General features: G+C 73.9%; 97 protein-coding genes and 3 tRNA genes (1 of these 100 only partly in view). 54 read left to right on the forward strand and 46 right to left on the reverse strand.

All coding sequences use genetic code 11. From position 1 onward, the window contains the following. From JQN70_RS12355 to JQN70_RS12365, 3 genes are all read right to left on the reverse strand, one after another. A protein-coding gene (locus JQN70_RS12355; RefSeq protein WP_204131657.1) for a carbohydrate ABC transporter permease crosses the window boundary here: on the reverse strand, window positions 1-566 show its 5' portion. The gene continues 403 nt to the left of window position 1, outside the view; 566 of the gene's 969 nt are visible here — the first part of the coding sequence; the start codon lies at window positions 564-566; the stop codon falls past the left edge of the window. A gap of 5 nt (window positions 567-571) precedes the next feature. Further along, window positions 572-1,831 carry an extracellular solute-binding protein gene (locus tag JQN70_RS12360; protein ID WP_239111522.1) on the reverse strand — a complete coding sequence of 420 codons (1,260 nt, stop codon included), beginning with the start codon at window positions 1,829-1,831 and terminating at the stop codon, window positions 572-574. 172 nt (window positions 1,832-2,003) lie between these two features. Further along, window positions 2,004-2,810 carry a DeoR/GlpR family DNA-binding transcription regulator gene (locus JQN70_RS12365; protein ID WP_307835954.1) on the reverse strand — a complete coding sequence of 269 codons (807 nt, stop codon included), beginning with the start codon at window positions 2,808-2,810 and terminating at the stop codon, window positions 2,004-2,006. A 92-nt stretch (window positions 2,811-2,902) separates the two neighbouring features. Here JQN70_RS12365 and JQN70_RS12370 point away from each other — a divergent pair, with 92 nt between their 5' ends. Together JQN70_RS12370 and JQN70_RS12375 are read left to right on the forward strand one after the other, a co-directional pair. Continuing rightward, the gene (locus JQN70_RS12370; RefSeq protein ID WP_204131659.1) at window positions 2,903-3,841 is read left to right on the forward strand and encodes an ROK family protein; all 939 of its coding nucleotides are present in this window, start codon (window positions 2,903-2,905) and stop codon (window positions 3,839-3,841) included. Window positions 3,842-4,025: 184 nt separating this feature from the next. Further along, entirely contained in the window at window positions 4,026-5,552 is a 1,527-nt protein-coding gene (locus tag JQN70_RS12375; protein WP_307835955.1) for a DEAD/DEAH box helicase, read from the forward strand. Between the two features lie 83 nt (window positions 5,553-5,635). On the opposite strand, the gene JQN70_RS12380 is transcribed toward JQN70_RS12375, so the two are convergent. After that, window positions 5,636-8,929: an ExeM/NucH family extracellular endonuclease gene (locus JQN70_RS12380; RefSeq protein ID WP_204131660.1), complete on the reverse strand. Its 3,294-nt coding sequence runs from the start codon at window positions 8,927-8,929 to the stop codon at window positions 5,636-5,638. A 232-nt stretch (window positions 8,930-9,161) separates the two neighbouring features. Between JQN70_RS12380 and JQN70_RS12385 the strand changes: the two genes are divergently transcribed. Beyond that, a complete protein-coding gene (locus tag JQN70_RS12385) occupies window positions 9,162-9,368 on the forward strand; it encodes a hypervirulence associated TUDOR domain-containing protein (RefSeq protein ID WP_204131661.1) in 207 nt (68 codons plus the stop codon). Next, window positions 9,365-9,682, forward strand: a complete 318-nt coding sequence (locus JQN70_RS12390) for a hypothetical protein (protein WP_204131662.1) — start codon at window positions 9,365-9,367, stop codon at window positions 9,680-9,682. The genes JQN70_RS12385 and JQN70_RS12390 overlap by 4 nt, the downstream gene beginning before the upstream one ends. A 94-nt stretch (window positions 9,683-9,776) precedes the next feature. Here JQN70_RS12390 and JQN70_RS12395 read toward each other — a convergent pair whose 3' ends face one another. Continuing rightward, window positions 9,777-10,958: an acyl-CoA dehydrogenase family protein gene (locus JQN70_RS12395; RefSeq protein ID WP_204131663.1), complete on the reverse strand. Its 1,182-nt coding sequence runs from the start codon at window positions 10,956-10,958 to the stop codon at window positions 9,777-9,779. A gap of 247 nt (window positions 10,959-11,205) precedes the next feature. On the opposite strand from JQN70_RS12395, the gene JQN70_RS12400 reads away from it, so the two are divergent. The 3 genes from JQN70_RS12400 to JQN70_RS12410 all read left to right on the forward strand — a co-directional run bounded on the left by JQN70_RS12400 (window position 11,206) and on the right by JQN70_RS12410 (window position 14,666). Continuing rightward, window positions 11,206-12,363 carry a beta propeller repeat protein gene (locus JQN70_RS12400; RefSeq protein WP_239111523.1) on the forward strand — a complete coding sequence of 386 codons (1,158 nt, stop codon included), beginning with the start codon at window positions 11,206-11,208 and terminating at the stop codon, window positions 12,361-12,363. Between the two features lie 4 nt (window positions 12,364-12,367). Next, window positions 12,368-12,898 (forward strand): YdeI/OmpD-associated family protein, encoded by a 531-nt coding sequence (locus JQN70_RS20990; protein WP_204131664.1) that lies wholly within the window; start codon window positions 12,368-12,370, stop codon window positions 12,896-12,898. Window positions 12,899-13,007: 109 nt separating this feature from the next. Further along, complete coding sequence (locus tag JQN70_RS12410; protein ID WP_204131665.1) at window positions 13,008-14,666, forward strand: ABC-F family ATP-binding cassette domain-containing protein; 1,659 nt, start codon at window positions 13,008-13,010, stop codon at window positions 14,664-14,666. An 11-nt stretch (window positions 14,667-14,677) separates the two neighbouring features. On the opposite strand, the gene JQN70_RS12415 is transcribed toward JQN70_RS12410, so the two are convergent. Continuing rightward, window positions 14,678-15,514, reverse strand: coding sequence for an Fpg/Nei family DNA glycosylase (locus JQN70_RS12415; RefSeq protein WP_204131666.1), 837 nt, complete (start codon window positions 15,512-15,514; stop codon window positions 14,678-14,680). A 143-nt stretch (window positions 15,515-15,657) separates the two neighbouring features. Between JQN70_RS12415 and JQN70_RS12420 the strand changes: the two genes are divergently transcribed. Beyond that, the gene (locus JQN70_RS12420; protein ID WP_204131667.1) at window positions 15,658-16,083 is read left to right on the forward strand and encodes a DUF1801 domain-containing protein; all 426 of its coding nucleotides are present in this window, start codon (window positions 15,658-15,660) and stop codon (window positions 16,081-16,083) included. Further along, complete coding sequence (locus JQN70_RS12425; RefSeq protein WP_204131668.1) at window positions 16,080-16,730, forward strand: DUF2461 domain-containing protein; 651 nt, start codon at window positions 16,080-16,082, stop codon at window positions 16,728-16,730. Before JQN70_RS12420 ends, JQN70_RS12425 begins: the two co-directional genes overlap by 4 nt. Window positions 16,731-16,742: 12 nt before the next feature. Here JQN70_RS12425 and JQN70_RS12430 read toward each other — a convergent pair whose 3' ends face one another. After that, a complete protein-coding gene (locus JQN70_RS12430) occupies window positions 16,743-17,147 on the reverse strand; it encodes a YybH family protein (RefSeq protein WP_204131669.1) in 405 nt (134 codons plus the stop codon). Window positions 17,148-17,434: 287 nt separating this feature from the next. Here JQN70_RS12430 and JQN70_RS20150 point away from each other — a divergent pair, with 287 nt between their 5' ends. The 6 genes from JQN70_RS20150 to JQN70_RS12465 all read left to right on the forward strand — a co-directional run bounded on the left by JQN70_RS20150 (window position 17,435) and on the right by JQN70_RS12465 (window position 25,331). Beyond that, window positions 17,435-20,254, forward strand: coding sequence for a DEAD/DEAH box helicase (locus JQN70_RS20150; RefSeq protein WP_239111524.1), 2,820 nt, complete (start codon window positions 17,435-17,437; stop codon window positions 20,252-20,254). A gap of 53 nt (window positions 20,255-20,307) precedes the next feature. After that, on the forward strand, window positions 20,308-21,441 hold the full coding sequence (locus JQN70_RS12445; protein WP_204131670.1) for a sensor histidine kinase: 1,134 nt from the start codon (window positions 20,308-20,310) through the stop codon (window positions 21,439-21,441). Then, window positions 21,438-22,055: a response regulator gene (locus JQN70_RS12450; protein ID WP_307835956.1), complete on the forward strand. Its 618-nt coding sequence runs from the start codon at window positions 21,438-21,440 to the stop codon at window positions 22,053-22,055. The genes JQN70_RS12445 and JQN70_RS12450 overlap by 4 nt, the downstream gene beginning before the upstream one ends. A 149-nt stretch (window positions 22,056-22,204) precedes the next feature. After that, complete coding sequence (locus JQN70_RS12455; protein ID WP_204131672.1) at window positions 22,205-23,509, forward strand: ABC transporter substrate-binding protein; 1,305 nt, start codon at window positions 22,205-22,207, stop codon at window positions 23,507-23,509. A gap of 107 nt (window positions 23,510-23,616) precedes the next feature. Then, entirely contained in the window at window positions 23,617-24,480 is an 864-nt protein-coding gene (locus JQN70_RS12460) for a carbohydrate ABC transporter permease (RefSeq protein ID WP_204131673.1), read from the forward strand. Further along, window positions 24,477-25,331 (forward strand): carbohydrate ABC transporter permease, encoded by an 855-nt coding sequence (locus JQN70_RS12465; RefSeq protein ID WP_204131674.1) that lies wholly within the window; start codon window positions 24,477-24,479, stop codon window positions 25,329-25,331. The genes JQN70_RS12460 and JQN70_RS12465 overlap by 4 nt, the downstream gene beginning before the upstream one ends. An 82-nt stretch (window positions 25,332-25,413) precedes the next feature. On the opposite strand, the gene JQN70_RS12470 is transcribed toward JQN70_RS12465, so the two are convergent. Beyond that, a complete protein-coding gene (locus tag JQN70_RS12470; protein ID WP_204131675.1) occupies window positions 25,414-26,040 on the reverse strand; it encodes a hypothetical protein in 627 nt (208 codons plus the stop codon). 217 nt (window positions 26,041-26,257) lie between these two features. On the opposite strand from JQN70_RS12470, the gene egtB reads away from it, so the two are divergent. After that, window positions 26,258-27,574, forward strand: coding sequence for an ergothioneine biosynthesis protein EgtB (egtB, locus tag JQN70_RS12475; protein ID WP_204131676.1), 1,317 nt, complete (start codon window positions 26,258-26,260; stop codon window positions 27,572-27,574). After that, window positions 27,571-28,563 (forward strand): L-histidine N(alpha)-methyltransferase, encoded by a 993-nt coding sequence (gene egtD / locus JQN70_RS12480; RefSeq protein ID WP_204131677.1) that lies wholly within the window; start codon window positions 27,571-27,573, stop codon window positions 28,561-28,563. Before egtB ends, egtD begins: the two co-directional genes overlap by 4 nt. A gap of 7 nt (window positions 28,564-28,570) precedes the next feature. On the opposite strand, the gene JQN70_RS12485 is transcribed toward egtD, so the two are convergent. Then, on the reverse strand, window positions 28,571-29,767 hold the full coding sequence (locus JQN70_RS12485; RefSeq protein WP_204131678.1) for an FAD-dependent monooxygenase: 1,197 nt from the start codon (window positions 29,765-29,767) through the stop codon (window positions 28,571-28,573). A 56-nt stretch (window positions 29,768-29,823) separates the two neighbouring features. Between JQN70_RS12485 and JQN70_RS12490 the strand changes: the two genes are divergently transcribed. Then, complete coding sequence (locus JQN70_RS12490; RefSeq protein ID WP_307835957.1) at window positions 29,824-30,279, forward strand: MarR family winged helix-turn-helix transcriptional regulator; 456 nt, start codon at window positions 29,824-29,826, stop codon at window positions 30,277-30,279. Window positions 30,280-30,335: 56 nt separating this feature from the next. On the opposite strand, the gene bfr is transcribed toward JQN70_RS12490, so the two are convergent. The 3 genes from bfr to JQN70_RS12505 all read right to left on the reverse strand — a co-directional run bounded on the left by bfr (window position 30,336) and on the right by JQN70_RS12505 (window position 32,548). After that, on the reverse strand, window positions 30,336-30,830 hold the full coding sequence (gene bfr, locus JQN70_RS12495) for a bacterioferritin (RefSeq protein WP_204131679.1): 495 nt from the start codon (window positions 30,828-30,830) through the stop codon (window positions 30,336-30,338). Then, window positions 30,817-31,050, reverse strand: coding sequence for a (2Fe-2S)-binding protein (locus tag JQN70_RS12500; RefSeq protein WP_204131680.1), 234 nt, complete (start codon window positions 31,048-31,050; stop codon window positions 30,817-30,819). The genes bfr and JQN70_RS12500 overlap by 14 nt, the downstream gene beginning before the upstream one ends. 85 nt (window positions 31,051-31,135) lie before the next feature. Then, window positions 31,136-32,548 (reverse strand): DNA polymerase IV, encoded by a 1,413-nt coding sequence (locus tag JQN70_RS12505; protein WP_307835958.1) that lies wholly within the window; start codon window positions 32,546-32,548, stop codon window positions 31,136-31,138. Window positions 32,549-33,032: 484 nt separating this feature from the next. Between JQN70_RS12505 and JQN70_RS12510 the strand changes: the two genes are divergently transcribed. Together JQN70_RS12510 and JQN70_RS12515 are read left to right on the forward strand one after the other, a co-directional pair. Further along, window positions 33,033-34,775, forward strand: coding sequence for a lipase family protein (locus JQN70_RS12510; protein WP_204131682.1), 1,743 nt, complete (start codon window positions 33,033-33,035; stop codon window positions 34,773-34,775). Window positions 34,776-34,829: 54 nt separating this feature from the next. Next, a complete protein-coding gene (locus JQN70_RS12515; RefSeq protein WP_204131683.1) occupies window positions 34,830-36,026 on the forward strand; it encodes a sterol desaturase family protein in 1,197 nt (398 codons plus the stop codon). A 101-nt stretch (window positions 36,027-36,127) separates the two neighbouring features. Here the strand turns inward: JQN70_RS12515 and JQN70_RS12520 are convergent. Both JQN70_RS12520 and JQN70_RS12525 read right to left on the reverse strand, forming a co-directional pair. Beyond that, a tRNA-Leu gene (locus tag JQN70_RS12520) sits at window positions 36,128-36,210 on the reverse strand. A 135-nt stretch (window positions 36,211-36,345) separates the two neighbouring features. Then, window positions 36,346-37,329: a pirin family protein gene (locus tag JQN70_RS12525; protein WP_239111525.1), complete on the reverse strand. Its 984-nt coding sequence runs from the start codon at window positions 37,327-37,329 to the stop codon at window positions 36,346-36,348. Between the two features lie 156 nt (window positions 37,330-37,485). Here JQN70_RS12525 and JQN70_RS12530 point away from each other — a divergent pair, with 156 nt between their 5' ends. The 6 genes from JQN70_RS12530 to pknB are packed head-to-tail and all read left to right on the forward strand — an operon-like array spanning window position 37,486 to window position 44,981. Continuing rightward, a complete protein-coding gene (locus JQN70_RS12530) occupies window positions 37,486-38,331 on the forward strand; it encodes an FHA domain-containing protein (RefSeq protein WP_204131684.1) in 846 nt (281 codons plus the stop codon). 10 nt (window positions 38,332-38,341) lie between these two features. Then, window positions 38,342-38,848 (forward strand): FHA domain-containing protein FhaB/FipA, encoded by a 507-nt coding sequence (locus JQN70_RS12535; protein WP_204131685.1) that lies wholly within the window; start codon window positions 38,342-38,344, stop codon window positions 38,846-38,848. 3 nt (window positions 38,849-38,851) lie between these two features. Continuing rightward, window positions 38,852-40,255 carry a PP2C family protein-serine/threonine phosphatase gene (locus JQN70_RS12540; protein ID WP_204131686.1) on the forward strand — a complete coding sequence of 468 codons (1,404 nt, stop codon included), beginning with the start codon at window positions 38,852-38,854 and terminating at the stop codon, window positions 40,253-40,255. Next, window positions 40,252-41,634, forward strand: a complete 1,383-nt coding sequence (locus tag JQN70_RS12545) for an FtsW/RodA/SpoVE family cell cycle protein (protein ID WP_204131687.1) — start codon at window positions 40,252-40,254, stop codon at window positions 41,632-41,634. The genes JQN70_RS12540 and JQN70_RS12545 overlap by 4 nt, the downstream gene beginning before the upstream one ends. Further along, the gene (locus JQN70_RS12550; protein WP_204131688.1) at window positions 41,631-43,082 is read left to right on the forward strand and encodes a peptidoglycan D,D-transpeptidase FtsI family protein; all 1,452 of its coding nucleotides are present in this window, start codon (window positions 41,631-41,633) and stop codon (window positions 43,080-43,082) included. Before JQN70_RS12545 ends, JQN70_RS12550 begins: the two co-directional genes overlap by 4 nt. 15 nt (window positions 43,083-43,097) lie before the next feature. Next, the gene (gene pknB / locus JQN70_RS12555; RefSeq protein WP_204131689.1) at window positions 43,098-44,981 is read left to right on the forward strand and encodes a Stk1 family PASTA domain-containing Ser/Thr kinase; all 1,884 of its coding nucleotides are present in this window, start codon (window positions 43,098-43,100) and stop codon (window positions 44,979-44,981) included. A gap of 24 nt (window positions 44,982-45,005) precedes the next feature. On the opposite strand, the gene JQN70_RS12560 is transcribed toward pknB, so the two are convergent. The 4 genes from JQN70_RS12560 to JQN70_RS12575 are packed head-to-tail and all read right to left on the reverse strand — an operon-like array spanning window position 45,006 to window position 47,291. Beyond that, entirely contained in the window at window positions 45,006-45,662 is a 657-nt protein-coding gene (locus tag JQN70_RS12560) for an aminodeoxychorismate/anthranilate synthase component II (RefSeq protein WP_204131748.1), read from the reverse strand. A gap of 47 nt (window positions 45,663-45,709) precedes the next feature. Then, on the reverse strand, window positions 45,710-45,865 hold the full coding sequence (locus tag JQN70_RS12565) for a hypothetical protein (protein ID WP_204131690.1): 156 nt from the start codon (window positions 45,863-45,865) through the stop codon (window positions 45,710-45,712). 2 nt (window positions 45,866-45,867) lie between these two features. Further along, window positions 45,868-46,542, reverse strand: a complete 675-nt coding sequence (locus JQN70_RS12570) for a class E sortase (RefSeq protein ID WP_307835959.1) — start codon at window positions 46,540-46,542, stop codon at window positions 45,868-45,870. Further along, window positions 46,539-47,291 carry a DUF881 domain-containing protein gene (locus JQN70_RS12575; protein WP_204131691.1) on the reverse strand — a complete coding sequence of 251 codons (753 nt, stop codon included), beginning with the start codon at window positions 47,289-47,291 and terminating at the stop codon, window positions 46,539-46,541. Before JQN70_RS12575 ends, JQN70_RS12570 begins: the two co-directional genes overlap by 4 nt. A 70-nt stretch (window positions 47,292-47,361) precedes the next feature. On the opposite strand from JQN70_RS12575, the gene JQN70_RS12580 reads away from it, so the two are divergent. Then, window positions 47,362-47,616, forward strand: coding sequence for a cell division protein CrgA (locus JQN70_RS12580; RefSeq protein WP_204131692.1), 255 nt, complete (start codon window positions 47,362-47,364; stop codon window positions 47,614-47,616). 102 nt (window positions 47,617-47,718) lie between these two features. Here JQN70_RS12580 and JQN70_RS12585 read toward each other — a convergent pair whose 3' ends face one another. Beyond that, window positions 47,719-48,615, reverse strand: a complete 897-nt coding sequence (locus tag JQN70_RS12585) for a rhomboid family intramembrane serine protease (protein WP_307835960.1) — start codon at window positions 48,613-48,615, stop codon at window positions 47,719-47,721. A 32-nt stretch (window positions 48,616-48,647) separates the two neighbouring features. After that, window positions 48,648-49,166: a peptidylprolyl isomerase gene (locus tag JQN70_RS12590; protein WP_204131693.1), complete on the reverse strand. Its 519-nt coding sequence runs from the start codon at window positions 49,164-49,166 to the stop codon at window positions 48,648-48,650. Window positions 49,167-49,324: 158 nt separating this feature from the next. Between JQN70_RS12590 and JQN70_RS12595 the strand changes: the two genes are divergently transcribed. After that, entirely contained in the window at window positions 49,325-50,383 is a 1,059-nt protein-coding gene (locus JQN70_RS12595; RefSeq protein WP_204131694.1) for a hypothetical protein, read from the forward strand. Between the two features lie 365 nt (window positions 50,384-50,748). On the opposite strand, the gene JQN70_RS12600 is transcribed toward JQN70_RS12595, so the two are convergent. Next, window positions 50,749-52,281: a vWA domain-containing protein gene (locus tag JQN70_RS12600; RefSeq protein WP_204131695.1), complete on the reverse strand. Its 1,533-nt coding sequence runs from the start codon at window positions 52,279-52,281 to the stop codon at window positions 50,749-50,751. Between the two features lie 176 nt (window positions 52,282-52,457). On the opposite strand from JQN70_RS12600, the gene JQN70_RS12605 reads away from it, so the two are divergent. Then, complete coding sequence (locus JQN70_RS12605; protein ID WP_204131696.1) at window positions 52,458-52,637, forward strand: helix-hairpin-helix domain-containing protein; 180 nt, start codon at window positions 52,458-52,460, stop codon at window positions 52,635-52,637. Window positions 52,638-52,685: 48 nt separating this feature from the next. Here the strand turns inward: JQN70_RS12605 and JQN70_RS12610 are convergent, their stop codons facing one another. The 7 genes from JQN70_RS12610 to gyrB form a co-directional block, all read right to left on the reverse strand. Continuing rightward, window positions 52,686-53,198: a phosphatase PAP2 family protein gene (locus JQN70_RS12610; RefSeq protein ID WP_204131697.1), complete on the reverse strand. Its 513-nt coding sequence runs from the start codon at window positions 53,196-53,198 to the stop codon at window positions 52,686-52,688. A gap of 94 nt (window positions 53,199-53,292) precedes the next feature. After that, a tRNA-Ala gene (locus JQN70_RS12615) sits at window positions 53,293-53,365 on the reverse strand. A 32-nt stretch (window positions 53,366-53,397) separates the two neighbouring features. Further along, window positions 53,398-53,520, reverse strand: a complete 123-nt coding sequence (locus tag JQN70_RS20155; RefSeq protein ID WP_239111526.1) for a DLW-39 family protein — start codon at window positions 53,518-53,520, stop codon at window positions 53,398-53,400. 34 nt (window positions 53,521-53,554) lie between these two features. Continuing rightward, window positions 53,555-53,631: transfer RNA gene (locus JQN70_RS12620), tRNA-Ile, on the reverse strand. Between the two features lie 234 nt (window positions 53,632-53,865). After that, complete coding sequence (locus JQN70_RS20160; protein ID WP_307835961.1) at window positions 53,866-54,456, reverse strand: DUF3566 domain-containing protein; 591 nt, start codon at window positions 54,454-54,456, stop codon at window positions 53,866-53,868. Further along, window positions 54,453-57,110, reverse strand: coding sequence for a DNA gyrase subunit A (gyrA, locus tag JQN70_RS12630; protein ID WP_204131698.1), 2,658 nt, complete (start codon window positions 57,108-57,110; stop codon window positions 54,453-54,455). Before gyrA ends, JQN70_RS20160 begins: the two co-directional genes overlap by 4 nt. A 125-nt stretch (window positions 57,111-57,235) precedes the next feature. Then, window positions 57,236-59,371 carry a DNA topoisomerase (ATP-hydrolyzing) subunit B gene (gene gyrB, locus JQN70_RS12635; protein ID WP_307835962.1) on the reverse strand — a complete coding sequence of 712 codons (2,136 nt, stop codon included), beginning with the start codon at window positions 59,369-59,371 and terminating at the stop codon, window positions 57,236-57,238. 305 nt (window positions 59,372-59,676) lie between these two features. Here gyrB and JQN70_RS12640 point away from each other — a divergent pair, with 305 nt between their 5' ends. Continuing rightward, on the forward strand, window positions 59,677-60,354 hold the full coding sequence (locus JQN70_RS12640) for a hypothetical protein (RefSeq protein ID WP_204131699.1): 678 nt from the start codon (window positions 59,677-59,679) through the stop codon (window positions 60,352-60,354). A 6-nt stretch (window positions 60,355-60,360) separates the two neighbouring features. Here the strand turns inward: JQN70_RS12640 and JQN70_RS12645 are convergent, their stop codons facing one another. The 5 genes from JQN70_RS12645 to JQN70_RS12665 all read right to left on the reverse strand — a co-directional run bounded on the left by JQN70_RS12645 (window position 60,361) and on the right by JQN70_RS12665 (window position 67,329). Then, window positions 60,361-61,722 (reverse strand): HSP90 family protein, encoded by a 1,362-nt coding sequence (locus JQN70_RS12645; protein ID WP_204131700.1) that lies wholly within the window; start codon window positions 61,720-61,722, stop codon window positions 60,361-60,363. A gap of 233 nt (window positions 61,723-61,955) precedes the next feature. Beyond that, a complete protein-coding gene (locus JQN70_RS12650; protein ID WP_204131701.1) occupies window positions 61,956-63,410 on the reverse strand; it encodes a protealysin inhibitor emfourin in 1,455 nt (484 codons plus the stop codon). A gap of 62 nt (window positions 63,411-63,472) precedes the next feature. Beyond that, on the reverse strand, window positions 63,473-65,965 hold the full coding sequence (locus JQN70_RS12655; RefSeq protein WP_204131702.1) for a TolB-like translocation protein: 2,493 nt from the start codon (window positions 65,963-65,965) through the stop codon (window positions 63,473-63,475). A gap of 113 nt (window positions 65,966-66,078) precedes the next feature. Further along, complete coding sequence (locus JQN70_RS12660; protein ID WP_307835963.1) at window positions 66,079-66,834, reverse strand: enoyl-CoA hydratase-related protein; 756 nt, start codon at window positions 66,832-66,834, stop codon at window positions 66,079-66,081. 21 nt (window positions 66,835-66,855) lie between these two features. Next, complete coding sequence (locus JQN70_RS12665) at window positions 66,856-67,329, reverse strand: nitroreductase family deazaflavin-dependent oxidoreductase (RefSeq protein ID WP_204131703.1); 474 nt, start codon at window positions 67,327-67,329, stop codon at window positions 66,856-66,858. Between the two features lie 106 nt (window positions 67,330-67,435). Between JQN70_RS12665 and JQN70_RS12670 the strand changes: the two genes are divergently transcribed. Then, a complete protein-coding gene (locus tag JQN70_RS12670) occupies window positions 67,436-68,131 on the forward strand; it encodes a TetR/AcrR family transcriptional regulator (RefSeq protein ID WP_204131704.1) in 696 nt (231 codons plus the stop codon). A gap of 101 nt (window positions 68,132-68,232) precedes the next feature. Here JQN70_RS12670 and JQN70_RS20165 read toward each other — a convergent pair whose 3' ends face one another. The 5 genes from JQN70_RS20165 to dnaA form a co-directional block, all read right to left on the reverse strand. Beyond that, a complete protein-coding gene (locus tag JQN70_RS20165) occupies window positions 68,233-68,901 on the reverse strand; it encodes a DciA family protein (protein ID WP_204131705.1) in 669 nt (222 codons plus the stop codon). Next, complete coding sequence (recF, locus tag JQN70_RS12680) at window positions 68,891-70,162, reverse strand: DNA replication/repair protein RecF (RefSeq protein WP_204131706.1); 1,272 nt, start codon at window positions 70,160-70,162, stop codon at window positions 68,891-68,893. The genes JQN70_RS20165 and recF overlap by 11 nt, the downstream gene beginning before the upstream one ends. Before the next feature lie 8 nt (window positions 70,163-70,170). Beyond that, window positions 70,171-71,253: a phosphogluconate dehydrogenase (NAD(+)-dependent, decarboxylating) gene (gnd, locus tag JQN70_RS12685; protein WP_204131707.1), complete on the reverse strand. Its 1,083-nt coding sequence runs from the start codon at window positions 71,251-71,253 to the stop codon at window positions 70,171-70,173. Window positions 71,254-71,334: 81 nt separating this feature from the next. Further along, window positions 71,335-72,468 (reverse strand): DNA polymerase III subunit beta, encoded by a 1,134-nt coding sequence (dnaN, locus tag JQN70_RS12690; protein WP_204131708.1) that lies wholly within the window; start codon window positions 72,466-72,468, stop codon window positions 71,335-71,337. A gap of 761 nt (window positions 72,469-73,229) precedes the next feature. Then, a complete protein-coding gene (gene dnaA, locus JQN70_RS12695; RefSeq protein ID WP_204131754.1) occupies window positions 73,230-74,720 on the reverse strand; it encodes a chromosomal replication initiator protein DnaA in 1,491 nt (496 codons plus the stop codon). A 386-nt stretch (window positions 74,721-75,106) separates the two neighbouring features. On the opposite strand from dnaA, the gene rpmH reads away from it, so the two are divergent. The 8 genes from rpmH (at window position 75,107) to JQN70_RS12735 (ending at window position 82,280) form a co-directional block, all read left to right on the forward strand. Beyond that, entirely contained in the window at window positions 75,107-75,244 is a 138-nt protein-coding gene (gene rpmH / locus JQN70_RS12700) for a 50S ribosomal protein L34 (protein WP_036955291.1), read from the forward strand. Between the two features lie 9 nt (window positions 75,245-75,253). Further along, window positions 75,254-75,619, forward strand: coding sequence for a ribonuclease P protein component (gene rnpA, locus JQN70_RS12705; RefSeq protein WP_204131709.1), 366 nt, complete (start codon window positions 75,254-75,256; stop codon window positions 75,617-75,619). Continuing rightward, the gene (gene yidD / locus JQN70_RS12710; protein WP_204131710.1) at window positions 75,616-75,933 is read left to right on the forward strand and encodes a membrane protein insertion efficiency factor YidD; all 318 of its coding nucleotides are present in this window, start codon (window positions 75,616-75,618) and stop codon (window positions 75,931-75,933) included. Before rnpA ends, yidD begins: the two co-directional genes overlap by 4 nt. Before the next feature lie 58 nt (window positions 75,934-75,991). Then, window positions 75,992-76,999, forward strand: coding sequence for a membrane protein insertase YidC (yidC, locus tag JQN70_RS12715; RefSeq protein WP_204131711.1), 1,008 nt, complete (start codon window positions 75,992-75,994; stop codon window positions 76,997-76,999). 64 nt (window positions 77,000-77,063) lie between these two features. Continuing rightward, window positions 77,064-77,771 (forward strand): Jag family protein, encoded by a 708-nt coding sequence (locus JQN70_RS12720; RefSeq protein WP_204131712.1) that lies wholly within the window; start codon window positions 77,064-77,066, stop codon window positions 77,769-77,771. Window positions 77,772-77,784: 13 nt separating this feature from the next. Next, window positions 77,785-78,549, forward strand: a complete 765-nt coding sequence (gene rsmG / locus JQN70_RS12725) for a 16S rRNA (guanine(527)-N(7))-methyltransferase RsmG (protein WP_204131713.1) — start codon at window positions 77,785-77,787, stop codon at window positions 78,547-78,549. A gap of 1,686 nt (window positions 78,550-80,235) precedes the next feature. Further along, entirely contained in the window at window positions 80,236-81,240 is a 1,005-nt protein-coding gene (locus JQN70_RS12730) for a ParA family protein (RefSeq protein ID WP_307835964.1), read from the forward strand. Further along, a complete protein-coding gene (locus JQN70_RS12735) occupies window positions 81,237-82,280 on the forward strand; it encodes a ParB/RepB/Spo0J family partition protein (RefSeq protein WP_204131714.1) in 1,044 nt (347 codons plus the stop codon). The genes JQN70_RS12730 and JQN70_RS12735 overlap by 4 nt, the downstream gene beginning before the upstream one ends. Window positions 82,281-82,383: 103 nt before the next feature. On the opposite strand, the gene trxA is transcribed toward JQN70_RS12735, so the two are convergent. The 7 genes from trxA to JQN70_RS12770 all read right to left on the reverse strand — a co-directional run bounded on the left by trxA (window position 82,384) and on the right by JQN70_RS12770 (window position 89,946). Further along, window positions 82,384-82,710 (reverse strand): thioredoxin, encoded by a 327-nt coding sequence (gene trxA, locus JQN70_RS12740; protein WP_204131715.1) that lies wholly within the window; start codon window positions 82,708-82,710, stop codon window positions 82,384-82,386. A 139-nt stretch (window positions 82,711-82,849) separates the two neighbouring features. Beyond that, window positions 82,850-83,788 carry a thioredoxin-disulfide reductase gene (trxB, locus tag JQN70_RS12745; protein ID WP_204131716.1) on the reverse strand — a complete coding sequence of 313 codons (939 nt, stop codon included), beginning with the start codon at window positions 83,786-83,788 and terminating at the stop codon, window positions 82,850-82,852. Window positions 83,789-83,974: 186 nt separating this feature from the next. Continuing rightward, window positions 83,975-84,868 carry an RsmA family anti-sigma factor gene (locus JQN70_RS12750; RefSeq protein ID WP_204131717.1) on the reverse strand — a complete coding sequence of 298 codons (894 nt, stop codon included), beginning with the start codon at window positions 84,866-84,868 and terminating at the stop codon, window positions 83,975-83,977. Between the two features lie 88 nt (window positions 84,869-84,956). Continuing rightward, window positions 84,957-85,598, reverse strand: a complete 642-nt coding sequence (gene sigM, locus JQN70_RS12755) for an RNA polymerase sigma factor SigM (protein WP_204131718.1) — start codon at window positions 85,596-85,598, stop codon at window positions 84,957-84,959. Between the two features lie 11 nt (window positions 85,599-85,609). Then, entirely contained in the window at window positions 85,610-87,733 is a 2,124-nt protein-coding gene (locus tag JQN70_RS12760; RefSeq protein WP_204131719.1) for a protein kinase family protein, read from the reverse strand. A 75-nt stretch (window positions 87,734-87,808) separates the two neighbouring features. Further along, on the reverse strand, window positions 87,809-89,458 hold the full coding sequence (gene murJ / locus JQN70_RS12765; protein ID WP_204131720.1) for a murein biosynthesis integral membrane protein MurJ: 1,650 nt from the start codon (window positions 89,456-89,458) through the stop codon (window positions 87,809-87,811). After that, a complete protein-coding gene (locus JQN70_RS12770) occupies window positions 89,455-89,946 on the reverse strand; it encodes an NUDIX hydrolase (RefSeq protein WP_204131721.1) in 492 nt (163 codons plus the stop codon). Before JQN70_RS12770 ends, murJ begins: the two co-directional genes overlap by 4 nt. A gap of 89 nt (window positions 89,947-90,035) precedes the next feature. Between JQN70_RS12770 and JQN70_RS12775 the strand changes: the two genes are divergently transcribed. The 4 genes from JQN70_RS12775 (at window position 90,036) to JQN70_RS12790 (ending at window position 93,093) form a co-directional block, all read left to right on the forward strand. After that, window positions 90,036-91,502: a CCA tRNA nucleotidyltransferase gene (locus JQN70_RS12775; RefSeq protein WP_307835965.1), complete on the forward strand. Its 1,467-nt coding sequence runs from the start codon at window positions 90,036-90,038 to the stop codon at window positions 91,500-91,502. 126 nt (window positions 91,503-91,628) lie between these two features. After that, window positions 91,629-91,976 carry a type VII secretion target gene (locus JQN70_RS12780; RefSeq protein WP_204131722.1) on the forward strand — a complete coding sequence of 116 codons (348 nt, stop codon included), beginning with the start codon at window positions 91,629-91,631 and terminating at the stop codon, window positions 91,974-91,976. After that, complete coding sequence (locus JQN70_RS12785; RefSeq protein ID WP_204131723.1) at window positions 91,976-92,722, forward strand: WXG100 family type VII secretion target; 747 nt, start codon at window positions 91,976-91,978, stop codon at window positions 92,720-92,722. Before JQN70_RS12780 ends, JQN70_RS12785 begins: the two co-directional genes overlap by 1 nt. Next, window positions 92,722-93,093 (forward strand): hypothetical protein, encoded by a 372-nt coding sequence (locus JQN70_RS12790; RefSeq protein ID WP_204131724.1) that lies wholly within the window; start codon window positions 92,722-92,724, stop codon window positions 93,091-93,093. The genes JQN70_RS12785 and JQN70_RS12790 overlap by 1 nt, the downstream gene beginning before the upstream one ends. A gap of 24 nt (window positions 93,094-93,117) precedes the next feature. Here JQN70_RS12790 and JQN70_RS12795 read toward each other — a convergent pair whose 3' ends face one another. Beyond that, on the reverse strand, window positions 93,118-93,687 hold the full coding sequence (locus JQN70_RS12795; protein ID WP_204131725.1) for a YceI family protein: 570 nt from the start codon (window positions 93,685-93,687) through the stop codon (window positions 93,118-93,120). Between the two features lie 177 nt (window positions 93,688-93,864). Here JQN70_RS12795 and JQN70_RS12800 point away from each other — a divergent pair, with 177 nt between their 5' ends. The 11 genes from JQN70_RS12800 to JQN70_RS12850 all read left to right on the forward strand — a co-directional run bounded on the left by JQN70_RS12800 (window position 93,865) and on the right by JQN70_RS12850 (window position 112,468). After that, complete coding sequence (locus JQN70_RS12800) at window positions 93,865-95,094, forward strand: lamin tail domain-containing protein (RefSeq protein WP_204131726.1); 1,230 nt, start codon at window positions 93,865-93,867, stop codon at window positions 95,092-95,094. Window positions 95,095-95,272: 178 nt separating this feature from the next. Next, window positions 95,273-95,746: a hypothetical protein gene (locus JQN70_RS12805; RefSeq protein WP_204131727.1), complete on the forward strand. Its 474-nt coding sequence runs from the start codon at window positions 95,273-95,275 to the stop codon at window positions 95,744-95,746. After that, entirely contained in the window at window positions 95,743-96,549 is an 807-nt protein-coding gene (locus JQN70_RS12810; RefSeq protein WP_307835966.1) for a PP2C family protein-serine/threonine phosphatase, read from the forward strand. Before JQN70_RS12805 ends, JQN70_RS12810 begins: the two co-directional genes overlap by 4 nt. A 14-nt stretch (window positions 96,550-96,563) precedes the next feature. Further along, complete coding sequence (locus JQN70_RS12815) at window positions 96,564-97,940, forward strand: FHA domain-containing protein (protein ID WP_204131728.1); 1,377 nt, start codon at window positions 96,564-96,566, stop codon at window positions 97,938-97,940. Continuing rightward, window positions 97,937-99,397, forward strand: coding sequence for a serine/threonine-protein kinase (locus JQN70_RS12820; RefSeq protein ID WP_204131729.1), 1,461 nt, complete (start codon window positions 97,937-97,939; stop codon window positions 99,395-99,397). The genes JQN70_RS12815 and JQN70_RS12820 overlap by 4 nt, the downstream gene beginning before the upstream one ends. A 28-nt stretch (window positions 99,398-99,425) precedes the next feature. Then, the gene (locus tag JQN70_RS12825) at window positions 99,426-100,127 is read left to right on the forward strand and encodes an FHA domain-containing protein (RefSeq protein WP_204131730.1); all 702 of its coding nucleotides are present in this window, start codon (window positions 99,426-99,428) and stop codon (window positions 100,125-100,127) included. A 195-nt stretch (window positions 100,128-100,322) separates the two neighbouring features. Further along, a complete protein-coding gene (locus tag JQN70_RS12830; protein WP_204131731.1) occupies window positions 100,323-106,616 on the forward strand; it encodes an Ig-like domain-containing protein in 6,294 nt (2,097 codons plus the stop codon). A 43-nt stretch (window positions 106,617-106,659) separates the two neighbouring features. Beyond that, the gene (locus JQN70_RS12835) at window positions 106,660-107,631 is read left to right on the forward strand and encodes an AAA family ATPase (protein WP_204131732.1); all 972 of its coding nucleotides are present in this window, start codon (window positions 106,660-106,662) and stop codon (window positions 107,629-107,631) included. Window positions 107,632-107,641: 10 nt separating this feature from the next. Further along, window positions 107,642-109,252, forward strand: a complete 1,611-nt coding sequence (locus tag JQN70_RS12840) for a DUF58 domain-containing protein (RefSeq protein ID WP_204131733.1) — start codon at window positions 107,642-107,644, stop codon at window positions 109,250-109,252. Then, on the forward strand, window positions 109,249-111,780 hold the full coding sequence (locus JQN70_RS12845) for a transglutaminase-like domain-containing protein (RefSeq protein ID WP_204131734.1): 2,532 nt from the start codon (window positions 109,249-109,251) through the stop codon (window positions 111,778-111,780). The genes JQN70_RS12840 and JQN70_RS12845 overlap by 4 nt, the downstream gene beginning before the upstream one ends. 133 nt (window positions 111,781-111,913) lie before the next feature. After that, entirely contained in the window at window positions 111,914-112,468 is a 555-nt protein-coding gene (locus JQN70_RS12850) for a M23 family metallopeptidase (protein WP_204131735.1), read from the forward strand. The last annotated feature ends 123 nt before the right edge of the window (window positions 112,469-112,591 follow it).

The following is a 112,591-nucleotide window of genomic DNA, read 5'->3' on the forward strand; positions in this document are numbered from 1 at the left end:
ACGACGACCATCGAGGCCATCGTGAAGCGGTCGTCACCGAGGAACGAGATGGGCGTCGAGATGAGGTGCAGCTTCATGAGCACGTGGTTGATGAGCCCGTAGTTGCTGTCGTAGAGCAGGACGAACAGCTGGCTCGTGATGACGAGCGAGGCGGCCCACGGCACGATGACCGCCCACCGGACGAAGCGCCGGCCGGGGAAGTCCTTGACGAGCAGCTGGGCCAGGGCCAGCGACAGGACGATGGTGATGGCGACGACCGCCACGACCCAGACGACGGTGTTCTTCAGCACGACCGGGAGGTCGGGGTAGCTGAGCACCTTCGCGTAGTTGTCCCACCCGGCGCTGCCCTTGTAGAGCCCGGTGATCGAGTACTCCGAGCGCGAGGCCCGGAAGAGCATCACCGCCGGGAAGAACACCACCCCGACGATGAGGGCGATCGCCGGGGCGAGCCAGAGCAGCGCGACCGGCGCGCTGACCCGGCCGACCCCGGAGGACCGCCGCCGTGCGCGGGGTCCTCCGGGGGTCGTGCCGGCCGACGGCGCCCGGACGTCGCCGGTCGTCGTCACGTCGGTCAGCCTCCGTTTTCGGCGGTCTGCTGCAGCTTGTCGAGGACGGCCTTCGGGTCACCGGTCATCGCGCCACCGAGGTTCTGCTGGACGGCGAGCTTGATCTTGTCCCACGTCGGGTCGTCGGTGGGGGTCAGCCGCGCGTTGGGCAGGGTGTCGAGGTAGACCTTGAGCTTGTCGTCCTTCTGGAAGTACTCCAGGCCCGAGGTCGTCACCGGGAGGAAGCCCTCCTTCTCGATGAAGGTGTTGATCTGGTCCTTCGAGTAGTAGAGCTCGTAGAACGCCTTGACCGCGTCCTGGTTGCCCTTCTTCTTGAAGGCCATGAGGTAGTCGGTGACGCCGAAGGTCTTGCTCTCGGAGCCGTCGTTGCTCGGGAACGGCGCGACCGCGTACTTGACGGTGCCGTCCTTGTCGAGGTCACCGGCGAGCGGCGAGAAGCCGACGACCATCCCGGCCTTGCCCGACTTGAAGAGGTCGAAGGCGTCGGCGCGGTTGGTGCGGGCCGGGTTCGACTGCGTGAGACCGGCGTCCGCGAGCTTCTTCATGAAGGTCAGCGTCTCGACGTTCTTCTCGGAGTTGACCGCCCACTTCCCGTCGGCCTTCCAGTCGCCGCCGTTGTTGAACAGCCACATCGAGAACTCGCCCTGCGACTCCTCCGGGCCGAGCGGCATCGCGTAGCCGGTGTTGCCGGTGGCCTTGACCTTCTGGGCGTCGGCCTCGAGCTCGGCCCACGTCGTCGGGGGAGCGGAGATGCCGGCCTTGGCGAAGAGGTCGGTGTTGTAGAAGAGCGCGCGGGCGCTGCTGAGGTCGGGGAAGCCGTAGAACGTGCCGTCGTAGGTGCCGTACTTGACGAAGGTCGGCAGGATGTCGGACTTGACCTCGGAGGGCAGCACGTCGTCGGCGCCGTAGAGCAGGCCGTCCTTGGCGTAGCTGGCGTACGCGTTGAGGTTGAGGATGTCCGGCGGCTGGTTGTTCTGGATCATCGTCGAGGACTGCTGGTCGATGTTGTCCCAGCTGACGACGTTGACGTTGAGGGTGTACCCGTACTTGCTCTTGTACTCCTTGGCGAACGCGTCCCAGAACGCCTTGGTGTTGTCCTTGGAGTACTCGGCCGCCATCAGCGTGATGGACGTCGCCTTGTCGCCACCGTCTCCGGAGTCGCCCCCCGCGTTGCCCGCACCGGTGCCCCCGCCGCAGGCCGAGAGGACCAGGGCCCCCGTGGCCGCGGCGCCGACCAGCATCATCTGTCGTCGCGTCGTGCTCATCGTTCTCCTCGTCGAGAATGCCGGTCCTCCGGCAGTGGAGCGCCGGCTCGCGGGAGGGCGTCCGTGGGTCGCCCCCGGCCGGGCGCCTGCCACTGTACATGCGCGCACGATTGTGAGCGATCGGGGAATCCGGCGAGCAGAAACGCGCAGTCCGCGGCGCGTGCCGGGGCGGTCAGACGCAGTCGACGACGACGCCCCGGGCCCGCAGGGCGGCGACCTCCGAAGCGTCCTCCGGGGCGGTCGTCACGAGGGTGCCGATCCGCTCGGCGGGGCAGATCGAGGCGAAGGTCCGCGACCCCAGCTTGCCGGCCCCGGCGACGACGACGACCCGCCGCGAGCGCTCGACCATCGCGCGGACGACGGCCGCCTCGTCCTCGTCGGCGCAGGTCGCCCCCTCGGCGGCCGAGAGGGCGTGGACGCCGACGACCGCGACGTCGAACCACAGCTGGGCGACCACCTGGGCGGCAAGCGGCCCGCTCACCTCGTAGGACTCCGGGCGGGCGACCCCGCCGAGCGACACGCAGCGCACGTGCGGGCGCAGCACCGCCTCGGCCGCGATGTTCAGGGCGTTGGTCACGAGCGTCAGGGCGGGGCCGTTCTCGCCGGCGAGGTCCTCGCGGGCGGTGAGGGCGCGGGCCGTCGCGGTCGTCGTCGTGCCGCCGTTGAGCGCCACGACCTCGCCGGGGTGGACCAGGGAGGCCGCGTGCGCGGCGATGCGCTCGAGCTCGCCGTCGGCCTGGCTCGACCGGTACCGGTACGGCAGCTCGTAGGCGACCGAGGTGGCGACGACCCCGCCGTGGTGGCGCGTCACCAGCTGTCGGCGGGCGAGCTCGGCGAAGTCGCGGCGCACCGTGGCCTCGGAGACGCGCAGGTGGACGGCGGTCTCGGACACCGAGAGTCGGCCACGGGTGGCCAGCAGGTCGAGGACCGCGGCCCATCGGGACGACGGCGTGCTCGCCCCGATCGCGTCCTCGCCCACGCGGGCATCGTAGTGGCCGGTGAGCGGCGTCGTGGTGCGACTATGCTCGATCGGCGCCGTGATCCGTCGCATTCGAGCACCGAGGAGGGCCCGTGGACGACACCGTCCGCACCACCGCCGGTGTCGACGTCGGGGGCACCCGCGTCAAGGCGGTCCTCGTGCGGGGGGGCAGCGTCCTCGGGCGGCACGTCGAGCCGACGCCCCGGGACGTCGCGCAGTCCCTGGGGCCCACGGTCGCCGGCGTCCTCGAGCGGTTGCGGGCGGGCGTCCCGGACGCGCCCGCGCCCGACCGGGTCGGCCTCGTCGTCCCGGGCCTCGTCGACGAGGCCGGCGGGCACGGCGTCTGGTCGGCGAACCTCGGCTGGACCGACCTCGACCTGCGCGGCTCGCTCGCGGGACACCTCGCGGCCGAGGTCGTCGTCGGGCACGACGTCCGCGCCGGGCTGCTCGCCGAGCACCTGCTCGGTGCGGCCCGCGGGGTCGACGACGTGCTCTTCGTGCCGCTCGGCACCGGGCTCGCCGTGGCCCTGATGACCGGTGGCCGCGTGGTCCGGGGCGGCACCTGGACGGGGGAGCTGGGGCACCTCCGCGTGCAGCCCGACGGACCGGCCTGCGGGTGCGGCCGGCGCGGGTGCCTCGAGGCCGTCGCCGGCGCGACGGCGGTCGGCCGGCGCTGGCGGGAGGCCGGCCGCGCCGGTGACGCCTCCGACGTGGCCGCCGCGGTGGTGGCCGGTGACGACCTCGCCGCCCGCATCTGGCAGGACGCCGTCCACAGCCTGGCCGCCGCGCTGGCTCCGGTGATCGCCTCTGCCGGAACGCGACTCGTCGTCGTCGGGGGTGGGATGGCCGAGGCCGGTCCGACCCTCCTCGACCCTCTGCGGTCCTCGCTCGCCGAGCTCCTGCCCGACCCGGACGGCGTCGCGGTCGTGCGCGCCGGCCTCGGCGAGTGGGCCGGGGCCATCGGGGCGAGCCACCTCGAGCCCGCGCCCGACCGAGCGACGGCGTCCGTCCCGGTGCCCGACCTGCCGTAGGATGGACCCCGAGCGCCCGCCCCGTTCTGCAGCGGACGCCACCCCCCAGATGTCGATGCCCTTGTGACGGACCCCGGTCCGGCCACGGCGCCGCGGCCCCCGGGCCCGCCCGGCAGAACATCCACCTCGTCGCCGCCGACGGCTCGCGCCGCGCTGCGACACCACAGACCCTCGGAGACCCCCCGTGTCCACTGACACCTTCGCCTCGCTCGGTATGCCCGCCGCCCTCGTCGACGTGCTCGCCCGCGACGGCATCACGACGCCCACCCCCATCCAGGCCGCGACGGTGCCGGACTCGCTCGCCGGCCGCGACGTGCTCGGCCGGGGCCGCACCGGCTCCGGCAAGACCGTCGCGTTCGTCCTGCCGCTGCTCTCGCGCCTCGCCGCCTCGGGCACCCGGCGCACGTCGAAGCGCCCGCGCGCCCTCGTCCTCGCGCCGACACGCGAGCTGGCCACCCAGATCGACGACGTCCTCGCGCCGCTCGCGCGCGTGCTCGGCCTCACCTCCTGCACCGTCTTCGGCGGCGTCGGCCAGAACCCGCAGGTGACGAACCTGCGGCGGGGCGTCGACGTCGTCGTCGCGTGCCCCGGCCGGCTCGAGGACCTCATCGGGCAGGGCCACGTCTCGCTCGGCGGGGTCGAGGTGACCGTCATCGACGAGGCCGACCACATGGCCGACCTCGGGTTCCTCCCACAGGTCCGCCGCCTCCTCGACGCCACCCCGGAGCGGGGGCAGCGGATGCTCTTCTCGGCGACGCTCGACGCCGGCATCGGCGTGCTCGCCCGGCGCTACCTGCACCAGCCGGTCACCCACGAGGCCGACTCGGCCCAGTCGCCGGTCGCGACCATGGAGCACCACGTGCTGCACGTCAGCCAGGACGCCCACTTCCCGGTGCTCGTCGACCTGACGGCCGCGCCGGGACGCACCGTCGTCTTCACCCGCACCAAGCACCGCGCCAAGAAGCTGGCCCGCCAGCTCAACGGCTCCGGCGTCCCCGCGGTCGAGCTGCACGGCAACCTCAGCCAGGGCGCGCGGGCCCGCACGATGGAGGCCTTCCACAGCGGCGCGGCCCGCACGCTCGTCGCCACGGACATCGCCGCGCGCGGCATCCACGTCGACGACGTCGCGCTCGTCATCCACGCCGACCCGCCGGTCGAGCACAAGGCCTACCTGCACCGCTCCGGTCGCACCGCGCGGGCCGGGGCCTCGGGCACCGTCGTCACCCTGATGACCGACGACCAGGTGCGCGACGTGCGCGACCTCACCCGCAAGGCGGGCGTGCGCCCGACGACGACCCGCGCCCACGCGACCCACCCCGTCCTGCGCGAGCTGGCTCCCGGCGAGCGCTCGTTCGAGGGTGGGTTCGTCGCGGCCGCGCCCGCCGAGTCCGGTCGCGGTGGTTCTGGCGGAGGCCGCCGCGGCGGCGGCCGCGCGCAGGGCGGGTCGTCCACGACCCCCGGTGGTGGCCAGCGGCGTTCGGGCGGTCAGCGCCGGCGCGGCCCCCGCCCCGAGGCCGGCAGCGGCCAGGGTGCCCCCCGCTCGGGGTCGGCCGCGCAGGGTCCGGGCCAGAAGCGCTCCGGGCCGAAGCGCTCGGGGCAGGGTCGTCCGGCCGGTCAGGGTCGTCCGGGTGGGGCACGCCAGGGTGGCGGGCGCTCCGGCGGTGGCGCGGCGGCGTTCTCGGAGCGCGCCGGGGGTCGCCGCTCCCGCTGACCCCACGGGGCCCGCCCACCACCGCGGGCCCCACGACGAGGCCCCCGGATCCGACCGGATCCGGGGGCCTCGTCGTCAGCGGGTCAGCGCAGGCGCAGCGTCGACGTCGCGGTCTGCCCGGTCTCGGGCAGGGTGACCGTCAGCGCGTAGGTGCCCTTGGCGATCCCGGAGGTCCGCAGGGCCCCGATCCACAGCGGTCCGACCGCGGTGAGCGACGTGCGCGCCACCTCGGTGCCACCGCGCGTCAGCGTGGCGACCGGGGCGGTGGTCGACACGAACCGGCCGTCGCACTGGCGGACCGTCGCGAGTACCGGCACCGGCACGCCGCGCGGCAGGGTCAGCGTCGAGCCGGCCGTCGGCACCGTGTCGAGGCGGTACTCGACGACGACGTCGGCGGTCGTCGTGACGACGTTGCCCCGGCTGTCGGTGACGGTGACCGTCGCGGTGTGCTTCCCGGCGGTGGCGTAGGTGTGCCCGATGGTCCGCTCACCCGTGACGCCCTCGACCGTGGAGGTCGTCCCGTCGCCCCAGGCGACGCGCACCGTGGCGGTGTCACCCGGGTCGGTGACGGTGACCCGCAGCTGCGCGTTGTCCCGACCGCAGCGGACCGAGCCGTCGACGAAGCCCGCGACGACCCGCGGCGGCCCGTCCGGCGACAGACCCACCTTGACCGGGTCGTGGTCCGAGACGCGGTACTGGTCGGGCGCGTAGAGCGAGTCGACCTGGCCCGCCGACTTGAACTCGGTGTTGTAGTCGAGGACCGACGGCTCGTCCGCGTTGATGTGGTAGTCCGCGACCCCGGTCACCTGGCCGACAAGCGAGGGTGACCCGAGCGCGTGGTCGAGGTAGCCCCACTGCCCGTCGAACGCGTAGGAGTACGCGTCCTCGCCCTGGTACTTCTCGACGAGGTTGGTGAAGCCGCCCTCCTCGAGGGTCCGGATCGGGTCCTCCTTGGCGTAGGAGTTGTAGTCGCCGACGAGGAGGACGTCGTCGTCACCGGTGCCGGTCGGGTCGGTGCCGAGCCACTGGAGCAGCGCCTTGACCGAGTTGGTGCGGACGACGTTGCAGTTGCCCTGTCCGTCACCGGCATCGGGGACCTCGCACGCCGACCCCTTGGACTTCAGGTGGTTGACGTCGACGACGAAGACGCCGCCGGTGGCGTTCACCTTCCAGGCCTGGGCGAGGGAGGGGCGGGCCCGCGGGGCGGCGTCGCCGCCGTTGACGAACTCGGGGGTGTTGAGGACGGCGGTGTCGCCGACGGGCGTGACGACCGACGGCTTGTAGACCATCGCGACCTTGATGGCGTCGGAGCCGAGGACGTCGGTGCCGCCGGTCCGCGCGTCGACGTCGAGGTACGCGTACGTCCCCGGCGCGGTCGCGGCGTTGAGCCGGCCGACGAGGTCGGCGAGCGCGCTCGTGTCGCCGTAGCCGTCGTTCTCGATCTCGTTGACGCCGAACACGTCCGCGTCGAGGGCCGTCATCGCGGCGACGGTCTTGGCCGCCTGCCGCTCGAACTCGGCCGCCGAGTTGGCGCCCCGGCAGTCGAGGGCGGCACCGGCCGTGCCGGCGGCGCACCCGGTGAAGGTGTTGAAGTAGTTGAGCAGGTTCATCCCGACGACCTGGACGTCACCGCCGACGTCCGGCGCCGAGGTCGGACGCGGGTTGGCGGCCTCGAACCGGATGCCGGTGCCCGACTGGTCGACCGGGCGCAGCCGGTAGGCGTTGCCGCTCGCGGCGTTGCCGGCCCAGGTGTAGGTCATCACGCCGGTGGCGCCGGTGACGGTGTCGCCGCCACGCAGGGTGTTCTCCGCCGACAGCGGCGCGCCACCACGACCCCAGATGATCGGGTCGGGGTTCTGGTTCTGCAGCGTGTCGTCGATGATCAGCCGGTTGAGGGTGTTGGCGGCCCGGAGCGCGGCGGCCTCGGGCCCGGGGGCGGCGACGCTCGTCGGCTGCCGGAGGCGGCCACCGGAGGAGACGACGACCAGGCCGAAGCGGCCGAGCTGGAAGTGCTCCGTGACCGACAGGGTCTGCGGGAACGCGACGAGCATCCCCTCGTATCGCTCGTAGGCGGCGGCGTCGGCCATCGGCAGCTCGACCTCGGTCGGCTCGACGCTGCCGGTGCCGCAGACCTCGACCGCCGAGGAGCTGACCTGGGTCTGGCCCTGGAACTCGGAGACCTGGCCGGTGACCCGGACGACGTCGCCGCGGCGGACCTCGTTGCGGCCGTTGTCGAAGACGAAGACCGCGTCGGACGTGGCGGGGTCGCCGTCGCCCTCGAGGTCCTGGAGGTAGTAGCCGCGCAGGGCCGGGGCCGCACCCTCGTAGTCGGCGACGACGACGCCCTGCGTCGTGACGGTCTGGCCGGACAGCGGCGAGGTGTCGGTGGTGCCCTGGATGGCCGAGGCCGACGTGAAGTCCGCCCCGCACTGGGTCGCGACGGTGAAGGTGGTGCTCACGTCGTCGGTCATCGCGTCGGGCGGGTCGACCTCGTCGACGTCGGTGACCGCGTCGGCGTGGACGGTCAGGGTGCACGAGGCGCCGGCCGCGAGATCGGCCTCCGGGTCGACGGTCCAGGTGCTCGGGCCACCGGTGACGGCGACGGGCACGTCCGCGCCGCCGCAGGCGAGGGTGAGCGCGCCGTCCGCGAGCGCGACCGGCTCGGTGAAGGTGACGGTGGGCGACTGCGCCGGGGTCGCGGTGGCACCGTCGGCCGGGCTCGTCGACGCCACCGCGGGGGAGTCGTCGACGACCGGGCCGCCGCAGGAGGCGGAGTGCGAGCCGAGGCCGTCGGTCGTGTTGTTCGCGAAGCCGGCCCACTGGACGGAGGGGTCGAAGGCGTCCGAGCCGTCGGGGTCGCCGGCGCACACGGTGTCGAGGCGACGGAGCGTGTGGTCGAGGGTGCTGGTGGAGCCGCTGCCCCACTGCGTCCCGGGGTCGGTGCCGATCTGGCCGAAGACGTCGAGGAGGACGCCGTCCTTGGCCAACGCGATCGCGTCGTCACCGTTCCAGTTGACGACGTTGCCGTCCTCGAGGTCGGCAACGTCGGTGATGCTGGCGTCGGCCGACGGGTTCGCCGCGACGAAGACGTCACCCGCCGCGATCGTGCCGGACAGCGCGACCGAGCGGCTGGGCGTCGCCGAACCGTTGCTGTAGAGGGCGAGCGTGTAGGCGCCGGCGGCGAGGTCGACGCTTGTTCCGGTCCCGTTGTAGATCTCGATGGCCTTGTTGCTGCTCGAGCCCTCGACGTACTCCGAGAAGAAGAGGTCGGTGGCGGCGGCCGACGCGGGGGTGGGCGTCAGCGCGACGGGCGCGGCGAGGGCGAGGGCACCGACGGCCACCCTCACCACGAGCCGACGCAACGGCATGCGGTTCATGCATCCTCCTGGGTCCTGCGGGGAGCGCCGACCTGTCCTCGACGGCTCGACCCGCTCACGTGCGTCGGGAACGTAGCACCGGGAGAGGACCCCGACCACTCGAGTGACGGGCGGATCCGTGAACGGTCGGCGAACGATGTCGCCGACCTTCGCCCGTCACTGCGGACCCTCCCGGCCCGCGCCGCGGTTACGGTCGTGACGACGCAGGTCAGCGCGAGGGAAGGACGCATCGGTGGGGTACAGGACGGGCGAGAAGGTCAGCTGGAACACATCGCAGGGCACGACCCACGGCACGGTCACGGACAAGCGCACGAAGGAGTTCCAGCACGACGGACAGACCTTCAAGCCCACCGACGACGACCCGTACTACCTCGTCGAGTCCGACAAGACCGGGGCCACGGCGGCCCACAAGGAGTCGGCCCTGAGGAAGCGCTCGTGAGCCCGGTCCCCCCGAAGGACGTCCAGCGCGCCGCGACACGGGCCGTCGGCTGGATCGGCGAGGGCAGGGCCGGCCGCGGCTTCACCGACACCGGTCGGCGCCGGGCCAAGCAGCTGGCCGACGGTGACGACGTCAGCCGCGCCGTCGTGGGCCGGATGCGCGACTACTTCGCCCGCCACGACGTCGACAAGGACGCCGACGGCTTCCGGCGCGGCACCGAGGGCTACCCGAGCCCGGGCCGGGTCGCGTGGGACGCCTGGGGCGGCGACGCCGGGCAGCGCTGGTCGAACAGCAAGGCGTTCACCGACGACTGACCCTCCCCGACCTTGTGGGGGCAGGTCCGCCCGGATCGGCGTCTCCACGGCGTGTCGGCGGCTGCTGCCCCACACAGTCGGGAGGGGCGGTGCGTCAGCCGAGGTGGCCGCGGACGCTCGCGTGCCCCTTGAGGAGGTTGCGGGCGATGGTCCGGCGCTGGATCTCGTCGGTCCCCTCGTAGATGCGCAGCAGCCGCAGCTCGCGGTACCAGCGCTCGAGCGGCAGCTCGCGGGTGTACCCCATCCCGCCGTGCACCTGGAGCATCCGGTCGACGATCTCGTTGGCCCGCACGCCGCCGAAGAGCTTGGCCATCGACTGCGCCTGCCGGCTGTCGCGCCCCGCGTCCACCTGCCAGGCCGCCGACAGCACGAGCCAGCGCAGCGCCTCGATGTCGACCGCCGAGTCGGCGACCATCCACTGGATGGCCTGCCGCTCGGCGATCGGCTGCCCGAACGTCACCCGGTTGCGGGCCCACTCCATCCCCATCTCGACCATCCGCTCGCAGCCGCCGAGGGCACGGGCGGGCAGCAGGTAGCGGCCCTTGCCGATCCACTGCATCGCGAGCGCGAAGCCCTTCCCGACCTCGCCGAGCACCGCCGACTGCGGCACCCGCACCCCGTCGAAGGTCAGCGCGGCCGGACCCCACTCGCCCATCGTGTCGATCGGGTGCGAGGTCCAGCCCCGCTCGCGGTCGACGAGGAAGCAGGTGACCGACTCGCCAGTGCGGCCCTCCCGGTGCGCCTCGGCGTCGGTGACCGCGAAGACCATGACGAAGTCCGCCTCGTGCCCACCGGTGATGAACGTCTTCTCGCCGGTGATGACCCAGTCGTCACCGTCGCGCTCGGCCTTGGTCCGGATGGCGCGGGCGTCCGACCCGGCACCCGGCTCGGTGATGGCGAAGCAGCTGCGCCGAGTGCCCTCGATGGTGGGCCGCAGGTACTCCTCCTGCTGCGCCTCGGTCGCGTGGAAGAGGATGTTGTCGGCCTCGCCGGCGAACCGGAACGGGACGAACGAGCGGCCGAGCTCGACCTCGACGAGGGCGGCCATCACGGCCGACAGGCCCATGCCGCCGTGCTCCTCGGGGGTGAGGACGCCGAAGAAGCCCGCCTCCCGGGCGGTGTCCTGCAGCCGCTTCAGCTCCTCCGCCGGCAGGCCGCGCTCGTGGCGGCGCTCACGGGCGAGGACGTCCTGCTCGAGCGGCATGACCTCCTTCTCGACGAAGGTGCGCACCCACTGCCGGATGTCGCGCTCGTCCTCGGTCAGGTCCAGGTCCATGCGGTGCGCTCCCGTCGCTCGGCGTGCCCCGGGACGTCGGTGGCCCGGGGCACCCCTCGATCATCGCCCCCGACGCTGGGAGCCGGGGCGTCGCGGGCGCACCGATGAGTTCCGACGTCGACGGCGGTCGGTCCTCCACGAGGGGCGACCTGCGCGCGCCCGGCGCTTGCCGGTCCGCGCAGCCCTCGGGACACTGGACGACACCGCCCGCCGACCACCGCGGGCGGCCCGGCGGAAGGAACCGACCATGGCCGACGCACCCATCCACCTGCTCGTGGGGACCTCGAAGGGAGCCTTCGTCGTCGACGGCGACGCCGACCGCGGCGGGTGGGCCGTGCGCGGCCCCTACTGCGACGGCTGGCCGATCAACCACGTCGTCGGCGACCCGGCGACGGGCACGATGTGGGCCGGTGGTGGTGGCGACTGGTCCGGCGCGGGGGTGTGGCGCTCCGACGACCGCGGCCACACCTGGGAGCTCGTCAAGCTGAGCACCGGCGAGATGGACACCTGGGCCGCGAACGACCCCGGGTTCGCCGCGATGATCGGGTGGACCGAGGAGCCGGCGCCCTTCGGCGACGCCTTCTCGCAGGTCTGGTCGCTGCGCCGGGCCGGCGACCGCCTCTACGCCGGCACCAAGCCGGCGACCCTCCTCGTCAGTGACGACGACGGCCGCACCTGGGCCGAAGTCAAGGGCCTCACCGACCACCCGACGCGTCCGGAGTGGAGCCCCGGCGGCGCGGGGCTGGTGCTGCACACCATCGTCGCCGACCCCGCCGACCCCGAGCGGCTCTGGGTGGGCATCTCCGCGGCCGGCGTCTTCGTGACGCGCGACGGCGGGGTCACCTGGGAGCAGGCGAACGACCTCGCGGACACCGAGGACGGGCAGGACGCCGGGCACCCGGCCGGTCCGTCCGACGGGCACACCGGCTTCTGCGTCCACCACCTCGAGCACGCCGGCGGCGACGTGCTCTACCAGCAGAACCACTACGGCGTGTGGCGCTCCGCCGACGGCGGGGCCACGTGGAGCGACGTCACCGAGGGCCTGCCGTCGACCTTCGGATTCCCCCTGTGGTCCCACCCGCGCGACGACTCGACGATCTGGACCCTCCCGCTCAACGGCGACATGGCCGGCCGCTTCCCGCCGGATGCCGCTGCGGCCGTGTGGCGTTCGCGGGACGGCGGGTCGACGTGGGAGGCCCAGCGCACCGGGCTCCCCCAGGAGTCGTGCTTCTTCACCGTGCTGCGCCAGGCGATGTCCGGAGACCGGCAGGAGCCCGCCGGCGTGTACTTCGGGACGAACAGCGGCTCGGTGTTCGCCAGCCGCGACGAGGGCGACACCTGGGACGAGGTGGCGCGCCACCTGCCGACGGTGCTCGCCGTCGAGGTGCTCGAACCGCGAGGATGAGCCGGTGAGCACCACCGCCCCGGCCACCGTGTCCTTCACCGCGACCCCCGAGACCGTCGGCGACGTCGTCCTCGTCCGGCTGCCCGCCGACGCCAGCGCGGCCCTCCCGTCGCGGGGTCAGGTGGCGGTCACCGGCACCCTCGACGACGAGCCCTTCGACACCGTCGTCGAGCCCGACGGCCGGCGCGGCCACTGGATCCGGCTCTCCGGCAACGACATCGGGACGCAGCCGGTCGAGCTCGAGCTGGTCGTCGCCGAGGAGTGGCCGGAGCCCGAGGTCCCGGCCGACCTCGCGGGCGCCCTCGCCGACGCGCCCGCCCACATCCGCGAGGTCTGGGACGACATCACGCCGATGGCGCGCTGGGAGTGGGTGCGCTGGGTCGGCGCCACCCGCAGCGACGAGACGCGGGCCAAGCGGGTCGGCGTGAGCATCGACAAGATCGACCACGGCAAGCGCCGCCCGTGCTGCTTCGACCTCTCGTCGTGCACCGACCCCGACGTCGCCCGCAGCGGGAAGCTGCCCGAACCCTCCTGACCCGCCGGCCGATCGACCGCTCCGATCCGCGTGACCTGCGCGGGTCCGCGCGCCACCGCGTCCGGACCCGCGCACCTCGCACGAGGCGGGGCGACCCTACGATCGGGGGATGAGCGCGGACCTCGTCGCCAAGGGCCTCGCCGGGGGGTACGCACACCGGACGCTGTTCGAGGCCCTCGACCTCACCGTCGCGCCGGGTGACGTCGTCGGTGTCGTCGGGGCCAACGGGGCGGGCAAGACGACGCTGCTGCGGATCCTCGCAGGAGACCTCGCGCCGCTCGCCGGGTCGGTGAGCACCGCGCCGGCCGACGCCTTCGTCGGGTGGCTGCCCCAGGAGCACGAGCGGGTCCCTGGCGAGACCATCCGCGGGTACGTCGCCCGCCGCACGGGGGCCGCCGCGGCCACCGAGGCGATGGAGGCCGCCGCCGCGGCGATGGCCGCCCCGGACGCCGCATCCCGGGCCGGCGACGTCTTCGCCCGCGCCCTCGACCACTGGCAGGCCACGGGCGCCGCCGACCTCGACGAGCGGCTCGCCCCGACCCTCGCCGACCTCGGCCTCGATCTCGCCGCCGACACCCCGATGACCGCCCTCTCCGGGGGGCAGGCGGCCCGCGCGGCGCTGGCCGCCCTCCTGCTCAGCCGGTTCGACGTCGTCCTCCTCGACGAGCCGACCAACGACCTCGACCTCGCCGGCCTCGAGCGGCTCGAGCAGTTCGTCGGCGGCCTCCGGGCCGGTGTCGTCCTCGTCTCGCACGACCGCGAGTTCCTCTCACGCGTCGTGACCCGGGTCGTCGAGCTCGACCTCGCGCAGCACGCGGTCGCCGTGTTCGACGGCGGGTACGACGCGTACCTCGAGGAGCGGGCGGTCGCGCGCCGGCACGCGCGCGAGGCCTACGACGAGTACGCCGCCACCAAGGCCGACCTCGAGGGCCGCGCCCGCACCCAGCGCGAGTGGAGCTCGCAGGGCGTGCGGAACGCGATGCGCAAGAGCCCCGACAACGACAAGATCCGGCGTCGCGCGCAGGTCGACTCGGCGGAGAAGCAGGCCCGCAAGGTGCGCCAGATGGAGTCGCGCATCGCCCGGCTCGAGGAGGTCGAGGAGCCGCGCAAGGAGTGGCAGCTGCGGTTCACGATCGGCTCCGCCCCACGCTCCAGCTCGGTGGTCGCCACCCTCGACGCGGCCTCGGTGCGCCGCGGCGACTTCGTCCTCGGCCCGGTCTCGGTGCAGGTGGCCGCCCGCGAGCGGATCGGCGTCACCGGCCCGAACGGCGCGGGCAAGACGACGCTGCTGCGGCTGCTCACCGGCCGGCTCGCGCCCGACACCGGACGGGCCGGGCTCGGGGCGTCCGTGGCGCTCGGCGAGATCGACCAGGCCCGCACCGGGCTCGCCGAGGACCGTCCGCTCGCCGAGGCCTTCGAGGCGGCCGTCCCGACGATGACGGGCGCCGACGTGCGCACGCTCCTCGCGAAGTTCGGGCTGCGGGCCGACCAGGTGACCAGCCTCGTCGGCCGGCTCTCCCCGGGCGAGCGGACCCGCGCCGCGATGGCGCTGCTGCAGGCCCGCGGCGTCAACGTCCTCGTCCTCGACGAGCCGACGAACCACCTCGACCTGCCGGCCATCGAGCAGCTCGAGTCGGCCCTCGAGGCGTACGACGGGGCGTTGCTCCTCGTCACGCACGACCGGCGGCTGCTCGACACCGTGCGGCTCGACCAGCGCTGGGAGGTCGAGGACGGCCGGGTCGTCGTCACCCACGTCGGGGTCGCCTGACGGGCGGCGGCTCACCGCTGGCAGCCGGGGCACCAGAAGAGGTTGCGCCCGGCCATCGTCTCCTTGACGACCGTTCCGCCGCAGCGCGGACAGGTCCGTCCGTGCCGCCGGTACACCGCGTACGCCGGTCGGACGCGCCCCGTGCCACCGTCCGCGAGCAGGGTCCGGGCCCGCTCGACGTCGTCGTCGGCGACGAGGATGCGGCCGGTGCGCACCCCGAGCGGCATGAGCCGGACGAGGTCGTCCCACAGCTCGTGGACGACCCGTTGCGGCACCTCACGCGCGGGCGTGTGCGGGTCGAGGCCGTGCCGGTGGAGGAGCTCGGCGCGGTAGACGTTGCCGACCCCGGCGACGAGGCCCTGGTCCATGAGGACGGCGCCCACGGCCCGACGGCTGCGCGCGAGGCGGGCCAGCACCGCGTCGGGCAGCCGCTCCTCGCGCAGCGGGTCGGCCCCGAGGCCGGACCGGACCTCCTCCCAGCCGTCGTCGGTGACGAGCTCGCAGACGATGGGGCCCCGGAGGTCCCCGACGTGGGTGCGGTTCACCATCCGCAGCCGGACCTGCCCGGTGAGCGGGAGGTCGGTCGGCGCCTCGCCCCGGTCGACCCGGCGGTGCCGGCGCACCGAGAAGCGCCCGAACAGCCCGAGGTGGACGTGGACGACCCGCGCGCCCTCGACGCGGATCGCGAGGTGCTTGCCGTGCGCCTCGGCGCCCTCGACCCGGGCCCCGTCCAGCGCGGCGGCGGACCCGGCGAAGCGGCCCTGCGGGGACGAGAACCGCACCGCCGTCCCCGCGAACGCGGCGTCGACCCGCCCGGCGAGCGCGTGGAGGGTGTGGCCTTCGGGCATGGACCCATCCTCGGCGGCCGGCGCGTCCGGGTGGGCCGGCGCGGCGATGGCTCGACAGCCGCCGGGCCCGTGTCCCGCCGCGGCGCCTGCCGCGTCGCCCGCGGGGCTGGTGCGCCGGCCCGGCCGCGCCCTACCGTCGGAGCATGCCCGACCACGGCGACCGCAGGACGACCCGCACCGACGCCGACGTCGAGGCCTTCGTGGCCTCGGTCGCCGACGAGCGTCGACGCCGTGACGCGCAGGCCGCCCTGGACCTGATGCGGCGCACCACCGGTGCCGAGCCCCGGATGTGGGGCGCCTCGACCGTCGGGTTCGGGTCGCAGCCCTACCGCACCGCCGACGGGAAGGACCGCGACTGGTTCGCCGTCGGCCTCGCCCCGCGGAAGGCGGCCCTGACCCTCTACGGGCTGACGTACGACGGCTCGAACGCGGACCTGCTCGCCCGGCTCGGTCCCCACACGACGGGCAAGGGGTGCCTCTACGTCACGCGCCTGGACGACCTCGACCACGACGTCCTCGCCGAGCTCGTCGCCCGCTCCTGGGCGCGGAACCACCGGGAGGACGCGTGAGCGGAGGCATCCCGCTCGACGCGCTCGACTTCTTCGACGAGCTCTCGGTCGAGAACACCCGCGCCTGGTGGCAGGCGAACCGGGCGCGCTGGGAGGAGTCGGTGCGCGAGCCGATGGAGTGGCTCGCCGAGGCGCTCACCGACGAGTTCGGCGCGGCCCGCTTGTACCGGCCGCACCGCGACGTCCGGTTCAGCGCCGACAAGTCCCCGTACAAGGACCACCAGGGGGCGCTGGCCGCGACGGTCCCCGGGGTCGGCTTCTACGTCCAGGTCTCGGCCGCCGGTCTGCTGACCGGAGGCGGCTTCTACCCGACCGGTCCGGACCAGACGCCGAGGTACCGCGCCGCGGTCGACGCCCCGGCGTCCGGGGGCGCGCTGCAGACGGTGGTCGACCGGCTCGTGGCCGACGGCTTCGAGCTCGGGGGCGAGCGGGTGGCGACCCGACCACGGGGGGTCGACGCCGACCATCCGCGCCTGGAGCTGATGCGGCACAAGCACCTCGTCGCCTCCCGGCAGCACGGCGCACCGTCGTGGCTGGACACCGAGGAGGTGGTCGACCGGGTGCGTGCGGACTGGCGCGCCGTGCGACCCCTCGTCGACTGGCTCACCGAGCACGTCGGCGCGAGCGAGGCACCACGCCGGAGGTGACGCGACGCGGGATCAGCTCTCCCGCAACGGATCCGCGTGACGGTGGAACAGCTTCCACGCGCCGTCCTCGCGCCGGTAGAGCTCGGTGACCCGCAGGTCCATCGGGACGGGCTCGTCCTGCCCCTCGACGGACACGACCGAGCGCTGCACCCCGACCCACCACGCGAGGTCGCCCTCCTCGCCGCCGTGGATCGTCTCGAGGTCGTTGCGCTCGGCCCCGGTGAAGCGCGCCGAACCCTCGGCGTTGGTGGCGTTGACGGACTCGGCGCCCTGCACGAGCGTGCCGGCCGGACCGAGGATGGTCGCCGGGTCGGACGCGGTCGACACCTCGTGCAGAGGGGCGACGTCACCGGCCACGAAGGCGTCCGAGGCGGCCTTGCGGCGGGTCAGGTAGGCGGAGAAGATCTCGTCGGTCATCGGTGCTCCCATCGGTTCCTTGCACGGTAGCCACGCGCTCCGACAAGGGGTCGCTCCGTGTCGAGGCCCGACCCCGGGAGGACACGTGGTCCACCGGAACTCCGTGCTCGAGGCAAGGGATCGATTGCCACGCGCAAGGGATCCCTTGCGCCAGGCAAGGGATCGATTGCCACGGGCAAGGAAGTGGGGACAGTGAGGTGTCGGGCCTCGGGTCCCGGGTCCCGACGGGCGGCCCTCGCGCGGGCGGGGCGGCCCGCCGCTCGGGCGGTGGGGGAGAATCGGGCGCGATGACGCTCACCGACCGCCTCACCGGCGCCGCTGCCGGGACCCCGGACGGCGGTGCCGACGCCGCCCTCGACGTGTTCGTCGAGTGGGCCGGCGAGCGCGGCTTCACCCTCTACCCGGCGCAGGAGGAGGCGGTGCTCGCCCTCGCCGGCGACGCCCACGTCGTCCTCGCGACGCCCACCGGGTCCGGCAAGTCCCTCGTCGCGGTCGCCGCGCACGCCCAGGCGCTGGCCACCGGTCGACGGTCCTGGTACACCGCGCCCATCAAGGCCCTCGTCTCCGAGAAGTTCTTCGCCCTCGTCGAGACCTTCGGGGCCGCGCAGGTCGGGATGCTCACCGGTGACGCCGCGGTCAACCCCGGGGCGTCGATCATCTGCGCCACGGCCGAGGTGCTGGCGAACCACGCCCTGCGCGAGCGCGACGCCTCCGACATCGGACTCGTCGTCATGGACGAGTTCCACTTCTACGGCGAGCGCGACCGGGGCTGGGCCTGGCAGGTGCCGCTGCTCCTCCTGCCCGACACCCAGCTGCTCCTCATGTCCGCGACGCTCGGCGACACCTCGGCCCTCGAGCGCGACCTGGCGCGGCGCAGCGAGCGCGAGGTCGTCGCGGTGACCGGGGCCGAGCGACCGGTCCCGCTCGAGCACGAGTGGGTGCTCACCGCCGTGCACGAGACCATCGAGCTGCTGCTGCGCGACGGCCGCGCGCCGGTGTACGTCGTCTCCTTCACGCAGGCCGGTGCCGTCGAGCAGGCGCAGGCGCTCGCCTCGGTCGAGGTGCTGTCCGCCGAGCGCAAGGCCGCCGTCAAGGAGGCGGTCGGCGGCTTCCGGTTCGGGAAGGGGTTCGGGCAGACGCTGCGCCGGCTCGTGCTGCACGGCATCGGGGTGCACCACGCGGGGATGCTCCCGAAGTACCGGCGCCTCGTCGAGACCCTCGCCCAGGCCGGGCTGCTCGCGGTCATCTGCGGTACCGACACCCTCGGCGTCGGCATCAACGTCCCCATCCGCACGGTGCTGCTCACCTCGCTGACGAAGTACGACGGCCGGACGCAGCGCCTGCTCCGGGCGCGGGAGTTCCACCAGATCGCGGGGCGCGCGGGCCGGGCCGGCTTCGACACGGTCGGGTACGTCGTCGTCCAGGCGCCCGAGCACGTCATCGAGAACAGCAAGGCCCTCGCCAAGGCCGGTGGCGACCCGAAGAAGGAGCGGCGCATCGTCCGGAAGAAGCCGCCCGAGGGCGCGCTCACCTGGACCGAGGCGAGCTACGACCGGCTCGTCGCCGCCGAGCCCGAGCCGCTCGCGTCGCGGATGCGCGTCACGCACGCGATGGTGCTCAACGTCCTCGACCAGTGGGAGGGCCAGCAGGACGCGCTGCACACCCTGTTGCTCGACAACCACGAGACCGACGAGCGTCGCGAGCGCCTCGTCGAGCGGGCGGTGCAGGTGCTCGGGTCGCTCGTGCGCGCGGGGGTGGTCGAGCCCGACGACGGGTCCTTGGTCGCGGACTGGCTTCCTCCGGAGCCGGATCCGGAGGAGGGTGCATCCGTTCCGGAGGCGGCGCCCGAGCCCGACCCGACCCCGCAACCGGTCGACGCCGGGTCGCTGGGGGCGCTCGGGGCGCTCGGCGAGGCGCTCGCCGCGGCCGGGCTGGCCCCCACGTCCCCCGACCTCGTGGGGGAGGGTCCGCCGGACTCGCCGTCGGAACGGGGTGTCGGGCGGATGGACCCCCACAAGGTCGGGGAGGAGCGGGAGGTGACACCACTCGAGCGCTTCCTGCGCCGCGACGGCCGGCGCTTCGCCGAGGGTCCGTTCCAGGTGGCCATGGACCTGCACGAGGGCTTCGCGCTCAACCAGCCGCTGTCGGCCTTCGCCCTCGCGGCCCTCGAGCTGCTCGACCGCGAGTCGCCCGAGTACGCCCTCGACGTCGTCAGCGTCATCGAGGCCACCCTCGACGACCCGCGCCCGGTGCTCCTCGCCCAGCAGTTCGAGGCGCGTGGCGAGGCGGTCGCGGCGATGAAGGCCGACGGGCTCGAGTACGAGGAGCGGATGGACGCCCTCGAGGACGTCACCTGGCCCCGCCCGCTGGCGGACCTGCTGGAGCAGTCGCTGCGCACGTACCGGCAGTCACACCCGTGGGTCGACCCGCGCGACCTCTCCCCGAAGTCGGTCGTCCGTGACCTGTTCGAGCGCGCGATGACGTTCGGGGAGTTCGTCGCCCACCACAAGCTGGCCCGCGCCGAGGGCGTCGTCCTGCGCTACCTCACCGACGCCTACCGGGCGCTGCGCTCGACCGTGCCGGTGTCGGCACGCACCGAGGAGCTCGACGACCTCGTCGAGTGGCTCGGCGAGGTCGTGCGGCACACCGACTCCAGCCTCCTCGACGAGTGGGAGTCCCTGGCGCACCCGGACGGTGCCGACCCCGGCGCCGAGGTCCGGCCCTCCACCGAGGGGCGCGCACTCTCGGCCAACCCGCGGGCGTTGCGGGTCATGGTGCGGCAGAGCATGTTCCGGCGAGTCGAGCTGCTGGCGCTCGCGCGGTACGAGGCGCTGGCGGCGCTCGACGGCGGGCTGACCGCGGAGCAGTGGCAGGACGCCGCCGCCGGGTACCTCGCCGAGTACGGGTCGTTCTCGACGGGTCCGTCGGCCCGCGGTCCGGCCCTGTTCACCGTCGAGGAGGGTGACGGCGCGTGGGTCGTCACGCAGGTCCTCGACGACGAGGACGGCGACCACGACTGGCGCATCACCGCCGAGCTCGACCTCGCCGCCACCGACGAGGCGGGCGAACCGGCCCTCGTCGTCACCGGGCTCGCGCCGCTGACCTGACGGCGCCGCTGTTACAGTCGCGACGCCGGGGGTCGGGAGGCGACGAGGTGACGATGAGGGTCCGGGGCAGTGCCGACGCGCGCATCGCCGTCGTCGCGTCGTGGGCGGTCGTCCTCGTCGTCCTCGTCCAGGGCACGCTGTCGATGCTCACGCAGGTCTCCACCGAGCTCGGGCCGGTCCAGCGCGGGGTCGGGGTGGTCGGCGGGCTGGTCGGCGCCGGGTTCTTCCTCCTCGTCCAGCGCCGCACCCTGCGGGACGCCGCCGTCCCCGGCTGGGTGCCCTGGGTCACCGTCCTCGCCGCCGGCGCCGCGTTCGTCGCCGGGGCCTGGCTGGCGGCGGCGCTCGTGTTCGGCACCGTCGGCCTCCTGCTCTCGGGCCGGCGGCTGGCCGCCGCCGGGGTGGGCTTCACCGTCGCCCTCGGGGCCTTCATGCTCCGCGAGGGGGTCAACCCGTTCCTCGCCTCCTTCCTCCTCGTCGTCGTCGCGGCGATCGGCCTGCTGCTCTACGTGCTCACCCGGCTCGCGCTCGTCGTCGCCGAGCTCGCGCGGGCCCGCGAGACGGTCGCCCGGCTGCGGGTCGACGAGGAGCGGCACCGCATCTCGCGCGACCTCCACGACGTCCTCGGGCGCACGCTGGTCGCCGTCGGCCTGCGCGTGCAGACGGCCTCCCGGCTGCTCGACCGCGACCCCGCTCGGTGCCGCGAGCAGCTCGACGAGGTGACGCGGATGGTCGGCGAGGGACGCTCCCAGCTGCGCGGCCTGACCGGGGGCGGGTCCGTGACCGGGTTCCAGGACGAGCTCGACGCCGCGCGCGACATCCTCGAGCGGCTCGGCGTCCGCTGCTCGGTCGACACCGGAGCCGCCGCGGCCCCGGCGGCCCTCGACGGCCTCGGCGCCCGGGTGCTGCGCGAGTGCGTCACCAACGTCCTCAAGCACGCCCGCGCCTCGTGGGTCGAGGTCGGCGTCCACGAGGAGGCCGGCGCCGTGGTCCTCGTCGTCGTCAACGACGGGGCGTCCGCGAGCGCGGGCCACCGGGGCACCGGGCTCGCCGACCTCGCGGCGCGGGCCTCCGCGGCCGGAGGCGCGCTCGAGGCCGGGCACGAGCCGTCCGGACGGTTCCGGGTCAGATGCCGCGTGCCGGCGTCGGTCCCGGCCCCCGCGCACGACGCCGCCGGGGCCCCGGCGTGAACGGCGCCGCGGCGCCGGAGCACCTGCGCATCCTCATCGCCGAGGACGTCGACCTCGTCGCCGAGGCCTTCGAGGCGCTCCTGGGCACCGAGCCGGGGTTCGAGGTGGTCGGCCGGGTGGCGCGGGGCGACGAGGTGCGCGCGGCCGTCGACCGCCTCCGGCCCGACGTCGCCGTGCTCGACGTCGACCTCCCCGGCGCGACCGGCATCGAGGCCGCGGCCGAGGTCCGCGACTGCGCGGTCCTCCTCCTCACCGCCCTCGAGGGGCCGGGCCACCTCCAGCGGGCGCTCGCGGCGGGGGCCCGCGGCTACCTGCTCAAGACCACCACCGCGACCCGGCTCGTCGAGGCCATCCGCACCGTGGCCGCCGGGGGCACGGCCATCGACCCGGACCTCGCCGTGGAGGCCCTGCGCAGCGGCCCGAGCCCGCTCACCGAGCGCGAGGTCGACGTCCTGCGGCTCGTGGGGCTCGGCCGCAGCACCGAGGACATCGCCACGGAGCTGCACCTGTCGCGCGGGACGGTCCGCAACTACCTCAGCAACGCGATGACCCGGCTCGACGCCACCTCGCGCGCCCAGGCCTTCGCCGTGGCCGAACGCCGCGGCTGGCTCTGACCGGGCCGGCGCTCCCGACCTTCGACAGCACGGGCAGCGCGGGGACCGGCCGACGGTTCGCCGGTGGCGTCGCCGGGTAGCGTCACCGGGTCCGTGGTCGAGAAGCGTGCCGCAGGCGTCCCCAGCCCCCACGCCACCACGGAGGCCCGATGCCCCTCTCCCGACGCCAGCTCCTGACCGCCGCCGGAGCCGCGACGGCGCCCCTCGCCCTCGCCGCCTGCGGGGGCTTCTCCACCTCGGGCCGTGAGGAGGGGTCGGACGCGTCCGGCACCATCACCTTCACGACCTGGGGGACCGACGCCGAGCTGACCGGGCTCCGGGCCGCCATCACCAGCTTCCAGCAGGCCAACAGCGGAGTCACGGTGCGGCTGAACGCCGTTCCGTACGACCAGATGTTCACGACCATCGACGCCCAGCTCCAGGCCGGCCAGGCGCCGGACGTCTTCCGCGTCCCGTACTACACGTTCGGCAGCTACGCCGGTCGCGGTCAGCTGCTCGACCTCTCCGCGCACCTCGAGGGCGGGTTCTCGGACCGGTTCACCCCCCAGGCGTGGGCCGCGGTGCAGAACGGCGGCAAGCCCTACGGCGTGCCGCACCACACCGACACCTCGGTCGTCCTCTACAACGTCGATCTGCTCGAGGCGGCCGGGGTCACCGACGTGCCCACCCGCATCGAGGACGCCTGGACGTGGCAGGAGTTCGAGGCCGTCGCGAAGCGGTTGCGGCAGAACCTCCCCGACGACAAGTGGCCCTTCGCGTACAACTGGCAGGGCAACGGCGTCACCCGCTGGCTCAGCTGGCTCTTCGAGGCCGACGGCCGGTTCCTCGCCGACGACCTCACGACGCCGGCCATCGACTCCGACGCCGGCCGCGCGGCCGTCGAGTTCACCCAGGGCTTCTTCCGGGACGGCCTCGTGCCGCCGAACAGCTCGGTGAAGTCGTCGACGCTGGCCGCCGACCTCTGGTACTCCGGCACGACCGCGATGAACTTCGGCGGGGCGTTCCTCGTCCCGGACGCGACGAGCACGGCCGACTTCGAGTGGGGCGTCACGTTCCCGCCGCGCAACGCCCGCTCCGCCGGCGACTTCGGCGGCAACGCCCTCGTGGCCACGAAGGGCGCCAAGGACCCGGCACTCGTCGCCCGCTTCCTCACCCACGTCACCGAGAAGCAGCAGATGGAGGAGTTCTGCGCGGGCGCGTCGCTGCTCCCGACGCGTGCCGACCTCGTCGAGCAGGGCATCGAGTTCGCCGTGCGTCCCGAGCTCTCACCGGTGTTCGTCGCGCAGGCCGGCGCCGTCCTGCCCCGCGACTCCGGGCAGGTGGCGTCGCCGTCGATGTCGGCGATCATCACCGTGCTCAAGGACCAGCTCGAGGAGGCGTTCGTCGGCGACCAGGACGCCGCGACCACCGTGCGCAACCTCGCCGACGGCATCGGCGCGGCCACGAAGCAGTGAGCAGCACCGGCACCTCCGCCCCGGCCCCGTCGACCTCGACGGGCGCGACGGTCGGTGCGGTCCCGCCTGCGCCGCACCGCGGCCCGCGCGCCCCGCGGCGGGGTGCGGTGACCGAGGCCCTGACCGCGTACGGCTTCCTCGCGCCGAGCCTGCTGCTCCTCGGGACCTTCGTCTTCGTGCCGTTGGCCGGTGCCGCGGCCCTGAGCCTGCAGCGCACCAACGGCTTCGGCGACGGCGTGTGGGTGGGGTTCGACAACTACGTCCGGCTCTTCGGCGACCCGGTGTTCTGGCGGGCGACGCTCAACACCGTGCTCTTCACGCTCGTCGTGACGCCGGGGTCGATGGCCCTCGGGCTGGGCGCCGCGGTGCTCCTCAACTCGGTGCTTCCCGCCCGCGGTCTCTTCCGCTCGGTGCTCGTCCTCCCGATGGCCGTGAGCGGCGTCGCGACCGCCCTCGTCGGGGTGCTCGTGTTCGACGAGAACAGCGGGTTCGCCAACTCGGTGCTCCGGGCGCTGGGGCTCCCGGCCGTCAGCTGGCAGTCCGGAGGCACGGCGGCCTTCGTCACCGTCGTGCTCGTGACCCTTTGGTGGAGAACCGGTTTCAACATGCTCATCTACCTCGCGGGCCTCCAGGGCATCAACCGCGAGCTCCTCGAGGCCGCCACCCTCGACGGTGCCGGGCCCTGGCAGCGGTTCCGGCACGTCGTCGTCCCGATGCTCGGGCCCTCGTCGTTCTTCCTCGTCGTCATGAACGTCGTGTACTCGTTCCAGGTGTTCGACATCGTCTTCGTCCTCACCGGCGGCGGGCCACGCAACGCGACGACGGTGCTCGTCACCTACGCGTACGACAACGGCTTCGTCGTCCGCGACCAGGGGTACGCGGCGACCATCGGCGTCTTCCTCCTCGTCGTCAGCCTCGCCTTCACGTGGTTGCGCTGGCGATCGAGCCGCACGAGGGACCTCGTCGGATGAGTGCCGTCGGTTCCCCTGTGCCGCAGCGACGTCGGCGTCGCGACCGGTGGCTGCCCGCCCGCCTGGCGGCCGCCGTCGTCATCGCGCTCGTCACGCTCTTCCCGCTGTACTGGATGGTCGTCGTCGCGTTCTCCTCGCGCTCCGAGCTGCTCGGGGGAACCCTGCGCCTCGTGCCCCGCGAGCTGACCCTGGAGAACGTCCGGCGCGTGCTCGACGCCTTCCCGGTCGCCGCGTGGGTCGGCAACTCGGTCGCCATCTCCCTCACGGTGGCGGTGCTGTCGGTGACCGTGAGCATGCTCGCCGGGTACGCGTTCGCCCAGCTGCGCTTCCCCGGGTCGACGGCGCTGTTCCTGCTGACCGTGGCGACGGTGATGATCCCGCTGCAGGTGATCATGGTGCCGCTGTTCCGGATCGTCACCTCCATGGGCCTCTTCGGCAGCTACTGGGCGGTCATCCTCCCCACGGCGGCCAGCGGTTTCGGCGCCTTCCTCGCCCGGCAGTTCGTCCTCGCGATCCCGCGCGAGCTCCTCGACGCGGCCCGGGTCGACGGCGCCGGGCACCTCCGGATCTTCCGGTCGATCGTCCTGCCGCTCAGCCGGCCGCTCCTCGCGGTGCTGTTCTTCATGACGCTGCTGGCGTCGTGGAACGACCTCGCCTGGCCGCTCGTCGCCCTGCAGGACAACGCCCTCTACACCCTGCCCATCGGGCTGCTGTACCTGCAGGGGCAGCTCGGGTCGGACTACGGCGGGACGATGGCCTTCGCCCTCATCACGGTCGCGCCGATGGTGCTGCTCTTCCTGCTCGCCCAGCGGTACTTCGTCGAGGGGTTCTCGCGCACCGGCATCCGCTGATCCCGGTCGCGCGCCCGGCAGACGCCGCGGGGTCGTGTCCCGGGGCGGCGCGCCCCCTCCGACGCGCCGCCGCCCGGGGGTCTCAGGCGCTGGGCTCGACGGCGGGACGGACGGCGTCGAGGGCCATGACCCCGAGCATCACGAGGCCGGTGAGGACGGCCGCGAGGGCAGCGGCGCCGGCCCCGAGCGCGAGCCCGAGGAGGAGGCCGGCGAAGCCGACGGCGGCGAGGGTCCACCCGAGGACGCCGAACACCGGCGCCCGGAAGGCCCGCGCGAAGGGGACGAAGTGCAGGCCCACCGCGACGACGACGACGGCGGGCATGAGCCCGGGGTGCCCGGCGGCCTCGAGGAGCACCCGGCCGGCCGCGAAGCCGGCGAGCATCCCCGCGACCGACACGACGTACACGACGCCGGCGCCGGGGCGGGCCGGGGCGATCGGCGGGAGGTGCCGGGGGCGCAGGAGGACGGTCCACGCCCAGCCGGCGAGGGCGACCAGCCACGCGAGCAGCGCCACGGTCGGCCACGGGTCGGGGAGCGCGCCCCGGTTGGCGAGCACGAAGGCGGTGCCACCCGACGCGCCCACGAGAGCACCGATCACCTGGGGGTGCAGGGGCGACCACAGGCCGCGTGAGCGCTCCTCGGGCCGAGGGTGGCCCCCGGGGTCGACCTCGGGGTCGGCCGGGGGCGACGCCGGGCGCGTGCTCGTCATCGGGGCGGTCCTCTCTGCAGGGGTCAGACCCACCCTCCGCGACGGGCGGGGGCCCGCGGCAGGGGCGAGCGTCACCGGGAGGGCGTGACAGGTGTCATCCCGGTGACGGACGGGTGACGATCCTCGGATCCGACCGGTACTCGCGGCCCGCCTGTCGGTGGTGTGGGTGAGGATGGACGGCACGTCCGACCGGCACCGACCGAGAGGAGCACCGACCATGTCCACCTCGACATGGGACGCCCCCAGCCTGACCACCCGCTTCGACGAGGTGCGCGCCCACACCGAGCGCCTCGCCGCCCCGCTCTCCCCCGAGGACCAGACCGTCCAGTCGATGCCCGACGTCTCCCCGACGAAGTGGCACCGAGCGCACGTCACGTGGTTCTTCGAGACCTTCGTCCTCGACGGCAACGAGCCCGGCTTCCGGCCCTTCCAGGACCGGTACTGGTTCCTCTTCAACAGCTACTACGAGAGCGTCGGGCCGCGCTACTCCCGCCCCGACCGCGGCCTCGTCACCCGGCCGGGCGCGCACGACGTCGGGCTCTACCGGGGCAACGTCGACGAGCGCGTCCGCGAGCTCGTCGCCACCCTCGACGAGGGCGCCCTCGAGAAGCTGACGGCCACCATCGAGCTCGGCTTCCACCACGAGCAGCAGCACCAGGAGCTGCTCCTTATGGACATCAAGCACGTACTGTCCCGCAACCCCCTCGAGCCGGTCTACGCCGGGCGGCCGCACGAGCCGGTCGAGCCCGACCCGATGGGCTGGGTCGAGGTCGAGGGCGGGCTGGTCGAGGTCGGCCACGAGGGCGCCGGCTTCTCGTTCGACAACGAGCTCCCCCGCCACCGGCAGTGGCTCGAGCCCTACCGGCTCGCCGACCGGCTCGTCACCAACGCCGAGTGGCTCGAGTTCATGGCCGACGGCGGGTACGAGCGCCCCGAGCTGTGGCTCTCCGACGGCATCGCCCGGGTGCGGGCCGAGGGCTGGCGCTCGCCCCTGTACTGGGTCGAGCACGACGGCGTCTGGCTCGAGCACACCCTCCACGGCACCTGGCCGGTCAACCCCGGCCTGCCGGTCGGCCACGTCAGCTTCTACGAGGCCGAGGCCTTCGCCACCTGGGCAGGCAAGCGGCTGCCCACCGAGGGCGAGTGGGAGCACGCCGTCGTCGCCGACGGGCAGGCCGACGCCGCCCACTCCGGCGGCAACCTCGCCGACCTCGAGCACTACCACCCCGGGCCCGCGGGGCCCGCCTGCGACGGCCACCGGCTGCGCCAGGTCTACGGCGACTGCTGGGAGTGGACGGCCTCGGCCTACCACCCCTACCCCGGCTTCCACCCGCCGGCGGGCGCCATCGGCGAGTACAACGGGAAGTTCATGTCCAACCAGATGGTCCTGCGCGGCGGCTGCGCGCTCACTTCGCCGGCCCACGCCCGGCTCACGTACCGCAACTTCTTCCCGCACGGCTCGCGGTGGGCCCTCACCGGGGTGCGGCTCGCCGACGGCGGAGCCCCGCGTCCCACGCCGGGGGAGGTCGCGTGAGCGGCGCGCTCGAGCCCCGGGTCACCGTCCTCCTCGACCCCGACTGGGCCAGCGGGTCGCTCGTCGACGACGTCCGCCGAGGGCTCGGCGGGCGGCCGCGCCGGCTCCCCCCGAAGTGGCTCTACGACGACGTCGGCGCCCGGCTCTTCGACGAGATCACGCGGTTGCCGGAGTACTACCCCACCGAGGCCGAGCGGGCCATCCTCGCGGCGCACGCCGACGAGATCGCCGCGGCCTGCGACGCCGCCACCCTCGTCGAGCTCGGCAGCGGCACGAGCGACAAGACCCGCACCCTCCTCGACGCCTTCCGCTCCGCGGAGCGCCCGCACGGCCCGCTGCGGCGGTTCGTCCCCGTCGACGTCTCCGACGCCACCCTGCGGCAGGCGGCGGTCATGCTCAGCGAGCGCTACCCCGGGATGGCCGTCGAGGCGGTCGTCGGCGACTTCACCCTGCACCTCGGGCACCTGCCGCGCGGGGACCGGCGGCTCGTCGCGTTCCTCGGCAGCACGATCGGCAACTTCTACGTCGAGGAGCGGCGGGCCTTCCTCGGGGCCCTCGCCGACTCCCTCGACCCCGGCGAGTGGCTGCTGCTCGGCACCGACCTCGTCAAGGACGTCGACCGGCTCGTCGCGGCCTACGACGACTCGGCCGGCGTCACCGAGGCGTTCATCCGCAACTGCCTCACGGTCGTCAACCGCGAGCTGGGTGCCGACTTCGACCCGGGCGCCTTCAGCTACGCCCCGCTCTGGGATGCGCGGATGGAGCGCATCGACATGCGGCTGCGGGCCGAGGAGCCGTCGGTCGTCCGGGTGCCCGGCGCCGACCTCGTCGTCGAGCTGGCCACCGGCGAGGAGCTGTGCGTCGAGATCTCCACGAAGTTCCGGCCCGAGGGCATCGCCGCCGAGCTCGCCGACGCCGGGTTCGGGGTCACGCACACCTGGACCGACCCGGCCGGCGACTTCGCGCTCACCCTCGCGCGGAGGACCTGAGCGCGGGTCAGCGCGCCGGCTCGAGGAGGTGGGCGTCGAGCCGGTGCGCGGTCGTGCCGAGGACCTCCCGGGCCATCACCCCGGAGGCCGCCAGCCCCCGGAGGAAGGCGTCACGCACGACCCGGCCGACCGGTCCGGGCATCTTCGCGCTCGTCGTCCGCGCGCCGGCCCGCACGATGCCCTCGACCCGGCGGCGACGCCCGGCCTCGTACGCCGGGAGCCCCGCGAGGCCCCGGTGGCGCAGCAGGTCGACGAGCACGGCGGCGTCCTCGAGGGCCATCGCGGCGCCCTGGCCGCTGCTCGGCGCCGGGGCGTGCACCGCGTCGCCGACGAGCACGCTCGCCGGGCCGTGCCAGGTCGGCACGCGGGCGAGGTCGTGGGTGTTGTCGCCGGCCAGCTCGAGGCGCCCGGCGGCGACGAGCTCGGCGGCCGGCCCCACGTCGGCCGAGGCCAGGTCCGCGAGGTGGTCGCGCCACCGCGCCTCCGAGGTCGCCGCCCGCTCGTCCGCCGTGACCTGCGGACGCGGCTCGTTGACGAACCAGACGACCCGCCCGTCGGTCAGCGGGAAGGCCCCGGTGAAGCAGTGCCGGCCGAAGACGAAGTGCCAGGCCCCGGGCGCGAGGCGCTCACTCCAGTCGGTGTCGGCCGTGACGCCCCCGAAGTTCACCATCCCGACGTAGCGCGGAGCGGGCGCCCCGGGGTCGAGGGCGCGCCGGACCCGCGACCACACGCCGTCGGCCCCGACGAGGACGTCACCGGTCGGCCGCGACCCGTCGGCGAGCACCGCGGCCGGTGTCCCGCCACCGGTGCCCACCTCGACCGACGCGGCCGCCGCCCCGAGCCGCAGGTCGGCGCCGGCGGCCACCGCGGCGTCGACGAGCAGGGCCGAGAGGGCCGACCGCTTCATCGTCAGGGCGACCGAGCCGCCGGCCAGCGGGGTGCCCAACGGGACCTCGCCGAGCACCCGCCCTCCGGAGGCGAGCAGCCGGTTCGTGTGGCCGGGCCATCCCACCGCCCGGGCGGCGTCGAGCACACCGAGCCGGTCGAGGACGTCGAGTCCGTTGGGCGCGAGCGTGATCCACGAGCCCGCGTCCCGGTCGACCGCCGCACGCCGCTCGAGCACGGTGACGTCGAGCCCCACCCGCCGGGCGGCGAGCGCGGTGGCCGCCCCGGCGACCCCTCCTCCGACGACGAGTAGCCTCATCCCGACACCCCTTCCGTACGATGATCAAATAGTTCGATATTCGAAAGAGTAGGTCGGTGGACGCACGCAGTCAACTCGTCGCCGCGCTCGGTGACGCGATGCAGCGCTACCAGCGCAGCGTCCAGGCCTACGACGACGCGGTCGGTCGGGCCCTCGACCTCGGCCCGGCCGACCTGCGGTGCCTCGACTGGCTCGTCGACGGCCCGAAGACCGCCGGCACGCTGGCGACCGCCACGGGGCTGCGACCCGCCGCGACCACGGCCCTCATCGACCGCCTCGAGGCGCGCGGGCTCGTCGAGCGGGTGCGCGACGAGTCCGACCGCCGCCGGGTCCTCGTCCGGATGACCGACGAGGGCTCGCGCTCGACCTACGCGATGTACGCCCCGCTGGTCGCGGAGGGCCAGGAGCTGTTCGACGGCGTCACCGACGCCCAGCTGCGGGTGATGGCCGGGCTCCTCGAGCGGATGCGGGAGATGACCGAGCGGCACGCCGAGCGGCTCCGCACCACCTGACCCGGGACGCGACGAGGGCCCGTCCGGTGCGGACGGGCCCTCGGGGTGTCGCGACCTCACTCGGGGGTGGGGCCGGTGCCCGCCTCCATGTGCTGGGCGAGGTACTGCTGGATGCTGATCCGCTCGATGGCCTCGAGCTGGGACTCGAAGAAGTCGGCGTGCCGCTCCTCGTCGCGGACCATCTCCTCGAAGATCGAGGCCGAGCCGTGGTCACCGAGGTCGTGGCACTCCTTGGCCGCCGCGTTGAACTGCGCGACGGCGGCGAGCTCGCTGGCGTGCGCGAGCCGCAGCATCTCCTCGGCGCTCTCGCCGACGGTGATCGCCCCGAGCTTCTGGACGTTCGGGTGGCCCTCGAAGAAGAGGATCCGGTTGATGAGGGCGTCGGCGTCGCGCATCTCGTCGATGGACAGGTCGTAGAAGACCTTGCCGAGCCTGGTGAAGCCCCAGTTGTCGAGCATCCGGGCGTGGAGGAAGTACGTGTTCGTGACGGTGAGCTCGAAGGTCAGGGCCTCGTTGAAGAGCTCGACGACACGGCGGTCAACTGGCTGCACGGATGGTCTCCTCGTCGACGGTCAGGGTCCGCAGGTCGTCCATCGTGCGGGCCCGGCTGACGTCATGCTCGCAGACGAGGGCCTTGACCGTGAAGACGCAGCCGCCGCAGTCGGTGCCGGCGCCGGTGGCCCGGCAGACCTCGGCGAGGGTCGTGGCGCCGTCGTCGACCGCGCGCGTGATCGCGGCGTCGTTGACGACCTTGCAGTGGCAGACGATCACGGTCGACCTCCTCCCGGGGCACGGCCCTCCGCACGCCGGTCGCGCGGTGGTGAGGGCCACCTAACCACAGGTAGGTGAGGCTCACCTAATAATCGTCCGTGATGTGGTCGTCCTGAGCGGGCCACCGTGGGGGGTCGGTGGCGACGAGGTCGGGGTCGTCGTCGGCGAAGGTCCGGACGCGGCCGACCGGGGTGCCCGGCCCCTCGAAGCGGACGGTGACCCGCCCGACCCCACTGCCCTGCACCCATCCCCTCCCGTGCTCGGCGTGCTGTACGTCCTGGCCCGGGCGCCACGTCGGGCGACCGGTCGGGGGACCGGAGGTGTCGACGAGCTCGACGTCAGGGCTCGGGTCGGGGTCGTCCGCGCCCCCGGCGTCCGGGCGGTCGAAGTCCTCGGCCGTCGTCCGCACGGGCGCGAGGGTCTCGTCGAGGAGGCCGTCGAGCAGGTCCGGCTGGGTGTAGAGCGAGAGCCCGGACACGCCGACCCCGATGAGCCGCAACCCGTTCGAGACGTCGAGGCCCGCGAGGAGGCGCTCGGCGTGACGGACGACGGCGGCGTCGTCGTCGGTCGGCTGGTCGAGGGTCGTCGACCGGGTGAGGGTGCTGAAGTCGTGACGGCGGACCTTGAGGACGACGGTGCGGCCGGAGAGCCCGTCGGCGCGCAGGCGCCGCCCGACCCGGGCCGTCAGCTCGCGCACGTGCCGGCCGAGGGTGACCCGGTCGGTGACGTCGGTGGGGAAGGTCGTCTCGGCGGAGACCGACTTGGCCGCGCGCTCGGTGACGACCTCACGGTCGTCGACGCCGTGGGCGAAGGCGTGCAGCTGCGTGCCGTGCGCCTTCCCGAGGAGGGCCACCGCCTCGCCGAGGTCGAGCGCCGCGAGCCGGCCGACCGTCCCGACACCGTGCGCCGTGAGCCGGGCCGCGGTTGCCGGACCGACCCCGGGGATGGCCCGGACCGACATCGGGGCCAGGCGCTCGGCCTCCGTGCCGGGCGGGACGACGAGCAGGCCGTCGGGCTTGGCGAGGTCGGAGTGGATCTTCGCGACGAGCTTGCTCGTGCCGGCGCCGACGGACGCGGTGAGCCCGGTCGCGGCGTGGATGCCGGCGCGCAGGTCCTCGACGAGGGCCGTGACGGACTCGACCGTGGCGTCCGGATGGGCCGGGGTGAGGTCGAGGTACGCCTCGTCGATGGAGACCTGCTCGAGCAGGGGGGTCACGGCGCGGGCGAGGTCCATGACGCGTACCGAGGCGTCCCGGTAGGCCTCGAAGCGCGGGCTGAGGTAGGCGGCGTGGGGGCAGCGGCGGCGGGCCTCGGCCGTGGGCATCGCGGAGTGGACGCCGAACGCGCGGGCCTCGTACGAGGCGGTGGAGACGACCCCTCGGCCGCCGACCCCGCCGACGACGACGGGCTTGCCGCGCAGCGACGGCTTGTGCAGCTGCTCGACGGCGGTGAAGAAGGCGTCGAGGTCCAGGTGGAGGATCACCGGCCGCGAGCGCACGGATCCAGTCTGCCTCCGGGAGCCGACGGGGCGGGCGGGGTGGCAGGCGGGGGCGCGGCCGGAGCACGAGCGCGGCGATGGGCCGGGCGGTCGCCGAGGTCCTGCACGGGTCGACCAGGAGGTGTGGGTCTCCGACTGCTCTCGGTTGCACCACATCCCGGGGCAACCGAGAGTCCCGGGCCGACACTCCTCTCACATCCCCTCTCGGTTGCTTCACATCCCGGGGCAACCGAGAGTCCCGGGCCGACACTCCTCTCACGTCCCCTCTCGGTTGCTTCACATCCCGGGGCAACCGAGAGTCCCGGGCCGACACTCCTCTCAGATCCCCTCTCGGTTGCACCACATCTCGACTCAACCGAGAGGACTCGACACACCCCCTGGCCCGAGCCCCCGAGCCCCCGGAACCCTCCGGGCCCTCCACCCCCGCCGGCCGCCCACGGCGAGCGCTCTGGTCACCGACCCCCGCAGTCCCTACCCTCGGACCATGGGCGACGCTCCCGCCTCCTCCGCTTCGCGCACGTCGGGACCTCCGCGGGCCGTCGTCGCCGTCGTCGGGGTCCTCGCCGTGCTCGTCGGAGGCTGGCTCGCGACCCGCCCCTTCACCTCCCTCGCGCTGCTGCTCCTCCTGCTCCTCGCCGGCTTCGTCGTCGCCGCCGTCTCCGAGCTCGTCGACCTCCCGGAGGGGCCGACGCTGCGCCGCTTCGCCGTCGCCCGCGCCGGCGTCTACGCGCTCGGCGCCCTCGCCCTGGTCCTCTGGACGGGCGCCGGGGTCAGGGCCGTCATCGTCGTCGTCGGCCTCACCCTCCTGATCGGCGGCGTCCTCGAGGTGTGGGGGGCCCGCCGCGAACGGGGCGTCGAGCGCTGGAACGCCCTCCTCGGCGGAGCGTCCTCCACGCTCTTCGGCCTCCTCGCCCTGGCCTGGCCGGACGTCAGCGTCGTCGTCATCGGCGTCCTCGTCGGCGTGCGGCTCGTGCTCCTCGGCGCCCGCCTCGTCTGGCGGGCCGTGCGCCCGGTGCGCGCGACCACGACGGGACGGTGGGGTCCGTGGGTCCGGCTGCTGGGCAACGCGATCGCCGCCGTCGTCGCCGTGCTGCTCGTCCTCGTGAGCCTCTCGCTCAACCGCGCCGCCCCCACCCCGGACGCCTTCTACACCGCACCCTCGTCCGTGCCGTCGGAGCCCGGCCGCCTGCTGCGCAGCGAGCCGTACACGACGAAGATCCCCGACGACGCCCAGGCCTGGCGCATCCTCTACACGACCACCCGCGACGAGGGCGTCCCGGCCCTCGCGAGCGGCCTCGTCGTCGTGCCGCGACAGCGCAGCGGCCCGATCCCCGTCATCGCCTGGGCGCACGGGACCACCGGAGCAGCACCCGGGTGCGCACCCACCGTCATCGACCCGTTCGAGGCCGGCGCCTTCTTCACCCTCGACAAGGTCCTCGCCAACGGATGGGGATTCGTCGGCACGGACTACGTCGGCCTCGGGACGACGGGCCCGCACCCGTACCTCATCGGGCAGGGCGAGGGCCGCTCGGTGCTCGACGCGATCCGTGCCGCCCACCAGCTGACCGACGCCGGCCTCGGTGAGCAGACGGTCGTCTGGGGTCACAGCCAGGGCGGCCACGCGGCCCTGTGGACCGGGGTGCTCGCGCCGACCTACGCCCCCGAGCTCGACATCGAGGGCGTCGCAGCCCTCGCTCCGGCGAGCAACCTGCCCGCCCTCGTCGACCACCTGCCCGACGTCACCGGCGGCGAGCTGTTCGCCTCCTACGTCGTCGACGCCTACACGAGGCGGTACGACGACGTCACCTACCGCGAGTACGTCCGACCCGGCGCGCAGCCGATCGTCCGCGAGATGGCCCAGCGCTGCCTCGCCGAGCCGAGCACCCTCGTGTCGGTCGCGACGGCCCTCTCGCTCGACAAGCCGATCTGGGCCGGCGACCCGAACCGGGGCGCCTTCGCGACGCGGCTGCGCGAGAACATCCCGACGGGGCGCATCGAGGCCCCGCTGCTCATCGGCCAGGGCGCCGACGACTCCCTCGTCGTGCGCAGCGCACAGGATGCCTACGTCGAGGGCCGGTGCGCGGCCGGGCAGCAGGTCGACTACCGCGTCTACGGCGGTCGCGACCACGTGCCGCTCGTCGAGCCGGACTCCCCGGCCATCCCCGAGCTCCTCGAGTGGACGACGCAGCGCCTCGCCGGCGAGGCCCCGACCGACACCTGCGGCTGAGGCGCCGTTCACATCGGCGGGCAGGACGGGTTACCCGCGGGTAAGGTGCCGCGGATGAAGCGGCCCGACCTCACCGTCCTCGCCATCCCCGCCTTCGTCGGGGCGATGGCCGCCGAGTACCGATGGCAGAAGCGCCACCCGGCTCCCGCGGGTACCACTCGCGCCGGCGACTACGAGCTCGCCGACACGGTCGCGAGCCTGACGATGGGCGTCGGCAGCCTCATCGCCCCGTTCGTCGCCCAGCGCCTGCTCGACCCGGTCACCCCCGGCGTCGGCCGCCGGGCCCGGTGGCTGATGGGGACGGCCGTCGCGGCGTCGGCGGCGACCACGGTGCTCGACGTCGTCCGGCGCCACCGGGCCGGCGGCGGTCTGCCCGAGGCCGGGACCATCCCCGAGGCCGCGCGCCAGGTGCGGCGCCCCGAGTCCCCGGTGGGCGAGTCGTCCGTCGGCGAGCCCCCGGCGCTGCGCCGGGTGACCGGCGGGATGGCCGTGGCGGCCGTCGCCTCGACCGCGCTGACCGTGGCGACCACCTGGTCCGCCCAGACGAGCGGCACGCGGCTCTTCGCCCTGACCAAGCGCGACCTCGGCACCGGTCTGCTCGCGAACGCCGTCGCCATCCTCGGCTGGGACGCCATCTACTACTGGAACCACCGCTTCAACCACGAGAGCCGCTGGCTCTGGGCGATGCACGTCGTCCACCACAGCAGCGAGCGCTACAACCTCTCGACCGCGCTGCGCCAGCCCGTCGCCGAGGGCCTGACGATGAGCGTCCCCTACGGCCTGCTCGCGCTGGTCGGGGTGCGGCCCAGCGTCATCGAGAACGCCCGCGCGCTCAACCTCATCTACCAGTTCTGGATCCACACCGAGGCCGTCCGCTCGATCGGGTGGCTCGAGAAGGTGCTCAACACCCCGTCGCACCACCGGGTGCACCACGGCTCGAACTCGCGCTACCTCGACCGCAACCACGGCAGCATCCTCATCGTGTGGGACAAGCTCTTCGGCACGTTCGAGGAGGAGGACGAGCCGGTCGTCTACGGCCTGACGAAGAACATCGACACGTTCGACCCGGTGACGATCGCGACGCACGAGTGGCGCGACATCGGCCGCGACATCGCCGGGTCACGCACCTGGGGGGACCGCTGGTCCTTCCTCCTGCGTGGCCCGGGCTGGGCCTACGACCGGCACCGCGAGCTCGCGGCCGCCGGCGACCCCGCGATGGAACCCGCGCCGGCCGCCCCCGTCGCGGGCTAGCCCGGACCCGGCTCGTTCCTCGCCGCTCCTCCCACGTCCCACCTGTCCATCGAACGTGAACGACCCCGACGGACAAGCGTGTCGGGGTCGTTCGCGTTCAGTGCGCAAGGGGGGATTTGAACCCCCACGCCCGTAAGGACACTGCCACCTGAAGACAGCGCGTCTGCCGTTCCGCCACTTGCGCGTGGTGCTCGATGAGCCGTCCCAGTGTGCCCGATGCACCCCGCTTCGGACAAAACGCCCGGCCCCACCCCGCGGTTCGAGGTGAAAGACGACCACCTCCCGGTCGGGTTTCACCTCGACCGAGCGGTCGGGGCCGTCAGGACAGCGGGGGCGCCTCGACGACCGGTGTCGCCGACCCGTCCCCGCGCCGACGGTTGCCCCGCGACCGCAGCCGCACGCCGGGCAGGGCCGGCGCCGGGATGCGCGCCACCGGCCCCACGTACCCCTCGACCCGCCCGAACGCACCGGCCACCCCGCCGGCCGCCCCGGACTCCCACTCCTCCCGGGCGGCCAGCACCTCCTCGTGCGAGCGGCCGATGAAGTTCCACCACATGACGACCTCCTCGCGGAACGGCTCGCCGCCGAGGAGCAGCACCCGCGCCCCCTCGCCCCCGGCCTCGACCACCACGGAGGTCACGCCCGCCTCGAGCACCGCGAGCGCAGCCGGCTCGACGTCCTGCCCGTCCACGCGCACCGACCCCGAGTCGACGAGCACCCCCAGCTCGAACCCGTCCGGCACCGGCACCGCCACGGACGCAGCACCCGCCAGCACCACCTCGACCCCGAGCAGCGGCGTCTCGACGCGCACCGGCGACGACGACCCCCACAGCGACCCGACGAACACCCGCGCCTCCACCCCGGGCGCCGGGCGCACCACCGCCGGCACGTGGTGCTCGAAGCGCGGCTCGGCCCCCGCCGCGGACGACGGCAGCACGACCCACAGCTGCGCGCCGTGCAGCACCGACGTCGCCGGCGTCGACACCTCCGAGTGCGAGATGCCCCGCCCGGCGGTCATGAGGTTGACCTCGCCCGGTCGCACCACGGCCACCGTCCCCAGCGAGTCGCGGTGCTCGACCTCGCCGCTGAACAGCCACGACACCGTCGCGAGGCCGCAGTGCGGGTGCGGCGCGACGTCCATCCCGCCGCTCGTCGCGACGTCGTCGGGCCCGTAGTGGTCGGCGAAGCACCAGGCCCCGACGAACGAGCGCTCGCGGGCCGGCAGCGTGCGCCGCACGGTCATCGCGCGGGGCCCGCCGAGGGGCACCTCCCGGGGACGCAGCACCTGCACCGAGGCCACCATCCCCCCACGGTACGCACCGGCGCGCGCCCCCCACCTCCGACGCGACCCCTCCACGAGACCGCCACACGTCCCGCGCACGCCCTTCAGGGCTCACCCAGTGTCGGCAGATACGCTGGGCGGACGTCTGTGACCCGCGACCGACGAGGGAGGTGCGCCGTGGGCCTGCTCGACCGCCTCGAGGCGGGCATCGAGCGTGCCGTGCAGGGCACCTTCGCCCGGCACCTGCGCTCGGCCGTCCACCCCGTCGAGATCGCGAGCAACATCCGCCGCGCGATGGACGACCGCGCCGTCACCTCCTCGGGGCGCGCGATCGTCCCCAACGTCTTCGTCATCGAGCTGAGCCCGGGCGACTTCGACCGCCTCCAGCCCGACCTCAAGAACGTCGAGGACGACCTCGTCGCGGCCGCCGAGGAGCACTGCGAGGGCCAGCACTACCAGCCGGCCGGCCCCATCGACATCGTCTTCGAGGAGCACGACGACCTCGAGACCGGCGTCTTCCGGCTGCGACCGAGCAAGGCCAGCCGCCCGCGGGCCACCGGCCTCACCGGCCAGCAGCGTCCCGTCCGCCCGCAGCCCTCGCCCGGTCCCGCGCAGGCCGTCGCCGCTGCTGCCGCCGCCCACGACGAGGCCGACGCCGACGACGGCCCGACCCGCCCGAACCAGCAGCAGGCCGCCCCGCCGGCCCGCCCGCGCCGGGTCAACCCCGCCGACCGGCCGTGGCTCGACGTCGACGGCGAGCGCTACCCGCTCATGGGCGCGATGACCATCCTCGGCCGCGACGACAGCGCCGACATCATCCTCGACGACCCCGGCATCTCCCGCCGGCACAGCGAGCTGCGGGTCACCACCGACGGCCCGCACTTCGTCACCACCGCCCGCGACCTCGGCTCGACCAACGGCACCTTCGTCAACGGCGAGCGCATCACGAGCACGCACCTCGAGGACGGCGACCGCATCACCGTCGGCCGCACCTCCATCACCTTCCGCGCCGGGCGGAGGTGACCTCGCGATGATGAGCGAGCTGACCCTCACCGTGCTCCGGCTCGGGCTGCTCGTCGGGCTGTGGGCGTTCGTCTTCGCGGTCGTCGGCGTGCTGCGCGGCGACCTCTACGGCACCCGGGTCAACAAGCGCGCCGCCGCGTCCCCCAACCGTCCGTCCACCCCGCCGCAGGGCATCGAGGGCCGGCGCGGCAAGGGCGCGAAGCCGGCCAGACCCTCGAAGAAGGGCCCGACCCGGCTCGTCGTCACCGCCGGACCGCTCTCGGGCACCACGCTGCCGCTGCGCCCGGCCGGCACGCTCATCGGCCGCAGCCCCGAGTGCGCCCTCGTCCTCGACGACGACTACGCCTCGGGCCGGCACGCGCGCATCTTCCAGGACGACCGGGGCACCTGGCTCGTCGAGGACCTCCGGTCGACCAACGGCACCTACCTCGGGGCGACGCGGCTCACCGAGCCGCGTGAGGTGGCCGCGGGCAGCGTCCTGCGGATCGGGCAGACGATGCTCGAGCTCCAGAGGTAGCCGATGCCCTTCGCCTTCCACTACGCAGCGCGCTCCGACGTCGGCATGGTCCGGTCCAACAACGAGGACTCGGGCTACGCCGGCCCCCACCTGCTCGCGATGGCCGACGGGATGGGCGGGCACGCCGGGGGCGACGTCGCGAGCTCGACCGTCGTCGCGGCCCTCGTCGGCCTCGACGGCGAGTCGCTCTCCGGGCGCGACGCCGGCCAGGCCCTCCTCGACCGCATCCACGCCGCGAACAGCGAGATCGGCGACCGGGTCCACGAGGACCCCAAGCTCGACGGGATGGGCACGACGCTCATCGCGATGCTGCGCACCGGCGACCGCATCGTCCTCGCCCACATCGGCGACTCGCGGGCCTTCCTCGTCCGCGACGGCGAGGTCACCCAGGTGACCAAGGACCACTCGTTCGTCCAGAACCTCGTCGACGAGGGCCGCATCACGCCCGAGGAGGCGACCACCCACCCGCAGCGCTCCCTCGTCACCCGCGTCCTCACCGGGGCCGACGACGACGAGCCCGACCTCGTCGTGCGCCAGGGCAAGGCCGGCGACCGGTACCTCATCGCCTCCGACGGCCTCACCGACTACGTCGCGCGCGACACCGTCGAGGGCGTCCTCACCGGCACCGCCGACCCCGGCGAGTGCGCGGACCGGCTCGTCGCCCTCGCCCTGCGGGCCGGCGCCCCGGACAACGTCACCGTCGTCGTCGGCGACCTCGTCGACATCTCCCGCCGGGAGGCCCCGCCCACCCAGCCGCAGGTCGTCGGAGCCGCCGCGGCCCGCCGCTCCGGCACCCGGCCCATCCCCGTGACGCCCGCGGCCAAGGCGGCGGCCCTCACCCAGGAGGCCACCGGCAGCGGCGACCACGACGAGGGCGTCACGCTCGCCGAGGAGGGTCCCCGCACCCGGGGCGGTCTCGCGCTGCGGGTCGCCGCGGCGCTCGTCGTCGCCGTCGTCGTCCTCGCCGGCGGCTCGTACGCGGCCTACGCCTGGTCGCAGCGCCAGTACTACCTCGCCGACCAGGACGGCATCGTCACCGTGTTCCGCGGCGTCGACCAGGACCTCGGCCCGATCTCGTTGTCCGCCACCGAGTACTCGACGACCATCTCGGTCGACGACCTCCCCGCGTCCTACCAGGAGAGCATCCGCCGCGGCATCGACGTCGGCAGCCGCAGCGAGGCCGACGAGCGGGTGGCCGACCTGCGCCTCCAGGCCGCCGCCTGCCGCTACGCCCAGAGCCAGGACGAGCCCTGCCGCACCGTCCCCAGCACCTGGGCCCAGCCGACCCCGACGCCCACGCCGTCCGCCTCGGTGACGGCCTCGGTCTCGCCCGGTGCCACGGCGACGGTCCCCGCGCTCCCGAACGACCTGCCCTCGTCCAGCCCGACCACCCCTCCGCCGTCGTGAGCGTCGTCTCCTCCGTCGCCCCCCGGTCCGGGCGCACCACCGAGCTCGTCCTCACGTTGGACGCGGTGGCCATCGTCGGGCTCGCGTACGTGAACCTCGGTCTCGCGACGACCGGTTCGGTGCCCCCGGGCCTGGCCGCGCTCGGCCTCGGCTACCTCGGCGTCGCCCTGGCCTTCCACGTCGTCCTGCGCTGGCGGGCCTCGTACGCCGACCCGCTCATCCTCCCCATCGTCACGCTGCTCAACGGCCTCGGTCTCGTGATGATCCACCGCGTCGACATCGCCGAGGGACGCGACATCTCCGACGGCGTCGCGCTGCGCCAGCTGATGTGGAGCACGCTCGCGGTCGCCATCGCCGCCGCGGTGCTCGTCGTCGTCCGCGACCACCGGCTGCTGCGGCGGTACACCTTCCTCGCGGGTGCGGTCGGCTTCGCCCTGCTCCTGCTGCCGCTCGTCCCGGGAATCGGCAACCAGCAGTTCGGTGCCCGCATCTGGATCCGGGTGGGGTCGTTCTCCTTCCAGCCCGGTGAGATCGCCAAGCTGGCGCTGGCCGTGTTCTTCGCCGGCTACCTCGTGCAGACCCGTGACGCCCTGTCGGTCGCCGGCCGCAAGGTGCTCGGGATGACCTTCCCGCGAGCCCGCGACCTGCTGCCGATCCTCATCGCCTGGCTGGCCAGCCTCGGCGTGCTCGTCTTCGAGAAGGACCTCGGGTCCTCGCTGCTGTTCTTCGGCCTCTTCGTCGCGATGCTCTACGTCGCCACCGAGCGGGTGTCGTGGATCGCGATCGGCCTGGGGCTCTTCGGGGCCGGCGCGTACGTCGCGTACCTGATCTTCGGACACGTCCAGACGCGGGTGCTGCTGTGGCTGCACACCTTCAGCCCGGAAGCGCTCGACACCTCCGACCAGCTCGCCAAGGGCCTCATGGGGATGGCCGCGGGCGGGATGTTCGGCACCGGCCTCGGCCGCGGCCGGCCCGACCTCACCTACCTCGCCGAGTCCGACTTCATCATCCCGAGCTTCGGCGAGGAGCTCGGCATGATCGGGCTGTTCGCGATCCTCGTGCTCTACGCGCTGCTCGTCGAGCGCGGGCTGCGCACGTCCCTCGGCACGCGCGACGGCTTCGGCAAGCTGCTCGCCGCCGGTCTGTCGTTCTCGCTGGCCCTCCAGTGCTTCGTCGTCGTCGGCGGGGTCACCCGCGTCATCCCGCTGACCGGCCTCACCGCGCCGTTCCTCTCCTCGGGCGGCTCCTCGCTGCTCGCGAACTGGACCCTCGTCGCGATCCTCCTGCGCATCTCCGACCACGCCCGCCGCCCGCTGCCCGACCCGGCGGCCGGCAGCGCCGTGGCCGAGGCCCGCACCGAGGTGGTGAAGCTGCCGTGAACACCCCCGTCCGCCGCCTCTCCTTCCTCGTCGCCGCGCTCTTCGCCGCGCTGCTCGTCTCGACGACCCTCATCCAGTACGTGTTCGCGTCCGACCTCAACGGCCGCCCGGACAACCGCCGCACGCTGCTCGCCACGTACGCCCGCGAGCGCGGCGAGATCCTCGTCGGGCAGAACCCGGTCGCCAAGTCGGTCCCCACCGACGACGAGTTCAAGTACCAGCGCACCTACGACGACCCCGAGCTCTACGCCCACGTCACCGGCTTCTACTCGTTCTTCGGAGCGGTCGGCGGCCTCGAGCAGTCCGAGAACTCGCTGCTGTCGGGCGCCAGCGACAAGCTCTTCTACCGCCGCGTCTCCGACCTCTTCACGGGTCGCCGGCCCTCGGGCGCCACGCTCGAGACGACCCTCGACCCCGCCGTCCAGAAGGCCGCGGCCGACGGGCTGGGCGACGCCCGCGGTGCCGCCGTCGCCCTCGACCCGAAGACCGGTGCGATCCTCGCGATGGTCAGCAACCCGAGCTTCGACCCGAACACGGTGGCCGGCCACGACCTCGGCACGGTCGACAAGAACTACCAGGCGCTGACCAAGGAGAGCGACCGCCCGCTCGTCAACCGGGCGATCGGCGGCGACCTCTACCCGCCGGGCTCGGTGTTCAAGGTCGTCACGGCTGCCGCCGCCCTGTCCAGCGGCGACTACGCCGCCGACTCCGAGCTGCCCGGCCCCGCCGAGCTCGACCTGCCCCTCACCGACACGACCCTGCCGAACCACGACGGCGGCGCGTGCAGCCCCAGCGGGAAGGTCAGCCTCGAGCAGGCCCTCGTCGTCTCGTGCAACACCGCCTTCGGCGACCTCGGCATGAAGCTCGGCGCCGACGCGCTGCGCGAGCAGGCCGCGAAGTTCGGTTTCGGCGACGCCCCGAGCGTGCCGATGCGGGTCACCCCGAGCAGCGTCCCGGCCGAGCTCGACCAGCCGCAGCTCGCGCAGTCGGCCATCGGGCAGTACGACGTCCGGGTCACCCCGATGCAGATGGCGATGGTCGCCGCCGGCGTCGCGAACCAGGGCGTCGTCATGCAGCCCTACCTCGTGCAGTCGGTCATCGGCTCCGACCTCTCGGTCATCGAGAGCGCCGAGCCGACCGAGCTGTCCGAGGCCGTGACGCCCGAGGTGGCCTCGACCCTCACGGACATGATGGTCGCCGTCGTCGACGACGGCACCGGCCGGCGCGCGCAGATCAGCGGCACGAAGGTCGCCGGCAAGACCGGTACCGCCGAGCACGGCAAGGGACGCCGGGCGCACGCCTGGTTCATCTCCTTCGCGCCGGCGGACGACCCGAAGATCGCGGTCGCGGTCGTCGTCGAGGACGGCGGCACGGCCGGCAGCGAGACGAGCGGTGGTGCGGTCGCCGCGCCCATCGCGAAGCAGATGATGGAAGCGCGGTTGAAGTGATGAGGAGTGCACGACATGGCTGACGTCCCGGAGCTGCTCGGGGGACGGTACGAGGTGGGCGACCTCCTCGGCCGTGGCGGCATGGCCGAGGTGCACAAGGGGTTCGACACCCGCCTCAGCCGGCCGGTCGCCATCAAGATGCTGCGCAGCGACCTCGCCCGCGACGCCACGTTCCTCAGCCGCTTCCGCCGCGAGGCGCAGTCCGCCGCCGCCCTCAACCACGCCGCCGTCGTCGCGGTCTACGACCACGGCGAGGACCACGTGCACACCGAGTCCGGTGGCGCGAAGTACAACATCCCGTACATCGTCATGGAGTACGTCGACGGCCGGACGCTGCGCGAGATCCTCTCCGAGAGAGGGCCGCTCGACCCGATGGAGGCCGTGCGCGTCACCGAGAGCGTCCTCGACGCGCTCGCCTACAGCCACCGCCAGGGCATCGTCCACCGCGACATCAAGCCGGCCAACGTCATGATCGCCACCGACGGGTCGGTCAAGGTCATGGACTTCGGCATCGCCCGCGCGATGGCCGACGCGAACGCCACCGTCACCGCCACCCAGGCGGTCATCGGCACCGCCCAGTACCTGTCGCCGGAGCAGGCGCAGGGCCAGCACGTCGACGCCCGCTCCGACCTGTACTCCGCCGGGTGCATGCTCTTCGAGCTGCTCACCGGCCGGCCGCCCTTCCTCGGCGACAGCCCGGTCGCCATCGCCTACCAGCACGTCGGCGAGCGCCCGGTGCCGCCGTCGCGCTACGCCGAGGCGGTCTCCGACGACCTCGACGCCGTCGTCCTCCACGCGCTCGAGAAGCCGCGCGAGGAGCGGTACCAGGACGCCGCCGAGTTCCGTGCCGACCTCCAGGCCGTCCGCCTGGGGCGCCAGGTCAGCGTGGCGGCCCGGTCCTCGGCGGCCGCGGTCGCCGGCGCGGCCGGGGCCGTCCTCGCCGCCGGGGCCACCGAGGCCCTTCCCGCGGCGGGCGGCTCGCTCTCGGACCGGACGGCGGCGATGGAGGCCCCCGTCGGGACGCGTCCGGTGCCGCCGCCCCCGCCCGGGGACGACGACGGACCGCTGACCCGCCGCGAGCGGCTCGAGGAGGAGGAGCAGCGCCAGGGCCGGGGCCCGGCCGCGTGGATCCTCCTGACCATCGCCGTGCTCGCCGCCCTCGGCCTGCTCGGCTACGGCCTCGTCAGCTACTTCGGCACCGAGGACGTCCCGAAGGTCACCGTGCCGTCGGTCGTCGGCACCCCGGAGGACACGGCCCGGGTCAAGCTCGTCCAGGCCGGCTTCACGGTCGAGTCGGTCGTCGCGGCCGACGACACCGTGCCCGAGGGCGAGGTCGTCTCGCAGAACCCCGAGGGCAACACGAAGGCCGACCGGGGCTCGACGGTCCGCATCACCGTGTCGGGCGGGCCCGACAACGTCGAGGTCCCCGACCTCACCGGCCGCACGCTCGACGAGGCCAAACAGCTGCTCGGCGACCTCGGCCTCACCCTCGGCACGGTCACCGAGACCGACGACCCGGACACCGAGAAGGGCCAGGTCATCTCGAGCGACCCGGGCAGCGGCGTCGGGGTCAAGCCCGGCACGCGGGTCAACGTCGAGGTGGCCTCCGGCAAGGTCGTCGTCCCGAACGTCGTCGGGATGAGCCAGAACGACGCCCAGCGCGCCCTCGCCGACGCCAACCTCACGGTGGAGACCGAGTACCGGCAGACCGCTTCGGTGCCCGAGGGCCAGGTCATCGAGCAGGACCCGAAGGGCCGGGCCAAGGCCGACGTCGGGTCGACGGTGAAGATCGTCATCGCCCAGAAGGCGGCCCCGACGGTGACGCCGACGACGGTCAGCCCCTCGCCCACCGACTCGGGGAGCCCGACGCCGACGCCGAGCGGCACCCCCAGCGGCTGAGCCCCCTCCGGGCCGGGGAGGGCGTCAGCCGGCAGCGACCATCCGGGCCACGCCCGCGGCGTCGTGCACGAGCGGCGAGAGTCCGTCGGCACGGCGCACCGCGTCGGCGTCGCCGGCGACCGCGAGCCAGTTCGCGAGCATGAGGTGGCCGCCCTCGGTGAGCACCGACTCGGGGTGGAACTGCACGCCGTGCAGCGGCAGCGTCGCGTGCCGGACGGCCATGACGATGCCCGACGCCGTGCGCCCGTTGGGGACCAGCTCGTCCGGGATGGTCGCCGGGTCGATGGTCAGCGAGTGGTAGCGCGTCGCGGTGAACGGGTCGGGGACGCCGGCCAGCACGCCGGTGCCGTCGTGCACGACCCGGGAGGTCTTGCCGTGCAGCAGCTCGGGTGCCCGGCCCACGGTCGCGCCCATGACGACACCGAGCGCCTGGTGCCCGAGGCACACCCCGAGCATCGGCTGCGACCGCTCGGCGCAGGCCTCGATCATCGCCATCGACACCCCGGCCTCCTCCGGCGTGCCGGGGCCGGGGGAGACGAGCACGGCGTCGAAGTCGGCGCCGTCGGCCGGTGCGACGGCGTCGTTGCGGACGACCTCGCACTCGGCGCCGAGCTGCTCGAGGTAGCCGACGATCGTGAAGACGAAGCTGTCGTAGTTGTCGACGACGAGGACCCGGGTCATGGGGTCCATGGTGCACCGTCGCGGGCTGCGCCCACCCGGCCGTCCCGTCAGCCGACGGTGTTGTCGTTGAAGGGCACGAGGTCGGCGACCGCGGGGAAGACCCACTGGAAGAGGACGGCGACGACGGCGACGACGAGGGCCAGACACTGGATCGCCTTGGCCCACACCGGTCCCGGCAGGACGCGCCAGAGTGCTGCGTACATCGCTACCCCTTCACCGTGGACCAGTCGGCGTACCGCCAGTCGGCGCGCGGCACGGAGTCGACGAGCGTGCCGTGGGTGACGTACCGGTACGTGGCGCTGTACTTCGGGTGGCACGACGTCATCGTCAGCAGGGCCGCGGTGGGGGCCTTGCCGGGCTCGTCGGGGACGGGCGCGATGACCTCGGTCTGCCACGGGCGGACGATCTCGTGGCCGGTGATCTCGTAGACGAAGACCGTCGGCTTGGTCTCGATGATGACGCGGTCACCGGCCCTCAGCGTGTCGATGGTGTGGAACGGCCGGCCGTAGGTGATGCGGTGCCCGGCGACCGAGAAGTTGCCGACCTCGCCGGGAGCGACGGTGCCGTCGTAGTGCCCGACACCGAGGGCCAGGACCGGCCGGGCGGTCCCCTCGATGACCGGGCGCGCGTAGTCCTTCCCGAAGCGCGGCACCCGGATGATGGCGAAGGCGCGGTCCTGGCCGAGGTCGGGGAACGCGTCGCTGCCGACCGTGCCGTCGCTGCCGTTGAGGAAGTCCTCGCTCAGCGCCTCGACGATCTGCTGCTGCTGCCGGTCCGCGACGACGTCGGTCCACCAGAGCTGCCAGGCGACGAAGAGCAGCACGAGGACGCCCGCGGTGATGAGCAGCTCGCCGACGCCGCCGACGACGCGTCGGATCACGAGTCCGTGACCTCGGCGTGCGACGGGGTGATGCTGCCGGAGTAGGCGGGGAAGCGCTGGGTGCCCACGTCCTTGACGTCGTACCCGAGGCCGACGGCCACGGACCAGTCGCGGAGCAGGCCGACGTCACCGTCGCCGTCGAGCGAGCGGCGCATCGCGTCGCGGTCGCCGATGGCCGTGATGACGTACGGCGGGGAGTAGACCCGGCCCTGGAGGATGAGGGTGTTGCCGACGCACCGGACCGCGCTCGTCGAGACGACCCGCTGGTCCTGGAGCATCATCGCCTCGGCGCCGCCGGCCCAGAGGGCGTTGACGACGGCCTGCACGTCCTGCTGGTGGATGACGTAGTCGTCGGGGTCGGCCCCGGGCGGCACCTCGCCGCCGACGAGCTTGGCGTCGTCGAGGCTGACCCGCAGCGCCGGCCCCTCGACGGCCGTGCGGCCCGCCGCCCCGGCGATTCCGGCGGCCTGCTGCTGGAGCTGCTGGGTGCGCTGGTCGTCCGGGGCGAGCGCGTTCGTGGCCTCGTCGACCCGGGCGCGCAGGTCGTCGACCTCCCCCGCCCGGTCGGCGTTGACCCGCGTCTGCTCGCGGATGAGGTCGGGGAGGCGGGCGGAGTCGGCGCGCAGGTCCTCGCCCTGCGAGGCGCGCACGCTCGAGGCGAAGAGGGCGCCGGCGACGAGGGCGGCCACGGGCACCAGCCACGGCCAGGGCGAGGGTCGGTCGACCCGGCCCGCGTGCGTGCCCGCCACCCTCGTTCCCCTCTCTCTCGGACTCGGCCTCTACGCTAGGGCACCAGTCTGAACGAACCGGAGGAGCACCGTGCCCGAGTCCAAGGGTCGCAAGAAGTCCACGTACACGCCGCCGCGCACCGCCGGGGCGGCCGCGCAGGGGCCCAACCCCCGCTGGTTCGTGCCGGTGATGCTCACCCTCATGGTGCTCGGGCTGCTGTGGGTCGTCACGTTCTACATCTCGGGCGTGCACCAGTACCCGGTGCCCCAGATCGGCCGCTGGAACCTCGGGGCCGGCTTCGGCCTCATGCTCGCGGGGTTCCTCATGACGACCCGCTGGCGCTGACCGCTCCGGCGGCCCGGTGACGAGGTTGTCCACAGGGTCATCCCCAGCTGGGGACGAATGACAGCCGTGTAATCCACAGGGGGACGGCCTGTGGACAGCCGGTCAGGCGGTGGAGTACCGCGCGACGGCCAGGAGGACGAGGACGATGCCGACGGCCGCCAGCGCGGCCCAGTGGATGCGGCGGTCCCCGGGCTGCATCGGACCCTTCGCCCGCCCGAGGTAGCCGATGGCCGCCGCGCACGCGGCCCCGGTGACCAGGCCACCGAGGTGCGCCTGCCACGCGATGCCCGGGATGACGAAGCCGATGACGGCGTTGATGCCGATGATCACGTACATCCCCGCCGCCGAGCGGCCGAGCCGGCGCTGGAGGACGAGGAAGGCGCCGAAGAGCCCGAAGACCGCGCCCGAGGCCCCGACCGCGCTCGTGTACCAGGACCCCGGCCCGTTGAGCAGGGCGTCCTGATAGCTCTGCGGCGTCGACATCAGGAGGTAGACGACCGAGCCGCCGACGGCGCTGAGGACGTAGAGCGCGACGAACCGGGCCCGGCCGAGCAGCGGTTCGAGGTACTGGCCCATGATCCACAGCGCGTACATGTTGAACGCGATGTGGTAGATCGGGCCGTGGGCGAAGCCCGAGGTGAGGAAGCGCCAGGGCTCGGTGTCGGCGAGGGCCGGGACGAAGGCGATGCGGTTGGTCAGCCCGGGGACGACCTGCTGGAGCAGGTACACGGCGACGCAGATGCCGATGATCGTCATCGTCACGAGCGGGCGGCCGTCGGTGGCCGAGCCACCGAAGACCGTGCGGCCCTGGCGGACGGTGCGCGCGCCCTCGCGGACGCAGTCGACGCACTGGATGCCGACCGCGGCCGGCCGCTGGCACTCGGGACAGGTCGGCCGGCCGCAGCGCTGGCAGCGCACGTAGGACTCCCGGTCCGGGTGCCGCGGGCAGACCGGCACCTGGTCGGTCGGCGGCGGGGGGATCGGCGGTTGCTCCGTCACGTCGGTCTCCCGGGAGTCTCGGTCAGGTGGGGTCAGTCCTCGATCTCGACGCGCTCGATGACGACGTCGTCGACCGGGCGGTCGTTGGCCCCGGTGCGGACGTTGCCGAGCGCGTCGACGACCTCACGGCTGGCGGCGTCGGCGACCTCGCCGAAGATCGTGTGCTTGCCGTTGAGCCACGTCGTGGGGACGGTGGTGATGAAGAACTGCGAGCCGTTCGTGCCCTTGCCCATCCGCTTGCCGGCGTTGGCCATCGCGAGGAGGTAGGGGCGGTCGAACTGCTTGTCGGGGTGGATCTCGTCGTCGAACGTGTAGCCGGGGCCACCCATCCCCTGGCCGAGCGGGCAGCCGCCCTGGATCATGAAGTTGGGGATGATCCGGTGGAAGACCAGACCGTCGTAGAACGGGGTGGGGCTGGTGCGGCCGGCGTCGTCCTTGTACTCCTGCTCGCCCGTCGCGAGGCCGACGAAGTTCTTGACCGTCTTGGGCGCCTCGTTCGGGAAGAGCTCGACGACGATCGGACCGTGGTTGGTGTGCAGCGTTGCCTTCATGCCGCCGATCCTCTCACGCGCTCCCGGACGCGGGCAGGGCGCGGGCTGGGTGTCGCCGGGGCGTGGCCGCGCCCACACCATCGACCCGGCCCTGATGTGCCCCGAACAGGGGAAAGAGGGCAGGATGGGCACAGATCGTCCAACACCGAGGAGGACCCGTGTTCCGCAGCAAGAGCAGGACCGACCAGGCGAGGGACGCCGTGGCCGACGCCGCCGACCAGGTGAGCGGACGCGCCCAGGACGCCGCCGAGCGCGCGGCCGAGGCCGCCCACGACCTGCGGAAGAAGTCGTCGTCCGAGCTCAAGGACCTCCGCAAGGCCTCGAAGTCCGAGCTCAAGGACCTCAAGAAGGCGTCGAAGAAGGCGTCCAAGGAGGCGACGGCGCAGTACGAGTCGGCCCGCGACCGGGCCCACGACTACGCCGAGAAGGCGCACGACTACGCCGACGCCGTCGGGCCCAAGGTCCGCGAGGGCCGCGAGCGCGCCCAGGACGCCGCCGAGATCGCCCGCGAGAAGGCCGAGGCCGCCCGCGAGCGCGCCGAGGAGGCCTACGAGGCGCTGGCCCCGCGCGTCGAGCACGCCCGCGAGACCTTCACCGACGACGTCCTCCCCAAGGTGATGGCGGCCCTCACCGCCATCGCCGCGAGCGCGGCCGCCGCCAAGGACCAGGCCGCCGAGGCCGCCGAGCGCGCCCCCGACGCCTACGCCGTTCTCAAGGGCGACGCCAGGGCCAAGAAGAAGAGCAAGGGCCGCTGGGTCCTGCTCCTCGGCGCCGTCGCCGCCGGTGCGGCCGTCATGGCCTACCGCAAGAGCACCGAGCGCCCCGACCCGTGGGCCAGTGCCGGGTCGTACACCCCGCCGAAGTCCGCCTCCGTGCGGGCCGAGGACGCGGTCGGCTCCGCGAAGGCCTCCGCGGGCGAGGTGCGCGAGAAGCTCGCCGAGGCCTCGAGCAGCGCCTCGGCCAAGGCCACCGAGCTCAAGGAGAAGGCCGCCGTCAAGGCCGCCGAGGCCAAGGACGCCGCGGCCGCCAAGGTCGAGGAGGCCAAGGCCGCCGTCGGTGCCGAGGCCGACAAGGGCACCGCGACGTGGAACGACGCCGGCGCCGGAGACTCCGAGGTGCCGTCGACGACCGGCACGTCCGAGGGCTCCGACCTCTCGACGCCGCACCTCGACGAGGGCTCCGAGCTGGGGTCGGACAAGGGGTCCGACAAGGGCTGAGGCGCACCGGTCCCCGCGTCGACGGGGACCCCCCGGACGACAGGACGCCGGCCGCTCCCCGTGTGGGGGCGGCCGGCGTCGTGGTCGGTGGGTCCGGCCCCCTGCTGGCCGGACCGACCGTGGTGGCGCGGCGCGGAGTCGCCGTGCGTTCTGAGTTGACTGGGGGACGTCCCGGGTTGCGTGGAGGGGTGGCGCGGTCATGCGCGGCCGCGCCGTGGGCGACCCGGGGCGTCTGCCCTGTCAGCTCCTCTCTGTGAACCCCTGCCGGAGTGACACGCGCAGATTAGCCCCGCCCTGCCCGCCGCGGAATGGCCCGATCGGGCCATCTGTCGAAGGTTGCCGTCCGGCTGCTCCGACGCCGCAGGTCAGGCGGTCGTCCGCTCGACGAGGTCGACGAGCTCGGCCACGTCGCGGTCGCCGTCGAGGCGGTCGGGGAGGGAGCGCGCGGCCTCCCGGAGGGTGCTCGGGTCGACCCGCTCCGACCAGGGGCCGTCGGTGAGGTGGTCGGTGAGCATCGCGACGACGAGGTCCTGCTGGAGGCGGGGTGAGGCCTCGTCGAGGTCGGTGACGCAGTCGTCGCCGGTGAGTGCGGCGCGGCGCTCGACGGCCTCGCCGCTCGCCTCCTGGTAGCGGACCGTGGCGGAGACGAACTTGCCTCTGCCGGAACCCTCCCGGAGCTCGACGTCGTACAGGGCGGTGGTCGCGTGACCGGCGAACACCTCTCCGCCGTCGACCGAGTCGTCGCGGAAGTCGTCGTCGGCGACGGCGCGGTTCTCGTAGCCGACGAGCCGGTAGCCGGCGACGAGCTCGGGGTCGAACTCGACCTGGGCCTTGGCGTCCTTGGCGGTGAGGACGAGACTGTTCGTCAGGCCGGTGGCGAAGACGCGCTCGGCCTCGGCCTCGGTGTCGACGTAGACGTGCCAGCCGTCGCCGCGGTCGGCGAGCTGCTCGAGGAGCTCGTCGTCGTAGTCGGCGATGCCGACGCCGACGCTCACGAGGTTGATGCCGTTCCGGGTCTCGGTGCCGATCCGCTCGAGGATGCCGCCGGTGCTCGTCGGGCCGACGTTGGCGACACCGTCGCTCACGAGGACGACGCGGGTCATCCGGTGCTCGTTCTCGGAGTCGGCGCGCATCCGGGCGGCGACGTCGTAGCCGAGGCTGAGGCCGGCGGCGGCGTTGGTGCTGGCCTGGGGGCTGAGCTCGTGGATGGCGTCCTCGAGGGCCTGGCGGTCCGAGGCCGGAGTGGGCTCGAGCAGGAGGTCGGCCTCGGTCGAGTAGCAGACCATCGCGACGGTGTCGGTGGGTCGGAGGTTGGCGGCGAGGGTGCGCAGCGCGGCCTTGGTCGTCTCCATCTTGCCGGCCTCGTCCATCGAGCCCGAGCAGTCGACGACGAGGACGAGGTTGGCGTCGAGGCGGTCGCGGTCGGCGACGTCGGCGCTGCGGATGCCGACGCGGACGAGCCGGTGGCCGGGCGCGAAGGGGAGCGTGGCGGCGTCGATGCTCACACCGAGTCCGTCGCGCGGTGCGTCGTAGTCCTGCTCGAAGTAGTTGACGAACTCCTCGGTGCGGATCTCGTTCCGCGGGAGGCTCGTTCCGTTGCGGACGGCGTCGCGGAAGCGGGTGTAGGAGCCGGTGTCGATGTCGAGGGCGAAGGTGGACTGCGCGTCCTCGGAGGGGTCGGTGAGCGCCTGGTGGCGGTTCGGGGTGTAGCCGCGGTCGCCGCCGTTGTCGTTCGTGTCGCGCTGGCCGTTGGGGGCGGCGCCGTTGGGACCGGGCTGGTACTCGCCTGCGCTGGAACCGTTTCCGTCATGACTGCCGGCACTGCACCCCGCGGCCAGGATGGTGGTGGCGAGCGCTGCGGCTGCCCAGGCGGTCCGGCTGCGGTGGTGCATCGTCATGGTGGGTCCCCTACCGTCGGCGTCGTTGCTGCTGGTGGGAGGGACGCTAGGGCGCGATGGTTCCCGACCCGTGCCGTCGTGATGAGGACGTGACCGGACCGACGCCGGCTCGTTGCCGTCGAGACCGTTCCGTGTCCGGCCCGTGCCTCTCCCGTTGCCGGTGGCACGATGTCGGGATGGACGACCGAGGGGCCGAGTTCGGCGGAGTGCGCATCGGCCGTGCGGCGACCGGGGCGTTGATGGACGCCGGCCACCGCAGTCTCGCCGACCTGCCCGACGACCTGGACACACTGCTCGCCCTCCACGGCGTCGGCCCGAAGGCCGTCCGCCTCATCGCCGCCGCCCGCTCAGCCTGATATCGGCTCAGGACAGGGTCAGTCGCCCGTACCCGAAGACGTGACACGTCAGCACGTCGACCTCGCGCCGCGGGTCGTCGAAGAAGGCTCCCATGCGGTGGGTGACGCGGACGAAGGGGCGCTCCCGCGGTCTCCCGTCCTCCGCCAGTTCGAGTTCGGCACGATGAGGAACAGGTGCTGCACGTCGGCGGCGATGTCCTCCTTCCAGATGTCCTTGAGGTCGTGGTTGTTGGTCACCGTGCCGCCGCGCTCGACCTCCGCGATGACCCCCTGCCCCGGTCCGAGCCGGTGGAAGAAGTCCGGTCGCGGCTTGGAGACCAGGCCGTCGTCGGGGCTCAGCAACTGCTCCTCGCGGAATCCGAGGCGGTCCTTGAGGATCGACGAGACGATCGACTGCACCGCGGCGCTCGAGGCCCCGTGCACGTGGGCCACGTCGATGGCGACCGACTCGGCCTCCAGGGCCCGGCGCAGTTCGTCGGCGAGGCGGTCGACTGCAGCGAGGGACTCCGCGTGACGGTCCTCCAGGACCGATCGCTGCAGCCGCCGGTACTCGATCCCCACTCGGGCAGCTTGTCAGGACGTACGTCACGCCGTGGGTGAACCGCAGAACCGGATGAGACCGGCTGGCGCCGGTCCCATCAGTCGTTCATTCGCGTGGAGCCAAGGGGACTCGAACCCCTAACCCCCTGCTTGCAAAGCAGGTGCGCTACCAATTGCGCCATGGCCCCCGGGATGCCGCCGCGGCGGCGAGGGAAAGCGGTCAGCCCTTGGGGGAGTCGGTGGCCTCGGCCCAGAGCCGGTTCTCGGCCTGCTTGTCCTTGATCTGCTTCGAGATCGCGAACGCGCCCGCTGCGGACGCGAGGAGGACGAGGAGCTTCTTCACGAGAACACCACCTGGGGGCCGGGGAAGGTGTCGGTGGTGGGCCTAACAGGACTTGAACCTGTGGCCTCTTCCTTATCAGGGAAGCGCTCTAACCGTCTGAGCTATAGGCCCGTCGCCGACCGGCGTGCGCCCCCGTGCAGGGGGCGCGGTGCACGAGGTTACCCGATGCCCCGCCACCGCCCCAAAACGAGGGCGACCGGCCGCCGGACCTCGCTGGTTCGAGGTGAAACACCACCCTGGGACGGTCGTGCAATACCTCGAACCGAGGCGGGACGCGGCCGGTCGAGGTGACGGACGACCAGCAGCGGGTCGGGTATCACCTCGACCCGCGGGCGCCGGCCCGGCTCAGTCGTCGGTCAGCGTCAGCTGCACGCCGCCGACGAGCGCGGCGGAGACGTTGTAGAGGAACGCCCCGAGCGTGGCGATGGCCGTGAAGAGGATGACGTCGACGACCCCGATGACGATCGAGAGCGACACCACGCGGGTGAAGCCGATGAAGTCGAGGATGTCGAACTTCGAGCCGCCGTCCTGGACGACCTGGCCGATGACGCCGTTGACCTGGTCGAACACGCCCATCGCGTCGAGGACGGTCCACAGCACGACCGTCGCGATGACGAGCGCGATGCCGAGGGCCACCGACAGGAGGAACGAGATCTTCATCGCCGACCAGGGGTCGATGCGCGAGACGGTGAGCCGCACGCGGCGCGAGGACGGGCGCGGGGCGCCCCCGGACTGCGACACGGGACGCTCACCTCCGGTGCGGGCCTCGCCGGTGCGGCCGGCGGGCGCGGGTCGGGTGGGGGCGGCCTCGCGGCCGGTGGGGACCGGGCGGGTGGGCGTGCCGGTGTCGGCGATCCGCCGCAGCGCACCACCCTCACCCCGGCGGGCCGGGGTCGAGGAGCGCACGGGGCGCCCCGCGCTGTCTGCGGTGCTCACTCGCGGCCTCCTCGGTCGTCCTCGCCGGCGTCGCCGGACTCGTCGCTGTCGTCACCCGACGGTACGGCATCGGCGGTCGCGTCTGCGACTCCCGCTCCGTCGGCGTCCACGGCCGGCACGGGTGCGTCGGCCCCCGGAGCACCGCCGTCGACGGACCCCTCGGCCGCCTCGATGGCCTCCTCGACCGCCTCCTCGACCTCCTTCTCGGGGTTGCGGGTGACGGCGACGATCGCGTCGTTCTTGCCGGGCTTGGCGAACTGCACACCCATCGTGTTGCGGCCGGTGAGGCGCACCTCGTCGACGCGCGAGCGGACGATGTTGCCCTTCTCGAAGACGACGAGCACCTCGTCGCCCTCGTCGACGGTCAGCGCCCCGACGAGGTCACCGCCCTTGTCGGACAGCTTGGCCACGGCGACACCGAGGATGGCCCGGCCCTTGACGTTCCACTCCGAGACCTTCGAGCGCTTGGCCAGGCCCGACTCGAAGACGACGAACACGTCCGGGTCCTCGCCCTCGCGCACGACCGACATCGAGAGCAGCTCGTCGCCGTCGCGGAACTTCATCCCGGTCACGCCGGAGGTGGAGCGACCCATCGGGCGCAGCGTGGCGTCGTCGGCGTGGAAGCGCACCGACTGCCCCTTGCGGGAGACGAGCAGCAGGTCGTCGCGCTCGTCGACCAGCCCGACCCCGACCAGCTCGTCGGCGTCGCGCAGGTTGATGGCGATGAGGCCGCCGGTGCGCGGGCTGTCGTACTCGCCGAGCCGGGTCTTCTTGACCAGGCCGGCGCGCGTGGCGAGCAGCAGGTACGCGGCGTCGTCGTAGGAGCGGATGGCCAGCACCTGGGCGATCTCCTCGCCGGGCTGGAAGGCCATGACGTTCGCGACGTGCTGGCCCTTGCCGTCGCGCCCGGCGTCCGGCAGCTCGTAGGCCTTTGCGCGGTAGACCCGGCCGAGGTTGGTGAAGAACAGCAGCCAGTGGTGCGAGGTGGTCGTGAAGAAGTGGTCGACCATGTCCTCGCCGCGCAGCGCCGCCCCGCGCACGCCCTTGCCGCCGCGCCGCTGCGAGCGGTACGCGTCGACCCGGGTGCGCTTGGCGTAGCCGCCGCGCGTGATGGTGACGACGACGTCCTCCTCGGGGATGAGGTCCTCCATCGACATGTCGCCGTCGGTGGGCATGATCGTCGTGCGGCGGTCGTCGCCGAACTTGTCGACGATGCCGGCGAGCTCGTCGGAGACGATGTCGCGCTGGCGGCCGGGCGTCGCGAGGATGTCCTTGAAGTCCTCGATCTGCGCCTGCAGCTTGTCGTGGTCGTCGATGATCTTCTGCCGCTCCAGGGCCGCGAGCCGGCGCAGCTGGAGGTCGAGGATGGCCCGGGCCTGGATCTCGTCGATCTCGAGCAGCTCGATGAGGCCGTTGCGCGCCTCCTCGACGGTCGGGCTGCGGCGGATCAGCGCGATGACCTCGTCGAGCATGTCGAGGGCCTTGAGGTAGCCGCGGAGGATGTGGATCTCCTCCTCGGCCTTGCGCAGCCGGTAGGCCGTGCGCCGCTGGATGACGTCGATCTGGTGCTCGCACCAGTACCGGATGAACGCGTCGATCGGCAGCGTGCGCGGCACGCCGTCGACGAGGGCAAGCATGTTCGCGCCGAACGTCGTCTGCAGCTGGGTGTGCTTGTAGAGGTTGTTGAGCACGACCTTGGCGATGGCGTCGCGCTTGAGGACGATGACGAGGCGCTGGCCGGTGCGGCCCGAGGTCTCGTCGCGGATGTCGGCGATGCCCGAGAGCCGGCCGTCCTTGACGTGCTCGGCGATCTTCTGGGCGAGGGAGTCGGGGTTGACCTGGTACGGCAGCTCGGTGACGACGAGGCACTGCCGGCCCTGGATCTCCTCGACCTCGACGACCGCCCGCATGATCACCGACCCGCGGCCGGTGCGGTAGGCGTCGTCGATGCCCTTGTGCCCCATGATGAGCGCGCCCGTGGGGAAGTCGGGGCCCGGGATCTCGCGCATGACGGCGGCCAGCGCCTCCTCGCGAGAGGCGTCGGGGTTGCGGAGCATCCACTCGGCGGCGGCCGCGACCTCGCGCAGGTTGTGCGGCGGGACCTGGGTGGCCATGCCGACCGCGATGCCGGCCGAGCCGTTGACGAGCAGGTTCGGGAAGCGGGAGGGGAGGACCTCGGGCTCGAGGGTCTTGCCGTCGTAGTTCGGCTTGAAGTCGACGGTCTCCTGCTCGATGTCGCGCACCATCTCCATCGACAGCGGCGCCATCCGGCATTCGGTGTACCGCGGGGCGGCGGCGGGGTCGTCGCCCGGGGAGCCGAAGTTGCCCTGGCCCTGGACGAGCGGGTAGCGCAGCGACCAGTCCTGGACGAGCCGGACGAGGGCGTCGTAGATCGCGCCGTCACCGTGCGGGTGGTACTGGCCCATGACGTCGCCGACGACGCGGCTGCACTTGTTGAAGCCGCGGTCGGGGCGGTAGCCGCCGTCGTACATCGCGTAGAGCACGCGGCGGTGCACCGGCTTGAGGCCGTCGCGGACGTCGGGGAGCGCGCGCGAGACGATGACGGACATCGCGTACTCGATGTACGAGCGCTGCATCTCGGCGTTGAGGTCGATCGGCTCCGTGCGGTCGGTCTCGACGGGCTGGTCGGTCATGGAGGTCCTTCGTCAGGGTCGTGCGTGGAGGGTGTGCTCGGCGTGCTGCCGGAAGCTTCAGTCGCCGGCCGGTTGCAACCGGCCGGTCGCTGAAGGTTCCGGCAGCCGGAGAGAAAGGTGGGACATCAGATGTCGAGGAAGCGCACGTCGCGGGCGTTGCGCTGGATGAAGGAGCGCCGGCTCTCGACGTCCTCGCCCATGAGCACCGAGAAGATCTCGTCGGCCGCGGCGGCGTCGTCGAGGGTGACCTGGAGCAGGACCCGCTGGTCGGGGTCCATCGTGGTCTCCCACAGCTCCTGGTAGTCCATCTCGCCGAGACCCTTGTAGCGCTGGATCGGGTTGTCCTTCGGCAGGCGCCGGCCCTTGCCCTGGCCCTCGGCGACGAGGGCGTCGCGCTCACGGTCGGTGAAGGCGAACTCGTGCGTGGCGTTGCTCCACTTGATGCGGTACAGCGGGGGCTGCGCGAGGTAGACGAACCCGGCCTCGATGAGCGGCTTCATGAACCGGAAGAGCAGGGTGAGCAGCAGCGTGCGGATGTGCATGCCGTCGACGTCGGCGTCGGCCATCAGCACGATCTTGTGGTACCTGGCCTTCTCGATGTCGAAGTCCTCGCCGATGCCGGTGCCGAACGCCGAGATGAGCGCCTGCACCTCCTGGTTGGCCAGCGCCTTGTCGAGGCGCGCCCGCTCGACGTTGAGGATCTTGCCGCGGATCGGGAGGATCGCCTGGGTGTGCGGGTTGCGCCCGCGCACCGCGGAGCCGCCGGCGGAGTCGCCCTCGACGATGAAGACCTCGGAGACGGCAGGGTCCTTGGCCTGGCAGTCGCGGAGCTTGCCGGGCAGGCCGCCGGACTCGAGGACCCGCTTGCGGGTGGCCTCGCGGGCCTTGCGGGCGGCCATCCGGGCGGTGGCGGCCTGGATCGACTTGCGGACGATCTCCTTGCCCTCGTTCGGGTGCCGCTCGAGCCAGTCGCCGAACTCGTCGGTCATCGCGCGCTGGACGAAGCCCTTGACCTCGGAGTTGCCGAGCTTGGTCTTGGTCTGGCCCTCGAACTGCGGCTCGCCGAGCTTGACGCTGATGACGGCGGTGAGGCCCTCGCGGACGTCGTCGCCGGTGAGGTTGTCGTCCTTGTCCTTGAGGAGGTTCTGCTTGCGCGCGAAGTCGTTGACCAGCTTGGTGAGCGCCGCGCGGAAGCCCTCCTCGTGGGTGCCGCCCTCGTGGGTGTTGATGGTGTTCGCGTAGGTGTGCACCGACTCGGAGTACGAGGTCGTCCACTGCATCGCGAGCTCGAGGGAGAGGCTGCGCGCCTCGTCCTCGACCTCGATGGAGATGACGTCGGGGTGCACGGGCTCGGTGCGCTTGGACGAGACGAGGTGGTCGACGTAGTCGACGAGCCCGTTGTCGTACCGGTAGCTGACCGAGCGGGCGGTGGCGGTGCGCGCCTGGCCGCCGGCCTCCTCGTCCTCGTGGTCCTCGACGACCGCGATGTCGGCGTCGACGCCGTCGAGGTCGGGGGCGCCGTCGGAGGCCACCTGCACCCGCTCGTCGACGAGGTTGATCGTCAGGCCCTTGTTGAGGAACGCGTACTGCTGGAAGCGCGCGCGGATCGTCTCGTAGTCGTACTCGGTCGTCTCGAAGATGTTGCCGTCGGCCCAGAAGGTGATCGTGGTGCCGGTGCGGTCGGTCTCCTCCATCTGGGTCAGCGGAGCCGTGGGCACGCCGTGGTCGAAGGACATGCGGTGCGCGTGGCCCTTCTGGCGCACGCAGACGTCGAGGCGGGTCGAGAGCGCGTTGACGACCGAGGAGCCGACGCCGTGGAGGCCGCCGGACACCTTGTACCCGCCGCCGCCGAACTTGCCGCCGGCGTGCAGCTGGGTGAGGACGAGCTCGACGGCGCTGACGCCCTCGGTGGGGTGGATGTCGGTGGGGATGCCGCGGCCGTTGTCCTTGACCCGGACGGCGCCGTCCTCCATGAGGATGACGTCGACGGTGTCGGCGTAGCCGGCGAGCGCCTCGTCGACCGCGTTGTCGACGATCTCCCAGACGAGGTGGTGCAGGCCGCGCTCGCCGGTGGAGCCGATGTACATGCCGGGGCGCTTGCGGACCGCCTCGAGCCCCTCGAGGACCGTGATGGCCGCCGCGTCGTAGGCGGGGCCCTCGGCCGGGACGGGCGGGACGACCGGGGTGGTCGCCTCCTCGGGGGTGGCGGAGGCGTCGGGGGCCTCGGGCACGTCGGGGGTGAGGTCGGGCTGGTCGGCCACGGGGCTCCTTCATCGGGCACGCGCCCGCACGGACGGCGGGGGCGGTTTCACGGCGCACGCCCTCGGGCGGTGGGACGACCCGGGGGCGCGCTGTCACCGTCCATGATACCGGTCGGGACCGACGGATCACCCGCTGGGAGGCCCGTGGCGCCGGTTTTCCGGGCTGAACCGGCCCGTTCATGACTCCCCACCCGCGACCCGGCCCCCCAGCGGCTGTCAGCGGCCTTCCTCGGGTCCTCGTCCGTCCGGTCGGTGGGACGACGATCCGGGGGCACCCGCGACCCCGGACCGGTACCGTCCACGGCATGGGGAGGATGCTCCGCCGGGCCGCCGGCACCGCGCTCGTGGCCGCCCTCGCCACCGGGGTCGCGGGGTGCGCTGCTGGGGGTGACCCAGCCATCCCGGACGACGGCTCAAGGACCTCGGCGAGGCCGTCGGCCTCCGGGTCCCCGACGTCCGCACCGAGCGCCCCGCCCGGCACGGTGCTCGTGCGCGCCGAGCGGAGCGGGCTGCGCTTCGCCGTGCCGGAGGCCTGGGAGGTCGCCGACGTCGCGACGGTCCTCGAGGCGGGCGTCGACGAGGACCTCGCGGCGATGGCGGAGCGGATGAACGTCCCCGCGAGCCAGCTCCGGGCGGCCGCGCGGACCATCGACGTCTCCGCCTTCGGTCCGTCCGTGGACGGCTTCGCGCCGAACGTCAACGTCCAGGGACTGCCCGTCGAGGAGGTGCCGAGCGCCGCCCAGCTGCGGCTCGTGACCTCGATGATCGGCGGCACGGTCGAGTCCGTCGACGACGTGCCGACCCCGGTCGGTCCGGGCCGGGTCTCGCGCTACCGCGCCGAGATCGGCGGCCGGAGCGTCGTCGGGCGGCAGCTGGGGATCGAGGGTCCGAGCGGCGTCGTGCTCGTGACCGTCACGGCCACCACGGCCGCCGGCGCCGACGACGTCCTCGCGCTCCTGCAGCGCACCCTGACGACGACCTGACGTCGGTCAGGAGGCGGCGCCGAGCACGACGAGGTCCCCGCCGCGCAGCCGGGCGAACCGGTCCATCCCGTCGAGGAGCGCCGCGACGTGCGGCACCGTGGCGTCGACGACCAGGACGCCGTCGGCGGCCGCCTTGTCGCGCACCGCCTCCCACGTGCGGGGGTCGTCGGTGAACGGGACGACCCCGACGACGTCGGTGAGGGCGTCGATGGTGCGGGGGCCGAGCGTGGTCGGCACGGGCACGGTCGAGCGGACGAGGTCGAGCAGGTCGCGGCTCTCGCCGGCCTGCCGGAGCAGGGCGTCGCCGTGGAGGGTGACGAGCTCGCCGAAGAGGTCGGGGTGCTCGGCACCGAGGAGGATGAGCCGCGCGAGCAGCGCACGCCCGATCCGCTCGCCGACCTCGGCGTCGTCGTGGGCCGGGTCGGTGAGGATGTCGCGGCCGTCGTCGACGACGACCTGGCAGAAGGAGGCCCAGCCGGGGACGAGGTCGCTGCGGCCCTCACCGACGAGCATCCCGCCGACGTAGTGGCGGTGGGCGCTGCGGTGGCCGGGGGTCGTCCGGAAGGCCGGCACGGCGGCGACGGCGCGGACGCGGCCGACCGAGGTCTCGAGCGGGAGGACGAGCAGCGGGTCGATGCCGACGCGCTGGCGGAACCACTCGACCTGCTCGTCGGCGCCGCGGTCCCAGAGCGTCGTGCCGCCGGACACCTCGACCCCGTCGACCTCGACGGCGAACGGCAGCTGGTCGGCGACGTCGAGCACCTGCTCGAGCGTCGTCTCCGGGGTGCACCACGAGCGGGTCGCCGCGCGGGGGTGCAGGCGGATCTCGGTGCCGGGGGTGTCGAGCGCTTCGTCGGCGAGCGTGACGCGGACGGTGCCGTCGGCGAGGCCGACCCAGCGCATCGTCGGCGCTCCGGGCACGAGGGCCGAGCGGGTGCGCAGCTCGACGACGTCGGCGACCTGGAAGCTCGCGAGGATCGCGACCTCGTAGCGGCGCATCCCCTCGCGGACCGGGCCGTGGTGGTGCTGGTCCGGGGTCGCGGCGATCCACCGGACCTCCTGGGCGGTGAACCCGATGCCGTCGTCGCGGACGACGAGCGGTCCGCCGCCGGTGGCCGAGGTGACGCGGACCCGGCCGACGTGCCGGGGGTCGACGCGGCGCCGGGCCTCGATGCCGACGAGGGCGCTGGCGAGGAGCTCGCGGACGTGGACCCGGGGTCCGCTGCCGAGCGGCGGCGCGGTCAGGCGCGGGACGCGGTGGGGGGCGGTGTCGTTCGAGGCCGCCCCGGGGGTCGCGGGGGTGGCGGCCCGTCGGTCGGACGGGTCGGAGGGGCTGCCGGTCGGGGGACCGGGCACGGGGCTGCGCACCGGGGCTGGCTCCGTTCGGGTGGGGCGGGCCGGGTCACGGCCCGGCGGGGGTGCTGGATCCCTTGCAGGGTGCCCGCCGCGACGCCGATTCCGTGCACCACGGGACGTCCACTCCACTCCTCGGCGCAGGAGACGGTCCGAATGGGCGATGCCCGCTCCCCACCGTCCGTCGGCCGCCGACGCGACGGCGGAGGGGGCCGCGGGCATCCCCCGCGGCCGCCCGCGCCGCCGGGTCAGGCGGTGTCGCCCCCGCGCAGGGTGCGTTCGAGGAGGTCGCGGACGTCGTCGGTGAGCACCGGCTCGGGGACGGTGACATCGACCTCGGGCACCGCGCAGCGCACGCCGTAGCAGTAGGCGTCCGGGTAGTCGCGGTCGGCGGCGGCGGCCAGGCCCTGGAGCCGGTCGGTCTGCAGGAGCGAGCGCCACGCCGCGCCGTCCTCCTCCGGCAGCTCCCCGAGGACGACCGTGCGCTCGCGGGTACGCCCCGCGAACCCGCCGGTGCGGCGGACGGCGACCTCGGTGCCCGGGGCGGGGGCCGGCGCGTCCGGCGAGGGAGGGGTGCCGGGGTCGGCGGGCGTGCTGCCCCCGGTCGTGGAGCCGTCGCCGCTGCCGGACCCGGTGGTGCCGGCGGGCGTGACGCCGACCCCGGCCCACGCGGTGGCGACCGCCTCCGCCTCGCGCGACCCCTCGCCGTGGCGGGCCGTGGCGGCGGCGAGGGTGAGCGCGGCGAAGGTCGCGAAGTCGCAGTCGGCGGCGATGTCGCCGGTCAGGGCGTCGTACCAGATCCGTCCCGGGGCCTCCCACGCGTTGCCGCCGAGGGCGACGGCGAGGTCGTGGAAGGCCTTGTTCGGGATGCCGGAGTTGATGTGGACGCCGCCGTTGTCGTCGGCGGTGTCGACGTAGTGGTCCATGTGCGCCGGCTGCGGGTCGGTGCCGAGGCGGGGGTCGTCGTAGGCGGTGCCGGGCGCGGCCATCGAGCGCAGGGCGACGCCCTGGACGCCGGGGGCGAGGAGCTCGGCGCCGATGAGCCAGTCGGCGTCGGTGGCCGCCTGCCCGAGGGAATGCTGCTTGACGAGGACGCCGAAGACGTCGGAGACCGACTCGTTGAGGGCCCCGGACTGGTCCTGGTAGTTGAGGCCGGCGGTGTACTGGGTGACGCCGTGGGCGAGCTCGTGGCCGATGACGTCGAGGCTGCGGGTGAAGCCGAGGAAGACGACGCCGTCGCCGTCTCCGAAGACCATCTGGGTGCCGTCCCAGAAGGCGTTGTCGTAGTCGGTGCCGTAGTGGACGGTCGCCACGAGCGGAAGACCCTTGCCGTCCAACGAGTTCCGCGCGTAAGCATCCATCCACAGCTGCCACGTGGCGCCGAGCCCGTCGTACGCCTGGGTGACCGCCTCGTCGGCGGTGGGGGGCTCGCCCTCGCTGCGGACGGTCGTGCCGGGAAGGGTCGTGCCGTGCTCGGCGTCGTGCACCGTGCGCTGCGGGCCGGAGGCGTCACCCGGCGTGGCCGAGGGACGCGCGGTGCGCCCACCGGGCCGCGCCTCGGCGGTGACCCGCCCGCGCCGCAGGGTCTCGTCGTACACCAGGGCCGCCTCGGCCCGTTCCGCGAGCAGCGGGTCGCCCGAGGCCACGAGGGCCCGCAGCAGGTACGGCGGGACGATGGAGCAGCACGCGGGGGAGGTCGTCATCCCTCCACGATGCCCCCGCCCGCCGACAGCCGCGAGTGGTGCGGCCCCCGGGACGGACGCGGTCAGCGGGTCGAGCGCGAGGGCAGCCGCACCGGCGTCGACGGGCGTCGGGGCGGGGTCGGCCGGTAGACGGTGAAGGGCACGGTCCGCTGGGTGGCCGCGCCACTGGGGTCGGTGACCCGGACGGTGACGTGGTGGGTGCCGGGGCGCAGGGTCCCCGGCCGCCAGCTCGGGCCGCACGGGGCGGGCGCGGCTCCGTCGAGCGCGCAGGTGGTCCGCAGGCCGCCGGGGGCGTCGTCGGGGTCGGAGACCGCGATCGCCACGGTCGGGGTCGGCGTGGTCGCCCGCGGGAGCGTCACCCGCAGCGTCGGCGCGGACGACACGGGGTCGAACCACGCGACGCTCCGGCTCGTGGGGATGTCGCGCAGCTTGCGGGGCGCACCCGTCAGGTCCCAGAGCTCGCCGGTTCCCGTGGTCATCCAGGCCGGGGAGCCGACGGCGATCATCGTCCCGGAGGTGTTCCACGCGAACTCCCGGCCCCAGACGTAGATCGACGTCGGTGTCCGCGTCCCGCCGGCCAGCGGCATCGTCTCGATCGTGAAGCCACCGGGCCCGACGACGGCCAGCCGTCCGGTGCGGGACACCCGGGCGCCCGTGACGTCCTCGGCGCCGCGGACGCCGGTCGTGCGGCCGGTCGCCGGGTCCATCCGGTACAGACCTCCCGCCGCACCGACGACGAGGAGGTCACGGCCGTCGGGCGTCCAGTCGGCCAGAGCCCACGTGGACGAGCCGGGGACCTCGGTGACCGTCCCGGTCGCCCTGTCCTGCAGGAGGATCGCCGGCGGGTACGTGGTGCCGTCCGGCGCCCGGGCCGGCCGCTGGACGGCGAGGACGGCGCCGTCCGGGCGGAAGCGCGGCGTCGCCCACATGGCGTCAGGTCGCACGAGCCGGGTGATCGTCGACGACGAGAAGAACCAGGCGGCGGGCCGGTAGCGGTCGGTGCCGACGGACTCCGCGCGGGTGGGGGACGAGGCGAGGGCGACCGCCGTCATCGTCCGGCCGCCCTCCCACTCGCCGACCTGCCGGCCCTCGACGAGGTCGGGGCCGGTCCCCGCGGCGATGGCCCGCACCCCGGTGCCGCTGTCACCGAGGATCCACTCCTCGGGGACGACGACGGTCCGCGGCGCCGACGTGTACACCCGGCCGTCGGTGAGCGTGGCGCGCACGCGCAGGGTGTGCGCCCCGGGGAAGAGGGTGACCCCGGCGGTGGTGGAGGACAGGCTCGTCGCCCGGACGGTCCCGGACTCGTCGAGGACGCTGAACTGCATCGCCACGTCCTGCGCCGTGCCCGTCCGCCACGTCAGGGCGGTGAGTCCCGGTCGCCCGGTCGCGACCAGGTCCTGGGGCGCGGCGAGCTCGACCCGGTCGGTGCCCACGGCCGTGCCGACCGTCCACTCACCGTCGTCGGTCGCGAGCACGACCCGGGCCGTGTACTCCGTGTCGGCGGTGGCGCCGGACGGACGGTCCTCGCGCAGGCGCAGCGTGCACGAGGCACCCGGTGCGAGGACTCCGGTGCACGACCCCGTGCCGACGGAGAGGACGCCGGTGGGGTCGGCGCCGCTCGTCGTCCCGGGGACGCCCGAGGGCAGGAGTCGCACCCCACGGACCGTCTGCGGTCGCTGCCCGGTGTTCCGCACCACGTGGTCGAGGACCGTGCCGGTCCCCGGAGCGGCGGCGAGGGCGGCCACGACGTCGCCCTCGATCGCGGTGACCGGTTCCGGGGTCGCCAGGCGACCGCTGGCCCGGACGCGGGACCCGTCGGGACAGCCCAGGTCCGCGTCGAGCGTGACCGCCGCCCACCACGAGCTCCGGCTGGGCGTGGCGTGCGCGACCGTGAGGCGGCCCGACGTGGCGGCGCAGGTCCCCACCGCACCCTCCACGCCGACGGGCACCTCGTCGGTGCCGGTGCCGACCGGGTACGCCCCGTCCGCGATCGGCCACGGGACGGTGAACCGCGGGCCGCTGCCCGAGTAGTTCGCCCGGGTCACGGCCACACCCCCGGCGACCGGGGTGGCCTCGAGTGCCGGACCGACGAGAGTGGCCCCGCGGTGCGTTGCGTCCTCGTGGTCCCACACGACGACGAGGGCGTCGCGGGCGGGCTCGAACGGGCGGGCGTCGACGGCCCGCGACCCGACGGCCGGGTCGCTCACCGGGCCCTCGACGCCTGCGGCCGTGGCGGCCACGGTGTAGTGCGCCTCGACGCCGGCGCCGAGCTCGTCGTCGTCGAGCTGCCACGGGTACCGGCCGAGGGGCAGTGTCCAGGTGCGCTCGCCGGCCGCGCTCGTGCGACGGACCACCCACCCGGTGGGGAGGGGTCGGCCCGGGGCGGTGCCGGGGGCCTGCCAGGAGACGCGGACGCCCTCGATGGTCGACAGCGCCGTCACCGCGGACGGGGTGCCCGGTGGCTCGGCTGCGTGAACGGGGGACGCGGGGGCCAGCAGGAGCAGGGCCGCGGACGCCGACGTCGCGATCCGGCGCAGCACGGGTGCGAGCACGATCCCCTCCGTGGCCGATGGTCGCGGGGACGGGGCTCGGCCGCACCCCGACCGCAGCGTAGGGCCACGGGCGGCGGCGCGCGGCACCCCGACGGGCAGGTCTGGCCGAACGGTCAGCGGCGCAGAGCGGCGGCCATCCGTTCCTGCGCGAGCGGGGACCCGAAGAGCTCACCGGACAGCCGGGCCATCTCCTCGCCGTCGCGGTCGAAGGAGGCGAGCAGGTCGGTGGCGAGGAGCCGCTTGGCGGCGACCAGGCCCTGGCGGGCGCCGGCGCGCAGGTCGTCGAGGACGGCGGCGACGGCGGTGTCCATCCCGGCCTCGTCGGCGACGCGGGAGACGAGCCCGGAGGCCGCCGCCTCGTGCGCCGGGAACGTCCGCCCGGTGAGTGACCAGTCGGAGAGGGATCGCCCGGTGACCCTGTGCCGCAGCGGAATCGAGATGATCGCCGCGGCCAGCCCGAGCCGGACCTCGGTGAGCGCGAACGACACGTCGTCGCGGCAGACGACGAGGTCGGCGGCCGCGACGAGCCCGAGGCCGCCGGCGCGCACCGGACCGTCGAGGCGGACGACGACGGGGACGGGCAGGGCCGCCACCCGGCGCTGGAGGGCGACGATGCCGCGGGCCGACTCGGTCATGTCGACGGTCGCGGCCTCGGTGAGGTCCGCTCCGGCGCAGAAGACGCGGTGGCTCGAGCGCAGGAGCACGCCGTGGAGCGAGTCGTCGGCGGCGAGGCCGTCGAGGTGGTCGGTGAGCTCGGCGACCATCCGGCGCGAGAGGGCGTTGCGGTTGGCGGGGGAGTCGAGCGTGACGACGGCGATGCGGTCCTCGTCGGACCGGGTGACCAGGGGGGCGTCGGCGTCGGCATCCACGGGCCCGACCCTAGCCGCCGGTCACGCCGCGGCCGCCACCCGGAAGACGGGGAAGCCGGGGGCGGCGGCGGCGAGCTCGGCGTCGGTGGAGTCCTTGGTCAGGCCCTCGACGAAGCGGCCGACCTCCCAGCCCCAGCGCTCCAGGTACACCCGGATGACGGCCGGCCGCTCCGCGACGGGCACCTCGACGAGCCGCACCCGCTCGACCCGGCGGCCGACCCGCAGCTCCGCCTCGCCGGCGGCGCGGACGTTGCGGACCCACTCGGTGTTGCCGCGGGGGGCGACGAGGAAGCGCTCGTCGCCCCGGGTCAGGAGGTTGACCGGCGTGCTGCGGGGCAGGCCCGAGCGCCGGCCGCGCACGGTGAGCACCCGCGACCCGAGGAGGCTGACGCCGTGCTCGGTGAGCCAGCGCACCGCGGCGTTGAACCAGGCGTCCATCCGGTCGGTGGGGCGGACGTAACGGGCGGCGGGGTCGGGGGTCGTCGGCTGGGTCATCGGTCTCTCCTCGCAAAGTGTGAGCACTGCTCTCGTCGTGGACGAGTGTGCGCGTCCGGGGTCGCGTTGTCAAGAGCACTGCTCTCGGTCGTGGTTGGATGGGGCCATGCCGTCCCGTGCCGAGCACCGCCGCGCCGTCGAGGCCCGCATCGTCGAGATCGGGCGCCGTCACCTCGCCGCGGAGGGAGCGGCCGGGCTGTCGCTGCGCGCGGTGACCCGCGACCTCGGGATGGTGTCGTCGGCGGTGTACCGGTACGTCGCCAACCGCGACGAGCTGCTGACCCTCCTCCTCGTCGACGCCTACACCGAGGTCGCCGACGCCGTCGACGCGGCGGTGGCCGAGGCGGGCGACCGGCCGTGGTCCGAGCGGGTCGTCGTCGCCGGGAGGGCGTTCCGGCGGTGGGCGGTCGACGACCCCTCGCGGTACGCGCTGCTCTACGGCAGCCCGGTGCCGGGGTACGAGGCACCGGCCGAGCGCACCGTCGAGCCGGGGACCCGGGTCGTCATCACCCTCGCGCGGCTCGTCGACGAGGGGGTGCGGGCCGGCGAGGTGACGCCGGCCGGACCCGTGGCGACGCGCGACGAGGACCTGCTCGCCGACCTCGTGCGCGTGGGTGAGGAGGTCGGCCTGGCCGCCGGGGCCGACGTGCTCGCCCGGGCGCTCACCCTCTGGGCCGTGCTCGTCGGGGGGACGAGCCTCGAGGTCTTCGGGCAGTACGGGCGGGACACCTTCCGGGACGCCGGAGCGCTGCTCGAGCAGCAGCTGCGCCTCGTCCTCTCGCTCCTGCGCGCGGACCCCTGACCTCCTCGATCAACCCACACTTGTTGCGAGTTCGGCCGCTGGACGCGCCCTCATTCGGGGTGTCGGGCGGTCGAACTCGCAACAAGTCGAAGGGGGTGAGGTCAGCCGTAGGTGTCGCGGGGGCCACGGCCGTCCTGCACCCGGTGCCGCCCGCGCGACCACGTCGGCGCGCTCGGGCCGACGACCCGCAGCTCGGCGACCGTCCCCTCGCCGACGTCCTCGGCGAGGCGGGCCATCAGCGACGACTCGAGCAGGCGCAGCTGGGTGGCCCAGGCGGTGGAGTCGGCGCGGACGGTGAGGACGCCGTCGACGAAGTCGGTGGGATGGCAGTGGGCGGCGACCTCGTCGCCGACGATGACCGGCCAGCGCCCGATGACCGAGCCGACGGCCACGTCGGCGCCCCAGCCGCGGTCGACGACGAACCGGTCGATCTGGTCGCCGAGCAGCTGCGGGTCGCGGCCGGCGTCACCGCGCCGGCCCCCCGGCACGTCCTTGGCGCGGCGGCGGGGCTTCAGGCCCGGGCGCAGGCCCTTGGCGCGCGCTCGGGCCCGGGCCCTTGCGAGCGCCTCGGCCGTCGCGAGCCCGGCGTCGCCGACCTCGTCCTCACGTGCCTCCTCGGCGAGGTCCGGGCCGGTGTCGGAGGCCCCGGCACCGCTCTTCCCCCGGGAAGCACCCTCTTCCGCGGGGAACGGTTCCGGGGTGGAGCGCGGCGGTATCGGGTCACCCGATACGCGTGGGTCATCCGGGGCCGCCGGGGGGTCAGGCGTCATCGGCCGGCTCCTCGGGGTCGAGCGCCGGTGCGGTGTCGCCCCCTCCGCCGTCGGTCGTGGGGGAGGAGGACTCGACCGAGCCGAGGGTCACCCGGTGGGTCCGGCCGGCGAGCGCGGCCGGCACGTCCTCGGGCACGGCGGCCGTCACGAGCACCTGCTCGGCGTCGGCGACCATCGCGGCCAGCCGCTCGCGCCGGCCCGAGTCGAGCTCGGCGAAGACGTCGTCGAGGACGAGCACCGGGTCGTCCCCGAGGTCGGTGCGCAGCAGCTGGAAGGCCGCGAGCCGCAGCCCGAGCGCGAACGACCACGACTCCCCGTGGCTCGCGTACCCCTTGGCCGGCAGCTCGCCGAGCGAGAGGACCAGGTCGTCGCGGTGCGGGCCGACGAGGCACACCCCGCGCTCGACCTCCTGGTCACGGACCTCGGCGAGCGAGGCGAGGACCTCGTCGTGCAGCTCGGCGACCTCGGGCACCTCACCGGCCGCGATGCGTGCCGCGGTCGCCTCCCGCAGCGAGGACCGGTAGGCCACCCGGGCGTCGGACTGCCCGTTGCTCACCTCGTCGTAGGCCTTGCCGAGGTACGGGCCGAGGTCGCGCAGCAGCCGCAGCCGGGCGTACAGCAGCTGCGCGCCGACCCCCGCCAGCTGGGCGTCCCACACCGAGAGGGTGTGCAGCGCGGAGGCCGTCTCGGACGCGGGGTCGAGCGACTCCGCCCCGGGCCGTGGCCGGCGCCCGCGAGACCGCCGCGACAGGTACGGCTGGGCCGACTTCAGCAGGGCCGAGCGCTGCTTGACGATGCGGTCGTACTCCTGGCGCACGCCCGCCCAGCGCGGCTGGCGGGCCACGAGGAGGTCGTCGAGGAAGCGCCGGCGCTCGCCGGGGTCGCCCTTGACGAGCGCGAGGTCCTCCGGCGCGAAGAGCACCGTCCGCAGCGTGCCGAGCACCTCGCGCGGGCGCACCGGCGAGCGGTTGAGCCGGGCCCGGTTCGCCTTCCCCGGCGTGATCTCGAGCTCGACCATCGTCTCGCGGCCGTCGCGGACGACGGCGCCGCGCACGACCGCCCGCTCGGCGCCGAACCGGACGAGCGGGGCATCGGTCGCCACCCGGTGCGACGAGAGCGACGCGAGGTAGCCGATCGCCTCGACGAGGTTGGTCTTGCCCTGCCCGTTGAGCCCGACGAGCGTCGTCACCCCGGGCTCGAGCGGGAGCTCGGCGGTGGCGTAGCTGCGGAAGTCGGCGACCGACAGGTGCCGGACGTGCACCTGCCCGCTCAGGCCTTCTTCGTCGCGCGCTTGCGGGCGGCGCCCGAGGCCGAGCGACCCGGCGAGGCCGGACCCGCGGTGGCCGCCTTGGCCGCCTTCTTCGCCGCGGCCTTCTTCGCCGGCTTCTTCTCCTTGCGGCCGGCCTTGGCCTTGGCCTCCTCGGCGCTCGCGACCCCGGCCGCGGCCTCGGAGCGCAGCTGCTCGCCCTCGGCGACGGTCATCACCTGGTGCCCGCCGAACTGACCGCGCAGCGCGGCGACGGCCTGCATCGTCGGGGAGGTCTCCTGGCGCGAGGCGAACCGCGCGAAGAGCGAGGCCGAGATGACCGGCATCGGCACCGACAGCTCGATGGCCTCCTCGACGGTCCAGCGGCCCTCGCCGGAGTCGGAGGTGTAGTCGGAGACGTCCTCGAGCGAGGGGTTCTCCTCGAGCGCCTTGACCATGAGGTCGAGCAGCCAGGACCGGACGACGGTGCCGCGGCTCCACGCCTTGAACGCCCCGGGGACGTTCTCGACGATGTCCTTCTTCTCGAGCAGCTCGTAGCCCTCGGCGTAGGCGTGCATCAGGCCGTACTCGATGCCGTTGTGCACCATCTTCGTGTAGTGCCCGGCGCCGACCTTGCCGGCGTGCACGAAGCCCTCGTCGCGCGGGCCCTCGGGGCGCAGCGCGTCGAAGATCGGCATCGCCTTGCGGACGTTGGTCGCGGAGCCGCCGACCATCAGGCCGTAGCCGTTCTCGAGGCCCCAGATGCCGCCCGAGACACCGCAGTCGAGGTAGCCGATGCCCTTCGCGCGCAGCAGCTTCTCGTTCTCGAAGTCGTCGGTGAACTTGCTGTTGCCGCCGTCGATGACGAGGTCGCCCTTGTCGAGGAGGTCGGCGAGCTTGGTGACGGTGTCACGGGTGGGGGCGCCGTGGGGGACCATCACCCAGACGACGCGCGGCCCGTCGAGCTTCTTGACCATGTCGGCGAGCGAGCGGGCGTCGGAGACGCTCTTGTTGCGGTCGTACCCGACGACCTCGTGGCCCGCGCGGCGCAGCCGCTCGCGCATGTTGCCGCCCATCTTGCCGAGGCCGACCAGTCCGAGCTGCATCCGGGTGCTCCTTCGTGATGGGGGTCGCTGCTGTCCCGCAGGCTACGCCCGGTGCGGCCCGGGCCGGGGGCCGCGGTGGGGTCAGGAGGCGAAGCGGACCGGCATGAGGACGTACCGGTACGAGGTGTCGGCCTCGCCGTCGGCGCTGTCCTGGCCGGAGAGGACGGCCGGGCGCGAGGGCTGGGTGAACGAGACGCGGGTCCAGTCGGTGCCGACCGCGCCGAGGCCGTCGAGGAGGTAGGTGGGGTTGAAGGCGATCTCGACGTCCGGGCCGGTGAGGGTGCACTCGACGGCCTCGGAGGCCTGGGCGTCGTCACCGGTCCCGGCCTCGATGGCCACCTGGTCGCCGGCGAAGCGCAGCCGCACCGGTGTGTTGCGCTCGGCGACGAGCGCGACGCGCTTGACCGCCTCGACGAGGTCGGCGGTGCGCACGACGGCCTCGGTGTCGGAGGTCGTCGGGAAGATCGAGGACACCTTGGGGTACTCGCCGTCGAGGAGGCGGGTCGTCGTGCGGCGCCGGCCGGCCTCGAACCCGACGAGCCCGTCACCGCCGGCGGTGGCGCCGAGCGCGACGTCGATCGAGCCGCTCGCGCCGAGGCTGCGGGCCGTCTCGGAGAGGGTGCGGGCCGGGATGAGGACGACGTGGCTGGCGTCGGTGGCCGTGGGGTTCCACGTCAGCTCGCGCATCGCGAGGCGGTAGCGGTCGGTGGCGAGCAGCGTCATCGTGTCGCCCTCGACCTCGACGCGCACGCCGGTGAGGATCGGCAGGGTGTCGCCGCGGTCGGCCGCGACCGACACCTGGGCGACGGCCTGGGTGAAGAGGTGGCCGTCGACGGTGCCGGTGGGCTCGGGGGAGGCCGGCAGGGTCGGGTAGTCGTCGGCGGGCATCATCAGGAGGCTGAAGCGGGAGGCGCCGCACGTGACGTGGACCTTGTTGCCCTCGGTCGCGAGGTCGATGGGGCGGGCCGGGAGGTTGCGCGAGATGTCGGCGAGCAGCCGGCCGAGGACGAGCACGGTGCCGGCCTCGGCGACCTCGGCGGCGACGGTGACGCGGGCCGAGACCTCGTAGTCGAAGGCGCTGAGGGTGAGGGTGCCGTCGTCGGAGGCCTCGAGGAGGATGCCGGCGAGCACCGGCACCGGCGGACGCGCGGGGAGCCCGCGGGCCACCCAGGTGACCGCCTCGGCCAGGACGTCGCGCTCGACGCGGAACTTCACGGCATACCGCCCTATCCGGCGCGGAGGGGTCCGCGCCTGGTCGTGCATCGGAGTGTCACCGCCGCCCGCGCGCACGCTGGCGCTCCGGGGCAGACGGGACCCTGACACTAGTGCACCGCTGGTCACTCCACCATCGGTTGTCGGTGGGTGCGGGCAGGGTGGGTTCCGTGGTCGTCCGGGCCGGGTCGCACAGCAGGGTCCTGGTCGGGGTGGACCTCGTCATCTCTGGGTCTCGTCGTGGTCATCGGAGGTGTGGAACCTGTGGACGGTCCGGCGTCACCGCAGGTCAGCGCGGCGAGCCGGGGTGTGGACCGGCCGTGGACGGGTCGTGGACGCCGGCGGTGCGGCTGTTGACGGCCATCGGGCGTTCACACGGCGTCCACCGGCGACCCGTCCGCCGTCCACGAGCGCGGTGCGGTCGTCCACACGTGTCCACAGGTCCTGTGGACAACCGGGTCGGTCGAGGCGATCGGGTGGCCCCGGAGGCAGGACCGTCCACAGGCTCGTCCCCACCGGTGGACGGTGGACGGCGCGTGCTGCGGGTGCACTTCGTCCGGGGTCGGCCCGGCGCGACGCGTCACCGACGGTCGCGGGCTTCGACAAGGGTTGTACACCGGCTGGGGACGAGCCTGTGGACAACCTCGGGACGGCGCAGGCGTTCCCGTGGACGGATCCTCCGGGCCGACTCGTCGTTCAGCACTCACCCCGAACCCGCCGGACGGGCCTGTCGGGGTGGGTTCCGGGCACGCAGCGCGATGGCGTCAGCGGGACTGCTGCTTGATCCGGTTGGTCAGCTCGGTGACCTGGTTGTAGATGGCGCGGCGCTCGGCCATCAGCTGGCGGATCTTCTTCTCGGCGTGCATGACGGTCGTGTGGTCGCGGCCGCCGAACTGCTGGCCGATCTTCGGCAGCGACATCTCGGTCAGCTCGCGGCACAGGTACATCGCGATCTGCCGGGCGGTGACGAGGACGCGCGAGCGGGACTGGCCCTGGAGGTCCTCGATGGTCAGCCCGAAGTACGCGGCCGTCTGGGCGATGATCGTCGCCGGCGTGACCTGGCTCGTCGAGTCGTCCGGGATGAGGTCGCGCAGGACGATCTCGGCGAGGCTCATGTCGACCGGCTGGCGGTTGAGGCTCGCGAACGCCGTGACCCGGATGAGCGCGCCCTCGAGCTCGCGGATGTTCGTGGAGATCCGCGAGGCGATGAACTCGTGGACGTCGTCGGGGACGCTGAGCCGCTCCTGGATGGCCTTCTTGCGCAGGATCGCGATGCGCGTCTCGAGGTCGGGCGGCTGGACGTCGGTGAGCAGGCCCATCTCGAACCGGCTGCGCATCCGCGCCTCGAACCCGGTGAGCAGCTTGGGCGGCACGTCGCTCGTGATGACGACCTGCTTGCTCGCGTTGTGGAGGGTGTTGAACGTGTGGAAGAACTCCTCCTGGGTCTGCACCTTGCCCTGGAGGAACTGGATGTCGTCGATGAGCAGCACGTCGACGTCGCGGTAACGGCGTTGGAAGTTGGCGGCCTTGTCGTCGCGGATGCTGTTGATGAAGTCGTTGGTGAACTCCTCGGAGTTCACGTACCGCACCTTGACGTGCGGGAAGAGGTTGCGCGCGTAGTGCCCGATGGCGTGCAGCAGGTGGGTCTTGCCCAGCCCGGAGTCGCCGTAGACGAAGAGCGGGTTGTAGGCCTTGGCCGGCTGCTCGGCGACGGCGACCGCGGCCGCGTGGGCGAACCGGTTGCTCGCCCCGATGACGAAGGTGTCGAAGGTGTACTTCGGGTTGAGGCGGGTCAGCTCGACCTGCTCGGGCACCTGGGTGCCGGGGCGCGGGCGGCGCATCCCGGGGACCTCGACGAGGCCGAGGGCGGCGGTGTCGCGGCCGGGCGTCGAGCCGTCGGGGGCGTCGCCGTCGTCCTCGAGGTCGAGGTCGTCGATCTGCTGGCGCCGGTCGGCGGCGCGCCGGTCGTGGCCGTCGTCGCCCGGGTCGCCCGCGGCGTCGGCGACCTCGCCGAGGGTGGGGTCGACGGTGACCGCGAGGCGCACGTCGCGGCCGAGCCGGTCGCCGAGGGTCTGGGTGACCCGCTCGCGCAGCCGCGTCTCGACGATGTCCTTCGTGAAGTCGTTCGGGACGGCGATGAGCGCGGTGTCGTCGAGGAGGCCGACGAGCCGGGCGAGGGAGAGGAAGGCCCGCTGCTGGACCGGGATGCCGTCCTCGTCGAGCGCCTCGAGGGTCGCCCGCCACACCTGGGTCATCGTCGCGTCCGGCACGTGCTCCCCGTCCTTCCGCTGCCCTGGTCATGGTCCGTGCTCACGCCTCCGGCGCGGCACCGGCCCGGGTCGTCCACATGGTTGTCCACAGGCTGTGAGGACGTCGACGTGGGGCGACAGCAGTGTGTCGTTGCGGTGCCCGCCCGATGCTCCGTGCGATGGTAGAGGGTTGACGGCGGTGTCGGGTAGTCGACCTCGGGTTTGGTCGGCGAGCGGGCGCTCGGGTACCGTGGAGCAGCCTGTTCCGGCTGTTTTCGCATGCCCATGGCCCGCGCGCACCGCGCGACCCGTGGGCTTTCGACTGCAGCCGACCAGGCGGCCACCCAGACCCCCGGGCCGCTCCGGCCCGCCACCCGCGAAAGAGACCCATCGTGAGCAAGCGGACCTTCCAGCCGAACAACCGCCGTCGGGCCAAGACCCACGGCTTCCGCCTGCGGATGCGCACCCGCGCTGGCCGCGCCATCCTCTCCGCCCGGCGTCGCAAGGGCCGCGCAGAGCTCTCGGCCTGAGGCCGGTCGGTGCTGCCGGCGCCGAACCGGCTGCGTGAGCGGTCGGACTTCGCGTCGGCGGTCCGCGGTCCCGGGTCCACCCGGGCCGGCTCGCGACTCCTCGTGGTCCACGCCCACCGAACCGACGCGCGTGCGGGATGCCCGCCGCGGGTCGGTTTCGTCGTGTCGAGGGCCGTCGGGGGCGCCGTCGTCCGCAACCGCACCAAGCGCCGGCTCCGGGCCCTCGTGGCGCAGCGGCTGGCCGTCGTCCCGGGGGGTGTCGACCTCGTCGTGCGGGCCAACCCGCCGGCGGGCGCCGCGAGCTCCGGGGAACTGGCGGCCTCGCTCGACGCGTTGTGGCACAAGGTGCTCGGCCGGCTCGGAGGTGTGGCGTGACGCTCGGACGGCTGCTCGCGACGCCGCTGCTGTGGCTCATCCGGGGCTACCAGCGGTTCGTCAGCCCGCTGCGACCGCCGACCTGCCGGTACTACCCGTCGTGCTCGGCCTACGCGGTCACCGCCATCGAGCGCTTCGGCCCGCTGCGGGGGACGGGGATGGCGATGGCCCGGCTGGGTCGCTGCCACCCGTGGACCCCCGGCGGCGTCGACCACGTGCCCGAGCGGGACCCCGACACCGGGCGTCCGGTACCGGGCACCACCGGGCCCAAGCCCTACCGCGGGCCCTCGGGCGCGACCCCCACCCACCCCTGACCACCGTCACCACCGTGACACCACCCGCCGGCTGAGGTCGGCACCGACGAAGGACATCATGGGCGACCTGTTCAACAGCATCCTGACGCCGATCGAGTGGCTCGTGGCGTGGATCATGTACGGCTTCCACCAGGTCTTCACGACCCTCGGGCTGCCCGAGGCGGCCGGCATCACCTGGGCGCTGTCGATCGTCGGCCTCGTCATCGTCATGCGGGCCGCGATGATCCCGCTGTTCGTCAAGCAGATCAAGGCATCGCGCAAGATGCAGCTCATCCAGCCGGAGCTGCAGAAGATCCAGAAGAAGTACAAGGGCAAGACCGATCCCGAGTCCCGCCAGGCGATGACCCAGGAGACGATGGAGCTGTACAAGAAGGAGGGGACCAACCCCTTCAGCTCGTGCCTGCCGATCCTCGTCCAGTCGCCGTTCTTCTTCGGCCTCTTCCGGGTGCTCAACGGTCTCGACGACATCGCCGCCGGCGACAAGGCGCAGATCGGTCCCATCACGAAAACCGTTGCGTCACAGGCGGAATCGGCATCGATCTTCGGTGCTCAGCTGTCCGACACGTTCCTCGGGGCGAACGGCCTGTCGACCCAGATCGTCACCGTCGTGCTCATCGTCCTCATGTCGGCGACGACCTTCCTCACCCAGCGGCAGCTGATGACGAAGAACATGCCGCAGTCGGCGCTGGACAGCCCGTTCGCCAAGCAGCAGAAGATGCTGCTCTACATCTTCCCGATCATCTTCGCCGTCTCCGGCATCAACTTCCCGATCGGTGTCCTCATCTACTGGTTCACCACCAACGTGTGGTCGATGACCCAGCAGTTCTACGTCATCCGCCGGATGCCGGCGCCGGGCTCGGCGGCCGAGCGGGCGTACCACGAGCGGCTCCAGCGCAAGGGCAAGGCCGTGCCCGGGGCCGCCGCGGTCACCGACGGCGCCGACGAGGACGAGGCCACCGACGCGACGAAGAGCGGCCAGCGCGTGCAGCCGAAGTCCAAGAAGCGCGCGAAGAACGCCGGGAAGCCCGGCGGCAAGCCGGCCGGCGGCCCCACGACCAGCGGCTGACCCGGCTCCCTGCGGCCGAGGCCGTCCCCCTGACCCGACCCGTCCTCCCACCAGGAGCACCCACATGAGCGAGAACACGACCGAGGCCACCGAGGCCATCACGACCGACACCGTCGTCGACGAGGCGCCCCAGGAGCAGGCGCCCGTGGCCGAGCCGGTGGTGCACGACACCACCGCGGACGAGGCCGCCCCGGCCGACGAGGCCGCTGCGGCCGACGAGGTGACGGCGGAGGACGCCACCGACGAGACGTCCTCGGGTGAGGGTGACGACGAGGTGCCGGCCCCGTCGAAGCGGTCCGGACGGCGAGGACAGCTCGAGCGCGAGGGGGAGGTCGCGGCCGACTTCCTCGAGACGCTGCTCGACATCTGCGACCTCGACGGAGACCTCGACGTCGACATCGACGGCGACCGGGCCGCGGTCGCGCTCGTCGACAGCGACGAGGGGCGGGTGCCGCGCCGGCTCGTCGGCCCGGACGGCCAGGTGCTCGAGGCGCTCCAGGAGCTGACCCGGCTGGCCGTCCAGGCCGAGACCGGCGAGCGGAGCCGCCTCATGCTCGATGTCGCCGGCCACCGCGCCGAGCGGCGGGCAGCGCTCGTGACGCTCGCCCGGGAGGCGATCGAGGGCGTCAAGTCGTCCGGTGAGCCGGCTGCGCTGGCGCCGATGACGGCGTTCGAGCGCAAGGTGGTCCACGACGAGGTGCTGGCCGCCGGGCTCGTCTCCGAGTCCGAGGGCGCCGAGCCGCGGCGTCACGTCGTCATCAGCCCCGCGTGAGGATCTGTTTCACGTGAAACATGACGGGGAGACCCCGTTGACGCCGCCGGCCGCACCTTCGGGTGCGGCCGCGGTGTTCGGGGACCGGATCGAGCTGGCCGAGCGGTTCGCCGCGATCCTCGCCGACACCGGCGTGAGCCACGGCCTCATCGGCCCGCGGGAGGTCCCCCGGCTCTGGGAGCGGCACGTGCTCAACTGCGCGGTCGTCGAGGATGCCTTCCCGGAGGACGCCCGGGTGATCGACGTGGGGTCTGGTGCCGGTCTGCCGGGCATCGCGCTGGCCGTCGCGCGACCCGACCTCGAGGTGCTGCTCGTCGAGCCGATGCTGCGTCGGACGACGTGGTTGGAGGGCGTCGTCGCAGAGCTGGGGTTGAGGTCGGTGACGGTCCACCGGGGTCGGGCCGAGGAGCTGGCCGGCAGCCTGTCGGCCCCGTGGGTGACGGCTCGGGCGGTCGCGCGGCTGGACAAGCTGGCCCGCTGGTGTGTCCCGCTCCTCGAGGAGGGCGGGACGCTCGTGGCGATGAAGGGACGCAGCGCTGCCGAGGAGCTGGGCGAGGACGCGGCCGCGCTGGGCCGGCTCGGCCTCGGGGAGGGCGTCGTCACCGAGCACGGCGGCGACGTCCTCGAGGAGCCGGTGCTCACCGTCGACCTCCGGCTGGAACGTCGACGGGAGCGTGGGGGTGCCGGCCGGCGCTCCAAGGGTCCCGGGTCGCGACGGGCCGGGTCGCGGCGTCGGCGGGCCGGCCGAGCCGGTGGGGAGCCGGGTCGCCAGGATTGAGCCCGGGAGGGTGGCTGGCCTCGGCGGGCCGGTCCTCGGGGGGAGCAGGCGCCGTGGCGACCGGGGCGCGCCGATGCCGGGTCGGGCGTCCTCTCCGTCGGGTCTCGCGGGGATCCTCGGCCGTGAGCCGCTCGGGTCGACGGCCGGCCGCGGGGCATTGACGGAACCGAAGGGGGCTGTGCGCCGAGGCGACTCGGCCGGGGGAGGCGGGTCGGCAGAGGTCCACCGCTCGGCAGGTCGCCGGATCCGGGTGCGTTTCACGTGAAACATCGGCGAGATGGCGCACGACCTTCATGGCGAATCCGAACAGCTGACGGGGCCCCGGACGTCACGTCCGCGACACACCGTTTCACGTGAAACATCGATCGTCCGCAGGACAGCCGTGGACGTCGCGCGAGGGCCCCGAGGGGGCAGGTCACTCTCGCCACCGGTCGACTCCGCGCACACCGTCTGACACGACTCGGGCGTGGCCGCGCGAGCCGGAGGGCGCAGGGGCCGTGGACGCCGTCGGGGTCGATGGGTCCGACCTGGGGACGAGCGCGGGAGGCGACCCCGACCCTGTGGGTCGGCCCCGCCCCGAGCGGTTGGTCGTCGACCCGGTGCCGAGCCCGAGGCCTCGTGCGCGGGTGGAGGGATCCGCCGACTCGTGGATGGTCCGGGGGAGGGTCGTGAGTGAGGGGCCGGCGGAGCACGTCGGGGGGGTCCGGCAGCCACGGTCGGGTGGCGGGGGTCCAGCGGCGGCGTCGGCGGACACGGGGTGCGTCGAGCGTCGGCTCCGGGGCGCCGGGACGGAGGCGTCGTCGCGAGCCGATGGCCCGGACCCGGACCAGCACCCCGGACCGGGATCGGCGAGCCGACGGTCGCCGGCTCCGGTGCGAGGAGGGGCGGTCGGGGTCCCGGGCGGTTGGTCAGGACGGAGGTCGGCGACACGTGGGAGGCCCGTCGGGGCGAGGCCGCCGGAGTCCGGTGAGGAGGTGTCGTGCGGCATCCGGTCGCGACGCGCCCGGTGGTCGCCGGAGGCCGGGCCGTGGAGAGGTCGCGCGGCACACGAAGGCATCGGTGGGTGTGCGTCGGACCCCACCGTGGTCGCCCGGTCGCCTCGATCGGCCGGACCGGCGCCTCGAGCCGGTCGCGGCGAGCGCGAGACCGCGCCGGACGACGGACCGGACCAGGTCCCACGGCAGACCGCGACGACGGCCGGACCCGGCTCCGGACGGAAAGTCCCGGGGCGCCGAGGAGGAGCCGTCGGTCCACCTGCGACCGGGCCGCAGGGCCTCGCTGGTCGCCGCCACGACGGGTCGTCCACAAGTTATCCACCGTGACCCTCCGTCGCCGCCCGGGCGGTGAAAACCGCCATACGGCGCGGATCCACGCGTGATGTTTCACGTGAAACGCTCCCCCCTCGTCCACACCTCGTCACGTTTCCCCCACGTTGTCCACAGCCCCACGAATCTTTGGCGTGTCGGCACTCGGTGCTGTTGGATGGGGTGGTTCGTCGTCTAGGAGGTTGCCGTGCCCATCACCCTCGATGCCTCGGATCGTCCGTCGGTGGCGCACGGTCTGGGGTTCCCGAGCGGTCGCCCGGCCGATGGGTCGGACCTCGGGTGGCCAGGCACCGTTTCACGTGAAACGCTCGCCGAGGACGGCGCCGACCGTGCCTCGTCCGACCTGCCGACCACGACGGACGTGGGGACGGACGCCGAGCACCCCGATCACCCGACGACGACCGACGAGAGTCCTGACGACAGCGAGGAGCGAGCAGCCATCGCCGCATCCATCCCCGGAGCCGACTGGAACACCCCGCTCGCGCAGGCCGTCGCCGAGGACGCCCGCAAGCGGATCACCCTGAGCGGCCGGTCCGTCCCCCGCCCCGAGCGCACCCGGGTGCTCACCGTCGCCAACCAGAAGGGCGGCGTCGGCAAGACGACGACGACGGTGAACATCGCCGCCGCCCTCGCGCAGGCCGGCAGCACCGTGCTCGTCATCGACCTCGACCCCCAGGGCAACGCGAGCACGGCCCTCGGCATCGACCACCACTCCGAGGTGCCGAGCGTCTACGACGTCCTCGTCGACGGTCACGACCTCGCCGAGGTCGTCCAGCCCTGTCCCGACCTGCCGGGGCTGGTCTGCGCCCCCGCGACCATCGACCTCGCCGGCGCCGAGATCGAGCTTGTGTCCCTCGTCGCGCGCGAGACGCGCCTCCAGAAGGCGGTCGCGGCCTACGTCGAGCAGCGGACCGCCACGGGGGAGCAGCTCGACTACGTCATCGTCGACTGCCCGCCGAGCCTCGGCCTGCTGACGGTCAACGCCTTTGTCGCGGCGACCGAGGTGTTCATCCCGATCCAGTGCGAGTACTACGCGCTCGAGGGACTGAGCCAGCTGCTCAAGAACATCGAGCTCATCCGCAGCCACCTCAACCCGGCCCTCCACGTCTCGACCATCCTCCTGACGATGTACGACGGCCGCACGCGGCTCTCGGCCCAGGTGGCCGACGAGGTGCGGGAGCACTTCTCCGCCCAGACCCTGCGGGCGACCGTGCCGCGCTCGGTGCGCATCTCCGAGGCGCCGAGCCACGGCCAGACCGTCATGACCTACGACCCGAACAGCAGCGGCGCCCTGTCCTACCTCGAGGCGGCCGTCGAGCTCGCCGAGCGCGGCGCCGCACGAGCCACCACCGAGGAGTCCGCATGAGCGAGAAGCGGCGAGCCCTGGGTCGCGGTCTCGGCGCGCTCATCCCGAGCCAGCCGGCGACCGACCGCCCCGTCGACGTCTTCTTCCCCGCCCGCGACGCGACCGCGGACACCGCGGCCGGCACCGACGCCGACGCCGCGACGAACCCGGCGCCCGACGACCCCACCGGGGGGTCGGCCGCCGCCGAGTCCGACGGCCTGCGCCCGGTCCCGGGGGCGCGCTTCGCCGAGATCCCGCTCGACGAGATCACGCCGAACCGCCGGCAGCCGCGCACCGTCTTCGACGAGGACGAGCTCGCCGAGCTCGTCCACTCGGTCCGCGAGATCGGCGTCCTCCAGCCGGTCGTCGTCCGGCCGGTCCCCGGCGCGGGCCCCGACGACACCGTCCGGTACGAGCTGATCATGGGCGAGCGGCGCTGGCGCGCCTCGCGGGAGGCCGGCAAGGAGACCGTGCCGGCGATCGTCCGCTCCACCGACGAGGACGACCTGCTGCGGGACGCCCTCCTCGAGAACCTCCACCGCAGCCAGCTCAACCCGCTCGAGGAGGCGGCCGCCTACCAGCAGCTGCTCGACGACTTCGGCTGCACCCAGGAGGAGCTCGCCGGCCGGATCGGCCGCTCCCGGCCGCAGATCTCGAACACCCTGCGCCTCCTGCGCCTGCCCCCGCTCGTGGCCCGCCGGGTCGCCGCCGGGGTGCTCAGCGCCGGCCACGCCCGCGCCCTGCTCGGCCTGCCCGACGCCGCCGCGATGGAGCGGATGGCGCAGCGCATCGTCGCCGAGGGCCTGTCGGTGCGCAGCGTCGAGGAGCTCGTCGCCCTCGGGGACGGCGACACCCCCGCCCGGCGCAGCAAGCCGCGCCCCGGCGCCCGCCGTCCGCAGCTCGACGACCTCGCCGCCGACCTCTCCGACCGCCTCGAGACCCGGGTGCGCATCGCCCTCGGCCAGAAGAAGGGCCGGCTGACCGTCGAGTTCGCCTCCGTCGACGACCTCAACCGCATCCTCGACGTCATGAAGCTGCGCGCCACCGCCGACGCCGAATGATCCCGGGGGCGCGGATTTGCCTGTCCCAGAACGAGATCCGCGTCACGACACAGAACGGCCCCGGACCAGTCGGTCCGGGGCTGTTCTGCTCGACGTCGGCGCGTCAGCCGAGGAACTGCTCGAGCTCGCGGAGCAGGACCGGCTTCGGGCGGGCGCCGATGATCGTCTTGACGATCTCGCCGCCCTGGTAGACGTGCATCGTCGGGATGCTCGTGATGCCGAGCTTGCCGGTGATGTCGGGGTTCTCGTCGGTGTTGAGCTTGACGACGGCGACCTTGTCACCGTGGTCGCGCGCGATCTCCTCGAGGACCGGGGCGACGGCGCGGCACGGCCCGCACCACTCGGCCCAGAAGTCGACGAGGACCGGCTTGTCGCTCTTGAGGACGTCGGCCTCGAACGTGGCGTCGGTGGTCTTGCTGACGGCTCCCATGGGGATTCCTCTCTGTGCGCCGGTGGCCGGCGGGGTGGTCGTGGGGCGGAGGTGGACGGGTGGGACGGATGGTGCGATGGTGCCGGAGCGGTCCGACACCGGGTGGGCGACCGGGGCGCCGCAGCGGGCCCCGGCGTCGTCAGTGGGCGAGGAAGCGTTCGGCGTCCAGGGCCGCGGCGCAGCCGGACCCGGCCGCGGTGATGGCCTGGCGGTAGGTGTGGTCGACGAGGTCGCCGCAGGCGAACACGCCGGCGACGTTGGTCTTCGAGGTGCGGCCCTCGGTGAGGACGTAGCCCTCGGCGTCGAGGTCGACCAAGCCCTTGACGAGCTCGTTGCGCGGGTCGTGCCCGATCGCGACGAACAGGCCGGTGGCCGCCAGCTCGCGGGTCTCGCCGGTGACGGTGTCGCGCAGCGTCACGCCCGAGACCTTGCCCTCGCCGTGGATGGCGTCGACGGCGCTGTTCCACGCGAACGAGATCTTCTCGTTGGCCTCGGCGCGCTCGGCCATGATCCGGCTGGCCCGCAGCTGGTCGCGGCGCACGACGACGGTGACCGACCGGGCGAACTTCGTGAGAAAGGTGGCTTCCTCCATCGCCGAGTCACCCCCGCCGACGACGACGATGTCCTGGTCGCGGAAGAAGAAGCCGTCGCAGGTGGCGCACCACGACACCCCGTGGCCGGAGAGCCGCTTCTCGTCGGGGAGCCCGAGCTCGCGGTAGGCCGAGCCCATCGCGAGGATGACCGCCCGCGCGCGGTACTCGGTGCCCGACCCGTCGCGGACCAGCTTGACGTCGCCGTCGAGCTCGACGTGCTCGACGTCGTCGGTGACGATCTCGGCGCCGAAGCGCTCGGCCTGGGCGCGCATGTTCTCCATGAGGTCCGGGCCCATGATGCCGTCGCGGAAGCCGGGGAAGTTCTCGACCTCGGTGGTGTTCATCAGCGCGCCACCGGCGGTGACCGAGCCCTCGATGACGAGCGGCTCGAGGTTGGCACGGGCGGCGTACACGGCGGCCGTCCAGCCGGCCGGGCCGGAGCCGATGATGATGACGTTGCGGACGTCGGAGGTCACGGGACACATCCCCTTGTGGTGCGGGCAGGCGGCGACCGCTACATGCGGTGCCTTCGTGGAACCGATCCTAGGGCCGGGGTGTTCCCGGCGCCGCCCCGCCCCGCCGGAGTGGGGCCTGTCGGATGCGGTCGGTCACCACCGTGCGTCCCACCCGCCCCATGCGTACCCCCGGGGGTGTGCCCGGGACGGCCGGGGTCAGGAGACGGGGACCGGTCCGGCGAGCACGCCTGGAGCCGTCGCCGAGCACGACCGGGACACCGCCCAGACCCGCCGCTCGCCGTCCGACGACGTCGCCACGAGCACCGCGGCATCCTGCCCGTCGACGGTGGCCAGGTCGACGACGACGGTCTCGGTGGCCGGGACGCCGAGGCCGTCGGCGCAGGCGCGGGCCCCCGCCGCCCCCGCGAGCGGGCCGAAGCCCTGCTCGCGGTCGGACTGCGGGGCGTTCTGCGGTGAGGAGGTCGCGGTGGCCTCGCGGCCGGTGCCGTCCCACGGCAGGCTGGCCCGGACCTCGTCGGCGAGCCCGGAGGTGGAGTACTGCCGTCCGCTGCCGAGCACGACCACCCCGAGGGCACCGTCCTCGGCGAACAGCGTCGCCGGCCCGCCCCCGGCCGCGTCCGGCTCGGCTCCCGAGCCGCTCGACCCTCCGGCGGCCGAGTCCTCGGCCGACATCCCGATGCTCGCCTGGAGGCCACCGGGGCGCAGGGTCTCGACGACCAGCCCGCCGAGGCCGAGCACCCCGACGACCCCGGCGGCCACGGCGACGAGGTGCCAGCGCGAGCGCCGGCGCAGCGGGACGACCCGGGACCCCTCGTCGTCGGCGTCACCGGCGGGACCGGCCGCCGCGCGGGCGCCGCCACCGGCCGACGACACCTCGCCCCGCGCGGGGTCGAGGCGGGCGACGGCCGCGAGCGGCGTGGACGAGGCGGCGGCCGACGCCTCGGCGGCGGCCTCCGCGGCGAGGGCGGCCTCGATGCGGGCGACGAGGTCGGCGGGCATGGGTCCGGGGTCGGGGAGCGACCCGAGCAGGGCACGCATCCCCGTGGGGTCGTGCTCGATCGGGTCGGTGTCGTCGTGACGGTTGCTCACGAGCTCCTCCGGGAGGCGCCGTGTCGAGGGCGGCGGGTCGTGCGGGTGGGGTGGGGCGGTCGCGGTGCTGCCGACAGGGTGTACGACGTCACGAGGCCCCCCGAGGTTCCGTGCGCTCCGCCGACGCGACGACGGCCGGACCCGCGCCCTCGTCCTCGCCCGCGTCCGACGCGGCCAGGCCACCCGGCCGGAGCATCGCCGCGAGCGCCTCGCGCCCTCGGAAGCACCGCGACTTCACCGTCCCCTCGGCGACGCCGAGCACGAGCGCTGCCTCGGCAACGGGCACGGCGTGCATGTCGACGAGCACGAGCGCGGCCCGCTGCGTCTCGGGCAGCCGGGCGAGGGCCTCGTGGACGACGAGGGCGGTCTCGGTGGACCCGTGACGGTCGTGCCGGTCCGGGAGGTCGAGCTCGCCGAGGTCGCCGGCCCGGCGCACCGACACCTTCTCGCGACGCAGCCGGTCGAGGCAGGCGTTGACGACGATGCGGTGCAGCCACGTGGTGACCGCCGCCTCCCCGCGGTAGGCCTCGGCCCGGCGGAACGCGGAGATGAAGGCCTCCTGCACGGCGTCGGCCGCGAGCTCGCGGTTGCCCGTGGTCCGCAGCGCGACGGCGTACATCCGGTCGCGGTGGCGGCGGAAGAGCTCGCCGAACGCGACACCACCGTCCCCGGCGACGTGGCGCGCGAGCAGCGCGGCGTCGTCGAGGTCCTCGGGTCCCTCGGCGTTCACGGGCAGCCCTCTCAGCCGGTGACGACGACCTCGTCGAGCCACGCCCTGCGCTTGCCCTGGTCGTCGGCGTGGAGTCCGGTGTACCAGACGATGATGTACTGGCCGGCCACGTCGGCAGGAACCGGGAAGTCGAGCTTGCCCTTGGCGTCGGACTTCGAGCCGATCTTCTTGGCCCCCTCGAGCGTGGCGTCGGGTCCGACCCAGACCTCGAGGTCGACGTCCTGCGGGATGTCGAGCTGGACGTTCTGCGGCTTCTTGTTCGGCCCGAGGTCGACGATCAGGCCCAGGCCCTTCTTGAGGCCGCCGAAGGCGTCGGTGCGGTAGTTCTCCGAGCTCCAGCCGGTCGAGGTGTCGCCGTCGTAGGTCTTCGGGGTGAGGTTGTTGTTCTCGGCACCGTCGCCCCCGGGGTCGTAGGCCTCGACCTTGAGGATGGCCAGCGGCTCGGGCGCGGCCCCTCCGTCGGTGCCGCCGGACGCACTGCCGCTCGGGCTCGGCGACGCGGTGGGGGTGCCGGACGACGTCGGCGTGAGGCCGCCGTCGCCGAGGAGGTCGGAGTTCGACCCGATCTGCTTGACGCCGTAGACGCCGATGACGAGGGCCAGGACGAGGAAGGCGACGACGATGCCGAGCGCCAGCTTGGACTCGTCCTTCGTCAGCGGCTGGGCCGGCACGAGGGGCGCCGGGGCGTCGAGCTCGTCGAGGCCGTCGGTGCGCGCGGGAGCGGCCTGGGTGTCGGGCGAGAGCTCGGAGACCTTGTCGACCGCGCGCCGCGCGAGTCCGGAGACGCGGGAGCCGACCGTGCCGAGGGCGCCGGCGACGACGGCTCCGGCGGCCGCGGCACGCCCGGCGTCGTCGTCCTCGTCGCCGACGTCGTCGCGGCGCGCGACCTCGCGGGGAGCCGTCGTGGCCAGGGCGGTGGTGCCGGTCGTCGTGCGGGCCGCCGCCGGGGAGGCCGGCTCCGTCGTGGCGGCATCACCGGCGTCGACCGCATCCGCGGCACCCGCGGCAGCGGCGGCAGCGGCGGTAACCCCGGCCGCGGCGGCCGGGCGTGAGGCGTCGGGGAGCTCGCCGGTGTCGCTGTGCAGCCACTCGGGCGGCTCGGGCCGGGCGATGACCCGGGTCGGCTCGTCGTCGTCCGCGGCGGCGGGGGCCGGGGTCGGCGTCGGCAGTGGCGGCAGCGCGGGCAGGGCCGCCGTGGCGTCCGTGGCAGCCGTGGTGTCCGGGGCGACGGGGGCCACCGGCTCGGGCTCGACGGCCCGCTCCTCCGGCCCCGCAGCCGGGTCGGCGACGGCCGCCGGCTCGTCGACACTTTCCGCCGTGGGCTCCGGCGCGTCGTCCTCGGCGGCCACGGCCGGGGTGACCGGGCGCCCGACGACCTGGCGCGAGGGCCACGGGGCGACCTGGCGGGCGTAGTCGCCCGGGCTCGTCGGGCCCTCGTCGTCGGTGAGCGTGAGCCGGCAGATGGCGTCGAGGTCGCGCGGCACGCCGGCGGCGATCTCGGAGGGGGCAGCGACACCGCCGGGCACGCGCGGGGCGCGGCCGAGCCCGGCCGCCCTGGTGCCGAGCGGCCAGAGACCGGTGAGGCCGGCGTAGGTGAGGGCGACGACCCCGACGGCGTCGCGGCGGGCGGCCTCGTCGGGCTCCAGCCCGTCCTCGCCGGCGCGCACGGCGGCGACCTCGAGGCCGCGGAGGCGGACCTCGCCCTCGGGGGTGCGCAGGACGTCGTCGGGCGTGAGGTCGAGGTGGTGCAGGCCCCGCTGGCGGGCCGACTCGAGGGCCGCGGCCACCTCGCCGGTGATGCGGCGCACCTCGTCTCCGGGGATGCCGCCGTCGGTGACGAGGTCGGCGAGGGTGCGGGCGTCGCCGAGCTCCTCCTCGACGACCCACGCGACCTCGGGGTCCTCCCCGACGTCGAGGATCCGCACGAGGACCGCGTTGGCGACCGACCCGGCCCGCCGGGCGGCGTCGAGGAAGGAGGCGGCGCGGTGGTCGTCGGTCGGCACGACGAGCACGGACACCCGCCGGCCGAGCGTGGTGTCGTCGGCGCTCCAGCGCTCGGTGCCGCGGTCCTGGGCGAGCCTGCGGTGCACCGTGTAACGGCCCCCGAGGACGGTGCCGGGTCCAACGCCCTTCACCGCTGCTCCTTCCGGTCGTGGTCACGGCTTCACCCCGTGGGTCGCCCCACGGGTCCGACCATCGTAGGGGGTCGGTCAGCGGCGGCCGAGGGCGCGCAGGCGGCGTCCGACCGGCGCGAGCAGGCGGCCGACCTCCTCGACCCCGAGCAGGTGCGCGACGCCCCACGTCACGACGAGCTCGACGACCCCCGCCACACCCAGGACCAGCCCGCCGACGACGAGCGCGTGCACCCCGCGGTCGACCCCGAAGTCGGGCGCGAGCGCGCGGATGGCCAGGCCGAGGGCGACGGCGGTGAGGACCGCCGGCACGCCGACCTTGACGTAGACCGACGCCGCGCCGCGCAGACCGATCCGGCCGTGCTGGCGACGAAGCACCGCCCAGCCGACCGAGGCGCCGACGACGTAGGCGAAGGTCTGCCCGAAGGCGAGGACGGTGGCCGTGCGCCCGGGCGGGAGGGTCGAGGCGACGAGCGCGATGGTGACCGAGATGCCGGTGACGACGCACTGGGTCCGGAAGGACCAGAAGGTCTGCTGCTGGGCGTAGAAGACCCGGTCGTTGAGGTAGACCCAGCCGAGCGGCACGATCCCGCCGAAGAGCCCGACGAGGACCGCCGCGATGGCCTCGGTCTCGGTGAGGGGGCTGCGGAAGAAGAGCGTGGCCGTGACGAGCGGCACGGTGGCGAGGACGAGTGAGACGACCGGGAGCAGCAGCGGCGCCGGGATGCGCAGGCCCTGCTCGTGCTGGCGCATGACGGCCGCGTCGTCACCGCGGCTGGCCGCCTCCGACAGCTGGGTGTACAGGGCGGTGACGAGCGAGACGGTGACCAGGCCGTGCGGCAGCATCATCAGCAGCTGGGCCGGGTTGAAGGCCGCGATGCCGGCCGTGCCGAGGCCGCGGCGGGCCCCCTCGTCGGCGGCGTTGGTGAGCACCTTGGTCGTCACCCAGAACCCGACCTGCACGACGACGATCGAGCCGAAGCTCCACTTCGCGACGTCGGAGACGGCCCCGAAGCCGTGGCCGCGCAGCCCCCACCGCGGCCGGTAGCGGAACCCCATGCGGCGCAGCGGGACGACGAGGGCGACGGCCTGCAGCGCGATCGAGAGCGTGGCCGTCCCGGCGAGGATGCCGATCATCCCGGGGGTCCAGTCGGCGGGGGCGGCGCGCTCGGGGTGGCCGGCGGCGGAGAACCAGAGCAGGCCGGCGATCGCGACGACGTTCGCGACGAGCGGGGCGAAGGTGAACGCCGCGAAGCGCCCGTTGGCGTTGAGCACCTGGCCGAAGATCGTGTACAGCCCGTAGAAGAGGACCTGCGGCACGCAGATGAACGCGAAGACCGTGGCGAGCCGCAGCGCGTCCTCGCTCGTCGTGTCGAAGTAGAGGCGCACGAGCCAGGGCGAGAGCGCGGTGAGGACCACCGACGCGAGGACGAAGAGCGCGATGGCCGCGGTGATGAGCCGGTTGACGAAGTCCTCGCCGGCGTCCCGGCGGGTGCGGGCGCGGATGATCTGCGGCACGAGGACGGCGTTGAGCGTCCCGCCGGCGAGCAGCAGGTAGAGGCTGTTCGGCAGGGTGTTGGCCACCGTGAAGGCCTCGGCCGCCAGGCCCGTGGACCCGATGACCCCGGTGAGCAGGACGGCCCGGAGCATCCCCGCGACACGGCTGACGAGCGTCCCCGCCGCCATCACCGCACCCGAGCGCCCCACGCTCTGGACGGACGTGCTCACCCGGCGTCCCCCGCGAGGCGCTGCCAGGCCAGCCGGGCGATCCGGCGCTCGTTGGGGAAGGTGAGGTGCCGGTGGGCCTCCTCGAGCGGGAGCCACGCGACGTCGATGGCCTCGTGGTCGGGGTCCTTCTCGATGGTCAGGTACCCGCCGGTGGCCTCGAGGAGGTAGTGGTGCACGTACTTGTGGATGCGCCGGTCGCCGGCCGCGAACCAGTAGTCGATGGTGCCCAGCTCGATGAGGACGCGGCCCTCGATGCCGGTCTCCTCCTCGACCTCACGCACGGCGGTCTGGGGCAGGGTCTCCTCGCCCTCGATGTGCCCCTTCGGCAGGCACCACTCGACCCGGCCGGCCCGGTTGCGGCGGGCGATGACGGCGATCCGGGCCCGGCCCTCGTGGACGTCGACGACGACCCCGCCCGCGCTGCGCTCCTCGACCGCCGGGAGCCGCCGGGGGCCCACCCCGGTCGGATCGGCAGCGGCGTGGCTCATCTGGTCACTGTAACCACTGGGACGACCGCCGGCCGGGTCGTCGGGGTGGTCCCGGAGCCCGCCGCGGGCAGCACCTAGGCTTGGCCCTCGTGTCCGACCGCCAGCCCCCGGCCGCCCTCCTGCGCGAGGCCGTCGCCAACCTCGCGCCCGTGCTGCCGGTGCTCACCGACCTCGGCGAGCGGTTCGCGGCCGCGGGCCACGAGCTGGCCCTCGTCGGCGGACCGGTGCGCGACGCCTTCCTCGGCCGGACCTCGAACGACCTCGACCTCACGACCTCGGCCGGGCCGGACGAGACCGAGCGCCTCCTCACCGGCTGGGGCAGCGCGACGTGGGACATGGGCCGGGCCTTCGGCACGATCGGCGCCCGCCGCGGCGCGACCGTCGTCGAGGTGACCACCTACCGCGCCGACGCCTACGACGGCGTCACCCGCAAGCCGGTCGTGGCCTTCGGCGACTCCCTCGAGGAGGACCTGGTCCGTCGTGACTTCGCGTGCAACGCGATGGCCCTGCGCCTGCCCGACCTCGCCTTCGTCGACCCGCACGGCGGCCTCGGCGACCTCGAGGCGAAGGTGCTGCGCACCCCGTCGCCGCCGGAGGTCTCGTTCGACGACGACCCGCTGCGGATGATGCGCGCCGCCCGGTTCGTCGCCCAGCTGGGGTTCGTCCCCGCGCCCGACGTCCTCGCGGCGATGCGCGAGATGGCCGGCGACATCGCGCGGGTCTCGGCCGAGCGGGTGCGCGACGAGCTCGTCAAGCTGCTCCTCGCGCCCCACCCGCGCGCCGGCCTCGAGCTGCTGTCGGCGTCCGGTCTGGCGGCCGTCGTCCTCCCCGAGCTGCCGGCGCTGCAGCTCGAGGTCGACGAGCACCACCGGCACAAGGACGTCTACGAGCACTCGATGACGGTGCTCGAGCAGGCCATCGACCTCGAGGGCCCGGCCGACGGCCCGCCGGAGTCGGTCCCCGGACCCGACCTCGTGCTGCGCCTCGCCGCGCTGCTCCACGACGTCGGCAAGCCGGCCACCCGGCGCTTCGAGGACGGCGGCGGCGTCTCGTTCCACCACCACGAGGTCGTCGGCGCCAAGCTCGCGTCGAAGCGGCTGAAGGCGCTGCGCGTCGACAAGGAGACGACGAAGGCGGTCGCCCGGCTCGTCGAGCTGCACCTGCGCTTCCACGGGTACGGCGAGGGCCAGTGGACCGACTCGGCCGTGCGCCGGTACGTCACCGACGCCGGCGACCTGCTGCCCCGCCTGCACCGGCTGACCCGCGCCGACTGCACGACCCGCAACGTCCGCAAGGCCCGCCGGCTCTCCGAGGCCTACGACGACCTCGAGCGCCGCATCGAGCGGCTGACCGCCGAGGAGGAGCTCAAGGCCGTGCGCCCCGAGCTCGACGGGAACCAGATCGCCGAGGCGCTCGGCATCCGGCCCGGGCCGGTGCTCGGGCGGGCCTACCAGCACCTCCTCGCGGTGCGCCTCGACGAGGGCCCGATCGGGCCGGACGCCGCCCGCGAGCGCCTTCTCTCCTGGTGGGCCGAGCAGCCCGAGTCGCAGGGCTGACCCGCACCTCCCCGGCCGGCGCGACACGCCGCGCCCGGGGGAGTGCTCCCCGTCGACACGACCTCGACCGGCTGGCATGCTCGGCGCACCGGCCGGCCGTGGGGCGGCCCGCCACGAGGGGTGAGCATGCGCGACGACGAGCACCGGGGGTCTCCGGGGTCGATCGAGAAGTTCGAGGTCGACCCGGCGGCGGTCCGGGCCATGGGGAAGACGGTCCGCGACCTCGCCGACAGCGCCGGGGAGGCGCAGACCTACGCCACCGGCAACCTGCTGCTGACGAACTACGGCGGCTCGATCATGCTCACCCTCTGCGAGTGGATGTACGACCTCGAGGGCACGGTCGGCGACTGGTTCGGCGACCTCGCGAAGGTCTCGCGCGACTCCGGCGTCGAGCTCGGCGCGGCGGCCACCGTCTACCGCACCACCGACGAGCGCACCTCGGCCCGCCTCGACCGCTCCTACTGCAGCCAGTGATGCGCCGCGACGACGTCGGCGCCGGCGGCGACCCGGCGAGCGTCCTCGTCGAGCCCTGGCCGGCCGACGCGGTCGGCGAGGAGTGGAACGCGGTCTCGGACTTCATGCACTCCATCCCCTCGCTCGGGCAGTTCGCGTGGAAGGCCTTCGAGCTGGTCAGCGGGCAGGACGTCCCCGACATGTGGGGCGACATGATCGCCGGCGACTGGACCAACGTCTCGCGCGTCGCCACCGCGTGCCGGCTCCTCGGCGGCTTCTGCCAGGCCTACGAGGCGCGCCTCGACAGCGCCGTCGCGGTCGCCCGCTACGAGTGGCACGGCACCGCGGCCCAGGCGATGGACACCTATTTCGCGGGCCTCGCGGCCTCGGTGGGGTCGATGCAGGAAGCGCTCGAGGACATCGCCAAGGCGGTCGACTCGATGGCCTTCGGCATCCGGCACTGCCACGACGAGGTCGCGAGCATCTGCGAGTCGCTCGTCGACGCCATCCTCGGGGTCACCATCTCGCTCGGGGCGATGGCCGCCTCGGGCTGGACCGGCTTCGGCGCCATCGCCAGCGGGTTCGGCCTCAGCGCCTCGACGCTCTTCGCCATCTCCCTCGTCAACGACGCCAAGGCCGCGATGCAGACCGCGTTCGACCTCGCCGAGGGGATCATGAGCACGCTGACCGCGATGCTCAGCCTCGTCGGCGAGATCGAGGTCGTCCCCCTGCCGAGCGACCCCTACGACAACCGGGTGGCCGACTGATGGCCGGCCACGACCCGCGCGCCGCGAGCGACGGCGAGCCGGAGCAGCCGCTCCTGCCCTCGTACCGGTCCCGCCCGGACCTCGACCGCGCCCTGCGGGCCAACCTGCGGACCCTGCGCGACCGCTGCCCCGACGCCGACCTGCGCGAGCGCCTCGACGCCGTCGTCGCGGGCCGCGCGAGCCTGCGCGAGCTCGCCCGCAGCCCCGAGTACCAGGCCTTCCTCGGCCCGCTCGTCCTCGAGGGCGCACGGCGCTGGGAGGAGGCCGGCCGTCCGGACGACGGGATGCCCGCCGACGTCGACGCCGTGCCGGAGCAGCGGCGGGAGGGACGCGGCCCGGCGGCACCGCCGCAGCAGGGCGGTACCTGGTGAGCCGGCGCGCCCGCCCGGCGCGGGCTACGTCGCGGCCGGCGGGTCCTCGCGGCGGGTCGCGGAGATCTCGAACTCGAGGGTGATCCGCTCGGAGACGAGCACGCCGCCGGAGTCGAGCGGCATGTTCCACTCGAGCCCGAAGTCGCGACGGTTGACCTTCCGGCTGCCCTCGAACCCGGCGCGCAGCACCCCGAAGGCGTCCTTCTCGACGCCGGTGAGCGCGATGGGGAAGGACAGCGTCTGGGTGACGTCGCGGATCGTCAGGTCGCCGGTGACGAGGAATGCGTTGTCCTCGACCTCCTCGACGCGGCTGCTGAGGAACGTGATCTCGGGGTGGTTCTCGACGTCGAAGAAGTCGGCGCTGCGCAGGTGCTCGTCGCGCTGGGCCGTGCGGGTGTCGACGCTCGCGGCCTTGAGGACGACCTCGACGTAGCTGTTCGCCATGTCCTCGAGGTCGGCGTGCACGTGCCCCTCGACGTCGTTGAACGACCCGCGGACCGTCGTGATCATCGCGTGCCGGGCCGAGAACCCGATGCGCGTGTGCTGGGGGTCGAGGTCCCAGTCCCCGCTGAGGGTCGGTGCGGTGTCGGTCATCGTCGGCTCCACGGCTCGGTGACGCGTCGGACGCGTCGTGCTCGCGCAGTGTGGCAGACGGGGCCACCGGTGCACGAGGGGTCGAGCACACCGGCATCGTCCGTCCGGCCGAATGTGCCCGGCCCGGGTGGTGGCGTGGGTCCGCCCGTGTCACCCTCCCTCGGGGAGGTCACCAGCATGAGGAAACCACTGATCGCACTGGGCGTCGCCGCCGTCGCCGTGATGGCCGCGGCTGGCCCGGCCGTGTCGGCGAGCGTCGACCAGACGGGTGTCGTCGTCCACGTCGTCGACGGGGACACCGTCGACGTCGACGTCGCGGGGGACGGCACGTCGACGCCGGTCCGCATCCGCAACAGCGGGCTGCAGACGATGGAGCTCGGCGAGTGCCACGCCGACGACGCGACCGCCGTCATGAAGCAGGCGGCGCTCGGCAAGCAGGTGCGGCTCACGGCGGCGAACAGCTCGGCCTCGAGCCTCGGCCGGCCGATCCGCTACGTCGACGCGACCTCCTCGGGCACCGTCGACGTCCAGCTCGCGGTCATCACCGCCGGCCAGGGCCTCGCCTTCCCGATGGGCACCGAGGTCGCCCGCGCCGCGACCTACCAGCTCGCGATGCAGCAGGCGGCGCTGCGCAAGACCGGCCTCTGGGACGACGACGCGTGCGGGGTCGGCCCGTCGGCCGGCGCGAAGCTGCACATCATGGTCATGTACGAGGGCGACGGGGACGAGACGAAGAACGTCAACGCCGAGTGGGTCGACCTCGTCAACGAGGGCACCGCCGACGTCGCGCTCGGCGGCTGGTCGATGCGGACCGCCGCCCAGGACAGCTTCTTCTTCCCGGCCGGGACGGTGCTGCGCCCCGGGGCCGGCCTCCGCCTGTACAGCGGCACGGGCAGCAACACGGCGAACGCCTTCCACTGGGGCTACACGGTGCCCCACCTGCCGAACATCACGGCGACCAACCGGATCGGCAGCGGCGCCTACCTCTTCGACCCGCAGGGTGACCTGCGCGCGCACTCGTCCTACCCGTGCGTCTACGGGTCGTGCCTCACCCCGATCGCCCGGAACAAGGTGCTGCTCCAGGCGCGCTACGACGCCCCGGGCGACGACTCGACGAACGTCAACGGCGAGTACGTGAAGATCACTTCGCTCGTCAGCACCCCGGTCAACCTCTCGTGGGTCGTCGTCCAGGCGAACGGCAACACCCTCCAGCTGCCCCCGGGCACGGTCCTGCCGACCAAGGGCTCCTCGCTGAGGGTCCACATGGGCAAGGGCACCTCGACCTCGACCGTCAAGTACTGGGGCCACACGGCCCCGATGCTCACGAACTCCGGCGGATCGGTCGAGCTGCGCACCGCCGAGACCTCGCGCATCGCCTGCGCCAGCTGGGGCACCGGCCGCTGCTGACCGCGGCCGGGCGGGCCCACGGCACGGACACGACGAAGTCGGGGCCGGGCCGGGCGGGGCCACGTTCGCGTGAGCGACGGAGTCGCTCCGGCGGGCGGGGAGTTCTCCCCATCGTCAGCCGCCGGACGCGCGGTCTAGGCTCGGACGGACACTCGTCGCCGTCCGAGGGGAACCCTTCATGCCCGTGCTGGCCCATCCCGGTCCGAGCGCCCCGGCGCCCCCGGGGATCCGCCTCGAGGTGCCGGAGTCCTGGGCCGCGTCGCCGGCCGGTGACGCCCTGCTCCGCGCCGGGGGTCCGGGCGCGAGCGGGTCGGTCGAGGTCGTCGTGCGGCACCGGGTGCAGCCCCCGCAGGAGGCCGCCGACGCCGTCGTCACGGCCCTGGCCACCGCGGCGGGTGGCCCGTCGGGCGAGGTCGAGGAGCCCTTCGTCGTCGAGATCGGCGGCCGCGAGTGGCACGCCCGCAACGTCTCCTGGGACGAGGCCGGCACGCCGGTCGTCGAGGTCCACCTCGTCACCTCGCTCGCGGCCACCGACGCGGTGACCCCGGTGCTCCACGTCGCCGGCCGGGTCGCCGGCGACGGCCTCGACGCCGACTACGACGTGCTCCAGCAGGTGCTCGAGACCCTCGTCGTCGAGGAGGTCGCGGCGTGAGGGCCGGCCGGGTGCTGCGCGGCAGCTCGATGCTCGTGCGGGCCGGCAGCGCCACCGACGTCGGCCGGGTCCGCGAGCACAACGAGGACTCCGTCATCGCCGGCAACCGCGTCTTCGCCGTCGCCGACGGGATGGGCGGGCACGCGGCGGGCGAGGTCGCCTCGCGCATCGTCGTCGACGCCCTCACGACCCTCGAGGAGCACCCGCCGACCCGCCCCGAGGACGTCACCGAGGTGCTGCGGGAGGCCAACCGGCGCATCCTCGAGGCGGCCGCCGAGCACCCCGAGCTGCGGGGGATGGGCACGACCGTCACCGGCGTCACGGTCGTCGACCAGGGCGGGCGCGAGCACTGGGTCGTCTTCAACGTCGGCGACTCGCGCGTCTACCGGCTCGTCGACAACCGGATGCACCAGGTGACCCGCGACCACTCCGAGGTCCGCGAGCTGCTCGACGCCGGCCTGCTCGACGCCTCCGAGGTCTCCCGCCACCCGCTGCGCAACGTCATCACCCGCTCGCTCGGCACCGACCCCGCCCCCGAGGTCGACGTGTGGGTGCTGCCCCCCACGCCGGGCGAACGGTTCGTCGTCTGCAGCGACGGGTTGAGCGGCGAGCTCGACGACCGGGACATCATGCTGCTCGCCCGCCAGTACGCTGAACCCCAGAACGCCGCCGACGAGCTGGTCGGCGCGGCCGTGCGGGCCGGGGGACGCGACAACGTCTCCGTCGTCGTCGTCGCCGTCGAGGCGGGAGAGGACGACGACGACGCGGACACCGCACCGCGCGCCGGCCTGCACCGACCCTGACGAGGAGCCGCCCCGTGACCGAGGTGCGATCCTCCGTGCACGCCGGGTTCCTCGAGATCACCGGCCCCGACGTCGTCGCCGTCGTCGAGGTGGCCGAGCGGCACCGCGAGCCCCTCGAGGCCGCGGCCGCCGACGGGATGGTCACCCTCCTCGACCTCCTCTGCTCGCGCGGCCTGCTCGTCATGCCGTCCTTCGCGCTCGCGACCCGGCACGGCGACGTCGTGCGGGTGCTGCTCCGGGGCACGGGGTCGGCGCTGCTCGACGACGGCACGGTCCTCGAGGCGGAGGCGCGGGAGCCGTGGCGCGAGGTCGAGGTCGACGGCGCGGCCGCGACGGTCACGGTGACCTCGCCCGAGCCCGAGCCGGAGGTCGCCCGCGGCTGGCGCCGCCCGGCCCGCCTGCGCGCCGGTGCCGGCGTTCAGGAATCGTCGAATGTGTCGATTGGTGGACAGGACGTCGAGCCGGAGGTCGTCGAGCCGGAGCCCGAGGTCGTCGAGCCGGAGCCCGAGGTCGTCGAGCCGGAGCCGGAGCCGGTTGTCGAGCCCGAGCCGGAGCCCGAGCCGGTCGTGCCGCAGCCGGACCTCACCCTGCCCCCGCCCGAGGACTCGCCGGGCACCGCCCCGGTCCAGCGGGTGGCGCCGACCCCGCCGCCGGACCGCTCGATCATCGACTCCGTGCCGTGGCGCACGGCCGGTGGCGCACCGATCGCCGCCGAGGCCCCGGCCACCCCGACCCCGGCCGCCGCGGCACCGGTCGCCGACCCGACCCCGCCGCCCCCGGTCGAGCACACCGTGGCCCCCGAGCCCGAGCCCGAGCCCGAGCCCGAGCCCGAGCCGGACCCCCGGCCGGTCGAGGCCGAGGAGGCCCCGGTCGCCGACGTCACGACGAGCCGCGGCAGCCTGCCGCGCAGCGACGAGGACCTCGACCGCCCCGTCGTCCTCGCCGTCCTCTGCCCGGCCGGCCACCACTCGCCGCCGCACGCGGGGCGCTGCCGCACCTGCCAGCGCGAGATCCCGCCGCAGCAGCCGGCGCCGATCCCGCGCCCGAGCCTCGGCGTCCTGCGCATCTCCACCGGCGGCGTCGTCCCGCTCGACCGCGGCGTCCTCCTCGGCCGCTCCCCCCGCGTCAACGAGGAGCTCCCCGCCAACCAGCGGCCGCACCTCATCCGGGTCGGCGGCGTCGACCGCGACATCAGCCGCAACCATGCCGAGGTCGTCCTCGAGGGCTGGCACGTCCTCGTCCGCGACCTCGGGTCGACCAACGGCACCACCGTCGCGCTGCCCGGCGAGGAGCCGGTGCGCCTGCGCCCCACCGAGGACCAGGGCATCGAGCCCGGCACCGTCATCACGCTCGCCGACGAGGTCTCGCTGACCTACGAGGTCGAGGGATGAGCCCAGCCGACGCCCCGGTCATCCCGGGCCTGGAGTTCGTGCGCCCGCTCGGCTCCGGGGGGTACGCCGACGTCTACCTCTACGAGCAACAGTCGCCGCGGATGAACGTCGCGGTCAAGGTGCTCAAGCGCCAGGGCCTGACCACCGCCATCCGGCGCCAGTTCGTCGACGAGGCGAACACGATGGCCCAGCTCGCCGACCACCCGTTCATCGTCCAGGTCTTCCGGTCCGAGCAGACCGCCGACGGCGGCGCGTACCTCGTCATGAAGTACTACCCGCCGCCGAACCTCGCGCAGCGGGCCAAGGCCGAGCGGCTCACGGTCGAGGAGGTGCTGCGCAGCGGCATCCAGCTGGCCAGCGCCGTCGAGACCGCGCACCGGGCCGGGATCGTCCACCGCGACATCAAGCCGGCGAACGTCCTCGTCAGCCAGTACGGGCAGCCCGGCCTCACCGACTTCGGCATCGCCGGTCGCGGCGGTCACGCCGAGGACGTCGACGAGGACGTGGGCGTCTCGGTGCCGTGGTCGGCCCCCGAGGTCCTCTACGGCCAGTCCAACGGCGACTCCCGCAGCGACGTCTACTCCCTCGCCGCGACGCTCTGGCACCTGCTCGTCGGGCGCTCGCCCTTCGAGCAGCCGGGCGGCGACAACTCCGCGTACGCGCTGATGCCGCGCATCCGCGCCACGCCCGTGCCCACCACCGGCCGCGCCGACGTGCCGGTCTCGCTCGAGCGGCTCCTCGCCCACGCGATGGCCAAGAGCCCGGACGCCCGCCCGCAGACCGCCCTCGAGCTGGCCCGCGGCCTCCAGGCCGTCGAGCGCGAGCAGCGCCTCCCGAGCACCTCGGTCGTCGTCCTCGACGAGCAGGGCCGCACGACGAGCGCCGACACCCCGTCCGCCCGCCCGGGCGGCGCCGACGAGCACGACCGCACGAGCGTGCGCGCCCTCTCCGTCCCCAGCGCCCCGGCGCCCGCGCACCCGCCGGTGGGCACGGTCGTCGACGACGACGAGGACGAGCCCGCGACGATCAGCGGCGGGGTCGTGCTCGGCGTGCTCGCGCTGCTCGTCGCCGTCACCGTCGGGGTCGTCGTCTGGGCGGTGAACCGCGGCGACGAGGAGGACCTGCCCACCCCGGCGCAGAGCACCCTCACCCGCACCGCCGCCCCGAGCCGGGCCGTCGACTACCCCGAGCAGCCGGCCATCGACGCGCGCGCCGCCGCGGGCTCGGTCACGTTCTCGTGGAACTACGTCGGGGCCGAGGAGGGCGACTTCTTCCGGCTGCGCCTCGCCGGCTCCGAGGGCGACGTCGCCGGCGCCGAGGTCGTCACCGTCACGGACGGCGCCCGGCGCACGGTCAAGGCCGGCTCCGGGAAGACGGTGTGCGCGCAGGTCTCGGTGTCCCGGAAGTCGGGCATCAGCTCGCCGTTCTCCGCCATCCGCTGCGAGTCCGCCGGATGACGACCACGTTCCGAGACAAGGGGTTCCGATGGGTGTGACCGTCGAGTTCTGCGGCGAGGAGTTCGTCGCACCGGAGGACCGTCCGCTGACGATCGGCCGCGTCGCCGACGTCGAGATCGACGACAACCCCTACCTGCACCGGGTCTTCCTCCAGGTGCACCACGAGCACGGGCTGTGGTGGCTGACCAACGTCGGGTCGACCCTCACGGCCACGGTCGCCGACACCAAGGGCCTGTTCCAGGCCTGGCTCTCCCCGGGCGCGCGCATCCCGCTGGCCCTCGAGGCCTTCACGGTGTGGTTCACGGCCGGCCCGACCACCTACGACTTCGACGTCGTCGTCGACGACACCCCGTTCGTCTCCGTCGAGACCGCCGCCGAGCTCGAGCCCGAGGACTCCACCGCGCAGACCACCGTCGGCCGGGTGTCGATGACCCCGGACCAGAAGCTGCTCGTCGTCGCGCTCTGCGAGAGCTTCCTGCGCACCACGTACGCGGGCGGCGGCCAGATCCCGTCGTCCGCCGAGGCCGCCGAGCGGCTCGGCTGGACGGTCACGAAGTTCAACCGCAAGCTCGACAACGTGTGCCAGAAGCTCGCCGACGCCGGCACCCGCGGCCTGCACGGCGGCCCCGGCAAGCTCGCGAGCAACCGCAAGTCGCGCCTCGTCGAGCACGCGCTCTCGACCCGGATGGTCACCGAGGCCGACCTGCGCCTCCTGCCCGACCCCGCCTGATCCCGCCGGGCCGCTCGAGGCCGCACCTGGGTAGTCCTCCCCATGGCCCGGGAGGCCGGGTCACGCCATCCTGCTGATGAGCGACCCCCGCGCGGTTAGTCTGGACCGACGTGCCCGGCGGGGGAGCCGGGCCGCGGGGTCCCCTGACGATGACGAGGAGCTGACGTGACACGGGTCGGTGCCGCGCGCGCTCGCGTGGCGAGGAACCGCGCTCGACGCCGCACCGCCGGCGCCGTCGTGGTCTCCCTCGTCGCCGCCGGGCTCGGGTACGCCGCCGTGGCGAGCGACGGGACGACCGTCCACGAGAGCGACCTCAACGACGCCGGGGTGTGGGTCAGCTCGGCCCAGCAGGCGAAGTTCGCCAAGGCCAACGTGCCGATCGGCCAGCTCGACACCGGCGTGGCCACCGACGCCGGCGCGGGCGCCGGGCTCGACGTGCTCCAGGACGGCGCGGTCGTCCTCGGCCTCGACACCGGCACCGGCGAGCTCTTCCCCCTCGACCCCCGCACCTCGACGGCCGGCGACCCGGCCGCGAGCGTCGCCGCCGTCTCCGGCGCCAGGGGCCGCTTCACCCCGCGCCCGGTCGACCTGCGCGGCGGCACCCTCGCCCTCCTCGAGCCGTCCACCGGCAAGGTCTACGCCCAGCGGGTCGACCCCAAGGCGGGCACGACGACCTTCCCCGACGTCGCCGTCGGCGCCAAGCCGGTCGCCACGGTGGGCAAGAACGCCGCCATCGCCGTCGGCACCGACGGGGTCGTCCACGTCGTCTCCGGGGCCGACGGCAAGGTCACGAGCATCGCCCCCGGCGGGAAGGGCTTCCGTGCACCGGTGGTCGTCGCCACCGAGCTGCGCTCGAGCCTGCCCGACGTCACGGCCCTCGGCGCCGACTGGGTGGCCTACGACGCCGAGACCGACCGCGTCTTCACGGCGGAGAAGCCGGCCGGTCTCGACGCCCAGGTCACGGTCGACGGGGAGCGGGTCGCCGCGCTCCAGCAGCCCGGCCCGCAGGCGGCGACGGTCGTCGTCGAGTCGGTGGGGCGCGCGGTGCAGGTTCCCCTCGACGGTGGGGTCTCGCCCGGCGGGGTCGTCGTCGGCGAGCAGGTCAACCGGGTGCCCGGCGCCACCCTCGTCACCCGCCCGGTCGTCCTCGGCGGCTGCGTCCACGCGGCGTGGGCCGAGCAGGAGCGCGTCTTCTACGGCGCGAACTGCGGACGCACCGGCGACGAGCGCACCGCGACCCTGCCCGCGGACGGCGAGCAGTCCACCCGTGACGGCGTGGCCTTCCGGGTCAACCGCGGGCTCGTGGTCCTCAACGACCTCGACAACGGCGGGGTGTGGGACCTCGAGGACAAGCCGACGAAGATCGACAACTGGGACGCCCTGACCCCTCCGGTCAAGCAGGACGACAAGAACAAGAAGAAGGACGAGAACCTCGTCGACGAGGCGAGCGCGAACCAGCCGCCGAAGGCCGTCGACGACTCGCTCCAGGTGCGCCCGGGGCGCACGAGCAAGCTGCACGTCCTCGACAACGACACCGACGTCGCGGGGTCGGTGCTCGCCATCGACCAGCGCGACGTCAGCCGCCCGAGCATGGACGGCGTCACCGCCAGCGTCTCGGCGGACGGCCAGGCCATCGACGTCGCCGTGCCGGCCCGCACCGAGAACCGCACCTTCGAGTTCACGTACAAGGTGAACAACGGCAAGGCCACCTCGAAGGAGTCGGCCAAGGTCAGCGTGCGGGTCGTGCCCGACACCGTCAACGGGGCCCCCGTGCTCCGCAAGGGCGGCGCGGCGCTCGCGGCCCAGGTGTACCCGGTCATCGCCGGGCGCCGCCTCTCGGTGCCCGTCCTCGCCGACTGGCGCGACCCCGAGAACGACGTCCTCGCCGCCCGCGCCGACGTCGAGGGCGGCGTCGTCGACGGCCAGGGCCGGGTCACCCTCACCGCACCCACCGAGGAGGGCCGCCAGCCGGTCGGCTACGTCGTCACCGACGGCCGCGGCGGCACGACCAAGGGCAGCGTCAACGCCCAGGTCATCAGCCCGAGCGGGGACAGCAAGTTCGTCGCCCCCCGGACCCAGCCGGATGCCGTGCGCGGCGTCGTCGGCAAGCCGCTGCAGGTCGAGCCGCTCGGCAACGACGTCGCCGGCGCCGACCCGGGGGAGCCGGACGCCACGCTCCGCCTCCGCTCGGAGGTGCGCCCGGTCGGCCCGCTCCAGGTCGACACCGACCTCGCGACGGGTCAGGTCACCGTCACCGGTGGGGCCCCCGGCACCTACGAGCTCACCTACTCGGCGACCACCGGGGCCGGCGCCGCGCCCGGGCGCATCCGGGTCGACCTCACGCCGCCGCCCGAGGGCGCCCCGCCCGTGGCGGTGCCCGACACCGCGACGCTCCACGACCAGGCGCCCACCGTCGTCGACGTCCTCGCCAACGACTACTCGCCGCGCGGCGACGTCCTCGTGACGGCCGCCACCGAGCCGGGCACCGACTCCTCGTGGCTCCAGCCGTCGATCTACCAGGGCCGGTGGGTCCGGGTCGAGGCCCTCGACCCCGCGCCCGGCGGCGACACCGGGCGCCGGGGGACCGTCCGCTACACGGTGAGCGACGGGACGCAGCGCACCACCGGTGAGATCGAGGTCCTCCAGCAGGGGGCCCTCACCGATGCCCTGCCCCTCGTCCAGGACGACAAGGCGGTCGTGCGCGAGGGCGACACCGTCTCGATCCCCGTCCTCGACAACGACACGATGGCCGACGGCATCCCGCTGCGCCTCGACCCCGCGAGCGTCAAGGTCATCAGCAAGGGTGACGCCCAGCGCGCCTTCGCCTCGGGCAACGTCGTCCGCTACGTGCCGGAGGCGCGGGGGCTGCGGGCCGAGAAGTTCGTGACGATCGAGTACGCCGCGTACGCCGACGGGCTCAAGGCGCGCGCCCAGACCGGGCGGGTCCGGGTGCAGGTGACGCCGCTGCCGAGCGCCCAGCGGGTGAACCAGGCCCCGGTCGCGCGCAGCTTCACCGCCACGGTCACCGCCGGCGACCCGATCACGATGACCGTGCCGACCTTCGGCGTCGACCCCGACGGCGACTCGGTGTCGGTGACGGGGGTCGTCGGCTCCGAGGGCGGGGCCGTCGACCTCACCCACGGTCGGGTCGTCGGCATCGGCCCGAACACGGTGCGCTACGAGGCGTTCCCGCTCGCGGCCGGCACCGAGGTGATCACCTACGAGGTCCGCGACCGGTTCGGGGCCACGAGCCGGGCGAACATCCGCGTCGGCGTCGTCCAGCCCGGCGACCCGCAGCCGCCGGTCGCGGTGCCCGACGAGGTCTTCGCCGCCCCCGGCAAGACGGTGACCATCAAGCCGCTCACCAACGACCTCATCGCCCGCGGCGACGTCGTCGACGTCCAGACCGAGGGCCTCAACCCGCCGGACCGGCTCAAGGAGTGGCGGGTCGACGACGACCACGTCGTGCAGACGAAGGTCCCCGCCGACACCACCGCCCTGCACCAGCTCGTCTACGGCATCAGCGACGGGCTCTTCGACCCCAGCCGCGCGACGATCCTCGTCCGGGCGGTCAAGGGCTACCTCAACCCGCCGGTCGCCACCGACGACGTCGCCGCCCCCAAGCCGGGGGAGACGAGCACCCTCGTCGACGTCCTCGCCAACGACACCGACGTCGACTCCGACCCGGCGACCCTCAAGGTCGTCGACGTCCTCTCGAACGACGCGACGATCGAGGACGGCCGGGTCCGGGTCAAGGTCCTCGACCACCCGTACGCCGCGCCCTACGTCATCGAGGACGAGGACGGCCTGCGCGCGATGGCCGTCGTCAACGTCCCCACCGGCGCCAACGGCCAGCCGTTCGTCGTCGCCGGCAAGGTCATCGAGATGGACCCCGACTCCTCGAGGACGGTGGCGCTCGGCGACTACGTGAAGTCGCCGCGCGACCGGGTCGTCTCGGTGACCACCGCCGACACGCTCAGCGCCTCGCCCGCGCAGGACCTGGCCGCCTCGCTGACCGACAACCGCACCCTGCAGCTCACCTCGTCGAACGGGTACGTCGGGCCGGCGGCCGTCATGGTCGAGGTCACCGACCAGGACGCGGTGGGGCAGAAGGACTTCGGCACCGCCTACGTCTCCATCCCCGTGCAGGTCGGTCCCAAGGTGCCGCTGCTGCGCTGCCCCGACGGCGCGGTCACGGTGCTCGCCGGAGGGCTCGAGCGCACCGTCGACATCCCGACCTTCTGCCACGCCTGGCTGCCCGTCGGCATGACGATGGACGACGTCGAGTTCGAGACCCGGTGGGAGACCGAGGCCGACGCCTCCTTCCGCGCCGACGGTCCGGGCGGTCGCCGGGTCACCCTCTCCGCCGACCGCGACGCGACGACCTCCGACGGCCGGCTCGCGGTCTCCTCGCGCGGGATGGCCGCGCCGTCGGGCATCAACGTCCGCGTCCTCGGGGGCGAGGCGCAGGCCCCGGCGCGGCTGCGGCCGATCAGCGTCACCGGGCTCGAGGAGGGCCAGTCGCGACAGGTCGACGTCTCGGCCTACCTCGACTCCCCGCTGCGCGAGCCGTCGTGCTCGATCACCGCGGCCCGGGTCGAGACCGGCAGCGGCCTCAGCACGTCGGCGTCGGGCTGCACGCTGACGCTCACCGCGGGCGAGAAGCCGTCGCAGACCGCGTCCGTCGCGCTCACGGTCAGCGACGGCCCCAACCGCGAGACGACCGGCCGGGTCTCGGTCACCCTCCTCGGTCGCCCGGGGCAGCCGCGGCAGGTGCAGGCCGTCGCCGACCGCGACGCCGGCGGCCAGGCGCGCGTGTCGTGGCTCCCGCCGACCTACGACGGCGGCTCGGTCGTCACGTCCTACGTGGTCCGCTGGACCGGGGGCTCGAGCGGCCAGGTCACGTGCACGGCCAGCCCGTGCACGGTCACCGGCCTGACCAACGGCGAGGACTACCGGTTCACCGTCGCGGGCGTCAACGGCATCGGCGAGGGCGACCCGTCCACGCCGAGCGCCGCCGTGCGCCCGGACCGGCTCCCCGAGGCGGTCACCGGCGTGCGGATGGTGACCCGCGGCGACGGCACCCTGACCATCGCGTGGGACCAGCCGGTCAACGAGGGCAGCGCGCTGCGCAAGTACGTCGTCCGGCTCATCTCCTCGACCGGGCAGACCAAGACCCAGGACGTCCCGCCGGCCACCCGCCAGACGACGGTCACCGGCCTCGACAACATGGCCGAGCAGTCGGTGCAGGTCCAGGCGTGGAACGAGCTCGGCGCCGGCCAGTTCGGCCCGGCCGTGACGATGCAGTCGGCCGGCACGCCCGGTGCGCTGCCGGCCCCGGCCATCGCCGCGAGCGGTCCCGGCCCGGCGCAGGACTCCGCGACCCTGCGCGTCTCGTGGGAGCAGGGGTCCCCGAACGGCCCGCCGACGACGAGGTACTCGCTGTACCAGCGGGTCGGCGGGGGCGGCTGGACCAAGGTCACCGACACCGCGCCGGACGTGCGCTCGGCCGACGTCGTCATCCCCTACGACGGGCGCACCTACGAGTACACGGCGACGTTGACCAACGGCGCCGACCTCGAGTCGCCCCAGGCCAACCGCTCGACGTTCACCTCGGTCGGGCAGCCGAGCAACCCGACGGTGCGGGTGACCACCCCGCGCGCCGACCAGTCGGTCGACGTGCAGGTCGCCGTCGGGCAGCCGCGCGCCGGCAGCTTCAGCGCCATCCGGTGGTCCTCGAGCGACGGACGCTCCGGGACCCACAACTGCGGGTGCGCACCCGGCACGACCGAGCCGTTCTCCATCCCGAACTTCCGCACGAGCCCGACCCGCCAGGTGACGATCACCGTCTGGACGGTCAACTCCGGCGGCAACGAGTCGAACCGGGCCAACGGCTCGGCCACCCCGTACGGCCCGACGCTCTCGCCGACCGGCCTGAGCGGGAACAACAACGGCACGACCGGGGCCTCGTGGAGCTGGAACCTCCCCGAGAACGGCCGACCGATCGACCAGGTGCGGCTCTCCGGCGCCGACTCCGGCACCTTCGGCGGCAACAAGACGTCGCACTCGATCAGCAGAGGGCCGGGCACCTACACGCTGACCGTCGAGGCCCACTCGGCCGCGGGCTGGTCGGCCCCGGTCTCGCGCCAGGTCGTCGTGCCCCGCCCCGACCCCCAGGTCGTCAACGTCCACAAGGGGCCGCACATCCGCGTCCCCAACGGCACCGGGAGCTGCGCCAACAACCCCTGCCCCAAGATCGAGTTCGACATCCAGGACTTCCCCGTCGGTGGCGGCACGTGGACGGTCACCGCCCTCTACGACGGCGGTCGCACCACGTTCACCTCGAGCGTCCGGCTCACCCCGACCGGGTCGGGCAACAGCTACACCTGGCCGAGCACCGGCATGGTCGTCGCCGACACCGCCGGCCCGCTCGCCATGCGACTCTGCCGGGGCAGCACCTGCTACACGTCGGCCTACGTCGCGTGGTGACCCCGACCCTCCCCCTCGTCCCTCCACGGAAGGAAACCCCCGCATGACCGTCTCGCCCGACCAGGCCGGCTGGTTCTCGCAGACCTTCGGCGCCATGGTCGCCAACGTCGACAAGGCGGTGCTCGGCAAGGAGCACGTCATCCGGCTGGCCCTCACCTGCATGCTCTCCGAGGGCCACCTCCTCCTCGAGGACTTCCCCGGCACCGGCAAGACCCAGCTGGCCCGGGCGATGGCCGGCACGGTCAAGGGCACGAACTCGCGCATCCAGTTCACCCCCGACCTGCTGCCGAGCGACGTCACCGGCGTGACGATCTACGACCCGAACAGCAAGCAGTTCGAGTTCCACGAGGGCCCGATCTTCGCGACGATCGTCCTCGCCGACGAGATCAACCGCGCCTCGCCGAAGACCCAGTCGGCGCTGCTCGAGGTGATGGAGGAGGGCCACGTCACGGTCGACAAGACGCGGCACTCGGTCGGCGAGCCGTTCATGGTCATCGCGACCCAGAACCCCATCGAGCAGGCCGGCACCTACCGCCTCCCCGAGGCCCAGCTCGACCGCTTCCTCATGAAGACGACGCTCGGCTACCCCGACCACGACGCGACCGTCCGCGTCCTGCGCGACGCCGCGACCCGTGACCGCACCAAGGCCCTCGAGCCCGTCGTCACCGCGCAGGTCGTCAGCGACATGGCCGAGCTCGCCGACGAGGTGCACGTCGACGACGCGATCCTCGACTACGTCTCGCGCATCGCCGAGGAGACCCGGCGGCACGTGAGCATCCGGCTCGGGCTCTCGGTCCGCGGGTGCCTCGCGTTCGTCCGGTGCGCGAAGACCTGGGCGATCAGCCAGGGCCGCGACCACGTCGTGCCCGACGACGTCAAGCTGCTCGCCCAGCCGGTGCTCAACCACCGCCTCCTCGTCACCGCCGAGGCGCAGTTCGCCGGGATCAGCGTCGAGCAGGTCATCGACCAGATCCTCGCCGAGGTCGCCCCGCCCACCGAGCGCGTCGCCGTATGAAGGACCGCGGATGAGCGACCCCACCGGGCTGCCCGAGGACGCCGAGTCGACGGTCCGTCGCTCGGACCTCACCCCACCCCCGACGCCGCGCGGCGCCGGCGGTGCCGGGCGCCCGGTGGCCGACGACGGGTCGACGACCTCCCGGGCGGCCCTGCGCGCCGACGCCGGGGAGCCCCGCGGCCGCCGGCGCGACGAGCGGGGCCCGAAGCGCCGCAAGGGACCCCGCGTCAGCCTGCCGAAGCTCCGCAGCACCGGCCCGGGGCGTGACGACGTCCCCGACGGCGCCCGTGCGTCCCGCCCGGCGACCCGCGGCCGCACCCGGGCCGACGGCAACACCCGCACCATCACCCTGCCGCGCGTCCAGGTGCCGAGCGCGATCACCGACACCGGGGCACGCATCCTCGTCCTCACCGGCAGCCGCATCCGCCCGCTCGCCGAGCAGACCCGCCCGGTGTGGCACCCCGTGCTCGAGGTGCTGCGCTGGGTGTCCTCGCTCGGCTGGACCGTCCTCGCGGTCGGGCTGCTCGGCTGGTGGCTCGCGGCCCGCTACGCCTGGGCCGAGCTCGGCATGGTCGCCGCCGCGTGCCTCGTCCTCGTCCTCGCCTGCCTGCTGCTCGCGCTCGACCGCGCCAAGGTCCGCATCCGCGCCGACGTCGAGCCGACCCGCGTCACCGTCGGCGACCCGGCCACCGGCCGCGTGGCCGTCACCAACGGGTCGAAGCGGGCGATGCTGCCGCTGCTCGTCGAGCTGCCCGTCGGGCACACCGCGGCCCGCTTCACCCTGCCCGCCCTCGCCTCCGGCCGCACCCACGAAGAGCTCTTCGTCGTCCCGACCCACCAGCGCGGGGTCGTCCCCGTCGGGCCGGCCACGACGGTCCACGGCGACCCGCTCGGCCTCGTGCGGCGCACCGTCGAGTGGACCGAGCGCACCGAGCTCTACGTGCACCCGCGGACCATCTCCCTCGACAGCCTCGGGGCCGGCCTGCTCCGCGACCTCGAGGGCGAGGTGACGCCCGACCTGTCGATGTCCGACCTCGCCTTCCACGCCCTGCGCGAGTACCAGGCCGGTGACGACCGGCGCTACGTCCACTGGCGCTCCTCGGCCAAGCACGGCCGCCTCCTCGTCCGCCAGTTCCTCGACACCCGGCGCTCGCACCTCGCGGTCGTCGTCGACACGACGCCGGACGTGTACGCCGGCGGCGAGGACGACGTCGAGCTCGCCATCTCCTGCGCCGCCTCGCTCGCCCTGCGCTCGATCCTCGACGAGCAGGACACGACCGTCGTCTGCCACGGCGAGACCGCGTCGCGCACCACGGCGCCACTGACCCTCGACTCCCTGTCGCGGGCCGAGGTCGGCGACCTCGACCTCTACGCCTCGGTCGGCGAGGCCTCCACCCTCGCCCCGGACGCGAGCATCGCCGTCCTCGTCACCGGGGTCGAGCGGCCCTTCATCCAGGTGCAGCGCACCCTCGACCAGTTCGAGCCCGAGGTCGTCAAGGTCGCCCTCGTCGTCGACCCCGAGGTGCCGGTCGGCGTCCGCCGGCTCGGCTCGGTCGTCATCCTCCACGTCCGCGAGCTCACCGACCTGCGACGAGTCCTCTTCTCCGGAGCCATGACATGAGCGCCAGCGCACCCACCGGCGACCGGCCGGCCGCCCCCAGCCTCGCCACCGCCCTGCGCGGCGGCGCCGCGAGGCGCCGCCCGCGCCGCGACCCGGACGCCCCGGGCACGCTCGCCGCCGTCGTCCCCGACCGCGACGCGCTCGTCGACCTCGGCTTCGCCGCCGTCCTCTGCAGCATCGCCCTCGTCGGGATGCGCACCGGCTTCCTCGGCGTCGAGTGGGTCGTCGCGGCCTGGGTCGGTCTGCTCCTCGGCCTCCTCGTCGGTCACCTCGCCGGCGCGCTCCGCTGGATGGCGCTCACCACCTTCCTCGTGCTCACCGCCACGTACTTCCTCCTCGGCGGCCCGGTCGCGGTGCGCGACAACCTCCTCGGCGGCGTGGTCCCGACCCCGCAGACCTTCGTCGACCTCGCGACGTGGGCGGTCACCGGCTGGAAGAAGTGGCTGACGTTGCTGCCCCCGGTCGACGCCCGGGGCGCGGTCGTCGCCCTCCCGTGGCTCGCCGGCCTGCTCGGCGGCGCGCTCACCCTCGGCGTGGCCCGCCGCTGGGCGAGCATCCCGCTCACCGCGCTCGCCCCCATCGCGCTGCTCGCGGCGTCCATCGCCCTCGGCACCTCCCAGCCTGCCGCGCTGCTCGTCCAAGGCGTCGGGTTCGCGGCCGTGCTCGTCGCGTGGCTCGTCGTACGCTCGCACCGCACCCGCCCGCCGGTGCAGAACGGCGCCGGCCGCGGGGTGCGCCTGGCCACCGGGGCCGCGCTCGCCGTCGTCGCGCTGCTCGCCGGCACCTTCGCCGGTCCGGCGCTGCCCGGCACCTCGGCGACCGAGCGGCGCGAGGTCGTGCGGACCCGGCTCGTCCCGCCGCTCGACGTCTCGCAGTTCGCGAGCCCGCTGCCCGGCTACCGGCGCTACACCGAGCCCAACGACGCGAAGCTCTACGACCAGGTCGTGCTCCGGGTGCAGGGGCTGCCGGCCGGGACGCCGGTGCGGTTCGCCACCCTCGACCACTACGACGGCCTCGTCTGGGGCGCGGCCGACCGCAGCTCCGACGGCGTGCCGTTCCAGCAGGTCGGCTCGCGCATCGCCGCCGCCCGCGAGGGGGAGTCGGCCGAGGTCCGGGTGTCGGTGCCGGACGCCGGGTACGTCGGCAACTGGCTGCCGACCGTCGGCGACCCGACGCGCATCGAGTTCAGCGGCCCGCGCGCCGACGAGCTCGCCGACGCCCTGTGGCTCAACACCGAGACCGACACCGCGGTCGTCCAGGCCGGCCTGCTCGGCGGGGAGACCTACGCGATGACGGCCGTCCTCGGCCCGACGCCGGCCCGCGAGCTGCCGAAGGACCTCGACGTCGCCTCCGGTGCCTCCACCGGGGTCGACACCGACTTCCTCGACGCCCGCATCGACGCCTGGACCTCGCGCGCCGAGGGTGGTCCGTGGTCGAAGCTGCGGGCCTTCGCGACGGCGATGCGCACCGAGGGCACCTACACCGACGGCGGCACCCCGAACAGCTTCGAGAAGGTCTACCTGCCGGGGCACGCGGTCTCGCGGCTGACCCGCTTCGTCGGGTCGAGCAAGCTCGCCGGCAACGACGAGCAGTACGCCGCGACCCTCGCGCTCGTCGGGCAGCGGCTCGGCATCCCGACGCGGGTCGTCATGGGGGCCACGCCGCAGGCCGGCGGCGACGTGCGCGGCAAGGACGTCCACGCGTGGGTGGAGGTCCGGCTCGACGACGGCACCTGGTACCCGCTCGGCGCCCAGACCTTCGTCCCGAGCCGCGACAAGACCCCGAGCGAGCAGCAGCTGAAGACCGAGGAGCAGAAGGTCGGCGCCCAGGTGCCGCCCCCGGCCGGGGTCAGCCCGCCGTCGGTGCTCCAGGGCCCGGACCAGGCGCAGAACGCCACCGACCTCGCCAAGCGCAAGAAGAACCCGTTCGACGTCACGGCGTGGCCGCTGTGGCTGCAGGTCCTCGCCGGGCTCGTGGCCCTGGCCGCCCTCGTCGCCCTCTACCTCGTCGGGATGCGCTGGCTCAAGCGCCGGCGGCGCCGGAAGCACGTCGCGGCCGGACCGGTGCCGGGGCGGGCCGCCTGGGTGTGGCGCGACCTCGTCGCCGAGGCGCGCTCGCTCGGGGTGGCAGTGCCCCGCCGGGTCACCCGCCGCGAGCAGGCGCACGCCATCGACGCGGCGGTCCTCGAGGCCTCGCTCGTCCCGGCGGACGAGGGGGCGCCCGCGCCCGCCGCGGCCCTCCCGGACGACGTCGTCACGGTGTCGTCGGTGGCCGGTGCGGTCGACGCCGTCGTGTTCGGCCCCGGTGACGGGGACCCCGCCTCCACCGACGCCCTGCACGAGCACGCCGAGGCGGCCCTGACGACGATGCGCTCGGGCGTCGGCCGGTGGACGAGGGTCCGCTCCGACGCCGACCCTCGCCCGCTGCTCGTGCGTCGCGAGCGCACCGCCCCGGCCGGCCCCTGGTGGCGCCGGGTCCGGGTGCCGAGCCTGCCCCGGCGCGGCGGCAGCGATCCGACGCCCGCCTGACCCCGCACCCGGACCGCCGGCACAGCGATCGCACAGCGGCGAGGGATCGCCTGCGCAGTCGATCCGCAGGGCCCGCGACGAGGCTCGTGGGCGAGCCGGGGAGAGCCTCCGGGGAGGACGAAGGAGCACCAGCATGAAGCGGATGACGACCTCGCTGCTCGCGGCGAGCACCCTGACGGCGGCCGTCGTGGCCGCGGCACCCCTCGCGGCGGAGGCGGCCGGCGCCCGCCCCGCCTTCAAGGCGCCGTTCAACTGCGGGGAGACCTGGCGCGGCAGCGCGTGGACGTACTACGACGGCAAGCCGCACAGCCCGCAGAAGTCGGTCGACTGGAACCTCGGGGCGGGTGACGCCGACAGCGGGAAGGCGGTGCGTGCCTCGGCCGCGGGCACCGTGGAGTTCGCCGACACCGGCGCCGGTGGCTACGGGAAGACGATCGTCATCCGGCACGGCACGAGCGGGTGGAAGACCCGCTACGCGCACCTCAAGCTCGGGTCGCTCCAGGTGAAGAAGGGCGACCACGTCAACCAGGGCCAGTTCATCGCCCGGGTCGGGGCCAGCGGTGGGCAGCCCTCGTCGCACCTGCACTACGAGCAGATCCGCGACGGTGCCGTCGTCGACGCGGTGGTCCAGGGCGTGACCTTCCACCCGGACGACGTCCACTACATCAAGAGCACCAACCACTGCTGAGCGCAGACGAGCGGGGGGGGCCCCCGGGGGGGGGGGCCCCCCCCCGGGGGGGGGGGGGGGGGGGGGGGCGGCCCCGCCCCCGGCGCGCGGGGGGGGGCCCCCCGCGGGGGGGGGGGGGGGGGG

Source organism: Phycicoccus sonneratiae (assembly GCF_016887965.1).
GTDB lineage: Bacteria > Actinomycetota > Actinomycetes > Actinomycetales > Dermatophilaceae > Phycicoccus > Phycicoccus sonneratiae.

Coding starts and splice junctions, on each gene's coding strand:
- JQN70_RS12360 (WP_239111522.1), bottom strand. CDS start 1,831: ATGAGCACGACGCGACGACAGATGATGCTGGTCGGCGCCGCGGCCACG.
- JQN70_RS12380 (WP_204131660.1), bottom strand. CDS start 8,929: ATGAACCGCATGCCGTTGCGTCGGCTCGTGGTGAGGGTGGCCGTCGGT.
- JQN70_RS12395 (WP_204131663.1), bottom strand. CDS start 10,958: ATGGACCTGGACCTGACCGAGGACGAGCGCGACATCCGGCAGTGGGTG.
- JQN70_RS12400 (WP_239111523.1), top strand. CDS start 11,206: ATGGCCGACGCACCCATCCACCTGCTCGTGGGGACCTCGAAGGGAGCC.
- JQN70_RS12410 (WP_204131665.1), top strand. CDS start 13,008: ATGAGCGCGGACCTCGTCGCCAAGGGCCTCGCCGGGGGGTACGCACAC.
- JQN70_RS12415 (WP_204131666.1), bottom strand. CDS start 15,514: ATGCCCGAAGGCCACACCCTCCACGCGCTCGCCGGGCGGGTCGACGCC.
- JQN70_RS12420 (WP_204131667.1), top strand. CDS start 15,658: ATGCCCGACCACGGCGACCGCAGGACGACCCGCACCGACGCCGACGTC.
- JQN70_RS12430 (WP_204131669.1), bottom strand. CDS start 17,147: ATGACCGACGAGATCTTCTCCGCCTACCTGACCCGCCGCAAGGCCGCC.
- JQN70_RS20150 (WP_239111524.1), top strand. CDS start 17,435: ATGACGCTCACCGACCGCCTCACCGGCGCCGCTGCCGGGACCCCGGAC.
- JQN70_RS12445 (WP_204131670.1), top strand. CDS start 20,308: ATGAGGGTCCGGGGCAGTGCCGACGCGCGCATCGCCGTCGTCGCGTCG.
- JQN70_RS12455 (WP_204131672.1), top strand. CDS start 22,205: ATGCCCCTCTCCCGACGCCAGCTCCTGACCGCCGCCGGAGCCGCGACG.
- JQN70_RS12465 (WP_204131674.1), top strand. CDS start 24,477: ATGAGTGCCGTCGGTTCCCCTGTGCCGCAGCGACGTCGGCGTCGCGAC.
- JQN70_RS12470 (WP_204131675.1), bottom strand. CDS start 26,040: ATGACGAGCACGCGCCCGGCGTCGCCCCCGGCCGACCCCGAGGTCGAC.
- egtB (WP_204131676.1), top strand. CDS start 26,258: ATGTCCACCTCGACATGGGACGCCCCCAGCCTGACCACCCGCTTCGAC.
- JQN70_RS12485 (WP_204131678.1), bottom strand. CDS start 29,767: ATGAGGCTACTCGTCGTCGGAGGAGGGGTCGCCGGGGCGGCCACCGCG.
- JQN70_RS12510 (WP_204131682.1), top strand. CDS start 33,033: ATGGGCGACGCTCCCGCCTCCTCCGCTTCGCGCACGTCGGGACCTCCG.
- JQN70_RS12515 (WP_204131683.1), top strand. CDS start 34,830: ATGAAGCGGCCCGACCTCACCGTCCTCGCCATCCCCGCCTTCGTCGGG.
- JQN70_RS12525 (WP_239111525.1), bottom strand. CDS start 37,329: ATGGTGGCCTCGGTGCAGGTGCTGCGTCCCCGGGAGGTGCCCCTCGGC.
- JQN70_RS12535 (WP_204131685.1), top strand. CDS start 38,342: ATGAGCGAGCTGACCCTCACCGTGCTCCGGCTCGGGCTGCTCGTCGGG.
- JQN70_RS12540 (WP_204131686.1), top strand. CDS start 38,852: ATGCCCTTCGCCTTCCACTACGCAGCGCGCTCCGACGTCGGCATGGTC.
- pknB (WP_204131689.1), top strand. CDS start 43,098: ATGGCTGACGTCCCGGAGCTGCTCGGGGGACGGTACGAGGTGGGCGAC.
- JQN70_RS12560 (WP_204131748.1), bottom strand. CDS start 45,662: ATGACCCGGGTCCTCGTCGTCGACAACTACGACAGCTTCGTCTTCACG.
- JQN70_RS12565 (WP_204131690.1), bottom strand. CDS start 45,865: ATGTACGCAGCACTCTGGCGCGTCCTGCCGGGACCGGTGTGGGCCAAG.
- JQN70_RS12590 (WP_204131693.1), bottom strand. CDS start 49,166: ATGAAGGCAACGCTGCACACCAACCACGGTCCGATCGTCGTCGAGCTC.
- JQN70_RS12600 (WP_204131695.1), bottom strand. CDS start 52,281: ATGACGATGCACCACCGCAGCCGGACCGCCTGGGCAGCCGCAGCGCTC.
- JQN70_RS12605 (WP_204131696.1), top strand. CDS start 52,458: ATGGACGACCGAGGGGCCGAGTTCGGCGGAGTGCGCATCGGCCGTGCG.
- gyrA (WP_204131698.1), bottom strand. CDS start 57,110: ATGACCGACCAGCCCGTCGAGACCGACCGCACGGAGCCGATCGACCTC.
- JQN70_RS12640 (WP_204131699.1), top strand. CDS start 59,677: ATGGGGAGGATGCTCCGCCGGGCCGCCGGCACCGCGCTCGTGGCCGCC.
- JQN70_RS12650 (WP_204131701.1), bottom strand. CDS start 63,410: ATGACGACCTCCCCCGCGTGCTGCTCCATCGTCCCGCCGTACCTGCTG.
- JQN70_RS12665 (WP_204131703.1), bottom strand. CDS start 67,329: ATGACCCAGCCGACGACCCCCGACCCCGCCGCCCGTTACGTCCGCCCC.
- JQN70_RS12670 (WP_204131704.1), top strand. CDS start 67,436: ATGCCGTCCCGTGCCGAGCACCGCCGCGCCGTCGAGGCCCGCATCGTC.
- JQN70_RS20165 (WP_204131705.1), bottom strand. CDS start 68,901: ATGACGCCTGACCCCCCGGCGGCCCCGGATGACCCACGCGTATCGGGT.
- gnd (WP_204131707.1), bottom strand. CDS start 71,253: ATGCAGCTCGGACTGGTCGGCCTCGGCAAGATGGGCGGCAACATGCGC.
- dnaA (WP_204131754.1), bottom strand. CDS start 74,720: ATGACCCAGGTGTGGCGGGCGACCCTCGAGGCGCTCGACGAGGACGGC.
- yidC (WP_204131711.1), top strand. CDS start 75,992: ATGGGCGACCTGTTCAACAGCATCCTGACGCCGATCGAGTGGCTCGTG.
- JQN70_RS12720 (WP_204131712.1), top strand. CDS start 77,064: ATGAGCGAGAACACGACCGAGGCCACCGAGGCCATCACGACCGACACC.
- JQN70_RS12735 (WP_204131714.1), top strand. CDS start 81,237: ATGAGCGAGAAGCGGCGAGCCCTGGGTCGCGGTCTCGGCGCGCTCATC.
- trxA (WP_204131715.1), bottom strand. CDS start 82,710: ATGGGAGCCGTCAGCAAGACCACCGACGCCACGTTCGAGGCCGACGTC.
- trxB (WP_204131716.1), bottom strand. CDS start 83,788: ATGTGTCCCGTGACCTCCGACGTCCGCAACGTCATCATCATCGGCTCC.
- JQN70_RS12770 (WP_204131721.1), bottom strand. CDS start 89,946: ATGAGCCACGCCGCTGCCGATCCGACCGGGGTGGGCCCCCGGCGGCTC.
- JQN70_RS12780 (WP_204131722.1), top strand. CDS start 91,629: ATGCGCGACGACGAGCACCGGGGGTCTCCGGGGTCGATCGAGAAGTTC.
- JQN70_RS12785 (WP_204131723.1), top strand. CDS start 91,976: ATGCGCCGCGACGACGTCGGCGCCGGCGGCGACCCGGCGAGCGTCCTC.
- JQN70_RS12790 (WP_204131724.1), top strand. CDS start 92,722: ATGGCCGGCCACGACCCGCGCGCCGCGAGCGACGGCGAGCCGGAGCAG.
- JQN70_RS12795 (WP_204131725.1), bottom strand. CDS start 93,687: ATGACCGACACCGCACCGACCCTCAGCGGGGACTGGGACCTCGACCCC.
- JQN70_RS12800 (WP_204131726.1), top strand. CDS start 93,865: ATGAGGAAACCACTGATCGCACTGGGCGTCGCCGCCGTCGCCGTGATG.
- JQN70_RS12805 (WP_204131727.1), top strand. CDS start 95,273: ATGCCCGTGCTGGCCCATCCCGGTCCGAGCGCCCCGGCGCCCCCGGGG.
- JQN70_RS12820 (WP_204131729.1), top strand. CDS start 97,937: ATGAGCCCAGCCGACGCCCCGGTCATCCCGGGCCTGGAGTTCGTGCGC.
- JQN70_RS12825 (WP_204131730.1), top strand. CDS start 99,426: ATGGGTGTGACCGTCGAGTTCTGCGGCGAGGAGTTCGTCGCACCGGAG.
- JQN70_RS12835 (WP_204131732.1), top strand. CDS start 106,660: ATGACCGTCTCGCCCGACCAGGCCGGCTGGTTCTCGCAGACCTTCGGC.
- JQN70_RS12840 (WP_204131733.1), top strand. CDS start 107,642: ATGAGCGACCCCACCGGGCTGCCCGAGGACGCCGAGTCGACGGTCCGT.
- JQN70_RS12845 (WP_204131734.1), top strand. CDS start 109,249: ATGAGCGCCAGCGCACCCACCGGCGACCGGCCGGCCGCCCCCAGCCTC.
- JQN70_RS12850 (WP_204131735.1), top strand. CDS start 111,914: ATGAAGCGGATGACGACCTCGCTGCTCGCGGCGAGCACCCTGACGGCG.